The organism is Microvirga makkahensis (assembly GCF_009830105.1).
In the GTDB taxonomy this organism is placed as follows: Bacteria; Pseudomonadota; Alphaproteobacteria; order Rhizobiales; family Beijerinckiaceae; genus Microvirga; species Microvirga makkahensis.
The window spans coordinates 1-89,903 of record NZ_WURB01000016.1; the positions used below are offsets into that span (position 1 = coordinate 1).

At 65.8% G+C, this 89,903-nt stretch carries 93 protein-coding genes, 1 tRNA gene and 1 pseudogene; 43 read left to right on the forward strand and 52 right to left on the reverse strand.

What is annotated here, in order from left to right; translation table 11 throughout:
* The 3 genes and pseudogenes from GR328_RS27520 to GR328_RS18395 all read right to left on the reverse strand — a co-directional run.
* Positions 1 to 126: pseudogene (locus GR328_RS27520) on the reverse strand (BAX inhibitor (BI)-1/YccA family protein); the annotation flags it as partial.
* A 230-nt stretch (positions 127 to 356) separates the two neighbouring features.
* Positions 357 to 2,942: an ABC transporter permease gene (locus GR328_RS18390; protein ID WP_160886344.1), complete on the reverse strand. Its 2,586-nt coding sequence runs from the start codon at positions 2,940 to 2,942 to the stop codon at positions 357 to 359.
* A 12-nt stretch (positions 2,943 to 2,954) separates the two neighbouring features.
* Positions 2,955 to 3,647, reverse strand: coding sequence for an ABC transporter ATP-binding protein (locus GR328_RS18395; protein ID WP_160886346.1), 693 nt, complete (start codon positions 3,645 to 3,647; stop codon positions 2,955 to 2,957).
* Positions 3,648 to 3,720: 73 nt separating this feature from the next.
* On the opposite strand from GR328_RS18395, the gene GR328_RS18400 reads away from it, so the two are divergent.
* The 6 genes from GR328_RS18400 (at position 3,721) to GR328_RS18425 (ending at position 7,651) form a co-directional block, all read left to right on the forward strand.
* Positions 3,721 to 4,383 carry an arylesterase gene (locus GR328_RS18400; protein WP_160886348.1) on the forward strand — a complete coding sequence of 221 codons (663 nt, stop codon included), beginning with the start codon at positions 3,721 to 3,723 and terminating at the stop codon, positions 4,381 to 4,383.
* A gap of 70 nt (positions 4,384 to 4,453) precedes the next feature.
* Positions 4,454 to 5,497 carry an aldo/keto reductase gene (locus tag GR328_RS18405; RefSeq protein WP_160886350.1) on the forward strand — a complete coding sequence of 348 codons (1,044 nt, stop codon included), beginning with the start codon at positions 4,454 to 4,456 and terminating at the stop codon, positions 5,495 to 5,497.
* A gap of 194 nt (positions 5,498 to 5,691) precedes the next feature.
* Positions 5,692 to 6,228, forward strand: a complete 537-nt coding sequence (thpR, locus tag GR328_RS18410) for an RNA 2',3'-cyclic phosphodiesterase (protein ID WP_160886369.1) — start codon at positions 5,692 to 5,694, stop codon at positions 6,226 to 6,228.
* Positions 6,229 to 6,266: 38 nt separating this feature from the next.
* A complete protein-coding gene (locus GR328_RS18415; protein WP_160886371.1) occupies positions 6,267 to 6,857 on the forward strand; it encodes a histidine phosphatase family protein in 591 nt (196 codons plus the stop codon).
* Positions 6,858 to 6,923: 66 nt separating this feature from the next.
* Complete coding sequence (locus tag GR328_RS18420; RefSeq protein ID WP_160886373.1) at positions 6,924 to 7,238, forward strand: 4a-hydroxytetrahydrobiopterin dehydratase; 315 nt, start codon at positions 6,924 to 6,926, stop codon at positions 7,236 to 7,238.
* A 5-nt stretch (positions 7,239 to 7,243) separates the two neighbouring features.
* Positions 7,244 to 7,651, forward strand: coding sequence for a GFA family protein (locus GR328_RS18425; protein ID WP_160886375.1), 408 nt, complete (start codon positions 7,244 to 7,246; stop codon positions 7,649 to 7,651).
* Positions 7,652 to 7,653: 2 nt separating this feature from the next.
* Here the strand turns inward: GR328_RS18425 and GR328_RS18430 are convergent, their stop codons facing one another.
* Positions 7,654 to 8,439, reverse strand: a complete 786-nt coding sequence (locus GR328_RS18430) for an SDR family NAD(P)-dependent oxidoreductase (RefSeq protein ID WP_160886377.1) — start codon at positions 8,437 to 8,439, stop codon at positions 7,654 to 7,656.
* A gap of 118 nt (positions 8,440 to 8,557) precedes the next feature.
* On the opposite strand from GR328_RS18430, the gene GR328_RS18435 reads away from it, so the two are divergent.
* The 3 genes from GR328_RS18435 (at position 8,558) to rlmN (ending at position 11,353) form a co-directional block, all read left to right on the forward strand.
* Positions 8,558 to 8,908, forward strand: a complete 351-nt coding sequence (locus tag GR328_RS18435) for a YkvA family protein (RefSeq protein WP_246215963.1) — start codon at positions 8,558 to 8,560, stop codon at positions 8,906 to 8,908.
* A 280-nt stretch (positions 8,909 to 9,188) separates the two neighbouring features.
* A complete protein-coding gene (locus tag GR328_RS18440) occupies positions 9,189 to 9,884 on the forward strand; it encodes an invasion associated locus B family protein (RefSeq protein ID WP_205790118.1) in 696 nt (231 codons plus the stop codon).
* Between the two features lie 257 nt (positions 9,885 to 10,141).
* Positions 10,142 to 11,353, forward strand: a complete 1,212-nt coding sequence (gene rlmN / locus GR328_RS18445; RefSeq protein WP_246215964.1) for a dual-specificity RNA methyltransferase RlmN — start codon at positions 10,142 to 10,144, stop codon at positions 11,351 to 11,353.
* 149 nt (positions 11,354 to 11,502) lie between these two features.
* On the opposite strand, the gene GR328_RS18450 is transcribed toward rlmN, so the two are convergent.
* The gene (locus GR328_RS18450) at positions 11,503 to 11,775 is read right to left on the reverse strand and encodes a hypothetical protein (protein WP_160886381.1); all 273 of its coding nucleotides are present in this window, start codon (positions 11,773 to 11,775) and stop codon (positions 11,503 to 11,505) included.
* Positions 11,776 to 11,880: 105 nt separating this feature from the next.
* Here GR328_RS18450 and GR328_RS18455 point away from each other — a divergent pair, with 105 nt between their 5' ends.
* Positions 11,881 to 12,396 (forward strand): hypothetical protein, encoded by a 516-nt coding sequence (locus GR328_RS18455; protein ID WP_160886383.1) that lies wholly within the window; start codon positions 11,881 to 11,883, stop codon positions 12,394 to 12,396.
* Positions 12,397 to 12,614: 218 nt separating this feature from the next.
* Here the strand turns inward: GR328_RS18455 and GR328_RS18460 are convergent, their stop codons facing one another.
* Positions 12,615 to 13,256 (reverse strand): LysE family translocator, encoded by a 642-nt coding sequence (locus tag GR328_RS18460; RefSeq protein ID WP_160886385.1) that lies wholly within the window; start codon positions 13,254 to 13,256, stop codon positions 12,615 to 12,617.
* 146 nt (positions 13,257 to 13,402) lie between these two features.
* Here GR328_RS18460 and GR328_RS18465 point away from each other — a divergent pair, with 146 nt between their 5' ends.
* Genes GR328_RS18465 through GR328_RS18475 form a run of 3 tightly spaced genes read left to right on the forward strand, consistent with a single transcriptional unit; the run spans position 13,403 to position 15,422 of the window.
* Entirely contained in the window at positions 13,403 to 14,008 is a 606-nt protein-coding gene (locus GR328_RS18465) for a LemA family protein (protein ID WP_160886387.1), read from the forward strand.
* 4 nt (positions 14,009 to 14,012) lie between these two features.
* Entirely contained in the window at positions 14,013 to 14,813 is an 801-nt protein-coding gene (locus GR328_RS18470; protein WP_160886389.1) for a TPM domain-containing protein, read from the forward strand.
* Positions 14,814 to 15,422 (forward strand): TPM domain-containing protein, encoded by a 609-nt coding sequence (locus GR328_RS18475; RefSeq protein ID WP_160886391.1) that lies wholly within the window; start codon positions 14,814 to 14,816, stop codon positions 15,420 to 15,422.
* A gap of 16 nt (positions 15,423 to 15,438) precedes the next feature.
* Here the strand turns inward: GR328_RS18475 and GR328_RS18480 are convergent, their stop codons facing one another.
* The 8 genes from GR328_RS18480 to GR328_RS18515 form a co-directional block, all read right to left on the reverse strand.
* Positions 15,439 to 16,176, reverse strand: coding sequence for a DUF1223 domain-containing protein (locus GR328_RS18480; protein WP_246215958.1), 738 nt, complete (start codon positions 16,174 to 16,176; stop codon positions 15,439 to 15,441).
* Between the two features lie 29 nt (positions 16,177 to 16,205).
* Positions 16,206 to 17,165 (reverse strand): lipid A biosynthesis lauroyl acyltransferase, encoded by a 960-nt coding sequence (locus tag GR328_RS18485; protein ID WP_343039424.1) that lies wholly within the window; start codon positions 17,163 to 17,165, stop codon positions 16,206 to 16,208.
* Positions 17,166 to 17,266: 101 nt separating this feature from the next.
* On the reverse strand, positions 17,267 to 18,289 hold the full coding sequence (locus GR328_RS18490; RefSeq protein WP_160886395.1) for a zinc-binding dehydrogenase: 1,023 nt from the start codon (positions 18,287 to 18,289) through the stop codon (positions 17,267 to 17,269).
* A 360-nt stretch (positions 18,290 to 18,649) separates the two neighbouring features.
* A complete protein-coding gene (locus GR328_RS18495; protein WP_160886397.1) occupies positions 18,650 to 19,396 on the reverse strand; it encodes an SDR family oxidoreductase in 747 nt (248 codons plus the stop codon).
* Between the two features lie 4 nt (positions 19,397 to 19,400).
* Complete coding sequence (locus GR328_RS18500) at positions 19,401 to 20,681, reverse strand: beta-ketoacyl-ACP synthase (RefSeq protein ID WP_160886399.1); 1,281 nt, start codon at positions 20,679 to 20,681, stop codon at positions 19,401 to 19,403.
* 12 nt (positions 20,682 to 20,693) lie between these two features.
* The gene (locus GR328_RS18505; protein WP_160886401.1) at positions 20,694 to 21,812 is read right to left on the reverse strand and encodes a beta-ketoacyl-ACP synthase; all 1,119 of its coding nucleotides are present in this window, start codon (positions 21,810 to 21,812) and stop codon (positions 20,694 to 20,696) included.
* Entirely contained in the window at positions 21,805 to 22,272 is a 468-nt protein-coding gene (locus tag GR328_RS18510) for a 3-hydroxyacyl-ACP dehydratase FabZ family protein (protein WP_160886403.1), read from the reverse strand. The genes GR328_RS18505 and GR328_RS18510 overlap by 8 nt, the downstream gene beginning before the upstream one ends.
* Positions 22,273 to 22,407: 135 nt before the next feature.
* Positions 22,408 to 22,689 (reverse strand): acyl carrier protein, encoded by a 282-nt coding sequence (locus tag GR328_RS18515; protein ID WP_009490841.1) that lies wholly within the window; start codon positions 22,687 to 22,689, stop codon positions 22,408 to 22,410.
* A 323-nt stretch (positions 22,690 to 23,012) separates the two neighbouring features.
* Here GR328_RS18515 and GR328_RS18520 point away from each other — a divergent pair, with 323 nt between their 5' ends.
* Positions 23,013 to 23,735, forward strand: a complete 723-nt coding sequence (locus GR328_RS18520) for a fused DSP-PTPase phosphatase/NAD kinase-like protein (RefSeq protein WP_160886405.1) — start codon at positions 23,013 to 23,015, stop codon at positions 23,733 to 23,735.
* Between the two features lie 142 nt (positions 23,736 to 23,877).
* Here the strand turns inward: GR328_RS18520 and GR328_RS18525 are convergent, their stop codons facing one another.
* Positions 23,878 to 25,662: an ABC transporter ATP-binding protein gene (locus GR328_RS18525; RefSeq protein WP_160886407.1), complete on the reverse strand. Its 1,785-nt coding sequence runs from the start codon at positions 25,660 to 25,662 to the stop codon at positions 23,878 to 23,880.
* A 171-nt stretch (positions 25,663 to 25,833) separates the two neighbouring features.
* Between GR328_RS18525 and GR328_RS18530 the strand changes: the two genes are divergently transcribed.
* The gene (locus tag GR328_RS18530) at positions 25,834 to 26,460 is read left to right on the forward strand and encodes a LysE family transporter (protein WP_160886409.1); all 627 of its coding nucleotides are present in this window, start codon (positions 25,834 to 25,836) and stop codon (positions 26,458 to 26,460) included.
* Between the two features lie 153 nt (positions 26,461 to 26,613).
* On the opposite strand, the gene GR328_RS18535 is transcribed toward GR328_RS18530, so the two are convergent.
* From GR328_RS18535 to GR328_RS18545, 3 genes are all read right to left on the reverse strand, one after another.
* Complete coding sequence (locus tag GR328_RS18535; protein ID WP_160886411.1) at positions 26,614 to 29,010, reverse strand: transketolase; 2,397 nt, start codon at positions 29,008 to 29,010, stop codon at positions 26,614 to 26,616.
* A 236-nt stretch (positions 29,011 to 29,246) separates the two neighbouring features.
* Positions 29,247 to 30,410 (reverse strand): AAA family ATPase, encoded by a 1,164-nt coding sequence (locus GR328_RS18540; protein ID WP_160886413.1) that lies wholly within the window; start codon positions 30,408 to 30,410, stop codon positions 29,247 to 29,249.
* 123 nt (positions 30,411 to 30,533) lie between these two features.
* Positions 30,534 to 30,608, reverse strand: a tRNA-Gly gene (locus GR328_RS18545).
* A 164-nt stretch (positions 30,609 to 30,772) separates the two neighbouring features.
* Between GR328_RS18545 and GR328_RS18550 the strand changes: the two genes are divergently transcribed.
* The 8 genes from GR328_RS18550 to GR328_RS18585 all read left to right on the forward strand — a co-directional run bounded on the left by GR328_RS18550 (position 30,773) and on the right by GR328_RS18585 (position 36,728).
* Positions 30,773 to 31,300 (forward strand): prolyl-tRNA synthetase associated domain-containing protein, encoded by a 528-nt coding sequence (locus GR328_RS18550; protein WP_246215959.1) that lies wholly within the window; start codon positions 30,773 to 30,775, stop codon positions 31,298 to 31,300.
* A 51-nt stretch (positions 31,301 to 31,351) separates the two neighbouring features.
* A complete protein-coding gene (trxA, locus tag GR328_RS18555) occupies positions 31,352 to 32,257 on the forward strand; it encodes a thioredoxin (RefSeq protein WP_160886417.1) in 906 nt (301 codons plus the stop codon).
* Between the two features lie 31 nt (positions 32,258 to 32,288).
* Positions 32,289 to 32,960, forward strand: coding sequence for an LON peptidase substrate-binding domain-containing protein (locus tag GR328_RS18560; protein ID WP_160886419.1), 672 nt, complete (start codon positions 32,289 to 32,291; stop codon positions 32,958 to 32,960).
* Positions 32,961 to 32,968: 8 nt separating this feature from the next.
* Positions 32,969 to 33,199, forward strand: coding sequence for a Trm112 family protein (locus GR328_RS18565; RefSeq protein ID WP_160886421.1), 231 nt, complete (start codon positions 32,969 to 32,971; stop codon positions 33,197 to 33,199).
* 206 nt (positions 33,200 to 33,405) lie between these two features.
* Positions 33,406 to 34,149 (forward strand): DUF429 domain-containing protein, encoded by a 744-nt coding sequence (locus GR328_RS18570; protein WP_160886423.1) that lies wholly within the window; start codon positions 33,406 to 33,408, stop codon positions 34,147 to 34,149.
* On the forward strand, positions 34,146 to 35,090 hold the full coding sequence (locus GR328_RS18575) for a threonine/serine dehydratase (protein ID WP_160886425.1): 945 nt from the start codon (positions 34,146 to 34,148) through the stop codon (positions 35,088 to 35,090). Before GR328_RS18570 ends, GR328_RS18575 begins: the two co-directional genes overlap by 4 nt.
* 17 nt (positions 35,091 to 35,107) lie before the next feature.
* The gene (locus GR328_RS18580) at positions 35,108 to 35,788 is read left to right on the forward strand and encodes a carbonic anhydrase (protein WP_160886427.1); all 681 of its coding nucleotides are present in this window, start codon (positions 35,108 to 35,110) and stop codon (positions 35,786 to 35,788) included.
* 775 nt (positions 35,789 to 36,563) lie between these two features.
* A complete protein-coding gene (locus tag GR328_RS18585) occupies positions 36,564 to 36,728 on the forward strand; it encodes a hypothetical protein (RefSeq protein WP_160886429.1) in 165 nt (54 codons plus the stop codon).
* Between the two features lie 93 nt (positions 36,729 to 36,821).
* Here GR328_RS18585 and GR328_RS18590 read toward each other — a convergent pair whose 3' ends face one another.
* On the reverse strand, positions 36,822 to 37,853 hold the full coding sequence (locus GR328_RS18590; protein ID WP_160886440.1) for an aspartate-semialdehyde dehydrogenase: 1,032 nt from the start codon (positions 37,851 to 37,853) through the stop codon (positions 36,822 to 36,824).
* Positions 37,854 to 38,256: 403 nt separating this feature from the next.
* Between GR328_RS18590 and GR328_RS18595 the strand changes: the two genes are divergently transcribed.
* Positions 38,257 to 39,045: a hypothetical protein gene (locus GR328_RS18595; RefSeq protein ID WP_160886442.1), complete on the forward strand. Its 789-nt coding sequence runs from the start codon at positions 38,257 to 38,259 to the stop codon at positions 39,043 to 39,045.
* Here the strand turns inward: GR328_RS18595 and GR328_RS18600 are convergent.
* The gene (locus GR328_RS18600) at positions 39,023 to 40,132 is read right to left on the reverse strand and encodes a sulfite oxidase (protein ID WP_246215960.1); all 1,110 of its coding nucleotides are present in this window, start codon (positions 40,130 to 40,132) and stop codon (positions 39,023 to 39,025) included. The two genes, GR328_RS18595 and GR328_RS18600, sit on opposite strands and share 23 nt — an antisense overlap.
* A gap of 149 nt (positions 40,133 to 40,281) precedes the next feature.
* Between GR328_RS18600 and GR328_RS18605 the strand changes: the two genes are divergently transcribed.
* The gene (locus GR328_RS18605) at positions 40,282 to 40,617 is read left to right on the forward strand and encodes a hypothetical protein (RefSeq protein WP_160886446.1); all 336 of its coding nucleotides are present in this window, start codon (positions 40,282 to 40,284) and stop codon (positions 40,615 to 40,617) included.
* Positions 40,618 to 40,730: 113 nt separating this feature from the next.
* Here the strand turns inward: GR328_RS18605 and leuB are convergent, their stop codons facing one another.
* The 7 genes from leuB to GR328_RS18640 form a co-directional block, all read right to left on the reverse strand.
* Positions 40,731 to 41,837 (reverse strand): 3-isopropylmalate dehydrogenase, encoded by a 1,107-nt coding sequence (leuB, locus tag GR328_RS18610; RefSeq protein ID WP_160886535.1) that lies wholly within the window; start codon positions 41,835 to 41,837, stop codon positions 40,731 to 40,733.
* Between the two features lie 194 nt (positions 41,838 to 42,031).
* Entirely contained in the window at positions 42,032 to 43,441 is a 1,410-nt protein-coding gene (locus GR328_RS18615; protein ID WP_160886448.1) for a serine/threonine protein kinase, read from the reverse strand.
* Between the two features lie 2 nt (positions 43,442 to 43,443).
* Positions 43,444 to 44,184, reverse strand: a complete 741-nt coding sequence (locus GR328_RS18620) for a metallophosphoesterase family protein (RefSeq protein ID WP_160886450.1) — start codon at positions 44,182 to 44,184, stop codon at positions 43,444 to 43,446.
* Positions 44,185 to 44,253: 69 nt separating this feature from the next.
* The gene (locus GR328_RS18625; protein ID WP_160886452.1) at positions 44,254 to 44,874 is read right to left on the reverse strand and encodes a LysE family transporter; all 621 of its coding nucleotides are present in this window, start codon (positions 44,872 to 44,874) and stop codon (positions 44,254 to 44,256) included.
* Positions 44,875 to 44,880: 6 nt separating this feature from the next.
* Complete coding sequence (locus GR328_RS18630) at positions 44,881 to 46,068, reverse strand: lytic murein transglycosylase (RefSeq protein ID WP_160886454.1); 1,188 nt, start codon at positions 46,066 to 46,068, stop codon at positions 44,881 to 44,883.
* Between the two features lie 186 nt (positions 46,069 to 46,254).
* A complete protein-coding gene (gene leuD, locus GR328_RS18635; RefSeq protein WP_160886456.1) occupies positions 46,255 to 46,857 on the reverse strand; it encodes a 3-isopropylmalate dehydratase small subunit in 603 nt (200 codons plus the stop codon).
* Positions 46,858 to 46,988: 131 nt separating this feature from the next.
* The gene (locus tag GR328_RS18640; protein ID WP_246215961.1) at positions 46,989 to 47,795 is read right to left on the reverse strand and encodes a LysR family transcriptional regulator; all 807 of its coding nucleotides are present in this window, start codon (positions 47,793 to 47,795) and stop codon (positions 46,989 to 46,991) included.
* A 153-nt stretch (positions 47,796 to 47,948) separates the two neighbouring features.
* Between GR328_RS18640 and GR328_RS18645 the strand changes: the two genes are divergently transcribed.
* Positions 47,949 to 48,323, forward strand: a complete 375-nt coding sequence (locus GR328_RS18645) for a hypothetical protein (protein ID WP_160886457.1) — start codon at positions 47,949 to 47,951, stop codon at positions 48,321 to 48,323.
* A gap of 209 nt (positions 48,324 to 48,532) precedes the next feature.
* Here GR328_RS18645 and GR328_RS18650 read toward each other — a convergent pair whose 3' ends face one another.
* Together GR328_RS18650 and GR328_RS18655 are read right to left on the reverse strand one after the other, a co-directional pair.
* Positions 48,533 to 48,940, reverse strand: a complete 408-nt coding sequence (locus GR328_RS18650) for a metallopeptidase family protein (RefSeq protein WP_160886458.1) — start codon at positions 48,938 to 48,940, stop codon at positions 48,533 to 48,535.
* A 3-nt stretch (positions 48,941 to 48,943) separates the two neighbouring features.
* Positions 48,944 to 49,207 carry a hypothetical protein gene (locus GR328_RS18655; RefSeq protein ID WP_160886460.1) on the reverse strand — a complete coding sequence of 88 codons (264 nt, stop codon included), beginning with the start codon at positions 49,205 to 49,207 and terminating at the stop codon, positions 48,944 to 48,946.
* A 123-nt stretch (positions 49,208 to 49,330) separates the two neighbouring features.
* Between GR328_RS18655 and GR328_RS18660 the strand changes: the two genes are divergently transcribed.
* The gene (locus GR328_RS18660; RefSeq protein ID WP_160886461.1) at positions 49,331 to 49,624 is read left to right on the forward strand and encodes a hypothetical protein; all 294 of its coding nucleotides are present in this window, start codon (positions 49,331 to 49,333) and stop codon (positions 49,622 to 49,624) included.
* A 77-nt stretch (positions 49,625 to 49,701) separates the two neighbouring features.
* On the opposite strand, the gene leuC is transcribed toward GR328_RS18660, so the two are convergent.
* The 3 genes from leuC to GR328_RS18675 form a co-directional block, all read right to left on the reverse strand.
* Positions 49,702 to 51,108, reverse strand: coding sequence for a 3-isopropylmalate dehydratase large subunit (gene leuC / locus GR328_RS18665; protein ID WP_160886462.1), 1,407 nt, complete (start codon positions 51,106 to 51,108; stop codon positions 49,702 to 49,704).
* Positions 51,109 to 51,329: 221 nt separating this feature from the next.
* Positions 51,330 to 51,713, reverse strand: a complete 384-nt coding sequence (rplS, locus tag GR328_RS18670; RefSeq protein WP_160886464.1) for a 50S ribosomal protein L19 — start codon at positions 51,711 to 51,713, stop codon at positions 51,330 to 51,332.
* 140 nt (positions 51,714 to 51,853) lie between these two features.
* Entirely contained in the window at positions 51,854 to 52,525 is a 672-nt protein-coding gene (locus tag GR328_RS18675; RefSeq protein ID WP_160886466.1) for a winged helix-turn-helix transcriptional regulator, read from the reverse strand.
* A 114-nt stretch (positions 52,526 to 52,639) separates the two neighbouring features.
* Between GR328_RS18675 and GR328_RS18680 the strand changes: the two genes are divergently transcribed.
* On the forward strand, positions 52,640 to 53,593 hold the full coding sequence (locus GR328_RS18680; protein WP_160886468.1) for a PLP-dependent cysteine synthase family protein: 954 nt from the start codon (positions 52,640 to 52,642) through the stop codon (positions 53,591 to 53,593).
* A gap of 13 nt (positions 53,594 to 53,606) precedes the next feature.
* On the opposite strand, the gene trmD is transcribed toward GR328_RS18680, so the two are convergent.
* The 7 genes from trmD to GR328_RS18715 all read right to left on the reverse strand — a co-directional run bounded on the left by trmD (position 53,607) and on the right by GR328_RS18715 (position 58,777).
* Positions 53,607 to 54,251, reverse strand: coding sequence for a tRNA (guanosine(37)-N1)-methyltransferase TrmD (trmD, locus tag GR328_RS18685; protein ID WP_246215966.1), 645 nt, complete (start codon positions 54,249 to 54,251; stop codon positions 53,607 to 53,609).
* 35 nt (positions 54,252 to 54,286) lie between these two features.
* Entirely contained in the window at positions 54,287 to 54,718 is a 432-nt protein-coding gene (locus GR328_RS18690; RefSeq protein WP_160886470.1) for a hypothetical protein, read from the reverse strand.
* 7 nt (positions 54,719 to 54,725) lie between these two features.
* Entirely contained in the window at positions 54,726 to 55,442 is a 717-nt protein-coding gene (gene rimM / locus GR328_RS18695; protein ID WP_160886472.1) for a ribosome maturation factor RimM, read from the reverse strand.
* Positions 55,443 to 55,447: 5 nt separating this feature from the next.
* Positions 55,448 to 55,807, reverse strand: a complete 360-nt coding sequence (rpsP, locus tag GR328_RS18700; protein WP_160886474.1) for a 30S ribosomal protein S16 — start codon at positions 55,805 to 55,807, stop codon at positions 55,448 to 55,450.
* 67 nt (positions 55,808 to 55,874) lie between these two features.
* The gene (gene ffh, locus GR328_RS18705; protein ID WP_160886476.1) at positions 55,875 to 57,428 is read right to left on the reverse strand and encodes a signal recognition particle protein; all 1,554 of its coding nucleotides are present in this window, start codon (positions 57,426 to 57,428) and stop codon (positions 55,875 to 55,877) included.
* A gap of 2 nt (positions 57,429 to 57,430) precedes the next feature.
* Positions 57,431 to 57,646, reverse strand: a complete 216-nt coding sequence (locus tag GR328_RS18710) for a glutathione S-transferase (RefSeq protein WP_160886478.1) — start codon at positions 57,644 to 57,646, stop codon at positions 57,431 to 57,433.
* Positions 57,647 to 58,018: 372 nt separating this feature from the next.
* A complete protein-coding gene (locus GR328_RS18715) occupies positions 58,019 to 58,777 on the reverse strand; it encodes an outer membrane protein (protein WP_160886480.1) in 759 nt (252 codons plus the stop codon).
* Between the two features lie 978 nt (positions 58,778 to 59,755).
* Here GR328_RS18715 and GR328_RS18720 point away from each other — a divergent pair.
* Positions 59,756 to 60,103 (forward strand): hypothetical protein, encoded by a 348-nt coding sequence (locus tag GR328_RS18720; RefSeq protein ID WP_160886482.1) that lies wholly within the window; start codon positions 59,756 to 59,758, stop codon positions 60,101 to 60,103.
* A 184-nt stretch (positions 60,104 to 60,287) separates the two neighbouring features.
* Entirely contained in the window at positions 60,288 to 61,352 is a 1,065-nt protein-coding gene (locus tag GR328_RS18725; protein WP_160886484.1) for an MBL fold metallo-hydrolase, read from the forward strand.
* A 132-nt stretch (positions 61,353 to 61,484) separates the two neighbouring features.
* Here the strand turns inward: GR328_RS18725 and GR328_RS18730 are convergent, their stop codons facing one another.
* On the reverse strand, positions 61,485 to 62,225 hold the full coding sequence (locus GR328_RS18730) for a GyrI-like domain-containing protein (RefSeq protein WP_160886486.1): 741 nt from the start codon (positions 62,223 to 62,225) through the stop codon (positions 61,485 to 61,487).
* Between the two features lie 176 nt (positions 62,226 to 62,401).
* On the opposite strand from GR328_RS18730, the gene dapF reads away from it, so the two are divergent.
* Both dapF and mtaB read left to right on the forward strand, forming a co-directional pair.
* Positions 62,402 to 63,286, forward strand: coding sequence for a diaminopimelate epimerase (dapF, locus tag GR328_RS18735; RefSeq protein WP_160886488.1), 885 nt, complete (start codon positions 62,402 to 62,404; stop codon positions 63,284 to 63,286).
* Positions 63,286 to 64,539 (forward strand): tRNA (N(6)-L-threonylcarbamoyladenosine(37)-C(2))-methylthiotransferase MtaB, encoded by a 1,254-nt coding sequence (gene mtaB, locus GR328_RS18740; protein ID WP_160886490.1) that lies wholly within the window; start codon positions 63,286 to 63,288, stop codon positions 64,537 to 64,539. Before dapF ends, mtaB begins: the two co-directional genes overlap by 1 nt.
* Before the next feature lie 170 nt (positions 64,540 to 64,709).
* On the opposite strand, the gene GR328_RS18745 is transcribed toward mtaB, so the two are convergent.
* Positions 64,710 to 65,411: an RluA family pseudouridine synthase gene (locus GR328_RS18745; RefSeq protein WP_160886492.1), complete on the reverse strand. Its 702-nt coding sequence runs from the start codon at positions 65,409 to 65,411 to the stop codon at positions 64,710 to 64,712.
* A 200-nt stretch (positions 65,412 to 65,611) separates the two neighbouring features.
* Between GR328_RS18745 and ftsY the strand changes: the two genes are divergently transcribed.
* Positions 65,612 to 66,973, forward strand: coding sequence for a signal recognition particle-docking protein FtsY (gene ftsY, locus GR328_RS18750; protein WP_160886539.1), 1,362 nt, complete (start codon positions 65,612 to 65,614; stop codon positions 66,971 to 66,973).
* Positions 66,970 to 67,566 (forward strand): septation protein A, encoded by a 597-nt coding sequence (locus GR328_RS18755; protein WP_160886494.1) that lies wholly within the window; start codon positions 66,970 to 66,972, stop codon positions 67,564 to 67,566. The genes ftsY and GR328_RS18755 overlap by 4 nt, the downstream gene beginning before the upstream one ends.
* A 113-nt stretch (positions 67,567 to 67,679) precedes the next feature.
* On the opposite strand, the gene GR328_RS28315 is transcribed toward GR328_RS18755, so the two are convergent.
* A complete protein-coding gene (locus GR328_RS28315) occupies positions 67,680 to 69,023 on the reverse strand; it encodes an adenylate/guanylate cyclase domain-containing protein (protein ID WP_160886496.1) in 1,344 nt (447 codons plus the stop codon).
* Between the two features lie 106 nt (positions 69,024 to 69,129).
* Between GR328_RS28315 and GR328_RS18765 the strand changes: the two genes are divergently transcribed.
* Positions 69,130 to 69,606: a YaiI/YqxD family protein gene (locus tag GR328_RS18765; RefSeq protein ID WP_160886498.1), complete on the forward strand. Its 477-nt coding sequence runs from the start codon at positions 69,130 to 69,132 to the stop codon at positions 69,604 to 69,606.
* Here the strand turns inward: GR328_RS18765 and GR328_RS18770 are convergent.
* From GR328_RS18770 to GR328_RS18780, 3 genes are read right to left on the reverse strand one after another with little or no spacing between them, the layout of a single operon-like run.
* Entirely contained in the window at positions 69,584 to 70,162 is a 579-nt protein-coding gene (locus GR328_RS18770) for a DsbE family thiol:disulfide interchange protein (RefSeq protein WP_160886500.1), read from the reverse strand. The genes GR328_RS18765 and GR328_RS18770 overlap by 23 nt on opposite strands.
* Positions 70,155 to 70,310 carry a heme exporter protein CcmD gene (ccmD, locus tag GR328_RS18775; protein ID WP_160886502.1) on the reverse strand — a complete coding sequence of 52 codons (156 nt, stop codon included), beginning with the start codon at positions 70,308 to 70,310 and terminating at the stop codon, positions 70,155 to 70,157. The genes GR328_RS18770 and ccmD overlap by 8 nt, the downstream gene beginning before the upstream one ends.
* Positions 70,310 to 71,050: a heme ABC transporter permease gene (locus GR328_RS18780; protein WP_160886541.1), complete on the reverse strand. Its 741-nt coding sequence runs from the start codon at positions 71,048 to 71,050 to the stop codon at positions 70,310 to 70,312. Before GR328_RS18780 ends, ccmD begins: the two co-directional genes overlap by 1 nt.
* A 387-nt stretch (positions 71,051 to 71,437) precedes the next feature.
* On the opposite strand from GR328_RS18780, the gene GR328_RS18785 reads away from it, so the two are divergent.
* Complete coding sequence (locus GR328_RS18785; RefSeq protein ID WP_160886504.1) at positions 71,438 to 72,430, forward strand: M23 family metallopeptidase; 993 nt, start codon at positions 71,438 to 71,440, stop codon at positions 72,428 to 72,430.
* Here GR328_RS18785 and ccmB read toward each other — a convergent pair whose 3' ends face one another.
* Both ccmB and ccmA read right to left on the reverse strand, forming a co-directional pair.
* Positions 72,431 to 73,099: a heme exporter protein CcmB gene (gene ccmB, locus GR328_RS18790; RefSeq protein ID WP_160886506.1), complete on the reverse strand. Its 669-nt coding sequence runs from the start codon at positions 73,097 to 73,099 to the stop codon at positions 72,431 to 72,433.
* On the reverse strand, positions 73,096 to 73,722 hold the full coding sequence (gene ccmA / locus GR328_RS18795) for a heme ABC exporter ATP-binding protein CcmA (protein WP_160886508.1): 627 nt from the start codon (positions 73,720 to 73,722) through the stop codon (positions 73,096 to 73,098). The genes ccmB and ccmA overlap by 4 nt, the downstream gene beginning before the upstream one ends.
* Positions 73,723 to 73,952: 230 nt before the next feature.
* Between ccmA and acnA the strand changes: the two genes are divergently transcribed.
* The 3 genes from acnA to ppa all read left to right on the forward strand — a co-directional run bounded on the left by acnA (position 73,953) and on the right by ppa (position 78,181).
* A complete protein-coding gene (gene acnA, locus GR328_RS18800) occupies positions 73,953 to 76,658 on the forward strand; it encodes an aconitate hydratase AcnA (protein WP_160886509.1) in 2,706 nt (901 codons plus the stop codon).
* A 302-nt stretch (positions 76,659 to 76,960) separates the two neighbouring features.
* Positions 76,961 to 77,467, forward strand: coding sequence for a GNAT family N-acetyltransferase (locus GR328_RS18805; protein ID WP_160886511.1), 507 nt, complete (start codon positions 76,961 to 76,963; stop codon positions 77,465 to 77,467).
* Between the two features lie 183 nt (positions 77,468 to 77,650).
* Positions 77,651 to 78,181, forward strand: coding sequence for an inorganic diphosphatase (ppa, locus tag GR328_RS18810; RefSeq protein ID WP_160886513.1), 531 nt, complete (start codon positions 77,651 to 77,653; stop codon positions 78,179 to 78,181).
* 89 nt (positions 78,182 to 78,270) lie between these two features.
* On the opposite strand, the gene GR328_RS18815 is transcribed toward ppa, so the two are convergent.
* Positions 78,271 to 80,730 carry a calcium-binding protein gene (locus tag GR328_RS18815; protein ID WP_160886515.1) on the reverse strand — a complete coding sequence of 820 codons (2,460 nt, stop codon included), beginning with the start codon at positions 80,728 to 80,730 and terminating at the stop codon, positions 78,271 to 78,273.
* A gap of 247 nt (positions 80,731 to 80,977) precedes the next feature.
* Positions 80,978 to 82,240, reverse strand: coding sequence for a ubiquinone biosynthesis hydroxylase (locus tag GR328_RS18820; RefSeq protein WP_160886517.1), 1,263 nt, complete (start codon positions 82,238 to 82,240; stop codon positions 80,978 to 80,980).
* A 166-nt stretch (positions 82,241 to 82,406) separates the two neighbouring features.
* On the opposite strand from GR328_RS18820, the gene tesB reads away from it, so the two are divergent.
* From tesB to GR328_RS18835, 3 genes are all read left to right on the forward strand, one after another.
* On the forward strand, positions 82,407 to 83,267 hold the full coding sequence (tesB, locus tag GR328_RS18825; protein WP_160886519.1) for an acyl-CoA thioesterase II: 861 nt from the start codon (positions 82,407 to 82,409) through the stop codon (positions 83,265 to 83,267).
* Positions 83,268 to 83,770: 503 nt separating this feature from the next.
* The gene (locus GR328_RS18830; RefSeq protein ID WP_160886521.1) at positions 83,771 to 84,109 is read left to right on the forward strand and encodes a P-II family nitrogen regulator; all 339 of its coding nucleotides are present in this window, start codon (positions 83,771 to 83,773) and stop codon (positions 84,107 to 84,109) included.
* Positions 84,110 to 84,143: 34 nt separating this feature from the next.
* A complete protein-coding gene (locus GR328_RS18835) occupies positions 84,144 to 85,499 on the forward strand; it encodes an ammonium transporter (protein WP_160886523.1) in 1,356 nt (451 codons plus the stop codon).
* A 237-nt stretch (positions 85,500 to 85,736) separates the two neighbouring features.
* Here GR328_RS18835 and GR328_RS18840 read toward each other — a convergent pair whose 3' ends face one another.
* The 3 genes from GR328_RS18840 to GR328_RS18850 are packed head-to-tail and all read right to left on the reverse strand — an operon-like array spanning position 85,737 to position 87,727.
* Positions 85,737 to 86,339, reverse strand: a complete 603-nt coding sequence (locus GR328_RS18840) for an SCO family protein (RefSeq protein ID WP_160886525.1) — start codon at positions 86,337 to 86,339, stop codon at positions 85,737 to 85,739.
* A gap of 15 nt (positions 86,340 to 86,354) precedes the next feature.
* Entirely contained in the window at positions 86,355 to 87,302 is a 948-nt protein-coding gene (locus tag GR328_RS18845; RefSeq protein ID WP_246215962.1) for a DUF1775 domain-containing protein, read from the reverse strand.
* 44 nt (positions 87,303 to 87,346) lie between these two features.
* A complete protein-coding gene (locus tag GR328_RS18850; RefSeq protein ID WP_160886527.1) occupies positions 87,347 to 87,727 on the reverse strand; it encodes a hypothetical protein in 381 nt (126 codons plus the stop codon).
* Positions 87,728 to 87,861: 134 nt separating this feature from the next.
* On the opposite strand from GR328_RS18850, the gene GR328_RS18855 reads away from it, so the two are divergent.
* A partial coding sequence (locus GR328_RS18855) for a DNA translocase FtsK (RefSeq protein ID WP_160886529.1) occupies positions 87,862 to 89,903 on the forward strand: 2,042 nt, incomplete at its 3' end.

The window sequence follows — 89,903 nt, forward strand, 5'->3', positions numbered from 1 at the left end:
CGCCAGACCCAGGACCATGTTGTTGTAGACGCCGAGCATGAAGGCGCGCAGGCCCTGGTCGACCTGTGCCGCCGTCCGGGCAAAGCCGGTGCCATAGGCGGTTTGGTTTTGCTCATACGGTTGCATCGGAGTCCTTTCTCACGGTGTCCCGTCGATGTTCCCTCGAAAGGCTGGGAAGTCAGCCCTCGGCCGCCGCGATTCCCGGCGACACCCGAAATATGATGGGGCCTTCGCCAATACGCAAGAGAATGGGTCAAGCTTCAACTTTTCGTGAAAAGAATTTCGAGGAGCGGAGTAGCCGCTGCTCCTCGAAAATGGCGCCCCCTTCTCCATAACGCCGCCACCACGGCGCGGCGTTAAAGATTTCTCAAGTATTGCGCCGGCTTTTGACTCAAGATCCGCCAGGTCCCCATCAGGCCGAGACCAACGGTCACCAGAACGGCCAAGACCGAGGCCAGGAGAGCACCCGACAGATCTAGGCTAAAGCTTAAATTCATAAGGCGGGTGATGATGAAATAGGAAGCGACCCCGCCGGCCATGAGCCCGAAGAGCGCCGTGGCGAGGCCGAGCAGCCCGTATTCGAGCGCATAGGCCGAGAGCAGCCGCGCGCGGGTCGCCCCCAATGTCTTCAGCACCACCGCATCGTAGAGGCGGGCGCGATGGCCCGCGGCGAGCGCGCCTGCGAGCACCAGGAGGCTTGCGACGAGAGCGATCGAGCTTGCCCCGCGGATCGCCGTCACGAGCTGGGAGACCACGTCGTTCACGGCCTCCAGGGCATCCTTTACGCGCACGCTCGTCACCATCGGATAGGCCTGTGCGGAACTTCTCAGGATGCTGGCGTCGGTCGCCGCATCGGACCCGTTCGGGAAGGTGACTGTGGCCAGATGCGTGTGGGGGGCGCCGGCGAAGGTGTTGGGCGAGAACACCATGACGAAATTGATGCCGAGCGAGCGCCATTCCACCTCGCGCAGATTGGCGATGGTGGCCGTCACGTTGCGACCGAGCACGTTGACGGTGATCTCGTCGCCGAGCCCGAGCCCCAGGCCCTCCGCGATCTTGCTCTCGAATGAGACGAGCGGCTTGCCCCGGTAATCCTCCGGCCACCATTCTCCCTGGACCAGCTTCGAGCCTTCGGGCGGCGTCTTGGAATAGGTGATGCCGCGATCCCCTTCGAGCACCCAGGAGATGTCCTCGGGAGCCTTGACCTCGGAGACGGGACGTCCGCCCAAGGTGACGAGGCGCCCGCGCATCATCGGCACGCGTTCGATATCCGCTTCGCCTGCCTGGCTCTTCAGGAAGCCTTCGAACGCATCCGCCTGCTGGTTGGGAATGTCGAGGAAGAAGAAGCTCGGCGCCTGCGCCGGCAGGCTCTGGGTCAATTGCCTCGTCAGGTTGGAATCGATGAGCGAGAGCGTCACGAGAAGCGTGATCCCCAAGCCCAGCGACAGCACCAGCGAGGGCGTGAGCGCTCCGGGCCGGTGGATATTGGCGAGCGCGAGGCGCGGGGCCGTGCGCCGGGGGCGCGGCAATCGGCGGGCGAGCGCCATCAGCCCCAGCGCCACGAGGCGCAGGAGCAGGAAGGAGCCTGCCGCCGCTCCCACGAACATGAGCGCGATGCGCCGGTCATAGGCCGCGATCACCGCCAGCCCCACGAGTGCGACGACGGAGAGGCCCAGCGCCGCGAGATAGCGACGGCGCGGCCACCGCCGCTCCGGATCGATCTGGTCTCGGAACAGGCCCGACACCGGCACGTCATGGGCGCGGCCGAGAGGGGCTATGGCGAAGACGAGCGCCGTGAGCACGCCGTAGAGAAGCGCGACGCCGAGTTCCTGAAACGCGATTACCGGCTGGATCGGGATGGGCAGGAGATGGCCGAAGAGTCCTGTCACGACAAACGGAAGAACCGCGCCGACGGCCAGGCCGATGGCAATGGCGACGGCCGCAATCAGCATCACCTGCGTGAGGTAGAGCATTACCACCTGCCCGCCCGGTGCGCCGAGGCTTTTGAGCGTCGCGATGGAGGCGCGCTTGCGATCGACGAAGCCGCGCACCGCGTTGGCGACGCCGACGCCGCCCACCAGCAGCGCGGTGAGACCGACGAGAGTGAGAAACTGGGTGAACCGCTCGATGTTCCTGGCAAAGCGCGGATCCGCATTGAGCCGGGTGCGGATTCTCCACCCCGCCTCCGGGAGCACCCGGCTCGCCTCTGCCTCAACGCGCGTCATGCCCTCCTCGTTGGACAGGGCCGGCGGCAGGACGAGCCGATAGGTCCAGCGGACCAGACTTCCGGGCTGGATGAGGCCAGTCGCCTGCAACGCCTCCCGGGAGATCATCAGGCGCGGGCCGAAGCCGATGCCGTCGGCGATCTGGTCTGGCTCGCTCACGAGGCGCGCGCGCAGTTCCACATTCGCGCCACCCACCGTCACGCGGTCGCCCACCTTCAGGTCGAGCCGCGCCAGGAGCGCCTGATCGACGGCCGCGCCGAAGGCGCCGTCGCGCTCGGCAAAGAGATCGGCGGGCGCGAGCTGCGGGTCGGTTTCGAGCGCGCCGATCGTGGGATAGCCGGAATCGACCGCCTTCATCTCCACGAGGCCGGAGCCCTTCTCCCCCGCGACCGCCATGGCGCGCAGGGAAGCGATGACGTTCACCTGCCCCTTGGATTCCAGAAAGGCCCGCTCGGGTCCACTCGCCTCCCGCTGGATGAGCGAGAAGGCCATGTCGCCGCCGAGGATCCTGCGACCTTCGCGGGAGATGCCCTCGGTCAGCGCGCGCGACAGGGAGGACACGCTCGCGATCGCCGCCACCCCGAGGGCGATGCAGGCGAGAAAGATGCCGAAGCCCTTCAGGCCTGCGCGTAGCTCGCGCAAGGCCAGCCGCAGGAGGAGCGGCAGGCGCGAAACCGGAGCGTGCCGTCGCTGCGGGGTGGAGAGTGTCCCGTGCATGAGATTCCTTCCTTATGCCACGGCCGGGGCCGCATCGGCCTCGACCTGACCCGAACGCAGGCGCACCATGCGGTCGCAGAGGCGGGCGAGATTGAGATCGTGTGTCACGAGCACCAGGGTTGCACCGCGGTCGCGCTTGAGGGCGAAGAGCAGGTCGACGATGGATTGCCCTGTGGTCTCGTCGAGATTGCCGGTGGGCTCGTCCGCCACGAGGATCGCGGGGTTCGGCACGATGGCGCGGGCGATCGCCACGCGCTGCTGCTCGCCCCCCGAGAGCTGGGCTGGATAGTGATGCAGGCGATGGCCGAGCCCCACGGCCGTCAGTTCGGCCTCGGCCCGCTCGAAGGCGTCGTCCTCGCCCGCCAGCTCCAGGGGCAGCGCCACATTTTCCAGCGCTGTCATGGTCGGCACGAGATGAAAGGACTGGAACACGATGCCGATGCGCCGCCCGCGAAAGCGGGCTAGCGCGTCCTCGTCGAGGCCCGACAGATCGGTGCCGTCAACGATCACCTGGCCCGAATCCGGGCGCTCGAGGCCCGCCATGGTCATGAGCAGAGTGGATTTTCCGGAGCCGGAGGGTCCCACGAGGCCGATCGCCTCGCCCCTGTCCACGGCAAGCGAGATTCCCTTGAGGATGTGCACCCGCGCGGCCCCGCGCCCGAGGCTCAAATCGACATCGTGCAGCGCGATGGCCTTGTCCTTCATGCCCGTTCACCCGATCTGTTGGAGACTTGTCCGAAAGTCGCTGTTTAGTCCGGCATAGATGGGAAGCCTATCGATGAAGCGCCAATCCGGCCCGTTCATGACGATCATTTTTGCGTGTGCGGCGGCTGTTGCCGCCATGATTGCCCCCGCCTCCGCACCTCTGGCGCAGGAGGAGGCCTTGCGCCTCGTCGCCCTCGGGGACAGCCTGACCGCAGGCTACGGGCTGCCGCAGGAGGCCGCCTTCCCGGCTGTGCTGGAGCGCGCCCTCAGGGCCAAGGGCTATCGCGTCGAGATCGCCAATGCGGGCGTCTCGGGCGACACCTCCTCGGGGGGGCTCGACCGGCTCGACTGGTCCGTGCCCGACGGAACGGACGGGGTGATCGTGGAGCTCGGTGCCAACGACATGCTGCGCGGCCTCGATCCCACCCTCACGCGCAGGAACATCGAGACCATCGTGGAGCGCCTCAAAGCCAGGAACATCCCCGTGATGCTCGCCGGCATGTACGCCTCGCGAAACCTGGGCGCGGATTACATCGAGAAGTTCGATACCATCTATTCCGACATTGCGAAGAAGCACGACCTTGTGCTCTATCCCTTCTTTCTCGACGGGGTTGCCGGCGAGCGGTCCCTCAACCTGCCCGACGGCCTCCACCCGACGGCGAAGGGAGTGGAGACCATCGTCGAGCGCATCCTGCCCAGCGTCGAGACCTTTCTTACACGCCTGACGCAGCGCTGATCCCTTTCGGCGCCTTTCTGAAAATCCCATACTGAACCGCGGCGCGCGATCGCCGCGAGGAGCCTTGAAGATGCAATATCGCCGGCTTGGCCGCACCGACCTCGACGTCAGCCTGATCTGCCTCGGCACCATGACCTGGGGCCAGCAGAACACCGAGGCCGAAGGCCATGAGCAGATGGATTATGCCCTCGACCAGGGCATCAACTTCTTCGACACCGCCGAACTCTATTCCATTCCCCCGCGCGCGGAGACGCAGGGCTCCACGGAGCGGATCATCGGCTCCTGGTTCAAGTCGCGAGGCACCCGCGACAAGGTGATCCTAGCCTCCAAGGTGGTGGGCCGCTCCGAGAACACCTGGTTCCGCGACGACGGCTCTCCGGCCGAGCTCTCACGCCGGCAGATCGAGGAGGCCGTGAACAAGAGCCTCAAGCGGCTTCAGACGGACTATATCGACCTCTACCAGATCCACTGGCCCGACCGGCCGATGCCCTGGGGCGCGAATCCCACCGTCTACAGACACATGGAAGGCGATTCGCATCCCATCGCCGAGACGGTGGAGATCATGACGGATCTGGTGAAGGCCGGAAAGATCCGCCATTTCGGCCTCTCCAACGAGAGCGCCTGGGGCACCATGACCTATCTCAGGCATGCGGAGATCAAGGGACTGGCGCGGGTGCAGTCCGTTCAGAACGCCTACAACCTGCTCAACCGCACCTACGAGGTGGCGCTGGCCGAGGTGAGCACCCGTGAGCAGGTGAGCCTTCTCGCCTATTCGCCGCTGGCCCAAGGCTATCTGACGGGCAAGTATCTCGACGGGGCGCGTCCGGCGGGCGCGCGCAGCACGCTCTTCAATCGCGGCCAGCGCTACGAGAACGCGACGGCGGAAGCGGCGATCCGCAAATACATCGCCCTGGCGCGGGAATTCGGCCTCGATCCGGCCCAGATGGCGCTGGCCTTCGTCAATTCGCGGTCCTTCGTGACCTCCAACATCATCGGCGCGACATCGATGGCGCAGCTGAAAACGGACATCGCATCGATCGAGGTGACCATCACGCCGGAGCTGGAGAAGCGCATCGACGCCATCCACGTGGAGCATTGTAACCCCTGCCCGTAAGGACATCTTCCTCGTCATGGCGGTCCCCGGATCAAGTCCGGGGACCGCCATCCCGATGAGGAAAGGTGCGACGCTCCACGAGTCGGGATTACCGGCACGAGGCCGGAGATTGACGACGGGCTCGCACGGCAGGAACAAAGCCGGCCGTCCATCGTCTGTATCGTCAAGCATGAGCAAAGCTCGGGAGGTGCCGCATGCCACGTCTTTTCACCGGCATCGAGATTCCCCCTGAGATCGGCCTCGCCCTTTCGGCGTATCGCGGCGGGCTGCCCGGCGCGCGCTGGATCGATCCCGAAAATTATCACATCACCCTGCGCTTCATCGGCGACATCGACGAGCGCATGGCGGACGACGTGTGCTCGATCCTCGGCGATTCCCGCTGGCGGGAGCCCATCACCGTCACTATCGAGGGGCTCGACACCTTCGGAGGCGGCAAGCCCCGGGCGGTCTTCGCCCGCGCGACAGGCAACGGTGAACTCGCCGATCTCCAGGCCGAGCAGGAGCGTATGATGCGCCAGATCGGCCTGGCTCCGGAGACGCGCAAATTCATCCCCCACGTGACGCTGGCGCGGCTGAAGAACGTCTCTCCCATCGACGTGGCGGATTACATGGCTGCCCGGGGCCACTTCGCGAAGCTCACCTTCACCTTCGACCGCTTCGTACTCTATTCCTCGCGCGCCTCCGTGGGAGGCGGGCCCTACGTGATCGAAGCGGCCTATCCGTTGGGCTGACTCGACGGCCGGACTCGAGGCGGCTAGGTCAGTGAACCATGGCCTCACTGATTTTCCTCACCCACCCCGAGGTGGTGATCGATCCGCTCGTGCCCATTCCGCGATGGCCCCTGAACGACACGGGGCGCAGGCGCATGGAGCGTTTCGCCGATGCGCTCTCACGGGTTCCCCTCTCCTCCATCCACGCCAGCGCCGAAAGGAAGGCCATGGACGGAGCCGCCATCGTCACGGAGCGCTTCGGCCTGCCCTGTCGCGTCCATGAGGATCTGGGCGAGAACGACCGCTCGGCCACCGGCTATATCGCGCCACCGGAATTCTGGGAGGTCGTGAACGATTTCTTCGGCCGTCCGCACGAGAGCATCCGCGGCTGGGAGCGTGCCATCGACGCGCAGGCACGCATCGTGAAGGCCGTGAGCCGGATCGCGGCGGAGGAGACCCGCGATACCCTCGTGGTGTCCCATGGCGGCGTCGGCTGCCTGCTCATGGCGCACCTGCAAGGCGTCGAGATCGGCCGGGAAAGCCGGCCGCAGCATCCGGGCGGCGGCTGCTTCTTCGTGATGGATCGCGAGAGCTTTTCTCTCCGGCAGGACTGGCTGAGCATCGAAGAGGCCGTCTTCCCTCAGGAGTGATCCTGGCTGGTTCCGGGACTTGAAACATCGCCCGAGCGCCTCATCACTAATCGGGCTATCCCGGAGATGACGCAGCCCATGCCCCGACTGACCGATTCCGAACGCCAAGAGCTTCTTCCCGCCCTCGACGGCTGGACTCTCGTGGAGGGCCGGGACGCCATCCACAAGCGCTTCGTATTCGACGATTTCAACGCCGCCTTCGGCTGGATGACCCGCGTGGCGCTGGTGGCCGAGCCCATGAACCATCACCCGGAATGGTTCAACGTCTACAACAAGGTGGACGTGACGCTCTCCACCCATGACGCCAGCGGCCTCACGCGCCGCGATGTCGAGCTTGCGCAGCGCATGGACCAGCTCGCGGCCGGACTGACGAGGGCTTGAAAGCCATGGAGAACCAGAATGTTCTTACGGGCGGATGCGCCTGCGGCCAGCTGACGTTTCAGGTGCATGGAGCACCCAGGCGCGTAGGACTGTGCCATTGCATGACCTGCCGCAAGACGAGCGGCAGCGCGTTCAACGCCTTCGCGGTCTTTTCCGCCGACCGGGTGACGGTCTCGGGCGAGAGCCGGAGCTGGGAGGCCGCTCCCGGAGGCTGGTGTCATTTCTGCCCGCGATGCGGCTCACAGGTGTTTTACCGAGACGGTGGCGCCGAGATCGAGCTCATGCTCGGCGCCTTCGACGACACGGATCTTTTCAAGCCCACCTACGAAACCTGGACCAAGCGTCGCGAGTCGTGGCTCTGCACCCCGGATCTGACCGGCTATCCCGAGAACCGGGGTGAGGTGACCTCATGAGGTTACTTCGGCTGCATGCGCAGCGCGCCGTCGAGGCGGATCGCCTCGCCGTTGAGCATGTCGTTGGCGATGATGCTTTCGACGAGCTGCGCGTATTCCTCGGACCGTCCGAGGCGCGACGGGAACGGCACGTTGGCCTCCAGCGCCTTTCGGTAATCCTCCGCGATCCCCTCGAAAAGCGGCGTGTGGAACAGGCCCGGCATGATCGTCATCACGCGGATGCCGAAGCCTGACAGGTCGCGCGCCACCGGCAGGGTGAGGGCCAGCACGCCTCCTTTGGAGGCGGAATAAGCGGATTGCCCGATCTGGCCGTCCTGCGCCGCCACCGAGGAGGTGTTGACGATCACGCCGCGCCCGCCATCCGGCGTGACGGGTTCGAGGGCCGCCATGGCGGCGGCGCTTTTCGAGATCATCGCATAGGTGCCGATAAGGTTGATCTCCACTGTCCTTCGGAAGCTGGCGAGGTCGTGGGGAATCAGCTCGCCCGTCTCGCGCTTCTTCGTGACGGTCCGGCGGCCCGGCGCGATCCCTGCGCAATTGACGAGAATGCGCTCGGCGCCGTGCTTTTCGCGCGCCTTCACCAGTCCCGTGTCGATGGAGGCCTCGTCCGTGACGTCCACCTGGCAGAACAGGGCGCCCATGTCGCGGGCAACCGCCTCGCCGCGCTCCGCGTTCATATCGAAGATGGCGACTTTAACGCCGCGCGATGCGAGCATGCGCGCGGTAGCCTCTCCGAGGCCCGAAGCGCCTCCGGTGACGATCGCTGCCATCAATTTGTCGAGCTTCATCGGTTTTCTCCTCTTTCGGGGATGCTTCTATGCCATCCCGGCGCAGGCGAACACCTAGACCAACGAGGAGCAGGAAAGCATGAGCGAGCCTTTCATCAAGCCTTTCACCAAGGCCGAGATGGACGCCATGCGCGCGACCACCCGCGACGAGGAGGGCCTGAAGCGCCGGTTCTGGGACAAGCTCAGGCGCGTGGCGGGCAGGATTCCCTTCGCCGAGGATCTGGTCGCTGCCTTCTACTGCGCGACCGATCCCAAGACGCCGAGCCGCGTGAAGCTGATCCTCTTGGGAGCCATCGCCTATTTCGTCTTGCCGCTGGATGCGGTAAGCGACCTCCTGCCCCTCCTCGGCTTCGCGGACGATGCCGCCGTGCTGGCTGCGGCCATTTCGCAGGTCGCGAGTTCCATTACGGAAGAACACCGTGCTATGGCGCGGGAAGCCCTAGGTGAAGCGGTTTCCAAGGCCGGGTAGCCGGCCTGCTCCTCTGGAATAGATTCAGAACAAAGAATATTGACTTATTGCAACATTATAATTTTTCGCATACACCATTTCCCGTTCATCAGAAGTCATTTTAACTCCTCCCTTTGCAACAAGAAAACTTTTGAGAACCTTCAACTTACCAGGCCGCATCTGCGGCCTTTTATTTTGCCTCCGGCAACGCTGCCACGTTTCGACGCATCGCCAAGGATCAGGAACCGAAGCTACGGGATGGTGAAGAGTTCTTAACCATCCGCTCGTAATGTCGGCTCTCATGATTACGCCATCTCTCCAGCGCGGCCTTGCCGCGGGTATCCTTTCCGCTACCCTCGTGATCGGAACCGGGCCTGCAGCTCTGGCCCAGTCTCAGCGGTCCACGGGGCAGAAGCCTGCCGCCAAGCCCACGGCGGCTGCAACCTCGTCCAAGGCCAAGCCGGCGAGGGACAGGGCCGCCTCGTCTGCCAAGCCGGCAGCGGCGGCAGCCGCTGCGGCCGCCGCCAAGCCTGCCCAGGCAGCGACCGGCCCGGGCGGCGCATCCCTCGTGAGTTCCCACGGCGATTGGGGCGTCTATACGGCCCAGACCGGCCGCTCGAAAATCTGCTACGCCTTGAGCCAGCCGCAGGAGCGCCTGCCGAAGAACCTGAACCGGGATCCGGCCTATCTCTTCGTGTCCTTCCGCCCGGCGGAGAACGTCAAGAACGAGGTCGCCCTCGTGCTCGGCTTCCCGGCCAAGGAAAACGGCCCGGCTTCCGCCTCTATCGGCAGCGCCTCCTACGACCTCGTCACTAAGGCGTCCAATGCCTGGCTGAAGAACCCCGCCGAGGAAGGCCAGGCCATTACCAGCATGGCAAGAGGCCAGACCATGCTGGTGAAGACGCTATCCGCCCGCGGATCGAGCCTGACGGACCGCTATTCGTTGAGCGGATTCACCAAGGCCCTGGAGCAGGCCCGCAGGGAATGCGGCGTCTGAGCACCGCCGGCCCTTGCAAATTGCAAGCCGCATGAGCATTTTCCGGGCCTCGCGCCCGGAATTTTGCTTCATGGAGCTCACGGTTTCGGCGCAATCGTGTTATAGGGCACGTCCAATCCCAACAACGAGGCTCGAGATTTCCCATGGCGACGGCGCTCGACATCGCCAAGCGTAACCCCAATGCGGCCCCCCTGGCCGTGAGCGATGCCGCGCGCGCGGCGGGGCAGACCGCTTTATCCATCGAAAAGACGGCCGAGATGAGCGTGGCGGCGGGAGCCGCCCCCGGCGGCGCGTCGCTCATTGGCCTCACCCGCGACCAGCTGAAAGACTCCCTTGCGGCGATCGGCGTGGCCGAGCGCGAGCTGAAGATGCGCGTCGCCCAGCTCTGGCACTGGATCTATCTCCGCGGGGCGAAGGACTTCTCCGAGATGACCAACGTGGGTAAGGAGCTGCGCGCCAGACTGGCTGCCGCCTATACCCTCACCCGCCCGCAGGTGGTCTCCGAGCAGGTGTCGAAGGACGGCACCCGCAAGTGGCTGATCCGCATGGCCTCCACCGGCCCCCTCGACAAGGGCGCGGAGATCGAGTGCGTCTACATTCCGGAAGTCGACCGCGGCACGCTCTGCGTGTCGAGCCAGGTCGGCTGCACGCTCACCTGCTCCTTCTGCCACACGGGCACCCAGCGCCTCGTGCGCAACCTGACCTCGGCGGAGATCGTGGCGCAGCTCATCGTCGCACGCGATTCCATCGGCGACTGGCCCGACGCCACGCCGCCGGAAGGCGCCTTCGTGCCCACCGACGGCGGACGCTTCGTGTCCAACATCGTGTTCATGGGCATGGGCGAGCCGCTCTACAACACGGACAACGTGATCGACGCCATCGGCGTGATGTCGGACAACGAGGGCCTCGGCCTCTCGCGCCGCCGCATCACGGTCTCCACCTCCGGCGTGGTGCCGCAGATGGAGCGCCTGGGAGCCGAAGCCAACACCATGCTGGCGATCTCGCTCCATGCGGTGCGCGACGAACTCCGCGACGTGCTGGTGCCGATCAACCGCAAATACGACATCAAGCAGCTCCTCGACGCCTGCCGCGCCTATCCGGGTCTCTCGAACGCCCGCCGCATCACCTTCGAGTACGTCATGCTCAAGGGCGTGAACGATTCGGACGCCGACGCGCGCGAGCTCGTGCGGCTCTTGAGGGGCATTCCGGCGAAGATCAACCTGATCCCGTTCAATCCCTGGCCCGGCTCGAAATACGAGTGCTCGGACTGGGAGCGGATCGAGCGCTTCTCCGAGATCGTGTTCCGCGCGGGCTATGCCTCGCCGGTGCGCACCCCGCGCGGCCGTGACATCCTCGCCGCCTGCGGGCAGCTCAAGAGCGAGACGGAAAAACTGCGCGCCCGCGCCCGCATGATGGCCGAACAGGGCATCGGGGCGGAGGGCGTCTACGCGGTGGGGAACGGGGAGTAAGAGGCTGCTGGAACGGCGCCCCGTTGAAAGCGGCGCTGTTTGCCCCCTCCTCAAAGGTGATGTTGCGCCTCCGGGCTGGCAGGGGCTGGTTCGGAGAATTGCATGGATCGGCAAATCAAGGGGATCGTTGCCGCCACTTTGGCCGCCCCCTATGTCGCGAGCCTTTCGACGGCGTTGTGGATCGTTCTCTTCGAGCCCTGGGTTCCGGATCCTTCTTCACAGAGCGGCTTTACAATGATGTCATCGTCCTGGGCACAGTCGGATTGTTTTACGCTGGCCGTCCCACACTGATCCTGTCGTCGATCGGCGCCGGTGTTCTCGACATGCTGAAAGCGATCAGCAGTGGCATCTCTTCCCAGCGGCTCGGTTGTCGGCTTGATCTTCAGAACGTTTTTCAACGCCTCCGGCTTCAGGGAAAACATCCACCTGATGCTGATCTTCGTGGCGTCCGGCCCCACCTGCGGATGGATCTATCGGCGCATCGCCACCGGGCGGACACCTCGAAAAGGCCATGCTATAGAGGCGGAATGATCCGCTGGCTGCTCCTCGTTCCCTTCGCGCTCCTCATCGCCATCGGCATGAGCAGCGTGTTCTTCTTCATCGCCTCGATGGTCGACCCGCTCATGGCAACGCTGACCGGGGAGACCCTGTTCGTCGGGTTCTGGAACCTCGTGGATGCGGTGTTTTCCAGCGACGACCCCGGCCCCATCGTGGCCGAGGCCATGCTCACCGTCGGCCGCATCATGTTTACGCTGCTCGTGCTGCCGCCCCTGGTGATCGCCGTGACCGGCGAGGCGCTGAAGATGCGAAGCCTCTTCTGGTACGCCCTCGCCACCGGCGTTCTCACGGCCGCCGTGCCGTGGATCCTGCGCGGAGCGGCGCGCGTCGCCAACCCTGCCGAGCTCCATGTGAGCGCCATCCTCGGCCTCACCGGCGCGGTGGCGGGTTTCGTCTACTGGGTCATCGCGGGCCGCGACGCGGGAGGGCGCACCCCTCCTCCGCCCCCACCCGCATCGTCCCTCCCCTCCGCGGAGAAGGAATAAAGGGCAGGAACCACACAGGCGGAGCGCAGCGCTCGATCCAGGTGCCCGACAGTGTCATCGCCGGGCCTGTCCCGGCCATTCCGACGAGGAGAAGCGCTGCGCGTCACATTGTCCGGACCACCGGCCCAAGGCCGGTGATAACGTAGGAGCAACCATGGCATCGCCCATCCTGTCGCACTGCTCCTGGCTCTCTCCGGCAGGCAGCGAAACTGCACCCTCTACCGCGCCGACGCCGTCAGGATCTTGAGCGCGAAGGCGCCGAAGAGGCCCGCGAATGAATAATCGATGCCCCGCATTACCCTCGGGTGATTGCGCAGCAGCGCGACGACCCTCTCGGCGGCCAGAATCATCGCGGCGCCCATGGGAGTGGTGAGCGCGATGAAATAGAGGCCCAGGAACAGGAGCTTGTCGGCGGCGTGCGGATCGCCCGCATCGACGAATTGTGGCAGGAAGGTCACGAAGAACAGCACCACCTTCGGGTTGGTCAGATTGATGCCGACCCCCATGAAGAAGGTCTTCCAAAACGAGACCTCGACGCGCCCCCCCTCCTTCACGTGCAGCGCCGAACCGTGGCGCACCGCGTCCACCGCGAGCCACAGCAGATAGAGCGCGCCCACGATCTTGAGGATCGTGAAGGCGGTGACCGAGGCCGCCAGCAGCGCGGACAGGCCGAGGGCGGCGAGCAGGGTGTGGACGCAGCATCCCGTCATCGCCCCCAGCATCGAGGCCATGCCGGCCTTGCGCCCGCCAGCCATGGTCTTGGCGAGGAACAGGCTCATGTCCGGTCCCGGCGTGATGAACAACAGGAAACAGGCAAGGGAATAGGCGAGCAGAGTGCTCAGGTTCGGCAGGAAGGTCATGGACTTAGGCCCCGTTCGCAGGCTGCCGGATCATGCCTCAACCACCCTTTCTCGGCTAGAGAAAAACGTCTTGTACAAACGCCATGCTTGACCCATCTCTTGAACCCGGCAACGGTTCTGCAACCTTCGATCGCGAGAGGACAGACATGACGGCTTCGCCCCTGGGGACACGAATCAGAGCCGCCCTGACAGGACTGGCTCTCGCTCTCGGCCTCTCCGCCTGCGGCATCAACAACGTGCCGACCTTCGAGGAACAGGCCAAGGCCGCCTGGAGCGAGGTGCAGAACCAGTATCAGCGCCGGGCCGACCTGATCCCCAACCTGGTCGAGACCGTGAAGGGCTTCGCCCAGCAGGAGCGCGAGGTGCTCACCCAGGTCACGGAGGCCCGCGCCCGGGCCACGCAGGTGCAGGTCGATGCCTCCACCGTGACGGATCCGGAAAAGTTCCGCCAGTTCCAGGAGGCGCAGAACCAGCTCTCCGGCGCCCTCGGCCGCCTGCTTGCGACGGTGGAGCGCTATCCGGAGCTGAAATCGAACGCCAACTTCCTGGCCCTGCAATCCCAGCTGGAAGGCACGGAGAACCGCATCGCTGTGGCGCGCCGCGACTATATCGCGGCGGTGCAGGCCTACAACACGGAGCTGCGCACCATCCCCGGCCGCTGGATCGCGTCCATTGTCTACCCGGAAGCCAAGCCTATGGAGACCTTCACGGCCACGGCCGGCTCCGAGAGGCCGCCCGAGGTAAAGTTCTAGTCTCATGAGAGCCCCGGGCAGTTTTTCCTCCTCCGGAGGAGGGCAGGTGCTGTTGCGCCGTGCCGGGCTCCCTCTGGCGCTCCTCGTCCTGTTCGCGCTCGCAGCCCTCGCTCAGTCCTTTCCTGCCCTCACGGGCCGGGTGGTCGATGCGGCGAATCTCCTGAAGCCGGAGGAGCGGTCCTCCCTCGAGGCGAAGCTCAAGGCCCACGAGGACAAGACCTCCGACCAAGTGGTGGTGGCCACCATCCGCTCGCTCGAGGGTACGAGCATCGAGGATTACGCCAACCGTCTTTTCCGCACCTGGCAGCTCGGGCAGAAAAAGAACGACAACGGCGTGCTGCTCCTCGTCGCGCCTGCCGAGCGCAAGGTGCGCATCGAGGTGGGCTACGGGCTCGAAGGCGCGCTCACCGATGCGCTCTCGAAGGTCATCATCACCACCGCGATCGCCCCGCAATTCCAGCAGGGCGACTTCGCGGGCGGCATCGATGCAGGCACCGATGCGATTCTCTCGATCCTGACCGGCGATGCGGAGGAATGGCAGCGCCACACGGCAGTGCGCGAGGATGAGACGTCGGGCATCGACACCCTCGTCACCTTCCTGATCATCGCTTTCATCCTCTTCCAGGTTTTCCGCGCCATGCGCGGCGGGGGCGGCAGGCCGGGCTTCCGTCGCCGCCGCGGCTCGGGCCCCTTGATCATTCCTATGGGGAGCGGTTGGTCGAGAGGCGGCGGCTGGTCCGGCGGAGGAGGCTTTTCGGGCGGGGGCGGGTCGTCGGGCGGCGGCGGAGCCTCGGGGAGCTGGTAGATGATATCGGAACATGATCGGTACCGGATCTCGCAGGCTATCCACGAGGCCGAGAAGACCACCGCGGGCGAGATCGTCGTTGTCGTGGCGCGCCAAGCCAGCGCCTATCGGGCGATTCCCGCCCTTCTGGGCCTCTTCCTGGCGCTCCTCGTGCCCTGGCCGCTGATCTGGTTCACCGAGCTCGGATCTTCACGGATCTTCCTGATCCAGCTGATCGCGGCGTGCGGCCTGAATGCGGCGTTCGCCTGGCCTCCGGCCCATCTGGGGTTGATCCCGCGCGCGATCAAGCGGGCGCGGGCGCATGAAGCGGCCGTCCGGGAATTCACAAGTCACGGATTGTCGCGCACGCAGGGGCGAACCGGCGTGCTGATCTATGTGGCGGCGGCGGAGCATTATGCCGAAGTGATCGCCGATATAGGCATCGCGGATCGCGCAGGCCCTGCCGCGTGGCAGGAGATCATCACGGATCTGATCGAGGCGATCCGCCAGGAAAAGGCGGGCGACGGGCTCGTCCAGGCCGTGCGTCGGGCCGGTGCCATTCTCGCCGAGCATGCGCCGCCGGGAGCACGGGACGCGAACGAGCTGCCGAACAAGGTCGTGCTGCTCTAAGGATGAGAAGCTAAGGTCAGAGGCCAGGGCTCTTGGCGGCTCCCAGGATCATGCCGGGCCTGTCGTTTTCCTCCACCTGCAGAAGCACCACAAAGCCGTCCCCGCCGCGGCGGGCGGTCTCGGCAGGCAACTCGAAACGGGCAGGGCCGCCGTGCCATTCGCCGATGCGCTTCAGGCCCCGCACCACATTGGCGTAGGTAACCGTTCTACCCTTGTTCTCGCCCCGTTCGATGGGCACGGTCTGCGAACGCAGGACAGGGAGCACCCAGACCTCCGCGTTCCGGTGCGGGACCTCCCCCGTCTCCGTGATGGAGACGGTCACCGTGCCGTTCTGCTCGGCGATCGCCACATCGACCGGAAGGGTCGAGCGGCCCTTCCCGGTCATCTGGATCGCTTTTTCGATCTGCGCCCGGTCGGACCCGATGCAGGACTTCTTTCCGTTCACGATCATCTGCGGCGTGAAGACCTGACGGTCGCTGCGGGCGTGGGCATAGTCCTTCTGCCGGTTCGTGAACTCGGCATGGGCGAGCGTGTCCTTCCAGCCGAGATAATCCCAGTAATTCACGGGAAAGGAGAGGGCCACGATGTCGGGTCTTCGGGAATATTCCACCAGCAGCGCATCCGCCGGCGGGCAGTTCGAGCAGCCCTGACTGGTGAATAGCTCCACGACGGCGCGCGGAGGCTCCGCTAAAGCAGGCTGCAGAAGGACGGCCAAGCCGATGGCCGCCAGCAGGAGTTTCAGTCGAGATGCCATGATGCCTGTCATGAAACACCAAGGCCGGCTCAATGGGAACTCACTTTACCTTGAACATCGGCCTCAGGCTTGGCGGGAACCCGCCAGCGGCGGTGCATCCAGAGCCATTGCTCCGGGTATTCCCGGACCCAGGACTCCACCACCGAGGTCATGGCTTGCATCGCGCCCTGAACGTTGATCTGACCGTCGGGATCGCGCGGCAGGTCGAGGGGCGGCGTGAGCTGAAGCCGGAAGCGGTTCCCGGGCAGGCGGATCACACGCACCCCGTGGACCGGACAGTCGAAGCGGCGGGCGAACTTGCCGAGAATCGGGTTCACCAGGGCCGGACGGCCCATGAAATTCACAATCACGCCCCGGGTGAAGTGCTGGTCGATGAGCATGCCCAGATGCCCGCCCTTCTCCAGCGCTCCCTGCATGGCGAAGGCCGCGCCCTGGCGGGCAGCTTCCAGGTTGCCCATGGTTTCGCTGCGGACCTCGTGAATCACCCGGGCAACGGCCGGGTCGTTGGGCGCGCGGAACACCGCCGTGGTGTCGAGCCCGAAGCGGGCGGCGCAGATGGCGGGCAGCTCCCAATTGGCGAGATGGGCCGAGAAGACGATGCCCGGCCTGCCGTCGTCACGCAGGCTGAGGAAGTGCTCGATCCCGTCCACCTCCGTGCGGCCCGGCACGGGGCTGTCCGGGTCGAAATCGAAGAGCTGGCCCAGATGCGGATATTCCCCGCCCGTCCGGCCGAGATTGTCCCAGGCGGCGCGCGCCAGGGCCTTCACCTCGGCCTCGGATTTGTCCGGGTAAGCGGCCCGGATATTGAACAAGGCCGTGCGGTGCGCCTTCAGGAGCGGCCCGAAGGTGCGGGCAAGGGCCGCGCCCACCGCGCCGGAGCGCTCGGGGCCGATGGCACGCGAGATGGCGAACACGCCACGCACGACGCCCACCATCGCCGTCTCCGAGAGGCGCGAGAGAAGGCTGCGGGGGCGGTGGGGTTGCTGCACGATGGGGAAATCCAGCTTGGAAAGGAAAAAGGCTCCGCGTGTTTTTCGCGAGGAGCCCGTCTCGTCAAGATCTATGGATGAAGAACGGTTCGTTCCAGAGGTCAGAAGGTCACGATGACCTTGCCGAAGACCTTGCGGCCTTCCAGACGCTCCAGGCCCTTCTGGAAATCGTCCAGGGGGAACACCGAGTCGATGACCGGGGTGATGCCGGCCGCCATCTTCTCCAGGGACTGACTGATATTCTCCATCCGGCAGCCGAAGGAGCCGAAGATCCGGTACTGCTGCTGGAAGAGCTGCATCAGGTTCATGGTGGTGGAGACGCCCGAGGTGGAGCCGCAGGTTACAAGGCGTCCGCCCCGCTTGAGGCAGAGCAGGCTGCCGTTCCAGGTCTCCGCGCCCACATGCTCGAACACCACGTCGACGCCTTTCCGCTTGGTGAGTCGGCGCACCTCGCCCTCGAAGCGCTCCTCGCGGTAGTTGATCACGTAGTCGGCGCCCAGCGCCTTCGCCTTTTGGCCCTTCTCGTCGTCGCCCACCGTCGTATAGACCGTGCAGCCGATGGCCTTGGCCATCTTGATCGCTGCCGTGCCGATGCCGGAGCCGCCTGCGTGCACCAGGATCGATTCGCCCGCCTCCAGTTTCGCGTTGTCGAACAGCATGTGCTGGACCGTGCCGAAACCAATGGGAGCGCAGGCCGCCTGCTCGAAGGTGACCCCCTTCGGCACCGGAATGACGAGGCGTTCGGGGCGGTTGATCAGCTCGCGGGCGAAGCCGTCGATATGGAAGCCCATGATGCCGGCGACGTTCTCGCAGAGATTGTCGCGGCCTTCCCGGCAGGCCTTGCAGTGGCCGCAGGTCTCCGCACCGTACATGGTGACCGGATCGCCCGTCTTGAACCGGGTGACGCCCTCGCCGACCGCCGCGATCTCGCCGGAGGCCTCGACGCCGACGGCCTGCGGCATCTTGCGCTTGGCGAAGGCCATGCCGCGAAAGCCCCAGACATCCAGGTAGTTCAGCCCGAGGGCCCTGATCCGCACCTGCACCTCGCCTGCGGCGGGCGGCGGCGGGGCATCGATCTCGGTGATGCGAATGTCACGGTCGCCGAAGAGCTGAAGGGAGCGCATGCGTCAAATCCTGTTCGGCGTCACCCCCGGACACGGTCCGGGGATCCACGTCTCTGGGTCGTGAAAAGCGTGGATGGCCGGGCTTGTCCCGGCCATGACGGGGAAACTTTGCTTGCGCGGCTTAAAGCGCGAGCGGCGGAATGGCAAGGTCCGGCCGTTCCCGAGAGCGATGGCAATCCTCCGCCATGGCCGAGCCCGGTCCCGGCCATCCCATCCGCGAGGCTCGGCGCCTCGGTTCGCCGTCCTCACGGGCAAAGGGCCAATGGAGACGAGAGGAGGGTGACGGCTAGGCGTGCGATGCGAAGCGAAGAACGGCCCTGATTCCGGATCCGGGCCGCTGCCGGGAGGACGATCCGAGCACTACCGGTGCACGCCCAGCATCGCGGTGAGTCCGCCGTCGATGGGCAGGACCGCGCCGGTGATGTAGGCGGCGGGTTCGCTCATGAGAAACGCGGCGAGGCCCGCGATCTCCTCCGGCTTCGCGAAGCGTCCGGCCGGGATCTGCTTTTCCATGGTCTCGCGATAGGCTGCGTAAGGAGCCATCATGTCCGTGTCGATGAAGCCCGGCGCGATCACGTTGACGGTCACGTTGCGCTTGGCGGTCTCGACGGACAGCGTGCGGCAATAGGAAATCAGCGCCCCCTTGGAAGCGGCATAGGCCGCATTGCCGGGATTCCCCTGGAGCGCCGCCACCGAGCCCATGGCGACGATGCGGCCCGCCTTGGCGCGGAACATGCCGCGCATGAGGGATTTGGCGATACGCGTCAGCGACCAGAAGTTCACCTGCATGGCGGCTTCAGCCTTGTCCTGCTGCATCATGGCGGCGAGCGCGTCGTAGGGTTGGCCCGCATTGTGCACAAACCCGAAGAAACTCTCAGTTTCCAGCATCTCGCAGAAGGATTCGAGCGCCGCCTTGTCGGCGAGGTCGAGCTCATGCGCCCTGACGGCGCGGCCGGGGTTCGCCCGCATCGCTTCGTCTGCCAGCGCCTTTGCCGCATCTCCCGAGGAACGATAGGTGAAATCCACGTCGTGACCGGCCGCCACGAGCGAGCGCACGATGGCTGCACCGACACCTTTTCCGCCGCCTGTCACCAGAACCCGTGTCATGGCTTCATGCCCCCTTGGGCTCGGCCCCGAAGACGAGGCAGGTATTCTGGCCGCCGAAGCCGAAGGAATTCGAGAGCACGTATTTCACGTCTCCGTCGCGTGCGGCATTCGGCACCACGTCGAGCGGGATCGCGGGATCGGGCACCTGGTAGTTGATCGTGGGCGGCATGCGGCCGGTCGCGATGGTGAGCAGCGACATCACCGCCTCCACGGCTCCGGCGGCGGTGAGCGTGTGGCCGATCATGGACTTGTTCGACGAGATGGGCAGGCTTCCCATGCGCTCGCCGAACACGGCGGTGCAGCTCATCGCCTCCATCTTGTCGTTCTCAGGGGTCGAGGTGCCGTGCGCGTTGATATAGTCGATCTCGCCGGGCGAGAGGTTCGCATCGTCGAGCGCTTGGCGGATCGCGGCGATGGCCGGAGAACCGTCTGGAGAGGACCGCGTGCGGTGGAAATTGTCGCCCTTCTCGCCGCAGCCGAGCACATAGCCGAGGATCTTCGCGCCACGCGCGATCGCAGCTTCCGCATTTTCGAGAACGAGCGCGGCGCCGCCCTCCCCCATCACGAATCCGTCACGGTTCTTGGAGAACGGCTTCGACGCGCCTTCCGGATTCTCGTTCTGCGTCGAGAGCGCCGAGAGGAGGGAGAAGCGAATCAGCGATTCCGGGTTCACGGAACCGTCGGTGCCGATGCAGAGCGCCGCATCCGTCTCGCCGCGCCGGATTGCCTCCACGCCCAGCTGGATCGCGGTCGCGCCCGAGGAGCAGGCGGTAGAGAGCGAAATGGGCGAGCCTTTCGTGCCGAACCTGTCGGCGACGCGGTCCGCCACCGTGCCGAAGATGAAGAGATCGTGCCAGGCCTTGAAGCGGCCCGTAGCCGCGGCCTTGAGAAGATCCTTGTAGGTCACGTCCCCCGTCTGGCCGGAAGCCTCGGCGAGCGCCTGCCGCTGCGGCCATTCCATCTCGACCGGCGGCACGGCGATGAAGAGCGCGCCCGGAAAACCGCCCGATGCCAGTCCCGACTGGCCGACGGCCTCTTCGGCCGCCAGCACGGCGAGACGCTCGGAGAGCATCGGCGCGCAGAAAGGCTCCACATCGATGAAGTCGATGGTGCCCGCGATCGAGGTGCGCAGGCTTTCCGTGGGGAAGCGGTTGATGCGGTGAATGCCCGACCGTCCCGCCGTCAGCGCGGCCCAGGTGTCGTCCTTGCCCTGGCCGAGAGAGGTGACCACGCCCATCCCGGTGACGGCGACGAGCGGACGGCCCTGTTTGTCGCGAAGCGCCATGCCGTTCTCCTCTCAAGCCTTGGTGAGCCGCAAGGCCCCTTCGCCGCGCCAGTGACCGATCGAGGTCACAAGGGCGTCGGATGCCGTGCCGTTCGCGATGAGGCCGGCCGCGAGCGCCACGCTGGCGGGCGCCTGCGCTTCCATGGCGTGGCCGATGACGTCGCCGGTCGCATGAACCGCAGCCCCCGGAGCGACGTCCCTCAAAGCGGCCTGCTCTTCTTCCGTGATGCCCCTCAGGCCGGTCGCTCCTGAGATCACCACGTCGGGCTTTCCCTTGAGCTCTCTCGAGAGCCCATGAAGCGCCTGTTCGACGCTGCCGGACTGGCGGCGGGAGCGGTCGGAGGCGACGCCCGCGAGAGCCGCCAGCGGCGTTGCGCCCCGCGCCGCCGCATGTTCGCGGGATTCCAGCACCAGGAAACAGGCGGCCGAACCGAGGATCATGCCGCCGCCGTCGGCCGGGCGGCTCCAGACCGGCTGGTACGGCCTCTTCCAGAGAAAGCCGCCCATCTCGTAGATCAGGAGCACGTCGGGACGCTCGGCGTTGTAGGCGCCGCCCACGAGGAAGATGTCGTCCTGGCCAGAGGCGATGCGCTCCCTGGCGATGCGGATCGCGTCCACCCCGCTCGATTCCTCGCCCATGAAGGTGCGCGATCCGCCCGTGACGCCGTGCACGATGGAGATGTTGCCCGCGAGCAGGTTGGAGAGCTGCGCCAGGAACAGCGTGGGACGCAGGTCGCCCATCAGACGCTCGTTGAGGAACACGCCCGGATCCTCGGCCGTGCGGAGACCTGCGAGAATCTGCCCGTCGACCGCGTAATCGCGCTCGCCTCCGCCGGCGGACACGATGAGCTGCATGCGACCCTTCAGCTCCGCATCCTCCTTCACGCCGGCCGAGTCGAGCGCCAGGCCTGCGGCATAGCAGCCGAGCCTCTGCCAGGCCTCCATCTGCCGCTGATCGGATTTCTTCGGGATCTGGCGGTCCCATTCCAGGGCCGTCGCGGGATGGACAGGATGGGGCGCGAAGGTCTCGGCATCCGTATTGGGGACACCCGAGAGCGCGGCCAGATGCGCGTCGAGTCCCTCTCCCGCGCAGGAGACGATGCCGATTCCGGTGATGACGACGTCACGCATCCTGGATCTCCCGTATCAGGCCGATGCGCTTGGCTTGGGCCCGCATCTGACCGTCCATGCCCTCAGGAAAGGGCATGATCCTGAACCGCAGCTCAGCATCGCAGATCGGCTTGCCCTCGGCCAGGATCTTGGCCTTGGTCACGGCGTAGCCCGAGCCTTCGTGCTCCAGCTGCGCCTGGACGGCGAGCACCGTGCCCGGGCCCACGAAGGTGCGGAAGCGCGCCCTGTCCACCGCCATGAGGAACGGCATGTGGGTGAAGCCCATGAGGCCGAGCACGAGATAGCCGGAAGCCTGGGCCATAGTCTCGGTGAGAAGGACGCCGGGCACGAGGGGATGGCCGGGGAAGTGGCCCTCGAAGACGGGGCTTTCCTGCGGTACTGTGGAGGTTGCCTCGATCCGTTTCGCGTCGCGGTCGAGGGTCTCCACCCGATCGATCATTTCAAAATATTCGAGGCGCATCCCGGTCCTGGTCTCTCTCGTTCCCGGCGGCGGCACAGGAAAGGGAATCCATGAGGCGGGGCTCTTGAATGGATCGCCTCTCCGGACCGGCCCAGGGAGGGCCAGTCCACCGGAATGGATGTCTGAGGGTGTCTATCAAGCCTGCTTGGCGGCCACGAGCGCGTCGATGCGCGCCACGAGGTTCTTGAGAACGAAGTATTCCTCTGCCGGGGCCTTGCCCTCGTTCACTTCCTGGGTCCACTGCTCGAGGGGCAGCTTGATGCCGAAAGCCTTGTCGATCGCGAACGCGATATCGAGGAAGGCGAGGGAATCGATGCCCAGGTCCTCGATGGCGTGGCTCTCGGGCGTGATCTGCTCGCGCGGGATGTCGGCGGTCTCTGAAATGATGCCGGCGACGGTCTCGAAGGTGGACGACATGACGCCGCTCTCCTGAAGTGATTGGCTCTTAACGATTCCGCCGCTGCCGGAGCCCGTCGGGTCCAGAACCAGCCGCTCTTCTCGTCAAGGAGGGTTGTATTGGAACGCTCCCCTTACACGACGGGGATCTCAGCGGCAACCGATTGGTTGCGTTTCGCTCCTTTCCGGAACGCCGCACCGGTGCCGGATCCGGCGCCTGATCCGTGGTAAAGCTGAAGAAGCGTCGGATTGATTATTCCGATCCCTTCGCCGATAAGGGCCCACCCAACGCCATAAAGGCTCCCGATTTCGCCTCAAGAATACCTCCTCGAGACTGGATCAACGTGCTCAACAGGTTCCGCAGACCTGCCGTCCGTCGCGCACGACGCATGGCCCGCATCGCCCGGTGGGACAAACCCGTCCAGGGCCCATTCGGCCGCTTGGCCGCCTGGATCAACATGCTGCTCGTCGACCACGGGGTCTTCCGCCTCGTCTATCTGAACAAGCACCAGGTGACTGACCGGCTGTGGCGCACCGCCCAGCCGGCCCCGCACCAGATCGAGGCGCTCAAGAGGAAAGGCGTGCGGACCATCGTCAATCTCCGCGGCGGACGCGAGCACGGCTCCTGGCAGCTCCAGAAGGAGACCTGCGAGCGCCTCGGCATCAACCTGGTGGAATTCGTCATCCGCTCCCGCGGGGCTCCCGACCGGAAGACCCTGCTCAAGGCCAAGGACTTCTTCGAGAACATGGAATATCCGGCCGTGATGCACTGCAAGTCGGGGGCGGATCGGGCGGGCTTCATGGCGGCGCTCTATCTCATCCTGCACGAGGGCCGCAGCGTCGACGAGGCCCAGCGGCAGCTTCACATGCGCTACGGCCATTTCCGGTTCTCGAAGACCGGCATTCTCGACGCCTTCTTCGACGCGTATCGCCGGGACGGCGAGGCCAAGGGCATGCCGTTCCTGACCTGGCTCGAGACGGTCTACGACGCCAAGACCCTGGAGCGGGAATTCCGCCCCGGCTTCTGGTCCAATTTCCTCGTCGACAGGATCATGCGGCGGGAATAGCCGGTGCTCCATGCCTTCCCCCGTCGTCGCCGCACACTCTCCCGTCATCACCGGCGCGGGCCGGTGATCGCACTCAGGTGACCCGCCGCGTCTTTCCGATCGGGATGGCCGGAACGGGCCCGGCCATGACGAGCCGGCAAGATCAGGAACCCGCCGCCCAGCTCGGCTCCAGATCGTCCGACAGCTGCAGCCGGTGCAGGCGGGCATAGGTGCCCCTCCTGGCCATGAGCGCCTCGTGCGGACCCATCTCGATGACGCGTCCCGCCTCCATCACCACGATCGTGTCCGCATCGCGCACCGTGGAGAGGCGGTGGGCGATGACCAGGGTCGTGCGGCCCTTCATGAGCTTGCCGATGGCGGCCTGCACGAGGCGTTCGGATTCCGAATCGAGCGCGCTCGTAGCCTCGTCCAGCAGCAGGATCGGCGCGTTCTTCAGAAAGGCGCGGGCCAGGGACACGCGCTGGCGCTCGCCGCCCGAAAGCCGCCCGCCGCCGGGGCCGACCATCGTGTCGTAGCCTGCCGGCTGCCGCATGATGAAATCGTGCGCCGCCGCGGCCTTGGCGGCCTCGACGATCTCCTCCTCCGAGGCGCCGGGGCGGCCGAAGGCGATGTTGGCGCGGATCGTGTCGTCGAAGAGCACTACGTCCTGGCTCACCACGGCGATGGACTGGCGCAGGCTCGCCAGGGTCACGTCGCGGATGTCCTGGCCGTCGATGAGGATGGCGCCGCCGGTCACGTCGTAAAGGCGCGGCACGAGGGAAAGCAGGGTCGACTTGCCGGAGCCGGAGCGGCCCACGAGCGCCGTGGTGCTGCCCGCCTCGGCCACGAAATCCACGCGGTCGACGGCCGCCCTTTCCCCGTTATAGGAGAAGGACAGATCCGAGAAGCGGATCTCTCCGCCCGTCAGGACAAGCGGCTTGGCATCGGCCTTATCCCGGATCAGGGGCTCCTCGTCCATGACGGCGAAAGTGCGCTGCAGGGCGGCCGCCGCCTCCTGCACGATGGCGTTGAGGTTGCCCAGGGCCCGGATCGGCTGAGCCGCTAGGAGCAGAGCGCTGACGAATCCGGTGAAGTCGCCGACCGTGCTGCTGTTCGAGAGGATGCGCTGGCCGATCAGCACGAGCACCGCCGCCACGGCGGCGCCGCCGCCGACCTCGAGCAGCGGATCGAGCCGCCCGCGGGCATTCGCGCCCTTCATGCGCAGGCGGCGAATCTCGTCGAAGGTGTTGGCCGCCTTGTTCTTGAGGTAGCCCTCCAGCCGGTAGGTCTTGGCGAAGCGGGTGCCGGCGAGGCTCTCGGTGATGAGGCCCGCCATCTGTCCGGTCTGCTCCTGGGTCGAGGTGGCGACGCGGCGCAGCTTGCGGCCGATCTTCTCCACTGGATAAATGAAGAAGGGCATGGTGATGCTGGCCACCAGCGTCATCATCGGGTCAATCCAGATCATGGCGGCGACCAGCGCGATCACTGTGGATATCTCGCGCAGGAACACGGTGGAGAGGCGGGTCAGCGCCTCCTTGATGAACATGAAGTCGGTGGTGAAGCGCTGGGTCAGCGCCGCCGGGCTCTCGCGCCCGATCTGGGCGAGATCCGCCTCGATCATGTGACCATAGAGCCTGGTCTGCATGTCCGCCTCGATGCGCGTCACCACCCGGTTGGTGAGAATGGTGAGCGCGAGCAGGGAAAAGCCCTTCACGGAGGTGACCGCGATCACGAAGAGCGGCGCGAGATAGATCGCCGTGACGTCCTTCGTGTCGAAGGCGTCGAAGGCCGCTTTGATGAGCACCGGATAGAGCCCCGTCGCGCCCGAGACCAGGCCGACGAACACGAGCACGGCCACCAGCGTTCTGGAATGCGGACGCATCCAGTCGCGCCAGAGGCGCTTGACCAGGGGCAGGGTATTGCCGCGGAGAGGACTTTTGCGGGCCATGGCGGTGCTTGGGACTCTTGTGACGATGCCCGCGAGTTAGCATGCGAGGCCCATGACCGGCAAACCCTTCTGCCGTAACGGCGCTTCCTTGCCGCGCCCGCAGAGGCCGGCCCTGCCCTCGACACGCCCGCGATTCTGTGGCTGAGTTCGCGTCTCCGAGAGGATAATGCCGTGCCCTTCGAGACCTGGCTCGCCTTCACCGCCGCCGCCGCCGTGCTGCTCGTCATTCCGGGTCCGACCATTCTGCTGGTCGTCTCCTATGCGCTCGGACAGGGCTGGCGCACCGCTCTGCCCATGGCCGCGGGGGTCGCGCTCGGCGACTTCACGGCCATGACGCTGTCCCTGCTGGGCCTCGGGGCCCTGCTGGCCGCCTCGGCGACGGTGTTCACGCTCCTCAAATGGCTGGGAGCCGCCTATCTCGTCTGGCTCGGCGTCAAGCTCTGGCGCGCGGGCGGAAGCCTTGATGTCGCACCCCGCCAGGATGTGGTCTCGTCCCTCAGGATGCTCGGTCATGCCTGGCTCGTGACCGCCCTGAATCCAAAGGGGTTCGTGTTCTTCGTGGCCTTCCTGCCGCAGTTCATCGACCCGAAGCTCGCCTTCCTGCCGCAGGTGAGCCTGTGCGCAGCAACCTTCCTGATCCTGGCCTTCGCCAACGCCTTCGCCTATGCGCTCGTCGCCGCCCGGGCGAGGCGGGCCGTACGCAACCCGCGCGCCATCGGCTTCGTCAACAAAACCGGCGGCGGTCTGCTGATCGGCGCGGGCATCGCCACCGTCGCGTTGAGGGCGGGACAGTCCTGAAGCCAGCTCTCTCCCTGTCATCACCGGCTCTGTGCCGGTGATCCCGATTGGTTGAGGAACTGCGCCCGTCCGGCCGGGATGGCCGGGACGAGCCCGGCCATGACGACGTAGGGCGCCTGATCCTCCCGCGAGACAAGGGAAGAAACCGGCGCCTCACACCGCCTTCAGGTACCGCATGGGCTTGCCGGGCGCGATCATTTCGGCGGCGGCGATGATGCCCTGCGCGTCGATACCGAAATGGCGGTAGAGGTCCTTGATCGTGCCCGTCTGGCCGAAATGCTCCACGCCGAGCGGACGGGTGCGGTGCCCCATGACCGAGCCCATCCAGGCAAGGGCCGCCGGGTGCCCGTCGATCACCGTCACCAGCCCGCAATGGGGCGGTACGTCGGCGAGAAGCCGCTCCACGTGGGATCTCGCATGGACGAGGCCGCGCTCGCGGGCTCGCTGCGCCGCCGTCCAGCCTGCGTTCAGCCGATCCGCGGAGGTGATGGCGAGCAGCCCGATATCGCGCCGGTCCTCGGCCATGAGACCCACCGCTTCGATCGCCTCCGGCGCGACCGCGCCCATATAGGCCACCACGACTTGAGCGTTCGGTCCGGGTTTCCTGAGCCAATAGGCGCCGGCGATGATGTCGTCGGCCAGGTCCTGCGTCATCTCGCGCTGCGGCTGCTCGAGGCTGCGGGTGGACAGGCGCAGGTAGACCGAGCCGCCGGTCTCGTCGCGCAGCCACGTGGTCTCGTTCGGCTCGCCCTCGCCGTTGCGCTGCATGTAGTCGAAGGCCCAGCGCATGATGATGGCGAGTTCATCGACGAAGGCGGGCTCGAAGGACGCCAGGCCGTCCTGTGCCAGACCGACGAGCGGCGTGCCGATGGATTGATGCGCGCCGCCTTCCGGAGCGAGCGTCACGCCGGACGGCGTCGCCACCAGCATGAAGCGGGCATCCTGGTAGCAGGCATAATTCAGCGCATCCGCGCCGCGATAGATGAATGGGTCGTAGAGCGTGCCGATGGGCAGGATCCGCTCGCCGAAGAGCGAATGCGAGAGGCCTAGAGCCGAAAGCAGGATGAAGAGATTCATCTCTGCGATACCGAGTTCGAGATGCTGGCCTTGCGGCGAGAATTCCCAATTGTAGGTCGAGGGAATCCGCTCCTTCTTGAAGGTATCGACAAGGCTGTTGCGGGCAAAGAGCCCGCGCCGGTTCACCCAGGCGCCGAGATTGGTCGAGACCGTCACGTCCGGCGCAGTGGTGACGATGCGCTCTGCCAACGCATGATCGGACCGCGCCAGCTCGTTGAGGATAAGGCCGAAGCCCTGCTGCGTGGACATGGCGGGATTGGCCGGGAAGGCGAGCTTTTCCGGCACCGGCACCGGCGGCGCGGAGTAACGCCGCCGCCCCTTCTGTACGAAGGGCGCCCTCTTCAGGAAATCCTCGAGTTCCGCCTGCGGGATCTTCACGCCCTCGAACTTGTCCCATTCATGGCCCGGGCGCACGCCCTGGGCCGCGCGCCACGCGTCCATCTGATTCGGGGTCAGAAGGCCGGAATGATTGTCCTTGTGACCCGCGAGCGGCAGGCCGAATCCCTTGATCGTATAGGCGATGAAGCAGACCGGCTTGTCGTGACGGCGGGCCTTCTCGAACGCATCGAGCAGGCTCGGCAGGTCGTGCCCGCCGAGATTGGACATGAGGCGTGCCAGCTCCTCGTCGGAGCGCTTCTCGATGAGGCGCGTGACGGGCCCCTGGTCGCCGAGATCGTCGAGGAGGCGCCTGCGCCAGGCCGCTCCGCCCTGGAAGGTGAGCGCGGAATAGAGCTGGTTCGGGCAGCGATTGATCCAGGCCTTCAGCTTGTCGCCGCCGGGCTCGGCGAAAGCCTGCTTCATCAGCGATCCGTATTTGAGGATCACCACCTCCCAGCCGAAATTGTGGAACAATGCCTCGAAGCGCTCCCACAGCCCCTCGCGGATCACCGCGTCCAGGCTCTGGCGGTTGTAATCGACGATCCACCACGTGTTGCGCACGCCGTGCTTCCAGCCTTCGAGCAGCGCCTCGAAGATGTTGCCCTCGTCCATCTCCGCATCGCCCACGAGGGAGATCATGCGGCCTTCGGGCCGATCTTTCGCCCAGCCATGGGCCTTCACGTAATCCTGCACGAGACTCGCGAAGAGCGTCTGCGCGACGCCTAAGCCCACCGAGCCCGTGGAGAAATCGACATCGTCTCCGTCCTTGGTACGGGACGGATAGGATTGCGCGCCCCTGTAGCCGCGGAAGTTTTCGAGCTTTTCGCGGGTCTGGTTGCCGAAGAGATACTGGATCGCGTGGAAGATCGGGCTCGCATGGGGCTTGACCGCCACCCGGTCCTCGGGCCTCAGGCTCGAGAAATAAAGCGCCGTCAAGATCGTGGAGAGCGAGGCCGAGGACGCCTGGTGACCGCCGATCTTCAACCCGTCCTCGTTGGGGCGCAGGTGATTGGCGTTGTGAATCGTCCAGGTCGACAGCCAGAGCACCTTGCGCTCGAGTTCTTCCAGAATGCTCAGGTGCCGTGCGTCGGCCATGGAATCCTCCTGGGTAATGCCTTGATTCTAGAACCTTGTCTCACGCCTTTCGAGGCCGAGGCGAGGCTGCAATCAAAATTCTTGTTGGGCTGGAGCATCGGATCCAGAAGCGGACCCGCTTCTGGATCCGATGCTCCACTCTCTGAACAGCGCATCGTGCGAAAAACCGCGTCCACCTTTTCGCACGATGCGCTAGCGTTAGCAGAGGCACGCTCGTCCATGCCACCGGACCGGCTTCATGCCTCCTCATTCTCATCTTCCGCGAAATCGCCGCTCAGGCGAAGTCCGTCGATCCAGGTTTCCCCCTTTTGCTTGACGACTCGCCGCGGCGAGACGCCGCCATGGCGCGCGATCGCATCGGCGAGCGGCTCGGAATGGGTCACGAGCCACACCTGCGTGCGCCTCGAAGCCGCCACGATCATGCGAGCAAGCGGCTCGAGGAGATCCGGGTGCAGGCTCGTCTCGGGCTCGTTCAGGGCAATGAAGGGCGGGAGGCGATAGGACAGAAGCGCTCCGGCGAGGGCCAGGAAGTGCAACGTGCCGTCCGACAATTCGGAGGGCTGAAAGACCCGCTTCGGGTAATCGGGAAAGACCACGCCGAACGTGGCGAAGCGATCGGGTTCGGGAATGACGAGCCGGGCACCGGGAAAGGCATCGTTGAAAGCCTGGTCGAGGTCGTCGGTATCCTCGCGGATATGGGCCAGTGTCGCGAAGACCGCCGCGAGATTCGAGCCGTCGGAGGCGAGTGTCGGCGAGGTCACCGCAAGGCAGGGCTGGCGGAGAACGGACCCGGCATCGGTGCGAAAGCCATGGAAGAAGCGCCATTCCAGCATGGTGCGCCGGGCGAGATGCAGGTCGGGAAAGGCGGCGGCGTCCTGCAGGGAGTTCAGAGCCGTCTCCGACGGGAGGATCTCGCCTCCCAGCGGGCGCTTTACGCCCTCCTCGTCCAGGCAATGACCGCGCGGACCTTGCCGGTCGAGGAGCTTTTTTGGACGCCGATGCGCCTCGTAGACGAGCGTCTCCGCCTTGACCTGCGGCTCCAGCTTGAAGCCCGCCCCGAGGACCACGCCGCCAGCCGCCTGAACCAGCCCCGTCTCGACCGCATATTCGAGATTGTAATCGCCGGCTCCGTCTCCCGACAGGCAAACGCCGAGCCTGACCCGCACCGGCTCCCCGGCGCTGCGCCGCCCCGCCCAATAGACGGAATCGAAGCCGCCCTCGGCGGCAAGGTCGTGGGTAAGCGTGCCGGAGGCTGCCGATTGCAGGAGCTGGAGCGAGCGGTAGAGGTTCGTCTTGCCGGTTCCGTTCGCGCCCACGAAGACGGACAAGGGCCCGACGGGGAAGCGGATATGCCTCAGCGAGCGGTAGCCTGCGGCGATAACTTCATTGATGGCGAGCATGGACTAAGCGGACCGGCGGCCGAGAGGGAGAACGTGACCTTACCCGTTCCGGCCGGCGGCCGCAAAAACGAAAAGCCCGCCTGACGGCGGGCCTTCGCGACACTCTCAAGACTTGAGAGAAATTGGAGCGGGCGAAGGGATTCGAACCCTCGACCCCAACCTTGGCAAGGTTGTGCTCTACCCCTGAGCTACACCCGCGCTCCGCGATGCGCGAGGCATCGTTGCGAGGCCGCTGATTTGCCCCAAAAAGGTTCACTTGGCAAGGGGGTTTTCGCCAATCTTTTCGACGCGGTGCTTGAGCCCAACCAATGGGGTCGCTAGAAGCCAGGGACATACCGGCGTTTCAAGAAGGTTTCCTCCCCTTGGCCCATCTCTCCCCCAAAGAGCTCCTGGAGCGCCTGGATGCCCTGGGCATCCGGTCCGAGACGATCGAGCACGAGCCCGTCTTCACGGTGGCCGAATCGAAGCCCGTCAAGGCGAAGATCCCGGGCGCGCATTCCAAGAACCTGTTCGTGAAGGACAAGAAGGGGCGCTTCTTCCTGATCTCGGCGAAGGACGAAACGCCCATCGACCTCAAGCGCGCCCACGAGGCCATCGGGGCGTCCGGACGTCTTTCCTTCGGCTCCGCCGAGCAGCTTAAGGAGATGCTCGGCGTGGAACCGGGCTCGGTCACGGCCTTCGCGGTGGCGAACGACACCGAAGGCAAGGTGACCATGGTGCTCGACGCCAACCTGATGGAACACGAGCGGGTGAATTTTCACCCCCTGGTGAATTCCATGACCACCGGCGTGTCGCGGGAGGACCTGGTGAGGTTCCTGCGCTCCACCGGCCATGACCCGATCATCCTGAGACTGCCGGAGCCACCTGCGGAATTGCCAGACAACGGTTAAGCTCCCATCTAGGACAGAACCTTCCTCCCACGATCACCTTTCGAGGATCGCATGTTGACCGATAACCCCTCCCCCGGAATGCCGTCCGACGATCTCGTGAAGGACACCACCACCGCCAATTTCCGCCAGGACGTTTTGGCCGAATCGATGAACCAGCCGGTTCTGGTCGATTTCTGGGCTCCCTGGTGCGGCCCCTGCAAGCAGCTCACCCCCGTGCTGGAAAAGGTGGTGCGCGCGGCGGGCGGCAAGGTGAAGCTCGTGAAGATGAACATCGACGAGCATCCGCAGATCGCAGGCCAGCTCGGCGTGCAGTCGATACCCGCCGTCTTCGCCTTCCAGAGGGGCCAGCCGGTGGATGGCTTCATGGGCGCCCTGCCGGAGAGCCAGCTGAAGAGCTTCATCGAGCGCCTCGTCGGACCGCTCGGCCCGGGCGCGGCGGAGGAGCTGCTCGCGCAGGCCGATCAGCTCGTCGCGGCCGGCGACATGGGGGGCGCGGCCGAACTCTACGCCGCCGTTCTCTCGCAGGAGCCTGAGAATACCGCCGCGCTTGCCGCGCTGGTGAAGCTCCACGTGGAGGTGGGCGATCTGGAGGGCGCGAAGCGCTTCCTCGCCATGGCGCCCGCCGCCAAGGCCAACGACCCGGCGATCGCCGGCGCGCGCGCGGCCGTGGAACTCGCCGAGCAGGCGGGCACCCTCGGCGATACGGCCGAGCTTCAGCGCCGGATCGCTGCCGATCCGCTCGATCATCAGGCGCGGTTCGATCTGGCGATCGCGCTCAACGCCCGCGGCAAGCGCGAGGAAGCGGTCAATCACCTCCTTGAAATCGTTCGCCGGGACCGCAATTGGAACGACGATGGCGCGCGCAAGCAGCTCGTCCAGTTCTTCGAGGCCTGGGGCCCCATGGACGAGATGACCATCGCGGGACGGCGCAAGCTCTCCTCGCTCCTGTTTGCCTGACGCCTCGCGACGCCAACGGGGAGAGATCGGCATGGGAATGAACGCGGCATACCGGGGGCCGGACGATTGCCCATCGGTCATTCCGATCTTTCCCTTGCCCGGCGCGCTGTTGCTGCCGCGCGGGCAGATGCCGCTCAACATCTTCGAGCCGCGCTACATTTCCATGGTGGACGAGGCGCTCAAGACCGACCGCATCATCGGCATGATCCAGCCGGATGCCGACAGCGACCCCAATTCCATCATCCCGAAGCTCTATTCCGTCGGCTGCGCCGGCCGCATCACGCAATTCGCCGAGACGGGCGACGGGCGCTATCTCATCACGCTAATCGGCATCGCGCGCTTCCGGGTGGAGGAAGAGCTGCCGCCCATCGATCTCTTCCGCCGCTGCCGCGTGAGTTTCGCGCCCTATGCGAACGACTTCACCGCCCGCGCGGGCGAGAACGAGGTCGACCGGGAGGGCGTCGTGAAGGCGCTGCGCGACTTCGTGGACGCGGCCCATGTGAAGGTGGATTGGCGCGGCATCGAGGAGGCGCCCAACGAGGCGCTGGTGAATGCGCTTTGCATGATGAGCCCCTTCGGCGTCCGCGAGAAGCAGGCGCTCCTCGAAGCGCCGAACCTGAAGACCCGCGCGGAAGTGCTCATCGCGCTCACCGAGATCGAGCTCGCCCGCGGCGGCGTCAGCTCCGATTCGACGCTGCAATAGGATTGGACATGTCTGCGGAAACGAACGCTCCACAACAGCCCGACGCCCCCCAGCCCGTCGCGGCAACCCGCATCGACCCGAAGCTCCTCGAGCTTCTCGTCTGCCCCCTCACCAAGGAAACCCTGGAATACGACGCCGCGCGCCAGGAACTCATCAGCCGCCGCGCGAAGCTCGCCTATCCGATCCGCGATGGAATTCCGATCATGCTGCCAGAAGAGGCGCGGCCGCTGACGGAGTGAGAAACGGATTGTCTTGTCACGATCCGTGATGGCCGTCCCGGACATGATCCGGGGATCGGTCCCGGCCATCCACGTCCCCGTCCAAGCCCCATATGCGCTCCTCCTCCCGTGGAGGGAGGCGGCGGGGCGGATCGCGATCAGGTGGTTCCCGGGTGGCTCGACGGGTCTATCGAGGCGTGAGACATCGCGCAAGAGAGGAGCGGGCCATGTGGGTTGCAGGCGTGGACGGCTGCCGGGCCGGGTGGATCGCGGCTTTCATGAAAGTGGGTGATCCCGCCTCCGCCCGGATCGCGGTCGCGCCGGATCTCGCCGCCATCGTCGACACGCCGGAGCGGCCGGCAATCGTCGCCGTCGACATCCCCATAGGCCTGCCTGAATGGACGGAAGGCTCCGGCCGCATTCCCGAACAGCTCATCCGTCCGCTCCTCGGACAGCGGCAATCCTCCGTCTTCGCCATTCCCTCGCGGCAGGCCGTGTACGCGGCCGATTACGGCGATGCCTGCGCCCTTGCGCTCGCCACCTCGGACCCGCCGCGAAAGGTGTCGCGGCAGGGCTTCGGCCTTTTTCCGAAGATCCGGGAGATCGATTCGCTGCTGCAGGCAAGGCCAGAACTGGCGGACAGGATATTCGAAGTGCATCCAGAGCTCGCCTTCTGGGCGCTGAACGGCGGGCAGGCATTGGAGCAACCGAAGAAGGTGAAGGGCGCCTCTTTCGAACCCGGCATGCGCCTTCGTCGCGGGCTTCTGAGGCAATCGGGCCTCTTGGACGAGGCGCTCATCGCTTCCCCGCCGCCGCGGGGCGCGGCGGCCGACGACCTGCTCGATGCACTGGCGGGGTTGACCGTGGCCCTCGATCTCGCGACAGGTGGAGGGCAATCCTTCCCCGATCCGCCCGGCCGCGACGCCCACGGCCTGCCGGTCGCCATCTGGACCCTCGGAAGCCCGCCATGACGATCATCACCCGCGCCGATATCGAACAAGCCCATGCCCGCATCGCTCCCCATATCCGCCGCACGCCGGCGATGAATCTCCGGGAAGCCTTCGGTCACCCCGGGCCTGTGAGTCTGAAGCTGGAATTCCTGCAGCACGCGGGCTCCTTCAAGTCCCGCGGCGCCTTCAACACGCTCCTGTCGAACCCCGTCCCGGCGGCGGGCGTCGCAGCAGCCTCCGGCGGCAACCACGGAGCGGCGGTGTCCTATGCGGCCAGCATGCTCGGCGTGAAGGCCCGCATCTTCGTTCCCGAGATTTCCAGCCCGGCGAAGATCGCCGTCATCCGCTCCCACGGCGCGGAGGTGGTGATCGGCGGCGCGCGCTACGCGGACGCGCAGGAAGCCTGCGATGCCTACGTGGCCGAAAGCGGCGCGCTGCGCATCCATCCTTTCGCGGCAGGGAGCACCATCGCCGGCCAGGGCACGGTGGGGCTCGAATGGGAGCAGGATGCTCCTACCCTCGATACGGTTCTCGTGGCGGTGGGCGGCGGCGGGCTCATCAGCGGCATCGCGAGCTGGTGGGCGGAACGCCGCGTCAAGGTGGTGGGCGTGGAGCCGGAGGGCTCGCGCGCCCTGCATGCGGCGCTGCAGGCCGGGAAACCTGTCGATGTGGAGGTTGATTCGGTGGCGGCGGATTCCCTCGGAGCCCGCAACACCGGCGATCTCGTTCACGCCATCTGCAGCCGGACGATCGACCATGTGGCCCTCGTCACGGACGCGTCCATTCGGGAGGCGCAGGCGGCACTCTGGCGCGACTACCGCATCGCATCGGAACCCGGCGGAGCGGCCGCACTGGCGGCCCTGATCTCGAGGGCTTATAAACCGGAACCCGGCGAGAGAATCGGTGTGCTCCTGTGCGGGGCCAATGTCGAACTCACCAAGCTCGCAGAACTGACCCGTTGACAGCGAAGGATCCACTTATGTTTCCCCAGCGCCTGACTGATGGCTACCGCTCTTTCCTCGGCGAACGCTTTCCGCGCGAGAAGGACCGTTTCGAGGCTCTCGCGGAGAAAGGCCAGTCGCCGGAGGTGATGGTGATCGGCTGCTGCGACAGCCGCGTCTCGCCGGAGGTGATTTTCGATGCGAGCCCGGGCGAGCTGTTCGTAGTACGCAACGTGGCCAACCTCGTTCCGCCCTTCGAGACCGGAGGCGATTATCACGGCACTTCGGCAGCGCTCGAATTCGCCGTGCAGGCTCTGCGCGTGAAGCACATCGTGGTGCTGGGCCATGCCCGCTGTGGCGGCGTACGCGCCTTCGCGGACGAGACTGCCCCTCTCTCGCCGGGTGATTTCATCGGCCGCTGGATGAGCCTGATCAAGCCCGCGGGCGAGCGCCTCGGACCGCACAACGGCAATCTGGAGGACTACCTGCCGCGCCTCGAGCTGGCTGCCATCGAGAACAGCCTGAAGAACCTGATGACCTTCCCCTGCGTGCGCATCCTGGTGGAGCGCGGCAAGCTGCATCTGCACGGCGCCTATTTCGGGGTTGCGACCGGCGTGCTGCTGGTGCGCGATCCGGATACCGGGGAGTTCAAGCCCGCCGTGGAGGACGTGCCCCAGCGCGTCGCGATGTTCTCCGCCCGCAATGCGGGACCGCTGTAGGACAAAGGATTCAACACCGCGTGACGGGAAGGCGTCGCGGCGGCGCAAGCGGAACCACTCACCTCGCACGGGGGTTCACCCCCAACACGGATGTCGTGTTGGGAGTCGATCCGTGTCGTGTCGCGACAAGGCTCATTCCGGCACTTGTGCCATTGCTGTCGCCAGTCTGGTCTGCGGGTTGCATGCCGCATCGCCGCCACTGGCCGCGCAACCTTCGCCACTGTCGGCGGATCGACCGGCAACCGATGACGGGGCCAGCTTCGACGAAAGATTCTCGCCTCAGCTCAGGGCTCAGCCGGTTTTCACGCTTCCCGAGATCCAGGAGCTGCTCGCATCCCTGCCGCCAGCAACGGATGCGGCCGAGTCCCGTGCAGCCGAGGCAGGAACCGAACCGCGACCTGCGGAGAATACCGCTTCCGTAGCGGTCCGGGAGCCGGGTCCCGAGGCCGCCGCTCCTGCTCCGAACCAGGAGATAGAGCTGCCGGAGTTTCCGCCGCCGCCGGATCCTGCTGAGGTCGTTCTTCCGTCCGCCGAAGAGCTCGCGAAAGAGCTCGCGGCCGCAACCCCGCCCTCGCCCGCGAGTCCAACCGGCGCGGGTCCATCGGAGCTCCAGCGCCGGGCGCAAGCCTCGACGCCAGCGATATCCGAAACGAGTACCGGGGAGAAACCGCCTCCGAGCAGACGCGCGGAGCGGAGAGCCGGCACATCAAGGAAGCAGGCCGTAGCCCGAGAGAGCCCGGCCGCCACGGGTGCCATTCCCGGATGCAAGCCGGGAATGAGCTGCGTCTCGCGGCAGCAGACCTTCGCGATATTCTTCGGCTTCATCGCCGGCGCCCTTCTCGGAGGTCCGATCGGCGCCATCGCCGGCGGAGCGGCGGGAGCCATCATGACGGCGGGTGCTCCGCCGAGGAACGGCACGGGTCCCGCACCAAAGCGATAGGGATCGGAGGGACGGGGCATCCTGCTCCCGCATCAGCGCAATCAAAAAGGCGGCCAAGGGCCGCCTTTCATACGAGATCGACGCCGATGAGAATCAGGCCGCCTGCTTCTTCGCCTTCAGCAGGCCGCGATTGGCCATGGCTTCCGCGATCTGAACGGCGTTCAGGGCCGCACCCTTACGGAGATTATCGGAGACGCACCAGAAGGCGAGGCCGTTCTCGACCGTGATGTCCTCGCGGATGCGGGAGATGTAGGTGGCGTCCTCGCCCGCAGCCTCGTGGGGCGTGATGTAGCCGCCGGGCTCGCGCTTGTCGACCACCATGATGCCGGGAGCGGCGCGCAGGATCTCGCGGGCCTCGTCCGCAGTGATCGGCTGTTCGAATTCCACGTTCACTGCCTCCGAGTGGCTGATGAAGACCGGCACGCGCACGCAGGTCGCGGTGAGCTTGATCTTCGGGTCGAGAATCTTCTTGGTCTCGGCCGTCATCTTCCACTCTTCCTTCGTGTACCCGTCCTCCATGAACACGTCGATGTGCGGGATCAGGTTGAAGGCGATGCGCTTGGGGAACTTCTTCTCCTGCACGTCCTGCAGGGAATAGAGCGCCTTGGTCTGGCGGTCGAGTTCGTCCATGCCGTCCTTGCCAGCGCCGGAGACCGACTGGTAGGTGGCGACGACCACGCGCTTGATGGTGGCGCGGTCATGGAGCGGCTTCAACGCCACGACGAGCTGCGCGGTGGAGCAGTTGGGGTTCGCGACGATGCCCTTCTTGATGTCGCGGAGCGCCTCGGCGTTCACCTCCGGCACCACCAGCGGCACCTCCGGATCGTAGCGCCACGCGGAGGAATTGTCGATCACCACCGCGCCCTGGGCCGCGATCTGGGGCGACCATTCCTTGGACACCTCGCCGCCGGCGGACATGAGGCAGAGATCGACATCCGAGAAGTCATAGGTGTCGAGCGCCTTCGTCTTCAGGGTCTTGTCGCCGTAGGACACTTCCGTTCCCTGGCTGCGGCGCGAGGCCAGCGCCACCACCTCGTCGGCCGGGAAAGCCCGCTCCGCGAGAATGCTGAGCATTTCGCGGCCCACATTGCCGGTCGCACCCACGACGGCGATCTTGTAACCCATTGGACTTCTCCTGTTATCGCTCTCCCCGGAACATTGAGGAACCCTTGTCGGGTATCACCTCTCGCCCCGACGGGAGAGAGGACCGGGGACGACGAGGCTCATTCGGCCGTCGTTTTGACAGCCGAGGTGTTTCCACCCGTTTTGGCGGTTTTCGTTTTGCTCGTCGTGAGGGTGAGCAGCGCCATTGCCTTCGTCCATTCGCAAGCCCGATCCAGGCTTCGATCCCTTCACCAACACACCAAAGGCGCGCTTACGTCAAGCCTTCTCTGCAGGAATGCGACGGCGGGCGCGAGCCCTCAGCGGCAAGCCTTCGTTTACCTTGCTTAGCAAAACCTTTCGAGGCGCCTGTCCTGCTACGCTAGAACATGCTGAGGCAATCCAACCGGGGAGCGTGTGGGGCGCGATGGTACGGGCCGGTCATCCCGCCTGGGACGAGGACGAGGCATTCTTCGACGAGCGCCCGGTCCGTCGCGCGCGCAGGAGGCGGCGTTCCTGGCTGCGCATGATCCTCATGTCGTCCTTGATGATTGCAGGACTGGTCCATTTCGCGCAGCAGAAGAGCGACGAGGCTCAGGTTAAGGTCCGCAACGGCGTTCCCTCATCCGTTCTGATCGCGCCTGCGCCCGCCTGGACGCCGGTCGCTGCGATACCGGCTCTCTACTCCGTCGAGGGCGCCCCAGGCCCTCTGGTGATCGAGGCGCGTCGGCACACGAGCGGCGCGCGGGAGGACATGCTGACGATGGGTCGCTTCGGAGACCCCCGCTACGCAAGGCTCACCCTGGTCCAGGGCTCGCCGGAACCGGCCCACAGCTTCTTCGTCGACATCGCACGCCGCGCCGCCCAGGCCGGGCTCGCGGTAGCGCGAAATTCCCAGAGCCGGGCGATCGCGACCAAGTTCGGGCCCGTCGAGGCCGCCTCCATGACCCTTGTCGGCACGAGCGAGCAGGAATGCCAGGCTTTCCGCTTCTCTGAGACGGCTTCCGGCTTCGGCTTCCAGGGATGGATGTGCGGAACGGAGGCCGTCATCGACGACGCGCAGCTCGCCTGTTTCATCGACGGCATCACTCTCGGCCCAGCAGGAAGCCCTTCGCTGAAGGCACTGTTCTCGCGTGCAGAACGCAGTCGGACGGAAGCGTGCGGCGCGGCCTCCCGCACCGCCGCCATCAGCGTCAGGCCCCCTCCCCGACCCTGACGACCACCCGGTGCATGACATTGCAGCCATAGCCGTTCGGGTTCCAGTTGACGGCGCGGAACGGCTGGGCGCGGCCCAGCGAGTCGGTCGCGCGGGCAGCAATCTCGTAATAGCCGTCTCCGGGCAGTGCGATATCCGCCGTCCAGCGCACCCAATCGTAGGGGTTGCGCGGCAGCGTCATCTGCGCAGGCACCCAGGTGGCGCCGCCATCGATGGAACAGTCCACCCGCGCTACCGTGTCGTCCCCGGCCCAGGCGGCGCCCCGAACCGCGATGCGGCGCGTGCCCGCCGCGAGGCGAAAGCCGTCGGCCGGAGCCGTGACGATGCTGCGAACGGGCATGGATTCCAGAATTCGCGTCTCCACCTGCCCCGCATCCGCACCCGGCGCAAGCGGATGGACCGGAACGCGGTAGGACAGTCCCGTCATGCCCGGTCCGTCATGTTCCCGGTCGCGGACCCAGATCCGCGTCAGCCATTTCTGGCTGAGCGATCCCGGCCAGCCGGGCACGACGAGGCGCAGGGGACCGCCGTGAACGAACGGCAGAGGCTCGCCGTTCATGGCCCAGACGAGCAGGGTGTGCTCCTCCAGCGCCTTCGCCATCGGCATGCCACGCGACATGGCCTGCTTCTCGAAGCTCCCGGTGTTGTCCGGATCGGCCCCGAAATGGCCGGTGAACCGCGCCGTATCTTTCAGGCCCGCCGCCCGCAGGACGTCGCATAAGGAAACGCCCGTCCACTCGGCGCAGCCGGCGCCGCCATTGGTCCAGGCATTGCCCTCGGCCTGCGGCTCGAAGAAGGCGCGCCCGTTGCCGCCGCATTCGAGCACCATGCGGAACGTCTTGACGGGAAAACGACTCTTCAGCTCGGCAAGCGACAGGTCGAGCGGATGTTCCACCTCCCCGTCGACCGTGAAGCGCCAAGCGTCCGGATCCTCGATGCGCTCGGGAAAAAGACCGTTGTTGCGGATGAAGAAGCGCGAGATCGGCGTCGTATCGTCGTCGAGCAGTGATTCCGGCGTCTCGGCGACGAGGGGCGTTTTACCCAGCACCGTAAGGCGATCCTTCCCGAACAGATCAAGCGCGCTCATCTGATCCTGCATGCGGTTTGCCTCTCATCCGTCAGGCGATCCTCTCGATTCGAAGGAACCAAATTAAACAGGTCGCCTTGTTCTGACAGCCTTTGAAAGTCACGACGGCGCGGCAGCACCCGCCGGCGCCGGTATGGGAGATTTGCAAGATGCGTCGCCTTACCCTTCTCGGTCTGGCCTCGCTTGCGACGCTTGCGGCCGCCTCGGTCGCAGCCGAAGCGCAGGCGCAGGACCGCCCTCTTGTTTTCCGCGTTCAGCCCCGCAGCTTCCTCGATCCCGGTCGCGCCGCGCCGGTAGGCTCGCTCAACCGCTACGCCACACAGGGGCAGCTGTCGTACCTCACGAATCCGCCCTGGGGCCACCAGCGCGACCGCTTCGGCGAGGGCGTGCTGCCCGATCCCATCGGCGGACCTTTCGTGGGCGCGCGTAATCCCTTCCCCACCTTCGGCGTGCCGGATGTCGAGGCGACCGGCTCGATCCGCTGAGGGCCGGGCCGGCAAAACGCCCGGGTCACGCAGGTGCGGTGTGCCTCATCAGTGACATCTCACGTCATCACCGGCCTTTGCCGGTGATGACTCCTCCGTAAAGCGCCGCGCATTTACGACTGGGCTTCCAGCTCCCTGACGATGGCCTCGCCCATGTCCTTCGTGCCCACCGCGTTCGTGCCGGGCGCCGCGATGTCCTTGGTGCGCAGGCCGGAGGCCAGCACATTGGCGATGGCCTTTTCCAGACGATCCGCCTCCTCGACAAGGCCGAAGGAATAGCGAAGCGCCATCCCAAAGGAGCCGATCATGGCGATCGGGTTGGCGAGCCCCTTGCCCGCGATGTCGGGAGCCGAGCCGTGCACGGGCTCGTAGAGCGCCTTGCGCCGGCCCGTTGCCGGATCCTCCATCCCAAGGGACGCGGACGGGAGCATGCCGAGCGAGCCGGTGAGCATGGCGGCGATGTCGGAGAGGATGTCGCCGAAGAGGTTGTCGGTGACGATCACGTCGAACTGCTTCGGGTTGCGCACGAGCTGCATGGCGCAGTTGTCGGCGAGCACGTGCTCGAGCTCCACGTCGGCGTATTCCGCCTTGCCGACGCGCGAGACCACCTGGCGCCAGAGCACGCCGGTCTTCATCACGTTCATCTTCTCGGAGGACGAGACCTTGTTCCGGCGCTTCCGGGCGAGGTCGAAGGCGACACGGGCGATGCGCTCGATCTCACCGCTCGTGTAGACCTGCGTGTCCACGGCGCGCTGCTGGCCGTTTTCCAGCGTCACCAGTTCCTTCGGCTCGCCGAAATAGACGCCGCCGGTGAGCTCGCGCACGATCACGATGTCGAGCCCTTCCACGATCTCCCGCTTGAGCGAGGAGGCGTCGGCGAGCGCCGGATAGCAGATGGCTGGGCGCAGATTCGCGAAGAGGCCCAGATCCTTGCGCAGGCGCAGCAGGCCGGCCTCCGGACGCACGTCGTAGGGAACGCCGTCCCATTTCGGGCCGCCCACCGCGCCGAAGAGCACCGCATCGGCGGCTTGGGCCCGGCCCATGGCCTCCTCGGAGATGGCCTTGCCGTGTGCGTCATAGGCCGAGCCGCCGACGAGATCCGTCTCGGTCTCGAAGCCGAGGCCGCGCTTGCGGAACCAGCCCACGATCTTCTCGACTTGCGCCATGACCTCCGGCCCGATGCCGTCGCCGGGAAGAAGGAGAAGCTTGTGCGTTGCCATGATGCGGTGTCCCTGCTCGATGTGCTTCGTCATCCCCAGGCTTGCCCCGGGATCCGCGCCTCGATCGCTCTGCGTTTCGAGGACGGGATGGCCGGATCAGGTCCGGCCGTGACGGCAGGGTTTAGGCGTCCTACCCGCGCCTTGGCAAGCGTTTCCGCCTTGGCCGTTAGGCGAAGGGCATCAGCGACCGGGCCTCACTCCTCCTCCGGCCGCCGGTCGCGCGGAGTGCGCACCACCGTCACCGAGCAGGGAGCCTCCGCCACGACCCGGGACGAGACGCTGCCGAGATAGCGCCGGAACGCCGAGGAGGCGCGTGCGCCGACGACGATGTGGTCCACGTTGTTGTGGCGCGCGTAATCGATGAGGGCGGCGGCCGGATCGGTAGCCTCCAGAACGCTGTAGGTGATCCGCTCCTTCGGGATTTCGAGGCCCGCACCCCAGTGCCTGAGCTGGATGAGGCGCTGCACGTGGAGGCTGCGACCCTCCTCGTCCTCCAGCACGTCCACGGCGAGGCGCGAGAGCCTGAGGACGTTGACGCAGGCCACGCGCGCCTCCGTCTCCATGGATAGGATGCGCCCGAGGAGAACGCGCTGAGCCTCGTTCAAATCCTCGCTGCCCGGCGAGAGATCGATGGCGACGAGGATGATCGGCGCCTGCGAGAGCTGGCGGACGATGTTGGGCGTCTCGAGCGGCTGCGCCCTGCGCGCCTTCAGCCAGCGGCGGAAGGTCTTCATGCCGCTGTCGCGCTCCAGTCTCTCGGCGCGCTCGGTGAGTGTGACCTGATCCGGATTTTCCAGGTCGAGCGCGAGCTGCGCCGCCGTCGCGTAGCGGTCGTTCGGATCGACCTCAAGGCAGCGCAGGACGATCTCCTGCAGCCAGGGCGGGCACTCGGGACTCAAGGCTCGCGGCGGCACCGGATCGCGCCACAGGCGGCGGCGGATCTGGCCTCCCTTGGGAGTGCCGAAGGGGCGCTCCCCGGTGATGAAGAAATACATCATCACGCCGAGTGCGAAGAGATCGCTGCGCGGATCGGCGCGATCCTCCAGAACCTGCTCCGGGGCCATGTAGGGCGCGGTGCCGAATGGCTCACGGAACTCCTCTGCCAGGAGATCGGGCAGCTGCTCGTGCCGCGCGAAGCCGAAATCGACGAGCACCGCCTCGCCCGTCTCGCGGAACATGACGTTGCTGGGCTTCACGTCGAGATGGATGACCTTCTGGAGATGCAGGTCGTGCAGGGCGCGCGCGACCTTCGCGCCGATCAGGACCACTTCGTTCCATGGCAGCGGCACGTCGGACAGGCGCGCCTTCAGCGAAGGGCCCGGGATGCGCTCCATCGCGATATAGGGCTGCGGATCGAGGGCCCCCGCGACGATGAATCGCGGCACGTGTGGCCCGGAGAGGCGCGGCATGATCATCTGCTCGGTCTCGAAGCAGACGATGGGGATCGGATCGTCGCTGTCGATGAGCATGGGGAATTTCATGACCAGCGGCGTGGGATCGTCCTCCCGCTCTGCCGACCAGATCTGGGCCATGCCGCCGGTGCTCAAATGCTCCCTGAGGGCGAATCCGTCGATCGCCATGCCCGGCTCGAGGCGAAGGCGCATGCTCAGCGACCTTCCTCGAGACGCTGGGCGAGCTTTTCGGGCAGCCCCGCCTCGCGCACCTTCCGCGCCGCGGTGGCCGTGTCATAGGGCACGCGGAAATAGCGCAGGCTCTGCCGGGCCGTGTCGAACACCGCGTAGTTCGCAGCCGGAACGCCGTCGCGCGGCTGCCCGACCGCTCCGATCACGGCGAGCCAGGAACGGGTGGCCAGCAGCGGAATCTCGTTGTCGCCGACAGGCGAGAAGGACCCCACCTTTGCAGTCGTGCTCATGTGGTAGAGCATGGACACGTGCACATGCCCGCAGAAGGTGATGTGGGCGTCCACGCGGCTGAAATGCCGTGCCGCCTCCATGGTGTCCGTGATGTAGTGCCAGCCGCGCGGCGCGTAGCCGTTGGCGTGGACGTAGAGAACGCTTCCCTCCTCGTGGATCAGAGGAAGGTCTGCGAGAAAGGCGCGCTGCTCCATTCCCAGCTGACCACGGGTCCAGTGGAGCGACTCCCGGGCCAGGCTGTTCATGTCCTCGTCGGAGCCGTCGATGGCGGCGTCATGATTGCCGAGGAGCGCGACCGCGCCATCGCTCACGAGCGTCCGAACCGTATCGACCACCCAGGCCGGGTCGGCTCCGTAGCCGACGTAGTCGCCAAGCAGGATGAACCGGTCCACCGGGAGCGAACGCGCATGGGCGAGGCAGGCCGAGAAGGCCTCGCGGTTGCCATGGATGTCGGTCAGGAGCGCGATGAGCATGCGCGCACTAAACCCCTAACCATTCCTTAACGCAACATCGGCGGGGTGACTCGCAGCGGGTTTCCCCTTTCAAGCCGCTTTCCTGGTAAACAGCAGCGCGACGCCGAAGCCGATCATGGTGACACCGGAGAGGCGGTTCATCCAGCCGAACACGTTTCCGGTGCGGGAGAGCCGGTTGAGGCGGTGGCCGAGCACCGAATAGAGGACGACGGCGACCACCTCGAGCGCGAGGAAGACCGCGCCCAGAACCGCGAAGCTGAGCCAGTAGGCGCCGGGCTCGACGAATTGCGGAAGGAAGGCGGTGAAGATCAGGATCGCCTTGGGATTGCCGATGGCGGTCCAGAATTCCTGCAGGACGAGGGTTTTCAAGGGCCGCCCCCCGCCGGCCCTCGGCGCCTCGATGGCGGCGCTTCCCCTGAGGATCCTGATGCCGAGCCAGATCAGATAGGCCGCCCCCGCGAATTTGAGAACCACGAAGGCCGCCTCGGAGGCGGCCAGCACGGCTCCGACGCCGAGCGCCGTCAGGGCGATCATCACGGCGAAGGCCGCGAGGCGGCCGGTGGACGCCATCACGGCGGTGCGGACCCCCTCCTGCAATCCATAGGTCAGGGACAGCAGGTTGTTGGGCCCGAACGCCACGTTGAGCGCGAAGCATGCAGGGACGAACAGGAGCAGCGCGCCCGGGGTCACGGCCGCTTATCCCCGCAGGGCCTCCAGTACCTTGCCGCCGGGACGCCCGCGCGGCTCAAGGCCGATGCGGCGCTCCACGTCCTTGATGGCCTCGCGGGTCTTGGAGCCGATCTTGCCGTCCACCTCGCCGATATCGTAGCCGCGCGAGAGCAGCAGAGCCTGGAGCTCACGGCGCTGCGCGCGGGAGAGCGGCGGATCGTCCGTCGGCCAGGCGGTCTGGATGCCGGGCAGGCCCTTCAGGCGGTCGCCTAGCAGCGCGATGGCGAGGCCGTAGGATTCGGCGGCGTTGTAGGAATAGACCGCGTCGAAGTTCCTTGTGACGAGAAAGGCCGGACCGTTCACGCCTGCCGGAATGATGATGCCTGCGCGGTAGTTGCCCGAGAGCGGGCGCCCGTCGGCGCGGGTCACGCCCATGGCTGCCCAGGAGGACAGGGGACGCTTGCTCTTGCGGCCGGCCAGCTTGGGATTGAAGTTCTGGGGCAGGCGCACCTCGTAGCCCCAGGGCAGGCCCTTCACCCAGCCCGCCTTCTTGAGGAAGTTGGCGGTGGAGTGAACCGCATCCGGAACGGAGGCCATGATGTCGCGCCGCCCGTCGCCGTCCCCGTCTACGGCCAGACGCTGGAAGGTCGAGGGCATGAACTGCGTGTGGCCGAAGGCGCCGGCCCAGGATCCGCGCAGGTATGCGGGGTTGATATCCCCGTCCTGCACGATCTTGAGGGTCGCCATCAGCTCGCCCTTGAAATACTCGTTGCGGCGCGGCGCATAGCAGACGAGGGTTGTGAGCGACTGCACGAGAGGCCGCCCGCCGATATCCTTGCCGAAATTGGATTCGACCCCCCACACGCCCGCGATCACATGACGGTCGACGCCGAAGCGGGCCTCCGCCGATGCCAAGGCTTGCCCCCACTGGCGCATGGCGGCCTTGCCATCCTGCACGCGTTCGTCGTCCACCAGGGCGGCGAGATAGTCCCAGATCGGAGTCTTGAACTCCGGCTGATTCTTCATGAGGTCGAGGATGGACAGATCCGGTTCGATGCCGCGGGTGGCGACGTCGAAGGCCTGTCCCGAGATGCCCTTGGCGGCGGCTTGGCCGCGCAGGGAGGACAGGCAGGAGCGGAAATCGGCCTGGGCCGAGGCCGACGTGGCGCCCAGGGAGAGAGCGCCGAGGATTGCGGGAAAAAGGATGCGTTTCATACCCGCGACCTTGCAGGCAATTTGGTTAAACTTATGGAAACGGGGCCGCGGCGCCCCCGCCCCTGTCCTCTTTCCGTCGTCATCCCCGGCCTCGTGCCGGGGATCTCCGCCCTGGAAGCGTCGCGCTTCTCAAATCGAGATGACGGATCAGGACCGGCCATGACGCAGACGGTGTTTGCGAAGCGCTCAGGCCCAGGCGCGCTCGGAGAGCTTCTTCTCGAAGTTGTCGATGGCGGAAGCCTTCTCCATGGTCAGGCCGATGCCGTCGAGGCCGTTGAGCATGCAGTGCTTCTTGAACGGATCGATGTCGAAGGTGATCCTGCCGCCGTCGGGGCCGCGGATTTCTTGGGCTTCGAGATCGACGGTGAGCGTGGCGTTGGCGCCGCGGCTGGCGTCGTCGAAGAGCTTTTCGAGGTCCTCGGGGCTCACCTTGATCGGCAGGATGCCGTTTTGGAAGCAGTTGTTGTAGAAGATGTCTGCGAAGCTCGTGGAGATCACGCAGCGGATGCCGAAATCGAGCAGCGCCCAGGGAGCATGCTCACGCGACGAGCCGCAGCCGAAATTGTCGCCCGCGATCAGGATCTTGGCGTCGCGGTAGGCGGGCTGGTTGAGCACGAAGTCCGGGTTCTCCGAACCATCCTCGCGGTAGCGCATCTCCGAGAAGAGACCCTTGCCGAGACCCGTGCGCTTGATGGTCTTCAGGTATTGCTTGGGGATGATCATATCGGTGTCGATGTTGATGATCCGCAGCGGCGCCGCGACGCTTTCCAGCACGGTGAACTTTTCCATGGTCTTCCCTCCTCGGCCCGATGCCGGTTGTCCCTGGCTGCCTCTTATCAAAGCCGCAGGGAGAGCACTAGACCCATGGTGGTCGCGGCCCGGAACTGCGCGATCCTAGGCCCGGAAAACCTCCGTCACGCTCAGGATTTCTTCCCGAAACCATTGATGCGCCGGGTTCCTGTCGTGCCGCTTATGCCAGTAGAGCTGATATCGTGAGTCTTCACCGGAACCGGTAGGTCGTAGATAGCGAGATCAAGGCTCGAGGCCACAGCCTGGGCGAGTTGGATCGGAACAGCCGCGATCAAACGGCCTTGAGCCGCTGCGAGCGCCACACTTTGGAAATGGGGAAGCATCAGCACCACCTTTGTGCTGCGGCCAACCGTCGCCAGGCTCGTGTCCGCGACACCGGGCATGCCATCGACGGAATGGATGGCATGGGGCAGTTCGCAGAAGAGGTCGAGGGGAAACTCGCCCGTGGCCCATTGCCGCTTCGCGGCGGCCGGATGGCTTTTCGCGATGATGATGGCCGAAGGCGCGATGAACAAGGTCTCCGTCGAGATCCAGTCCGGCATGGCGGAAGAGGGCTCCATGGCGATTTCCATGAGCCTCAGCTTGACGTGAGGCGCCTTGACGGCAAGCCGCTCGCTGAGGCTAGGCATGAGCAGGGTCGAGAAGAAGTCGGCCCCGATCAGGGTGAAGGGTCGATCGGCCGAGCCGGGATCGAAGCGCTTGTCTCCGGCCAGAGCGGTTTCGATTTGAGCCAGAGCCTCCCGGGCAGCCGCGTCCAGGCCCTCGGCGCGCGGGGTGGGCACCATGTCATTGCCACGACGGACGAACAGTTGATCGTCGAGGAGGTGCCGGAGCCGTTTCAGGGCGGCGCTCGCCGCGGGCTGACTGAGGCCGATGATCGCCGGCCCGGGTGACGCTTCGCTCGCGCATGAGAGCATTGAAGACCCGCAGCAGGTTGAGATCGAAGGCAGCGAAATTCATGCTGTTGATGGGCCCCATACGATCAATCGATTTCCATTTTTCGTCCGGCTGCCGCAAAGACAGGAGGCGAGTTCGAGGAAGGCTCAAGGCAATCCTTGGGGAGCTTGGAGATGAGAGCATTCATTTTGAGACCGGCGGCGATCCCGTTCGGAGCCGCCGCCCTGAACACCAGGCAATATCTGTCAGCCGTGTTGGAGGATGTCCCCATCAGCGAGCATGTTTGGCTCAAGGCGGCAGCTGCCTCTCCGCCATCCGCACAAGCCCTCGGCTTCCGCACCGCGCTCAGGGCGGCTCTGGCGGGGATGCGCCGCGATCTTTCGGTGCTCTTCGACAATGCTCCCACCCCGGAGCATGCCTGGCTGAGAACGGCGGATTCACCGGTTCGGAAGATGCCCTCGCCCATGGGGGCTTTGAATGGGCGCACCCTCCTGAAGCCGAGGGGCATGCATTTCGCACTTTCCATCAGCTTGCTCTTTCTGCTCTGATCGTCGACGAGTTCCCAACATGCAGCGGCGGACTTTTCCGGCCCTTCAGCGTCAATATGAGACTTTGCTTTAGCAAGAGCCGGTCGCACGGGATCCCCTTAGCATCCGGGAGCGCCGCTGCCGCCTGATTGGCGTCGCCATGCCTGCCGCCCAAGCGAGCCGCACGATTGCCGTGCCGTCGGCATGGCGAAGGATTTCTCAGGCGTCGGTCACGAGGCCGCCGCCTCAATGGCTTCCATGTCCTCGTCCGAGAGGCCGAAATGGTGGCCGATCTCGTGCACCAGCACATGGGTGACGAGGCTGCCGAGGCTTTCCTCGTGCTCGGCCCAGTAATCGAGAATCGGGCGGCGGTAGAGCCAGACCATGTTGGGAAACTGGCCCGTCTGCATCGTCGCGCCTCCCTGGGCCAATCCGATGCCGCGAAAGAGGCCCAGGAGGTCGAAGGGCGTCTCGCAGCCCATCTCCGCCAGGGTCTCGTCGTCCGGGAAATCCTCGACGCGAATGACGACCCCCTCGCACAGCGCCCGGAACTCCTCCGGCAGCCGCGCATAAGCCGCCTCGGCGAGCGCTTCGAAATCCGCCAGCGATGGAGCGTGGAGAGAGACCCAATCGATCATGGTTCAGAGAATGCCGAGCTGGATCAGCAGCCACAGGCCGAGCAGGATGACGCCGACCAGCGACAGGGTGCGCCCGATGCGTCGCCCCCAGAGCTCGACGGGATCCGTGCGGCCATCCTCGGCGGCGCCCACGGCATCGCGGCCGCCGAAATGGTCCTGCGCCTGCCGACCCATGCGGGCGAGCGCGGAGGAACCGACGGATTCCGTGTCGCGCCGCACGCGCTCCAGAGCCTCGCGGGCTTCGCGTTCGCGCTCCTGCTCGTTCATAAAGGGCTCCCCAGGGGTTCACCTGTTCCAGACCATACGCGCTCCCGCGGGCCGGAGACAACGGAACGCCACGGCGGCTGCCCCGTTGACAGCCCTGAATAGGCAACTCGAAGTGAGGCAGCAATGCGTAAAATTCTTGGTGTCCTGGCTGCGGCCGGGCTGGCGGCTCTCGGCGCCGGCACGGCGTCGGCTCAGGGGGTGGGCGTGCATATCGGCCCCGGAGGCGTTCACCTGACCCAGGATCGTCCGGTTTATCGCGAGCGTATCGTCGAGCGTCGCTATGTGCGTCCCGCCCGCACTCGCACCGTCTGTCGCACTGAGTACCGCGAACGCGTCCGCCCGAACGGCGTCGTGGTGCGCCGCCCGGTCGAGGTCTGCCGCCGCGTGGTCGGCGCGCGCCGGGTCTATGTGGACTAGGACTTTCGGCCCCTGAACGAAAAAGGCGGCGGCTCACGCGAGCCCGCCGCCTCCTCGTTTGTGCTCGGAACCGCCGATCAGCCGAAGGTTCGGATGTCCACGAACCGGCCCGCGATCGCCGCCGCCGCCGCCATGGCGGGGGAGACGAGATGCGTGCGGCCCTTGAAGCCCTGGCGGCCCTCGAAGTTGCGGTTCGAGGTGGAGGCGCAGCGCTCGCCGGGCGCAAGCCGGTCCGCGTTCATGGCCAGGCACATGGAGCAGCCGGGCTCGCGCCAGTCGAAGCCCGCTTCCTTGAAGATCTTGTCCAGCCCTTCCGCCTCCGCCTGCATCTTCACGATGCCGGAGCCGGGCACGATCATGGCGTTCACGCGTTCATGCACCTTCTTTCCCTGGACCACCTGCGCGACGGCGCGCAGGTCCTCGATGCGGCCGTTGGTGCAGGAGCCGATGAACACCCGGTCGAGTTCGATGTCGGTGATCTTCGTGCCGGGGGTAAGGCCCATGTACTCCAGCGCGCGCCACTTGGAGAGGCGCTTGTTCTCGTCCTGGATGTCGTCCGGGTTCGGCACCACGCCGGCGACCGAGATCACGTCCTCAGGGCTCGTGCCCCAGGTCACGATGGGCGGAAGATTGGCGGCATCGAGCCTGATCTCGGTGTCGAAGAAGGCGCCCTCGTCCGTGCGCAGGCTGTCCCAGTAGCGCACGGCCGCGTCCCAGGCATCGCCCTTCGGCGCCTTGGGGCGGTCCTTCAGATAAGCATAGGTCTTCTCGTCCGGCGCCACCATGCCCGCGCGGGCGCCGCCCTCGATGGACATGTTGCAGATGGTCATGCGGCCTTCCATCGACAGGGACCGGATGGCCTCGCCCGCATACTCGATCACGTGGCCGGTGCCGCCGGCGGTGCCGATCTCGCCGATGATGGCGAGGATGATGTCCTTCGCCGTGACGCCGGGGGGCAGCTGCCCATCCACGGTCACGCGCATGTTCTTGGCCTTCTTCTGGATCAGGGTCTGGGTCGCGAGCACGTGCTCGACTTCAGAGGTGCCGATGCCGTGGGCGAGCGAGCCGAAGGCGCCATGGGTGGAGGTGTGGCTGTCGCCGCAAACGATGGTCATGCCCGGCAGGGTGAAGCCCTGCTCCGGGCCCACTACGTGGACGATGCCCTGTCGGGTGTCGAGCTCGTTGTAGTACTCGACGCCGAACTCCTGGGCGTTCTGCGCGAGAGCTGCAACCTGCGTCGCGGCCTCGGGGTCCTCGATGCCATGGGAGCGATCGGAGGTGGGCACGTTGTGGTCGACCACGGCGAGGGTCTTCTGAGGCTGGCGCACCCTGCGGCCGGCCGCACGCAGGCCCTCGAAAGCCTGGGGCGAGGTCACCTCATGGACGAGGTGGCGATCGATGTAGAGAAGGCACGTCCCGTCATCCTGCCGATCGACGACGTGGTCGTCCCAGATCTTGTCATAGAGGGTGCGGGCTTTGGCCATGGGTATCTTCCAACGCTGAAAAAGGTCTTCGGTCGTTTTAACGGCACCCGCTCGGGAGGAAAAGGCGTCCCGAGCGGGTGCCGCTTTGAAAGTATCGCATAGCTGATTGCCCGAAACGCGCAATAATATTTTTGCAGCGGGGACCATCAGCCGCGCCTGTCGCCATAAACAAAAAGCGCGGCCTTCAAGCCGCGCTTTTCGAAACATGCTGAATGGACGCCTTACTCGGCGGCCGCCGGAGCCGCGGTCTTCTTCTCGGCGCGCTCGGCGATACGGGCCGACTTGCCGCGGCGATCGCGCAGGTAATAGAGCTTGGCGCGGCGGACGGCGCCGCGACGCACGACCTTGATGGACTCGATGTTCGGCGAGTAGATGGGGAACACGCGCTCCACGCCCTCGCCGTAGGAAATCTTGCGGACCGTGAAGCTCTCCTGGAGGCCGCCACCGGAACGGGCGATGCAGACGCCTTCATAGGCCTGCACGCGGCTGCGCTCACCTTCCTTCACCTTCACGTTGACGATCACGGTATCGCCGGGCTGGAAGTCGGGGATCGTCTTGCCGAGCTTGGCGATCTGCTCCTGCTCGAGCTGCTGAATGATGTTCATGGATCTTACTCCTGCCGTTGCACGGTCCTGGGGGCTCGCCCCAAGCCAGCGGGATTTCGGCGTCCTGTTTTAAGTTGAGGCCGCGCCTATACAGGAGTTTCGGAGGATTGTCGAGCGGAATGCTGATGCCCCGGCGCTCCTCAGCTGCGCTCAACCGGGGCAATGTCCGCAAAGAGATACCGCTCGAACCAGTCCGGAAACGCCCGCACCAGTTCCTTGGGGCCCTCAAGGCCCAGGCCCATCCGCCGCGCTTCGGAAAAGCCCGCGTCCCCGCGCCACCAGGCCGTCAAGGCGGATAGGCGCCCCCGGACGCATATCGGCTCCGGAAACCCGGGGTTCTGCGTGCAAAGGGAAACCTCTCCCGCCTTCAACAACAGGAAACGGGGCTTGTGCTGCCCGTCAAGCTCGAAGCGGACGACGATCGGCCCCTTGGGCAACGCCTCGGGGCGAACCCGCCTTTGCATGTCGACCAGCAGGGGTTCCCAGTCGAAATCCTCTCCTTCCGCTTGCCGCGGCAGCCATCGCTGTCCCCATGTGCCGAGGGCGCCCACCAATCCTGCGAGCTCCCGACCCGCGTCGGTGAGCGCATATTCGGGGCCATGCCCGCCTTCGATGCGCACGACGGCCCCGACATGGACCAGCGTCTGCAGCCGTTCCGAAAGCACGGTGCGGGAAATGCGCGGGATGCCGCGGCGGATGTCGTTGAAGCGCCGGCTGCCGCAGAGGAGTTCACGCACGACGAGCAGGGTCCAGCGACCGCCGATGGCTTCGTGGGCACGCGCAACGGAACAGAACTGACCATAGCCAGACATGCGCAAGCGCTAGCACGAGTCCCGTCACCGCAGAAGTCCGAATTTCGGACCTGACAGGACGGTCGCGTGGACCTATCGAAAGCTTCCGAGCACGTTTCGAGGAAGGCGCAGGCCATGAGCGACAGGCAGCAGAGCATTCTGGACCGCATCGGCAACACGTCCCTGCTCGCCTTGCGCAGGATCGCCCCCTCGAACGGCACCCGCGTTCTGCTGAAGCTGGAAAACGAGAATCCGACGGGCAGCATGAAGGACCGCATGGCGCTTGCCATGATCGAAGCGGCGGAGGCGGATGGACGCCTGTCCTCAGGCGCGCCGGTCGTCGAATATACCGGTGGCAGCACCGGCGTCTCCCTGTCTCTCGTCTGCGCCGTGAAAGGGCATCCCCTCCACATCGTCTCGTCGGATGCCTTCGCCCGGGAAAAGCTCGATCACATGAGAATCCTCGGAGCAAAGCTCCAAGTCGTTCCGAGCGATTCCGGACGCATGACGGAGAAGCTCACCAGGGACATGATCGAGGCGGCCCGCGTCATCGCGAAGAACATCGGAGCCTTCTGGACGGATCAGATGAGGAACCGGGATCAGCTTGCGGCCTATCATGCGATGGCCGATGAGATCTGGATGCAGACCGGCGGCAGGATCGACGGCTTCGTCCAGAGCGTGGGCACTGCGGCCTCCCTTCGCGGCATCGCGAAGGGCCTGCGGCGGCATGACGAGCGGATTTGCATCGTCGCCGTGGAGCCCGCCGAATCCGCGGTTCTGTCGGGCGGCCCGTCGGGCGCGCACAGGATCGACGGAATCGGCGCAGGCTACGTGGTGCCGCTCTGGCGCGAGGGCATCGCGGATGCCGTCGAGCGGGTCTCGACGGAAGAGGCGGTGACCATGGCCTTCCGGCTCGCCCGAGAGGAAGGTTTCTTTGCAGGAACGTCAACGGGCGCCAATGTCGTCGCCGCCCTGCGTCTGGCCGAACGCCTGGGGCCCGGCGCCACCATCGTCACCGTGATGTGCGATACGGGGATGAAGTATCTGAGAACCTTCGGCGCCAGGCTCGCAGAGACTTCCGCTCCCTGAGGGAGCGGCGCCGCTACCGCTCCAGCAGATCGGGCCGCCTCTCGCGGGTAATGCGCTCGGATTCCTCGCGCCGCCAGCGCTCAATGGCGGCGTGGTTGCCGGAGAGCAGCACCTCGGGAATGGCGCGGCCTTCCCATTCGCGGGGCCGCGTATAATGCGGATATTCGAGGCGGTTCGATTCGAAGCTCTCCTCGGTGCCGGAGGCCTCCTTGCCCATGACGCCGGGGAGCAGGCGCACGCAAGAATCGAGCACGATCATCGCCGCCATCTCGCCGCCCGAGAGCACGTAATCGCCGATGGAGACTTCCCGGAGCCCCCTCGCCTCGATCACGCGCTCGTCGACGCCTTCGAAGCGTCCGCAGACGATCACGATTCCGGGACCGGCCGCGAGTTCGCGCACGGAGGATTGCGTGAGCGGCTTGCCGCGTGGGCTCATGAGGAGTTTCGGGCGCGGATCATCGGCGGGAACGGCGGCGTCGATGGCGTTGGCCAGCACATCGCAGCGGATCACCATGCCCGGCCCGCCGCCGGCGGGCGTATCGTCCACGGCGCGGTGACGGCCGAGGCCGTGATCGCGGATGTTCTTGGCCTCCAACGACCACACGCCGCGCGCGAGCGCATCGCCGGAGAGCGACAGGCCGAGGGGGCCCGGAAACATTTCGGGATAGAGGGTGAGGACGGTGGCGGCGAAGGTCACGAAGCAAGTCTCTTTACTTGAAGTCCCCGCCGCAATCGGCGCGGGATCCATTTGGGACGGCGCCTCAATGGTCCGGGCGAGACCGTCGCCCGCCACCGCTCCGAATCGTAGAAGGAAAAGGAGACCGTGCGAGGGCCTTCTATGCGCAGGTCGTGCAGATGGCCGGTCGCATAGGCGTGCACGATGGACTTCACATCAAGAACGATTTTTTCTGAAGAGAGAAGCACAATATTCAAGCCCTCCTCGTAGGGGCAATCGTCCACGGAGAAGACGAGATAAGCTCCGTTCGAAGCCCGAAAGACCGCCTCGAGCGATGCCCCGGGCAGCCATTGATCCATGACCTCGCCCTCCAAGTCGATCTGCATGACCGGCTGCTGACCGGTCCTAACGAGCCGCTGGACGAGGCGGGTATCGGCGAGACGTTCCATGGCCCCACTACGCTTCGTCCTCGCGACCGGGCTCGGGCTTGCCGATTTCAAAGAAATCGTCGGGAAGCGCAGCGACCACGCGCTTCCCGACAATGTCGACGACCGGCACGAAAGCCTTCGTGAAGGGAAGAAGCGCGGTCGGGCCCTTTCGCGCGGGCGCGATTTCGAGCAGATCGCCGCCGCCATAATTGGGCACGCCCACGATGGTGCCGATGACCTCGCCCGCTTCGTCGTGAACGGAAAGGCCGATGAGATCGGCGAGCAGAAATTCGTCTTCCTCGTCGGGCGGCGGGAGCTTGCCGCGCTCCACGTAGAGCTGCACGCGGTTGAGCGCCTCGGATGCCTCGCGCGTGGTCACGCCGTCGACGATGGCGATCAGAAGATCGGGAGCGCCTCCGGGGGCGGGGCGGACATTCTTGAGGGTATAGGTTTTGCCGTTCGTCGCGATGAGCGGCTCGTAATCGGCGATCGCCTGCGGATCGCCCGTATGGGATTTCAGCCGCACCTCGCCTTTCAGGCCATGGGCGCGACCGAACTCGCCCACGAGGACGAGATCGTCCCGCATGAACGCGGGGGGAGCCTCCTGCCTCTGGCGAGGAGGAGATTTGGATGAGGGTGTGGTCGCGCCCTTCGACAGGCTGACGCCAGCCCCCCCACCCCTGTCCTTTTCCGGACCGGAAAAGGAAGAAGTGGAGCGCTGAGTGAAGCGCTCCTTCTTCGTCATAATGCTTACGCAGCCTCGCCTTCGCCGGCAGCGGCCGCGGCAGCCTTGGCCTCGGCGCGCTCCTGGGCCTTCTTGCCAGGCACCGCCTTCTGCGGGTTGTTGCGGGCCGAACGCTTCAGGAGGCCGGCGGCGTCGAGGAAGCGCAGGACGCGGTCGGTCGGCTGGGCGCCCTTGGCGAGCCAGGCCTGGATCTTCTCGGCCTCGAGAACGACGCGGGTGGCGTCATCCTTCGGCTTCATCGGATCGTAGGTGCCCACCTTCTCGATGAAGCGGCCATCGCGCGGGGAGCGCGAGTCGGCCACGACGATGCGGTAGTAGGGACGCTTCTTCGCACCACCGCGGGTGAGACGGATCTTCAGGGACATTGGGTAACTCCTTCTCGTGTCCTGTGATCAACCTTGTGTCGCTCCGAACCAGTCGGAGCGACGAAACCTATTTCTTCTTCCCGAACGGGAAATTGCCGAGACCGGGAAGCCCCGGCATCTTCGGGCCGCCGCCGAGACCCGGCAGACCTGGGACTCCCTTCGGCATGGGCGGAAGGGCGCCGCCCGCGCCGCCGGGGAAATCGGGGAGCTTGCCGCCCATCTGCTTCTGCAGCGCCTCGATCTGCTCGGGCGTCGGCTGGGGCATGCCGCCACCGCCGATGCCGAACATTTTTCCAAGCGCGCCCGCCATGCCCTTGGCCTTGCCGCCGCCCATCATCTTCATGACATCGGCCATCTGGCGGTGCATCTTGAGCAGCTTGTTGATGTCCTCGACCTTCACGCCGGAACCCGCCGCGATACGCTTCTTGCGCGAGGCCTTGAGGATGTCCGGGTTGCGGCGTTCGGCGGGGGTCATGGAATCGATGATGGCGCGCTGGCGCTTGATGACCTTGTCGTCGAGATTGGCGTTCTCGAGCTGCGACTTCATCTTGGCGATGCCCGGCAGCATGCCGAGCATGCCCCCGATGCCGCCGATCTTTTCCATCTGTGCGAGCTGATCGCGCAGGTCCTCGAGGTCGAACTTGCCCTTGCGCATCTTCTCGGCCATGCGCTGGGCTTTTTCGGCATCGAAATTCTCGGCGGCCTTCTCCACGAGGGAGACGATGTCGCCCATGCCGAGAATGCGGTTGGCGACACGCGAGGGGTGGAACTCCTCCAGCGCATCGACCTTTTCGCCCGTACCGATGAGCTTGATCGGCTTGCCGGTCACGGCGCGCATGGAGAGCGCCGCACCGCCGCGGGCGTCGCCGTCCATTCTCGTCAGCACGATGCCGGTGACGCCGAGGCGCTGATCGAAAGCGCGGGCGGTGTTGACCGCATCCTGGCCGGTGAGCGCGTCCGCGACGAGCAGGACCTCGTGCGGGTTGGTGGCGGCGCGCACTTCGGCGGCTTCCGCCATGAGAGCCTCATCCACGGTCACGCGGCCCGCCGTGTCGAGCATCACCACGTCGTAACCGCCAAGCCGCGCGGCCTCCATGGCGCGCCGCGCGATCTGCGCCGCCGACTGGCCTGCCACGATGGGAAGCGTGTCGACGCCCACCTGTCGGCCGAGCACCGCGAGCTGCTCCATGGCGGCAGGTCTACGCGTATCGAGCGAGGCCATGAGCACCTTGCGGTTCTCGCGATCCTTCAGGCGCCGGGCGATCTTGGCCGTAGTCGTCGTCTTGCCGGAACCCTGGAGGCCGACCATGAGGATGCCGACGGGCGGAACCGCGTTGAGGCTGATCACCTCCGCGTCCGCCCCCAGCATCTCCACGAGCTGGTCGTGAACGATCTTTACCACCTGCTGACCAGGCGAGACCGACTTGATGACTTCGGCGCCGACAGCGCGGGCGCGCACCTTGTCCGTGAAGGAGCGCACAACTTCCAGTGCCACGTCGGCTTCGAGCAGCGCGCGGCGGACCTCACGCAGAGCTGCGTTCACATCCTCCTCGGTCAGCGCGCCGCGGCGCGTGAGGGAGTTGAGGATGTTGGAAAGTCGATCGGAAAGGCCTTCGAACATGATCAATCAATTCCTTTTGCGATGAGGGGTACATCGCGATCCGCAATGGCCTTTTCAAAGTGATTGATTGCCGCTTCGAACTTGTCGCGGCAACCGGGATTGCAGAAGCCGACCACCTCGCCGCGATAGAGGGTGAGTGAATCCGCCGCGATCGGCTTTCCCGACCACGGGCAGGTCTCGTTGACCGCGTTCTCGATATGCAATGTCGTGTCGGCCATCGCCTCGTCCACTCACCGCCAGACCCAAAGAGAAACGCGCCCGAGGGCGCATCGCGCTGTCGGACGTTGACCTCCAGCCTCTCGGGCTGGTCGGCGGCTCAAAGGGGCTCGCTCTACAGATTTGCGTCCAGGCGATAGAGGAAAGACGGCATCAAGTCAAGGAAAGGTGCTGTCGCACAGAGGTTTAGAGATGAGGCTGGCTTAGGCCCGGCCCGAGTTTGGGCCAGGGGACGGACCTCGCGGGCAGGTCATGGCTGCCTACAGGCGGGTTCGCCGCGGCTCCCGAAGGGGCTCGCCAGGACCAGATGGCGGCAAGAGCTTCGCGCATCCCCAAAGCCTCACGCCTGCCTCAAGCCCCGCTCTGCGACGCTCTCATCTGAAACTGTACCGAACCCCCAGCCGCACCTCGTGCGCGCCGATGGAATCGGCGCCGAGTCCGTCTCCGTTGCCGTAGGAGCGCGTCCTCACGCCGCCGAGGCTGACATAGCGGTAGCCGAGATCGAGCGAGAAGTTCGATGACAGCCGGTACCCGACGCCGGCCATGAGGGCCCAGGCGAGATCGAAATCGTCGCCGCCGGCCAAACGCTCCACGGTTTCAATCCCTGTAGCCCTGTCATAGGTCGTCAGCGTGTGATCGGAGAGGATGTTGTGCGCTATCCCGATGCCCGCACCGACATAGGGCGTGAGGCCCATGATGGGCCTGAAATCCAGGTAACCGTTCAGCATGAGCGTCGATGTCTGGAACGAACCTTCACCCGTGACAGTCGCCGTGGCGAGGGTCGGCGCAGGCGCGACACCCTTGAAGCGGGCCTGGAAGGTGTGGCCCAGCGTTACGTCTGCCCGGACAACGGGATTGAAGCGGTAGCCCAGACCGGCACCGAGGACGACGGCGTGACTCATGCTCTCGCGGGTGGGGCTGCTCGTGAGAGATCGAGTGGTGAAGTCCGCATCCGGCCGCTTGTAATCGACATAGCCGATTTCGCCCCGCAGGTACCAGCCGAGGGAACTCTCTCGCCTGCCCCATGTCACGGGCGCCGAAGGCAGCATGGCTTGGGTGATGTCGGCAGCTATGGCGGCCGAACCTATGGTCGCGTAAAGGCCGGCCAAGGCCGTGGTCTTGATCAGTCTCATCGAAGCTCTTCCCTACCCAGCGTGTGACACTCACCGCCTTAAGGCGATCGGTAATGTTATGATGTCGCGAATGCGTAAAGAGAACGTTAAGCCTGAATGTTCCTGAAGCCCGCTGCCAAAGCGGACCGGCGCGATCCCGAGATTTCATCCTTTGCGCAAGACCTTTTCACCATATGTCCGAACGTCCTTTTCGCGAGCGGTCGGCTTCGACACTCTGGTTTCCGAATCGGTCCCACGGCCCTGTCGCGTCTCTTCCGGAGGATGATCGGCCAAACTCGCGGGCTGATGCGGCAGCCGGCCGTCCACATGTGAACGATATTGCTTCGAGGCAATATGCGTATGCATTATTGCAAATTGCGAGCTGCAGGCAGGCTTGATCTCGTTAGGGAAAGCCTTCCTTGGGCTCCGCCTGGGATCTAGCAAGAAAATTTCCTTATTGAACTTGTAAGCCGCTGTTAAACGGAAGCAATTTTCCACGATCCCCTGTATCTGGTTTTAAACTCCCACACGCTGAGACTTAATCTGGAATTTTCGTTACAATATTTCGAGATCCAGCGTGTTGAACCACCGCAGGCGCATTCCCGATTCCAGGGTGCGATTGCAGGAACGGATGATTTGTTTTCCCCCCGGAGATGTTGCAACAATATTTCCAGAAAGTAGTGCAGACCCATCCATAGGGCCATGCGTATGACGCGGTCCCGGTGCTCAAGTCTGCTTTCCATGAGCGAATTGCGATTGCAACGATGCACAAGCATTGGAGAAGGCCATGCGTATAGGTCACGCCGCATCTGGTCCGTCCCGCCAAGCCGGGGCAGCCCCTGCGCACGCCGCTCGATGCGGCCAAGCCCAGCAACGATGCGGAATTCTTCCTGCTCGGGAACCTGGAGGTCAGCGGCGACATGCGCCGCCGCTTCATCGAGGGAACGGGCGTCGTCGGGCCCTACGGCCATATCGTCGAACTGAAGCCGGAGCAGAGAAATGCCCCTAAGAAGATCGTCAAGCGCTAAGGTCGCCCTCACCGCCTGCGCAGGGCTCCTGCCCCTGCTCGCTCTCGGCGCCTGCGCGGATTACGTGAAGCACAGGGATACGATCACGTCCTCCGCCGGGGATGCGATAGCGCACAACAAGGTCGTGCATATCGACGATCCCTGGCCGCGCGGCTCGGGGGATACCCGCGTCACGGGCAATGGCCAGCGCGTGGACAAGGTGACGAAGCGCTATCTCAGCGGTCCCGGCGCTACCCCGGCCCGTTCTCCGATCTCGATATCCGTCACGCCTCCCCCGCCCAACGCGTCCAACCCGGAAAGCTCGCCTCCGGCACAATAAGACTCCATGCTGAAGCTGGCAGGATCGCTTCGCCGAAGCGGTTCTGCCTTCGAGACTTGAATGATCGCCAGGGCAGCCTAAGCTCAGAACGGATCCCATCGCCCGGGACGCGATCGTTGCTTCCATGACGGAGATGCCGGTCGAACCGATGCCGTTGGCCCACGCTTCCCGCCCGAAGGTCTCCATGAACCGCCGCACTCTCTTGAAAACCCTGAGCGCTCCCGCCCTGGCCGCGACCGGCCTCTTCGGCTGGATGACGGCCGCGCGCGCCAGGAACCCCTATTATCAGGGGCCCGTCACCGATCATTTCGACGGGGTGCGGTTCTTCTCGCCCAACCAGCCGCAGGACAAGGGATTCGCCGAATTGCTGCGCTGGCAGCTCGGCGGCGGCCGAAAGGAGTGGCCGGAGAGCTACCCGAGCCCTTTCCAGGACAAGCCCCCGACCGAGGTGCCAGGACTGCGCACGGCGCTGATCGGCCATGCCTCCTTCCTGATCCAGGTCGCGGGGCTCAACCTCCTCGTCGATCCGGTCTTCTCGGAACGGGCGAGCCCGGTTTCCTTCTCGGGTCCGAAGCGGGTCAACCCGCCCGGAATCGCCTTTCGGGATCTCCCGCCCATCCATGCGGTGCTGATCACGCACAACCATTACGATCATCTCGATATCGAGGCTCTGGCAGGCCTCTGGCAGCATCACCGCCCCCGCTTCGTCGCGCCGCTCGGCAACGATGCGGTGATCCGGGCCGCGCACCCGGAGATTCCTGTGGAGACGCGGGATTGGGGCGGATCGGCCGATCTCGGCCACGGGGTCACCGCGCATCTGGAGCCCGCCTATCACTGGTCCGCGCGCGGCATCAACGACCGCCGCATGGCGCTCTGGTGCGCCTTTGTGCTCACCACGCCCGAAGGAGCGATCTACCATGTCGGGGACACGGGCTTCGGCGACGGCAGGATCTTCCATGCGGTGCGCGAACGCTTCGGCCGGATACGCCTTGCCCATCTGCCCATCGGCGCCTACGAGCCGCGCTGGTTCATGCAGGCGCAGCACATGAACCCGGAGGATGCGGTGAAGGCGTTCCGAATCATCGCGCCGGAGCAGGCGCTCGGCCATCATTGGGGCACGTTCCGCCTCACCAACGAGGGCGTCGAAGAGCCGCCGCAGGAACTGGCGGCGGCCTTGCAGGCGGCGGAGATCCCTCCGGAGCGCTTCAGGGCGTTGAGACCGGGGGAGGCATGGACTCCCTCAGGATGAGAATTGGCTCAGTCAGGTGGCACGGGCCCTGCGGGCGACGGGCTTCCTGCCGAGGGTCATGATCAGCAGTCTCAGGGCCGAAACGCCCTCGTCGAGCGTTGATCGGGGTTCCGGCGAGATCGAAAGGAGCGGTCAGCGCTTCGGCTGAACGTAGATGTTCACCTCGAAATCGGTGTCCTGCGAATCCGTGAACTCGCTCACATATTCCTCGATGAAGGCGTCCTCGGCGACGATTTCCTTGATGTCGAGATAGGCCGTGATCGTCTCGTAGGTGCCGTCGATCTCGTCGTAGGCATCCTTGTGCACGAAGCGGAGCGCCTTGCCCTCCGGCGTCTTGCCGAACTTGATGTCCGGCGTGAGCTCGGACTTGCCCTCCGGTACCTGCGCGACCGGGATCATCGTCTCGTATTTGAAGCCGTTGTCGTCCGTGTCCACGAAGATCGTCAGCGGGCGCCCCGCCGGAGGGATGCCGGCCTTCTTCAACTCGGCCTCGAGCTTGGCGACGGCGTTCTTGAGGTTGGTGAAGGCCTCGTCCCAGGTGCTGATGCCGGACAGAACGGCAGCGGGCTTGGCGGTGAGGACGCCTTCCTCGATGCCCGTGGGATCGCTCGGGTTGGGGAAAAGCGTCGTGCGGGCAGCCTCCTGCGCAGGTGCGGGCGCTGCGGGAGCCGCCGGAGCCGGGGCAGGCTGGGCCGTCGCAGGCTGCTGCGGCTGAGCCGGCGCCTCCGGAGGGGACGTCGAGGGCTCGGACGAGGCCGGAGCCGCCGGCGCGGGGTCGGCCGGAGACGGGCCGGGGGTCTGCGGCGCCTGCGCCAGAGACACGCTCGAGCAGAGGGCAAGCACAAGAACGATATGGGAGGAGCGCAGCCGCATGGGAGAGTGCCTCAAGCCTCGAATCACGAAGGGATCAGAAGCCGGAGCATAGGGAGGTTTTGATCCCGTCGCGAGGGACTCCGGAGGCTCCTGTGGAGGACGGATGGTAGCAGACTCGCGTCCCCCTCTCGCGGTTTTCCGAGTTTTCAGCCATATACGGCCTCATGAGCGTCCCAATGAGCCCCCTTGCGAACCACCGCTTCCTGAAGATGAACGGTCTCGGCAACGAGATCGCCGTGCTGGACCTGCGCGGCTCGCCCCACGTGGTGAGCGCGGCGGAGGCGCGCGCCATCGCGGCCGATCCCCTCTCGCGCTTCGACCAACTGATGGTGCTGCACGATCCGGTCTCCCCCGGCACGGACGCCTACATGCGCATCTACAACACGGACGGTTCGGAATCCGGCGCCTGCGGCAACGGCACCCGCTGCGTTGCCTGGGCCATGCTGAGCGATCCGGTTATGAGCCGCCCGGCGCGCGATACGCTGGTGCTCGAAACCAAGGCCGGGCTGCTGCCGGTGACGCCGGTTACCGACACGGTGTTCACCGTCGACATGGGTTCGCCGCGCCTCGATTGGAACGAAATTCCCCTGCGCGACCCCTATCCGGATACCCGGGTCATCGCGACCGACACGTATCTGCCGGAGGCACCCGAGCTCCAGAACCCGTCGGCCGTCGGCATGGGCAATCCGCACGCCATCTTCTGGGTGAAGGACGCCGCCGCTTACGACCTTGCCGCCATCGGCCCGAAGCTGGAGCACGATCCCGTTTTCCCCGAGCGGGCCAACATCTCCTTCGCTCAGGTCGAAAGCCCCGACCATGTGATCCTGCGGGTGTGGGAGCGCGGTGCGGGCGCCACCCGCGCCTGCGGCTCGGCCGCCTGCGCAACCCTGGTGGCGGGAGCCCGCAAGGGACTGACGGGCCGCAAGGCCACGATCACGCTTCCCGGCGGCGATCTCGTGATCGAATGGCGCGAGAGCGACGACCACGTGCTCATGACCGGCGCGACGGAGCTGGAGCAAGAGGGCTTCCTCTCGCCTGCCCTCTTTGCGGGAGCCGCGTGATGAGCGTCGAAGTCGTCACATTCGGATGCCGCCTCAACACCTACGAGTCGGAGGCCATGCAGCGCCACGCGGAAGAGGCTGGGCTCGGCGAGGTCGTCATCGTCAACACCTGCGCGGTGACCTCCGAGGCGACGCGCCAGGCGCGCCAGTCGATCCGCAAGATCGCGCGCGAAAAGCCCGATGCGCGCATCGTCGTGACGGGCTGCGCGGCGCAGGTCGAACCGGAAACCTTCGCCTCCATGCCGGAGGTTTCCCAAGTCATCGGCAACCACGAGAAGATGAAGGCCGAGACGTGGGGGGCCATGCGCGATTTCGGCGTGGGCGCCACGGAAAAGGTTCTCGTCAACGACATCATGGCGGTGAAGGAAACCGCCGTGCACCTCATCGACGGCATGCGCGGGCGAACCCGCGCCTTCGTGCAGGTGCAGAACGGCTGCGATCATCGCTGCACTTTCTGCATCATCCCTTATGGCCGCGGCAATTCCCGCTCCGTGCCCATGGGCGCGGTGGTAAGCCAGGTGCGGACCCTCGTGGAGCACGGCTCGCGGGAAGTGGTGCTCACCGGGGTCGACATCACGAGCTACGGCAAGGACCTGCCGGGCGAGCCGAAGCTCGGCACGATGGTCAAGAGCCTTTTGCGCCACGTGCCGGAGCTGGAACGCCTTCGCATCTCCTCCATCGATTCGGTGGAGGCTGATGATGATCTCCTCGACGCAATCGCCAACGAGAGCCGCCTGATGCCACATCTGCATCTCTCATTGCAGGCGGGCGACGACATGATCCTGAAGCGCATGAAGCGCCGTCACCTGCGAAACGATGCCATCGCCTTCTGCGAGCAGGTGAAACGGCTTCGTCCCGACATGGTGTTCGGCGCGGACATCATCGCGGGCTTCCCGACGGAGACGGAAGAGATGTTCGCCCGCTCCCTCGACATCGTCGACGAGTGCAATCTCACGCATCTCCACGTCTTCCCCTTCTCACCGCGCCCCGGCACCCCCGCTGCGCGCATGCCGCAGGTAGCGCGCGACATCGTGAAGGACCGCGCGCGCCGCTTGCGCAAGAAAGGCGAGGCCGCGCTCGTCAAGCATCTCTCGGAGGAAGTGGGCGCGAAGCGCAACGTGCTGATCGAGACAGGCCGGCTCGGCCGCACGGAAGGCTTTACGCTGGTGCGCTTTTCGGGCGAGGTGACGCCCGGAGAGATCGTGCCGGTCACCATCGCCGGCCATGACGGCAAGGAATTGCTGGCGGCGTGACCTTGAACGTAGCGCGCCTGGCGCTTACGGCCCCCATTCCCTCCTCTCGTCACGGCCTCCCGCGTCATGGCCCGGCCATGACGAACGGACACGCGCGACGCTTCGGTGAAGCGTCATCGCCGGCACGGGGCCGGTGATGACGCGAGAGAGGGGGATGACGAGAGTATGCCTCATCCCAGCTCGGCCGCGCCGCCCGGAACGACGCCGCACGCGGCTACCCGCTCGCGCATGTGTTCGGGCACCGGCGCCTCCACGAGGATCGGCGGCTTCTTCAGGTAAAGCGGCACGCTCACGCTGCGGGCATGGAGATGCAGGCCCGGACCATGAAACCGCGGAGCGGAGCCGTAGATGGGATCGCCCAGGATCGGGAAGCCCATGGCCGCGCAATGGACGCGCAGCTGGTGGGTGCGGCCGGTGACGGGGCAGAGCTCGACGAGAGTGAGACCTTCCGCACGGCCGAGCACCCGCCATTTCGTCAGCGAAGGCTGCCCCTTCGGGTCCACCTTCATCCACCAGCCGCGATCCGGCGATTTCGGTGCGAGCGGAAGGTCGATCTCGCCCTCCTCCGCTTCCGGTCCGCCCTCGACCACGGCCCAATAGAGCTTGTCGACCTCACCCTTGCGAAAAAGCTCGTTGAGGCGGGCGACGGCCTTCGGGTGACGGCCCAGGATCAGGCAGCCCGAGGTGTCCTTGTCGAGGCGGTGCGCTACTTCCGGACGGCGGGGCAGCCCGAAGCGCAGGGAATCGAGGTGATGAAACAAGGTCTCCCCACCCTTGGGGCCGGGATGCACCGGCAAGCCGGCAGGTTTGTCGATCACGAGCATCAGGGCATCGCGATAGAGCAATCGGGACACTATCTCTTCTGCTTTCATGGTGCCTCGGCTAGAGCATCGGACCCGAAAGTGGAACCCACTTTTGGGACTGATCCGATGTTCGAGCCTCGCGCAGGCGCATCGTTCGGAGCGGACCCGTAGAGCCGCGCCGGTGAAAACTGGATCCACTTTTCCGCTCGATGCGCTATGGAGGCATCGACGTGAAATCAAGCACACGCGTTGACGAGGCAAAGCACAGCATGGCCGAGAACAAGCCCGGTTTCTTCTCCCGTCTCTTCGGGCGCAAGGCCGAAACCCAGCCCGAGCCTGCGTCGCAAACGCCGCAGGCCGGAGGCGAGCCGGAGGCCATGCCCTCCCCGCCCGCGACCGGTGCGGACGATCTGGCAGCGGCTCCCTCCACGGTGACCACCGCCTCGCCCGATACGCCGGAGGCGCGCAAGACGCCTGCCGAACTCGCGGGAGCCGACCTGCAGCCGGTGGAGACGGTCGACCCCGAAGGCGGCAACCCGAGGGAGCCGATCCCGCGTATCGAGACAGAGAGTGGCCCCGAGCCGCGCCCGGACATGGCGGAGGCTGACAAGCCGACCCCGGAGGCCCTCGAGCCCGAGCCTGTTCTCGAGCGCGAGCCTGTCGTTGAGGCCCGGCCGGCTCCCGAGATGACAGCCCCGGCGGAGAAGCGCGGCTGGTGGCAACGCCTGACGGAGGGCATGCGCCGCACCTCCTCGTCCCTGTCCGAGAGCGTCACCGGGCTCTTCACGAAGCGCAAGCTGGACGATGCTACCCTTCAGGATCTGGAGGATGCGCTGATCCAGGCCGATCTCGGCGTGCCCACCGCCATGCGGATCACCGAGGCGATCTCGGCCGGGCGCTACAACAAGGAGATCTCCCCACAGGAGGTGCGCAGCATTCTCGCCAGCGAAGTCGAGAAGACCTTGCAGCCCGTGGCTCGGGCGCTTCAGATCGACCGCGCGAAAAAGCCCTTCGTGATCCTCATGGTCGGCGTGAACGGGGCTGGCAAGACCACCACCATCGGCAAGCTGAGCCAGAAGTTCCGGCAACAGGGCCTCAAGGTGATGCTGGCGGCGGGCGATACCTTCCGCGCCGCCGCCATCGAGCAGCTCAAGGTTTGGGGCGAGCGGGTCGGCGCGCCGGTTCTCGCCCGCGAGCAGGGCGCTGACGCGGCCGGTCTCGCCTTCGACGCTCTTCAGGAGGCCAAGGCCAACGACACGGACGTGCTGCTCATCGACACGGCCGGCCGCCTCCAGAACAAGGCCGGGCTCATGGCGGAGCTTGAGAAGATCGTACGCGTGATCAAGAAGTTCGACGAAAGCGCGCCCCATGCCACGCTCCTCGTGCTCGACGCCACCGTGGGTCAGAACGCGATGAGCCAGGTCGAGCTGTTCCAGAAGGTGGCGGGCGTGACGGGCCTCGTGATGACCAAGCTCGACGGCACGGCCCGCGGCGGCATCCTGGTGGCGCTCGCCGCCAAGTTCGGCCTGCCGGTCCACTTCATCGGCGTCGGTGAAGGGGTGGAGGACCTGGAGCCTTTCACCGCAGGGGATTTCGCAAAAGCCATTGCCGGGATAGAAGCAAATCCATGACCGACCAAAAGCGCCTTCCGCCTCTTCTCAAGCTTGCCCTCGAACTCGGGCCGCTCGCCCTCTTCTTCGTCGCTAACGCCTATGCGGACCGGTTCGGCTTCGCGGAAGGCCAGCGGATCTTCGCGGCGACCGCCCTTTTCATCGGCGCGACGGTCCTGGCCCTTACCGTCTCCTATGGCCTCCTGCGCAAGCTGCCGATCATGCCGATGGTCTCAGGCGTGGTGGTGGTGGTGTTCGGCGGGCTCACGCTCTTCCTGCAGGACGAGACCTTCATCAAGCTCAAGCCCACCATCGTGAATACGATGTTCGGCGCGATCCTTCTGGGCGGCCTCTATTTCCGCAAGCCCCTGCTCGAGATCGTTCTCGACAGCGTGTTCGAGCTGACCGAGGAAGGCTGGCGCAAGCTCACCCTTCGCTGGGCGCTCTTCTTCTTCGCGCTCGCCGCACTCAACGAGATCGTCTGGCGCACCCAGACCACGGATTTTTGGGTGAGCTTCAAGGTTTTCGGCATCATGCCGCTCACCATCGCCTTCGCCCTCGCGCAGACGCCGCTGCTGTTGCGTCACGAGGTGAAGAAGACCGAGGAAGTCTGATTTTCCTGTCGCCACCGGCCTCGTGCCGGCAATCCCGATCATCTGAAGCGCCGCGCCTTCCCGGTCGGGGACCGGGACGAGACCGGCCATGACGAGCGCGGGTGCGGCGATCCTCATCCGGCCGGCTTCATCAGAACCACGCTGCGGGTGACGCCGGGCAAGGGCTCGCACGCCACCTCGATCCAGGAGCCCTCCTCGCCCGCTTCCCGCACCGTCTCCGCCGAGGCCAGCATCTCGCAGCCGACGCTCTTGGTGGCCTGCTCGATGCGCGAGGCGATGTTTACCGTCTCGCCCACCACCGTGAATTCAAGGCGGCTTTCGTCCCCCACCACGCCGCAGAAGACCTCGCCCGTGTGAATGCCGATGCCGATGCGCACGGGCGGATCGAAACGGCGCTTGGCGTTCCAGCGCGCAATGAGCCGAAGCAGCGTTCGGCCGCAATCGAGTGCGCGCTTCGCATCGTCGTCGCCCGCGCCCGGCACGCCGAAGAGGATGAGCGCGCCGTCTCCGGTGAACTTGTCGATGACGCCGCCGTGGCGGCTCGCGGCCCTCAGGACCCGGCGGCGGAACGAAGTGATGAAAATGGCGAGCTGGGCGGGATCCATGGTCTCGCCGAAATGGGTGGAGGCGCGCATGTCCATGAAGAGAACCGTGACGCGGGCGCGCCGTCCCCGCCTCAAGGACGCGAAGGCCTGCTCGGTGAGAACGGGCGCGAGCTCGCGCGGCAGATAGCGGGTGAGATTGACGCGCATGGTGGTCTCCCGCACCGTCCGCTCCAGCAGAATGCGCCCCTGGCGCGCGACGAGGATGAGGATCAGCGCCAGCGACAGGATCATGGAGAGACGCACCAGATTGGCCTGATCGGAAAACACGGCGTTGATCTGGGACAGATCCTCCCGCCGCTCGTCGGGGGTCAGGGCCTCGCCGCCGAAGGCGAGAAACGACAGGCCGACCACGTAGATGAGCGCAACCATCACCTGAAGGCGCGGCTGATAGTGAATGGCCACCGCGGCAAGCGTGATGGGCACGACCCAGACCACGGGAAACACTGCAAAGAGCCCGCCGGGCACGCCCAACCCCCAATGGCTGTAGGCGAGATTTCCAAGGATCAGGAGCGCATCGAGCACCGCCGTGAAGACAGGAAGCCTGTCCACCGCCATGCGCTTCGAGGCCAGCCAGGCGCCTCCCCATCCGAGAGCGCCGAAGAGAGCCAGCGTCACCTCCGCCGCCGCGATCTGCTTGGTTGCCATGGGATTGACGGGCTGGACGCCGTGGGCCGCCAGCAGCACCGCGATGAACAGGATTCCCGCCACGACGATGCGGACCATTCCGGCCCGCTGGAGCGCGCCCGTATCCGCCTCGCGGATCAGGCGGGTCGTGGCATCGCTCGATTCCCAGACCCTGCGCCTTCTGCGGAGGGAGCTCCAGACCGATCGGATGGGCGAGGAATGGTCCACGGGGTTCTTTTCGTTTGGGCTTCGGTCTATCAACGGCAAGAGCCTGGCGGACAGCATTGTCCGTCAATTCAGGCCAAAGCATGCCCGCTGAAGGAATAAATGGCTCATGACCGAGACCTCTCAAGCCATCGTGATCTATGTGGATGCCGATGCCTGCCCGGTGAAGAACGAGGTCTACAGGGTGGCCGAGCGCCACCGGGTGAAGGTCTTCGTGGTGGCGAACGCTTTCCTGATGGTGCCGCAAAGCCCGTTGATCGAGCGCGTGGTGGTGAGTTCGGGATTCGACGCGGCGGATGATTGGATCGCCGAGCGGGCGCGGCGCGGCGCCGTGGTGATCACCGCCGACATTCCGCTGGCCCATCGCTGCGTGGGCGCGGGCGCGGACGTGATCGGCCCCACCGGAAAACCCTTCACGGAAGCCTCCATCGGCATGGCGCTCGCAACCCGCAACCTGATGGAGGACCTGCGCGCCATGGGCGATGCGAGCGGCGGCCCGAAACCGTTTTCGCAGAAGGACCGCTCGGCCTTTCTCTCGGCTCTGGACGTCGCGATCAACCGCCTCAAGCGCGCGGGATTTGCCTGAGGCGCTCCTTGAAGGCTTCCAAATTGTCCGGGGTCAGCGGACCGATATGCTTGTGGCGGATCGTGCCGTCGGGACCCACGATGAAGGTTTCCGGCACTCCGTAGACTCCCCAGTCGATGGAGGCGCGGCCGTTCGGATCGACTCCGACGGCACTGAAGGGATTGCCGAGAGCGCCGAGAAAGCGGCGGGCATTGTCCGGATCGTCCTTCTGGTTGATGCCCACCAGCCGCACGGACGGGTCCTTGGCCAGTTCCATGAGAAGCGGGTGCTCCTGGCGGCAGGGGGCGCACCAGGACGCCCAGACGTTCACGATGGTGATGCGGCCCTTCAGATCCTCGTTGGAAAAGCCCGGCACGGGCTTGCCGTCGGCCGTGAGGCCCTCGAGCGGCGCGAGATCGAAAGTGGGAACCGGCTTGTTGAGCAATGCCGAGGGAAGCTGGGACGGGTCTCTGCCGGGCATGAGGCCAGGAATGAACAATCCGGCCACGATGGCCAGGAAAATGACCAGGGGCAGGATGAAGATCAGCCGCGAGCGCGGCGCAGTTGCCTCAGCCACGGCGGGACCTCCGGCTGACGCCGCGGGATTCGAGCTCGGCGAGCGCGCGCACCTGCGCGCGATGATCGATCACGGCGCGCACGATCAGGCCTGCGATCACCAGCGCCGTCAACACATAGGAAGTGACGATGAAGAAGGTGTGCGTCATCAGGCGGCCCGGGCGTCGAGGCGCTCGGCCTCGAGGAGGTTGAGTGTGCGCACGCGGCGGCGCAGGATTTCCGTGCGGATGCCCGACAGATGCAGCGCCACGCCCATGAGGGTGAAGGCGACGGCCATGACGAGCAGTGGCACGAGCATGGAGGTGTGGATCGTCGGCCCCCCGAGGCGGAACACGGAAGCCGGCTGATGGAGCGTGTTCCACCAGTCGACGGAGAACTTCACGATGGGCACGTTCACGGCGCCCACGAGGGTGAGGATGGATACGGCGCGCGCAGCACGATTCGGCTCCTCGATGGCGCGCCAGAGGGCCAGAATGCCGAGATAGACGAGCAGCATCACCAGCATGGAGGTGAGGCGCGCATCCCATTGCCAGTAGGTGCCCCACATGGGCTTGCCCCAGAGCGAGCCGGTGACGAGGCAGATGAACGTGAAAGCCGCCCCGATGGGCGCCGCCGCCTTCTGCGACACGTCCGCGAGCGGATGCCGCCACACGAGGGTGCCGAGCGCCGACGAGGCCATGATCATGTAGAAGAACAGGGACAGCCATGCGGCAGGCACGTGGATATACATGATCTTGACCGTCTCACCCTGCTGGTAGTCGGCGGGCGCGACGAACCAGACGAGATAGAGGCCAATGCCGAAAAGAAGCACGGCCAAGCCCGCCATCCAGGGCAGAAGGGTGCCGCTGAGGGTCATGAAGCGCGTCGGATTGGCAAGCTCACGGATCATATGCACGATGTAGCGGCCTTGCATCGCGCCTGCAACGAGACAAAGCACGCGTCGAATAACGATTTCGCCAGGATGACCGATCTTTAAGCGCCGGGGACCGCTCCGGCAATCCGGTTCGTCCGTGCGTCCAGGGTGCAAGCATCGCGCCCGGCACGCCCTCCCCCCGCCATGGCCGGGACAGCCCCGGTCATCCCGATCCGAAAACTGCAGTGCCTGATGGTAGCGGGATCACCGGCACGAGGCCGGTGATGGCGGAGGAGAGGATAGGGATGGCGAGGTATATCGGGGAGACGAGGCGGATGCTTCCTCCTGCCGGAACGAGCCGATCATGCCTTTCATTCGGCATGGAACGAGCTATGGTTTCGCATCCGTGTTGCGGAGCACGCCATGCGCCTTCCAGTCTTCAGCCTCATCGCCCTCGGTCTCTCCGGGACAGCCCATGGGCAGGAGATTTCCTTTCGCCTGCCGGTTGCCTGCGACATCGGGCGCACCTGCTTCATCCAGCATTACGTGGACCACGATCCGACCCCGGAAGCCCGCGACCACCAATGCGGGACGCTCACCTATGACGGGCATGATGGCATCGATATCCGAGTGCCGACCATGGCGGCGCAACGGGCGGGCGTTGATGTGGTGGCGGCCGCTGACGGCAGGGTCCTGCGCACGCGCGACGGCATGGAGGATATCTCCGTTGCGGGGAGAGGCCGGGTCACCGTCGAGAACCTCGAATGTGGCAATGGAGCCGTGGTCGATCACGGCAACGGCTGGCAGAGCCAGTACTGCCACATGGCCAAGGGCAGCCTTCGCGTGAAGCCTGGCGACGCGGTGAAGGCAGGCGACAAGATCGGGCAGGTTGGCCTCTCCGGTGCGACCGAATTTCCGCATCTGCATTTCACCGTCCGCAAGGACGGACAGGTGGTCGATCCGTTCACGTCTGGCCCGGCGACCCAGGCGTGCGGCATGAAGCCCCCGGCCTCGCTTTGGGAGCCACTCACGCTGCAAAATCTCGGCTATCAGGCAGGCAGCGTGCTGAACAAGGGCTTCGCCCCCGGTCCGGTCACCATGAAGGCGATCGAATCGGGAGCGGCCGAGCAGGATGTCCCGACGGCGAAATCCCCGGCCCTCGTAGCCTTCGTGCGCGCCATCGGCCTGAAGGGAGGCGATGTGCAGATTCTCACCCTGTTCAACCCGGACGGGCAGCCGGTGGCCCGGAACGAAGCTCCGCCTCTCGACCGCGACAAGGCGCAATGGATGATGTTTGCGGGGTTGAAGCAGCCCCGGGGCGGCTTCCGCCCGGGCCTGTACCGCGCGGTCTACCGCGTGGTGCGGGAGGGCAGTCCTGTCATCGAGCAGGCGTTTGGAATCACCCTGAAGCCCTGATTACTCCCCCGACCGCAGGGCCGCCGCCGCTCCCACCGTGCCCACCACGGCCGAGATCAGCGACAGCGCAATGAGAATGAGAAAGGGCGTCGCGAAGGGAATCGTGCCGCCCAAGGCCGCGTTCGCCGCCGAGACCCCGAAGATCAAGGTCGGGATCATGAAGGGCAACACCAGGATCGCAAGGATCAGTCCACCGCGCCGGAGCGAGGCGGTGAGCGCTGCTCCCACCGCGCCGATGAAGGTGAGCGCGGGCGTGCCCGCGAGCAGGGTCGCCACCATGGCGAGCATGCCCTCGGGCGAGAGCGCCACCAGCAGGCCGAAGAGCGGCGTGGCGATGGCAAGCGGCAGGCCGGTCGTCAGCCAATAGGCGGTGACCTTGGCGAGCACGATCATCTCGAGCGGCGCGGGGGAAAGGCGAAGCAATTCGAGGGAGCCGTCCTCCTGATCCGCCTGGAACAGCCGGTCGAGGCCGATCAGGGTCGCCAGCAGGGCCGCGATCCATAGGATCGCCGGGCCGATCCGCGACAGGAGGTTGAGGTCGGGCCCGAGGGCGAAGGGAATCAGCGTCACGATCATCAGGAAGAAGATGAGCCCCATGACCCCCGATCCGCCCACGCGGGCGGCGAGCTTCAGGTCGCGAACCAGAAGCGCACGAAAGGAGCGAATCACGACATGTCTCCCTCGGCGCGCAGCCGCGAGCGCTCGATCCGGAGCTCCTTCGCCTGTGACAGGAACAGGGGCGAATGGGTGGTGGCGGCGATCATGCCGCCCGCCGACCGGTGAGTCTCCAGGAGCCCGCGCAGGATTTCCTGCGAGGCGGCATCAAGCGCCGAAGTCGGCTCGTCGAGGAGCCAGAGCGGGCGATGCGCCACGAGGAGACGGGCGAGCGCCACGCGGTGCCGCTGCCCCGCCGAGAGATAGGCGACCGGCAGGCGGGCTGCATGGGCGAGCCCCACCGCCTCCAGGGCTTCGGCAGAGGACAGGGCGGGATTCCCCAGGAAGTCCCTCGCGAAGTCCAGGTTCTCCCGGGCCGTCAATGCGCTCTTGAGGGCATCCCGGTGGCCCACGTAGTGCAGGCACTCGGCAAGGCTCCGCTCCCCCGCTCCTTCCCAGATGATCTTGCCGCCTACCGGATGGAGCCGCCCGGCGAGCATCTCCAGCAGGCTCGATTTCCCGGCGCCGTTGCGGCCGGTGATCACGAGGGCCTCGCCTGACAGAAGGATGAAGGACACGCCCTCGAAGATCCGGCGGCCGCCCCGGTCGCAGGCCAAATTGTTAACGCTCAGACGCAAACCTTGCCCCAAACTTGAACCCCTGCCCTCATTGCACCCCAGAACCGTTCTAAACCGTGTAGCGGGATGGTTGGAAATGATCTATAGCACCCTCGGCTGCGCCGCGCGCCAAGGCGTCCAATCCGCCTCGCGCGCTTCTTCCCTGTCCGGGCGCCCCCGGAGCGGCGCGCGCATATCGCGCTTTCGGCCGAACAAACTGTTCGTAACCCAAATGCACGCGAGGATTCGCCGTGACGCTCAACAACAGCTTCAATGCCCGCCAGACCCTCACGGTCGGCGATAAGACATATACCTATTACTCCCTCGTCGAGGCCGAGAAGAACGGCCTGAAAGGCGCCTCGAAGCTGCCCTTCTCCATGAAGGTGCTGCTCGAGAACCTGCTCCGCTACGAGGATGGCCGCACGGTCACCAAGGCCGACATCGAGGCCGTGGCCGCCTGGCTCGACAACAAGGGCAAGGACGAGAAGGAAATCGCCTATCGTCCCGCCCGCGTCCTGATGCAGGACTTCACCGGCGTCCCCGCGGTGGTGGATCTCGCCGCCATGCGCGACGCCATGAAGAATCTCGGCGGCGATCCGCGCAAGATCAACCCGCTGGTCCCCGTCGATCTCGTGATCGACCACTCGGTGATCGTGGACGAGTTCGGCACCCCGAAGGCCTTCGACCGCAACGTGGAGCTGGAATACGAGCGCAACGGCGAGCGCTACCGCTTCCTCAAGTGGGGCCAGACCGCGTTCGAGAACTTCTCGGTGGTCCCCCCCGGCACCGGCATCTGCCACCAGGTGAACCTGGAGTTCCTCTCCCAGGCCGTCTGGACCCGTATGGACACCGCCACGGGCGAGGAAGTCGCCTATCCTGACACCCTGGTCGGTACCGATTCCCACACCACCATGGTCAACGGCCTCGCGGTTCTCGGCTGGGGCGTGGGCGGAATCGAGGCCGAAGCCGCCATGCTCGGCCAGCCGGTTTCCATGCTCATCCCCGAGGTCATCGGCTTCAAGCTCACCGGCAGGCTGAAGGAAGGCGTGACCGCCACGGACCTGGTGCTCACCGTCACCCAGATGCTGCGCAAGAAGGGCGTGGTCGGAAAGTTCGTGGAGTTCTACGGCCCCGGCCTCAACGACATGTCCGTGGCCGACCGCGCGACGATCGGCAACATGGCGCCCGAATACGGCGCGACCTGCGGCTTCTTCCCCGTCGACCAGAAGACCGTCGACTATCTCAGGACCACCAGCCGCACAGCCGAGCGCGTGGCCCTCGTGGAGGCCTACGCCAAGGCCCAGGGCATGTGGCGCACGGCCGAAACTCCGGATCCTGTCTTCACCGACACCCTCGAGCTCGACCTCGGCGATGTGGTTCCCTCGCTCGCAGGCCCCAAGCGCCCGCAGGACCGCGTGACTCTCGACACCTCCAAGATCGAGTTCCTCGGCGCCATGGAGAAGGAGTTCCGCAAGGCCGGTGAGATCGGCAAGCGCGTGAAGGTGGAGAACGCCAATTTCGATCTCGGCCACGGCGACGTGGTGATCGCGGCGATCACCTCCTGCACCAACACCTCGAACCCGAGCGTGATGATCGGCGCGGGCATTCTCGCCCGCAACGCCGTCGCCAAGGGCCTGAAATCCAAGCCGTGGGTGAAGACCTCGCTGGCGCCCGGATCGCAGATCGTCGAGGAATACTTCAAGAAGGCCGGTCTCCAGGACGATCTCGATGCACTGGGCTTCAACCTCGTCGGCTTCGGCTGCACCACATGCATCGGAAATTCGGGGCCGCTGCCGGAGAACGTCTCGAAGGCCATCAACGACAACGACCTCGTGGCCGTGTCGGTGCTCTCGGGCAACCGCAACTTCGAAGGCCGCGTGAATCCGGACGTGCGCGCGAACTATCTGGCCTCGCCGCCGCTCGTGGTGGCCTATGCTCTCGCGGGCTCCATGCTCGTGGACCTCACCAAGGATCCGCTGGGCACGGGCTCGGACGGTCAGCCGGTCTACCTGAAGGATATCTGGCCCTCCTCCGCCGAGGTGCAGGAATTCATCGACCGCACGATCACGAGCGAGCTGTTCAAGACCCGCTACTCCGACGTGTTCGCGGGCGACGAGAACTGGAAGAAGGTCACCTTCGAGCCGGGCCTCACCTACGAGTGGCCCGCTGGTTCGACCTATGTGCAGAACCCGCCCTACTTCGAGGGCATGACCAAGGAGCCGAAGCCGGTCACGGACATCGTGAACGCGCGCATCCTCGGCCTCTTCCAAGACTCGATCACCACCGACCACATCTCGCCCGCAGGCAACATCCGCGCCGCTTCGCCGGCCGGTGAATACCTGCAGTCGCATCAGGTGCGGGTGGCCGACTTCAACCAGTACGGCACCCGTCGCGGCAACCACGAGGTCATGATGCGCGGCACCTTCGCCAACATCCGCATCAAGAACCAGATGGTGAAGGACGAGAACGGGCATGTGGTCGAGGGCGGCTACACCATCCATCATCCCTCCGGCGAGCGGATGTTCATCTACGATGCCGCTATGCGCTACAAGGACGAGGGCGTCCCGCTGGTCATTCTCGCCGGCAAGGAATACGGCACCGGCTCGTCCCGCGACTGGGCGGCCAAGGGCACGAACCTGCTCGGCGTGCGCGCCGTCATCGCCGAGAGCTTCGAGCGCATTCACCGCTCGAACCTCGTCGGCATGGGCGTCGCGCCCTTCGTGTTCGAAGGCGACACCTCCTGGGCGTCGCTGGGCCTGAAGGGCGACGAGACGATTACCATCAAGGGCCTGTCCGGCGATCTCAAGCCGCGTCAGCGCATGGAGATGGAGATCACCTCCGCCGACGGTTCGGTGAAGCGCGTTCCGTTGCTCTGCCGCATCGATACGCTCGAAGAGGTGGAGTACTTCCGCAACGGCGGCATCCTCCACTATGTGCTGCGCCAGCTTGCGGCGTAAGGCGAAAACGAAGACGCCCGCTCTTCGGACGAGGAGCGGGCGGAGTTTCTGAGTGCCGGGACGGTCCGCCGTCCCGGCTTTTTCATGACCATCGCGGTCCGATCGGATCCTGTCCGGTTCCGCTCCTCGGTCCCGCGGAACAGCGACGCGAGGCCCCTTGCGGCGTTTTGCGCATGCCGCAGGCGCCCGCATTGGCTTATGGAAACTCTGCCGCCGGATCGGTTCCTCGCGCCCGTTAATGGCCCGTTAACCGTAATCCGGCGAAGCTCCTGCCATTGCTACTCAAGACCTTGTCGTCCGCCATGAGCGACCTTCTCGTCAGCATCCGTCATGCCAAGCCCGGCGATGCCCCTGCCCTGGCCAGGGTGTTCGACGCCGCTTGGCGCGAGGCCTATCTCGGCATCATCCCCGGCGTGACCCTGGACAGGATGCTCGCCCGCCGCGGCGAACGCTGGTGGCGCTCCACGGCGACCCGGGGCCGCCCCCTCGTGGTGCTGGACATTGGACAGGGGATCGCGGGCTACGCGTCCTACGGGCGCTGCCGCGACCGCTCCCTTCCGGTCGAGGGCGAGATCGACGAGCTCTATCTGCTGCCGGAATATCAGGGAATCGGCCTCGGCCGGCGTCTGTTCAAGGCGGTCCTCAACGACCTGCGCCACGGCGAGATGCCGCAGGTGGCCGTGTGGGCCCTGGAGGATAACGAGCGCGCCTGCGCCTTCTACGAAGGCCTCGGCGGGCGCCGCGTCGCCCGGGTGGAGGAGCGGATCGGCCGCACGCTCCTTGCGAAGGTCGCCTATCTCTTTCGGTAAAAACGCGTTTTGGTTCTTGTTGGATGAGCGCTCTCCGGCTAGGAAGCGCGAAAGCCTTGGTGGGCGGACCGGCCGGTTTGGCCCGAGCCGCTCCAGAAGGCTTCTTTTTGCTGCATTGATCGGTGAAACAGTCTCTCCCTCACCGAGGTCGATGCCTCAAGCCTTGTTCCGGAGAACAGCTCTATGCGCCTTGACGCGATCCAGACTGGAAAGAACCCGCCTGAGGACGTGAACGTCGTGATCGAAGTGCCGCTCGGCGGCGAGCCCATCAAGTACGAGATGGACAAGGAATCGGGCGCGCTCGTCGTCGACCGCTTCCTCTACACCGCCATGCGGTATCCCGGAAATTACGGCTTCATCCCCCACACCCTGTCCGGCGACGGCGACCCCTGCGACGTGCTCGTCGCCAATACCCGCGCCATCGCGCCCGGCGCCATCATGAACGTGCGCCCCGTCGGCGTGCTCGTGATGGAGGATGACGGCGGCCAGGACGAGAAGATCATCGCGGTTCCTTCGAGCAAGCTCACCCAGCGCTACGACCGGGTGCGGAACTATACCGACCTGCCGGAGATCACCCTCAAGCAGATCGAGCATTTCTTCGAGCACTACAAGGATCTCGAGCCCGGCAAATGGGCCAAGATCATCCGCTGGGGCGACAAGGTCGAGGCTCACCGCCTGATCGTCGAGGGGATCGAGCGGGCCAAGCAGAAGTAAGAAACAGAACCGGAAACGGCCGAGGGTTTCTCCGGCCATCGCGCTTCGAGAGCCCGGCTCCTGCGAGCCGGGCTTTTGACTTGGCCCGATCAGAAGATGATGAAGTCCTTGTAGGTCAGGCCGAGATTCTTGGCGATCGTGGCGAACTGGACCGCCTTGGCGCTGCCGGTTCCGTCCGGATCGTAGAACAGGGCGCCGGCCGACTTGTGATAGATGACGCGGTCGTATTTGTCCTTCACTCGGTCTCCCACCACGAAGGCGCTGGCCGAGAGGGTTCCCTTGGCAATCTTGGTGAAGATCGCCCGGGACAGCTTGATCGTGTCGTCGGCGGGCCTGAAATCCGCGATATGATCGATGTTCGCGCTCGACCGTGACGCGTCGAACACGAAAATGTCTCTCCCGGTGCCGCCGAAAAGCGTGTCCCTGCCGGTGCCGCCGTAGAGGAGGTCGGTACCGTCGCCGCCGAACAGGCGGTCGTTGCCGGTGCCTCCGAAAAGCGTGTCGTTCCCGGTGCCGATCAGGCTCGCGCCGGATGTTCCATCGCCGCCGATGACATAATCGTTGCCGGTGCCGCCATCGAGAAGATCGTTGCCTTTGCGGCCAAAGACCTGATCGTTTCCGCCATATGCGTAGACCCTGTCGTTGCCGTATTCGCCAACGACCTGCTCGCCGGCATTCGTCCCTTTGCGGACGACGGCAGCGTTCTCGTATTCGTTGATGAGTTTGATGACGACATTTCTCTCAGCGGTGCCAGCCATTGCCCCATCACTGAGATTCTTGAGCCCGTCGCTCACCTTGATCTTGATGGTTAAGCTGGAGCGCGTGTCGTAATCGAGAAGATCCTTGTTCTTGACGCGGATAGTCTTGCCGTCGGCGTCCAGCTTGAAGACGCCTCCGGCATCGTCGACCAGGGTGAAGGTCAGCGCGTCGCCGTCGGCATCGATGGCCGACAGAACTCCGACGACCGCGTCGACGGCACTGTTCTCCCGGATGCCTGTACCCGAGATGCTCACGACGGCCGGAGCCGCTGAATTGCTGAGGGCATGGATCTCCTCGTCGATGGCGTCATCACCCATAAACTTCAGAAGACGCACGCCCTTCAGGGAGTCGACGCCGCCAGCTCCGACGATGGTGTCGGGGCTGCCCTCCTCGGCCGGTACCCTGTGAGTGACCGTATACTCCGTACTCTCGTCGCCGGTAGTCACGCTGATGTTGTAGTCGCCTCTCGTCCCTGAGAAGACGGCCATGTCATTGCCGTCGCCGCCGTCGAGCGTATCGTTGCCGTCGCCGCCCTGCAGCGTGTCGTTGCCGGCACCGCCGATGAGCGCGTCGAGGCCGAGGCCGCCGATGAGGCTGTCGCTGCCGTTGCCGCCGGTCAGATCGTCGTTGTCCCCGCCGCCGTCGAGGGTGTCATTGCCGTCGCCGCCGTCGAGGGTGTCGCCGCCGCCGTGGCCGTTGAGACCGTCGTTGCCGCTCCAGCCCCAGAGCTTGTTGGCGTCGTCGCCGCCGTCGATGGTGTCCCAGCTGCTGCTGCCGTTGACGTGCTCGATGTCCCTCAGCACGTCCCAGCCGGAGCCGAAGGTATTCTGCGACACGTCGCCGATCCTCAGATCGACCTTGACCGCGGCCGTGCCATGGTAATTGGCCGTGTCCTCGCCCGCGCCGCCCTCGAGCGTGTCGTTTCCCGCTCCTCCTTCGATCGTATCATTGTTGTCACCGCCCGCGAGCAGGTTGTCGGCGCTGTTGCCCCTGATCCAATCGGTGCTATCGCCACCGGTCACGTTCTCGATGTTGATCAACGTCTGAGAGGCGTAGCCTCCGCCGATATTCTGCCGCCCGGTCTGCGACAGATCCACCATGATGCCGCCGGTCGCGGCCGAATAATCGACCGTGTCGCCGCCTGCGCCGCCGTCGTAGAAGTCGTTGCCGGCTCCGCCCACGAAGATTTCGGAGCCCGCGCCGCCATAGGCCCGGTCGTCTCCGTCGCCCAGCACGATCCTCCCGATGACGGCTCCGGCGCTGCCGTCGTAGAGGTCGTCGCCGCTTCCCAGGTCGATGGCGATTCCTTGAGGTCCGGTAGAACGGATCAGGCCGCTATTGACGACCCTGTCGCTGGCGGAGCCGCTCTCGACGGCTTTTCCGGAGGTGGCGATCGTGCCGGTATTCAGCACCTCCAGCTTGCCATTCCCGCTCATCCTGATGCCGGATGCGCCGCCGATGGTGCCCTGGTTCGTGACGATGCCCTCTCCGCCCCCGGCGAAATGGATCCCGGCCCCCGCCACGGCCGAGATGAAGCCGCTGTTGAAGATCCTGTTCGGGTTCTCCGGCGTTCCGGCCGCCGCAAAGTTGATGCCGTCGTCCCGGCCGAAGACGGTCACGCCGGGAATGATCGTGACGTCCTGAATCCCGGCCGCGTTGATCGCGTCTCCTCCGGCCGTGCCGTTATAGATCGTCACGCCGATGAAGGCGGTCCCTTCCTCCAGGGTCACGCTCCCGTCGGGGCCGAAAACGGTGGGAAGGTTGTTGGGGTCGAAATAGTGGTTGGCCATGGGTCTGTTCCGAAGAGCAAAGGATTGTCGACCTTCATGGTTACGTTATTTCGTTAAAAACAGAAAGAGCCTAAAACCTCCCACCGCCGCCCGATGATTACGGGCGGCGACTTCCGCAAGGAAACCAGGATCTTCCAAGGGGAGAGCGGCAGCTCCTGAGCGATCAGGAGCCTTTCCGGAGCGTCAATCTGCCTGCCTTCCCTCGAAGACGGGATCCACCATGATCAGGCAGGCGGATCCCGCCCGCTCAGAGCGCCTCGCCCTTCAGGAGGCGCGGCACGTCGCTCCTTCTCATGCCCGCCGCCTCGCTGATGAAGAAGCGCTTGAGGCCCGGCATGCGGTCGACCAGACCCAGGCCGAGATCGCGGATCAGGCGCACCGGCAGCATGTCGTTCGAGAACAGCCGGTTGAGGCCGTCCGTCACGATACCCATGGCGGTGATGTCCGCCCTGCGCGCGCGCTCGTATTGCCTGAGCACGTCGGCGCCGCCCGGATCCATGCCGAGCCGCATGGCGTCGGTGACGATCTCCGCCAGCGCCGCCACGTCGTGCAGACCGAGATTCAGGCCCTGTCCGGCAATGGGATGGATGAGGTGGGCCGCGTCGCCTAAAAGCGCCAGGCGCTCGCCCACGAAGGAGCGCGCCACGCCGAAGGCCAGCGGGTAGGCCTGCGGCCTGGTCTCGAACGTGATCCCGCCGAGCTGCAGGCCGAACCGCTTCTCTAGCTCCGACAGCAGGTCCTCGGGGTGGGATTCGAGCAGGGCGGGCACATTCTCGCTGCGCTCCGTCCACACGATGGAGGAGCGGTGCCGGACGGTTCCGTCGGCAAGGACCTCATCCTTCAGAGGCAGGATCGCGAAGGGCCCTGCGGGCAGAAAGTGCTCCACCGCCCTGCCCTCGTGGTCGCGCTCGTGCGAGATGGTGGCGACGATGCCGGATTGCCGATAGGGCCAAGTGATCCAGCCGATGCCCGCCTGCTCCCTCAGGCGCGAGCGAGCACCATCGGCGGCGACGAGAAGAGCGGCGGAGATGGTCCCGCCAGCCGCCAGCACGACATCGGCATGCGCGCCCTGCACGGAAAAGCCCTTCACCCCGTCGGGCCTCAGGTCCACGCCGCTGTCCCGGCAGGCGTCGAGCAGGAGCGCCATCAGGTCGCCCGAGGTGACCATATGGGCAAAGGGCTCGCCCTCCACGGTGCCCTCGAAGGTCAGATAGGTGGGCCTGACCGGATCCTGCAGACTCGAATCGGTGATTACCATGTCGAGGATCGGCTGAGCCTTGTCGGCCACCTTGTCCCAGAGGCCTAAGGCCTCGAACATCCGCCGCGCCGCCGCGGCGATGGCGAAGGAGCGCCGGTCCCCGTGCGGATCGCGGGTGAGCGCCGGGTCGCACATGACCACGTCGAGCCCGTCGCCGAGCGCGCGCTTGAGGGCGAGAGCCAGGGAAAGGCCGGCAAGCCCCCCGCCTGCGATGACGATGCGCGCCCGCTCCGTGCCTGCTGCTGCAGCCATGCCGTTCTCCTCACTCTCGAAGCGATCTGCCGGAATGCGCCGCTTCGTCCCGCCTCGCGTTGACTCTATAGGTGGGTGTCAGCGATCCATTGGCCAGCGTCAAGCTTGACCTTCTCGCGAGGCTCGCCGATGGATGGCGCTTCCCCGTTTTGAGGATGACCGATTCATGTCCCGCGCCGTGACAGACCTTCTCTCCATTCTCGACCTCGAGCAACTCGAGGTGAACCTGTTCCGCGGCCAGAGCCCGAAGAGCGGCTGGCAGCGGGTCTTCGGGGGACAAGTGATCGGGCAGTCGCTGGTCGCCGCTACCCGCACGGCGGACGGGCGCCATCCCCATTCGCTCCATTGCTATTTCATGCTGCCGGGCGACCCCAAGGTTCCGATCATCTACGAGGTCGACCGCATCCGCGACGGCAAGAGCTTCACGACCCGCCGGGTGGTGGCCACCCAGCACGGGCATGCGATTTTCTCCATGTCGGCCTCGTTCCAGGTGGACGAAGGCGGCTTCGGGCATCAGGCCGAGATGCCGAAGGTTCCGGGTCCCGACGAGCTTCCCTCCGAGGAGGAGGTGAAGGGCGGCCTGCTGCTCCAGATGCCGGAGCCCATGCGCACCTATTACGAGCGCGAGCGGCCGCTCGAAATCCGCCCCGTGGAGATCAAGCGCTACACCTCCCGCGAACCCGGCGAGCCGCGCTTCCACGTCTGGATCAAGACCACCGACCGGCTTCCGGACGATCCCGCCATCCATCAGTGCGTCCTGGCCTATGCGTCCGACATGACGCTCCTCGATACGTCCCTCATCCCCCACGGCCGGACGGTGTTCGATCCGACCGTCCAGGCGGCGAGCCTCGATCACGCCATGTGGTTCCACCGCCCCTTCAGGGCCGACGAATGGCTGCTCTACGCCCAGGACACCCCCAACGCCTCGGGCGCACGCGGCTTCTCCCGCGGCCTGATCTTCAGACAGGACGGCACCCTCGCGGCCTCCGTCGCCCAGGAGGGGCTCATCCGCGACCGCTCCGCTTGAGATCTGCCCGACACGGGGGGGGGGCTTTCCTCCCTTGCTGGGAGGGCCCGGGCGTAGGAATCGCGAAGCCCCCGGGCAGTGCAGATTCGCAGCGCTTACAGCTCTCCAACATCGTGGCCGCCCCTGTGCGTTTCTCCCTCCGTCATGGCCGGCCCTGTGCCGGCCGCCTCGATGTGAATGGCGCGGCGCTCTATTGAGGGGGGCACCGGCACAAGGCCGGGGCCGACGGGGGTGGGAGCATGACGCTCCTTTCTGTCAGGCCGCGCTTCTTTCGGGAACTCTCGAAGCCACCTGCCTAAGAATTCATCAAACAGGGCTTTTTCTGGCCATTTGCGGCCTGCCCAGGAAAGAGGCAGGGCAGCCGCTCCCTGGCGGACTGACCTGCCGGACTGACTTGGCACGATCATTGCTTATCCCCCTCCCGACACCTGCCCCGAGCGGCGGGTTCATGTAGAAACCATGGCTCGACGATCTCGGGCCAGCGTCTCAAAGGGGGCCAACCCATGAAAATCGTGATGGCGGTCATCAAGCCGTTCAAGCTGGAGGAGGTGCGCGACGCCCTTACCGCTCTCGGCGTGCACGGGCTCACAGTGACCGAGGTGAAGGGATACGGACGGCAGAAGGGCCACACGGAAATCTACCGCGGCGCCGAATACGCCGTGAGCTTCCTGCCGAAGCTCAAGATCGAGGTGGCGGTGGCATCCGACCTCGTGCCGGAGGTGATCGATGCGATCACCTCAGCCGCGCGCACGGGCCAGATCGGCGACGGCAAGATCTTCGTCACCTCCCTCGAAAAGGCGGTCCGCATCCGCACGGGCGAGACCGATTCCGATGCCCTGTGATCCCTTTCCCGCTGTTTTCCGGAGTTTTGATCCGATGAAGTCCCGTCATTCCATTCTGCCCGCCCTTCTGCCCGCGCTCGGCGCGCTGGCTCTGGGCCTCGCTGCCGAGCCCGCCCTCGCGCAGGAGGCTGCTGCGGCGGCTCCCACGGTCAACAAGGGCGACACCGCCTGGATGCTCGTCTCCACGCTCCTGGTGATCCTCATGACGATCCCGGGCCTCGCCCTGTTCTATGGCGGCCTCGTGCGCACCAAGAACATGCTGTCCGTGCTCATGCAGGTCTTCGCGGTGTTCAGCCTCGTGGCCATCCTATGGGTGATTTACGGCTATTCGCTCGCCTTCACGTCGGGCGGCGAGGGAGCCCTGGGTGCCATCATCGGCGGCTTCTCCAAAGCCTTCCTGGCTGGCGTGACCACGGATTCCACCGCGGACACCTTCACCAAGGGCGTCGCCATCCCTGAACTCACCTTCGTGGCGTTCCAGCTCACCTTCGCGTGCATCACCCCCGCCCTGATCGTGGGCGCCTTCGCCGAACGCATCAAGTTCTCCGCCGTGATGCTGTTCACGGGTCTGTGGGTGACCTTCGTCTATCTGCCTATCGCCCACATGGTCTGGTTCTCGGAGGGCTATCTCTTCGGACTCGGCGCTCTCGATTTCGCGGGCGGCACTGTGGTTCACATCAATTCCGGCGTGGCCGGTCTCGTCGGCGCCCTCCTCGTCGGCAAGCGCATCGGCTACGGCCGCGACCTGATGGCCCCACACTCGCTGACCCTCACCTTCGTGGGCGCCTGCCTCCTGTGGGTCGGCTGGTTCGGCTTCAACGCCGGCTCGAACCTCGAGGCCACAGGCGGCGCGGCCCTCGCGCTCCTCAACACCATCGTCGCGCCTGCCGCGGCCGGCCTCGCCTGGATGACCGTCGAGGCCATGGGCAAGGGCAAGGCTTCGCTGCTCGGCATCGCCTCGGGCGCGGTCGCGGGCCTCGTGGCCATCACCCCCGCCGCCGGCCTCGCTGGCCCGATGGGCTCCATCGTGCTCGGCCTCGTGGCGGGTGCCGTCTGCTATTTCGCGGTAACGGCCGTGAAGAACGCCCTCGGCTACGACGACGCGCTCGACGTCTTCGGCATCCACGGCGTGGGCGGCATCATCGGCGCCATCGGCACCGGCATCGTGGCGGCTCCGTCCTTGGGCGGTTACGGCGCGGGCGAATACAGCATCGGCGGTCAGGTGTGGACTCAGATCGTCGCCACCGCGGTGACGCTGGTGTGGACGGGAATCGGCTCGCTGGTCCTCTTCAAGATCGTCGACGCGATCGTTGGCCTGCGCGTCACGCAGGACGCCGAGCGCGAGGGCCTCGACCTCGCGGACCACGGCGAGCGCGCCTACAACTACTAGAGAACAACCCGCCTCGCCCGGCGGCCGCGACGTCACCGGGCGATGCGTCAACGAAGCCTTCCAGAGGCTCGCAAAGGAAAGCCCCGGCTCGCGCGGCCGGGGCTTTTCCCGTGAAGATGATCGCCTTCCGATCCTTCGCCGTCATCCCCGGCCTGGCCGGGATCCAAGTCCTTCCACGCGGCGCTTCCCGCAGACGTGGATGGCCGGGTCAAGCCCGGCCATGACGGTGGAAGAGCATCACCTGTTCTTGATCAGCTGCCTCAACTTTTCACGGCGGATCTCGGCGGATTCCTGAAAATTCGACGTGCCGTAGAAATCACCCTTGCTGTCCATGAGGAAGATTGTGGCGGAGTGATCCATGGTGTAGCCGGAATCGGTGGGCACCTTGCGGTGATAGATCTTGTAGGCTTTCGCCACCGCGGCGATCTCATCCGTCGTTCCGGTGAGCCCCACGATGCGGGGATCGAAGGACGACAGATAGGTCTTCATCAGTTCCGGCGTATCCTGCTCGGGATCGACGGTGATGAAGGCCACCCGCAGCTTGTCCGCATCGGGACCCAGCGCCGCGAGATCCTGCGTGAGATCGTAGAGCGTAGTCGGGCAGACCTCCGGGCAATGGGTGAAGCCGAAGAACACCGCGAAGGGCTTGCCCTTCAGATCCGCGTCCGTGAACGGCTTGCCCTCGTGCGACGTCAGCCGGAACGGCCCGCCAATCGGCACGCGGGAGGCGCTCTGCTGCTGTGCCGGGGGATAGACCACCAGCCAGAACGTCGCGCCCAGAGCCAGCAGCCCAAGAGCAAAGGTGATGAGCGGAATGAGAAGAGAGCGCTTGAGAGCCATGGTTCACACTCCCTCTCAGTGCCTGTGTCCGTTCGCGGCGGGTGCCGCGCCGCCCATGCCGCGCACGGTGAATACCACCTCGACCGGTCCGGCCTTCTCGAACACGAGCGTGCCTTTCACCGTCTGGCCTTCCTTCAGGGGCTCCTTCAGGTCCATGAGCATGAGATGATGGCCGCCGGGCTTCAGGTCGACGGTGGCGCCGGGCTTGATCTCAATCCCGCCCTGAACCGGCCTCATGCGCATGATGTCCCCCTCCATGGCCATCTCGTGCGCCTCGACGCGCGATGCGCCCGGGAAGGAACCGCCGATCAGCCGGTCCGCCTCCTGCCCGGTGTTGGTGATGCGCAGGTAGCCGCCCCCCACCTTCGCACCGTCCGGCGTCGCGCGCGACCAGGGCTGCTCGATGGTGAGCGTTCCCGCCTTCTGCGCAACAGGGGCCGCATTCGCCGCCGCCGCGATCCTCACGCCGGGCGCGGGCGAGACGAGCTGATGCGGGTCCTCGCCCGCGCCGGGCACCTGCACCCATTCCGCGACGCCCTTCTCGCATTCCTGCACCACGGGGAAATAGACCGTCGCGCCCGGCTGATAGGCATCGGTGAAGTACGCCCGGAACACGAACTCGTCATAGTAGGCGTCGTCGAGAGACCCGGACCAGATGATGTCGGTCACGCCTTCGGAGACGGCCTCCCCATGCACCTGATAGGCGCGCACGTAGGCGCCCCTGCTCGTCTCGAGTTTCCATCCGGCCTTCGGCATGGGTTTGACGTCCACGACCCCTTCGGGAATGCGCACGCGCACCTTCAGGGTCGGCTGGCCGTCGCAGCCGTGGGGAACGCGCAGGACGGCCTTGTAGGTGGCGTTGGGAGTGGCCTCGGCCGTCTCGAAGGAGACATGGGCGAGAGCAGGCATGGCAAGGGCGGAAAGAGCGGCGGCGAGTGCACCGCGCATGCGGAGTGACATCATGGATAGGCGTCCTGTGAGAGTTCGGTTGGTCGGTGGAGAAACGATCAGCCGAGACGCGGCGGCGCGCGCGATCCGACAGGAAGGACGGTGGAGAAGAGATGGACGGCCGACGGATCCGCCTGAACATGCTCGTCGAGAGTGACGGGTGCGAGGCGCACGGCTGGAACGAATGCAGGAGCGGGTCCGGCCGCTCCCCCGCCATGGCAGCTCAGGGTGCAGCACAGCCCGTCGTGGCCGTTGGCCGGGGCGGGATCGGGCCGGGTCTGGCCGTCTTGCAGGCAGAGGATTCCTCCAGGCCCGGCGGCCTGCGCCGCATGGGCCGCGCCGCCGAACGAGGCGAAAACCGTCTGCAGCACGAGCACATAGGCCGTCAGCGCCGTCAGAACGGCGCGTCTGAAAGAGGTGATGGGGGCCATGCGCGTCATGGCCGGGACACTGATCCGTCCGCCCCCTTCCGTCAACAGCGCAAAAAAGCCCACAGGGTTAAAGGACCCTTAACCCGCCGTGCCTAGGATCCGGGCACGTTCGTCTCTTCCTGTCCGATTTCCAGAGTGGTCTGATGCGTACGGCACGCCGTTCCTCCTCTTCCGCCTATGACGGTCTTTTCAGCGGTCTGCAGACGTTCCTCGCCCGCCGGACGCAGGAACTGACGGGCCTGTGCCTCGTCGCTGTGGCCGGAGCGGTGGCGGTGGCGCTCGCCACCTGGTCGGTGGACGATCCGAGCCTCAACAACGCCACCGATCGTCCCGTTCACAACATGCTGGGCTGGCCCGGCGCCATCGTGGCCGACCTGCTGATGCAGCTCCTGGGCCTCGGCGCCATCGCGGCCGTCCTGCCGCTGACGCTCTGGGGCTGGCGCCTCATGAAATCGGGCGAGCTCGGCCGCCTGCAGCTGCGGTTCGCCCTCTGGGTGATCGGCACGGGCGCCGCGACGGCCCTGGCCAGCGCCATGCCCACCACCGGTCGCTGGCCCCTGCCGACGGGCCTCGGCGGCGTGACCGGCGATGCGATCCTCACGGGCGCGAAGGCGATCACGGGCCTGTCCAGCGGCTCCGGGAGCGCTGTCCTGGGCTTCCTGTTTGCGGGCATCGCGATCTTAAGCCTCACCGCCGCCTGCGGGCTCAGCCCCAACGAGCAGCACTCCTACGACGAGCTGGACGAGGAAGAGGCTCCCCGCCCGGTCCGGCGCCGCCACATCGCCGATGGAGACGAGGCCGAGGAAGCCGGTCACGACGAGCCGGGCTGGGGCATCGTCTCCCTCGGCGCGCTCGCCCATGGCCTTATGAGCCTTCGCGCCGCCGCGCGCCGCTGGAGCGAGGGACGTCGCGCGCCCGACGTGGACGAGGATTTCGAGCCCGCCCCGCAGCCCCGCCGCGCCGGACGGAGCGGCGCTGCGCGCCGCGAACCCGTGCTCGATTCTCCTCCCGCCCGCGTCTCGCGAACGGCCGCCGCGCAGGCCGATGAGGACGAGGACGAGGGGTACGACGATGCGCCCATGGCGCAGCCGGTGCCCCGCGCCGCCATGCGGCCGGAGCCTGTCTCGCCCCGCGTCGCGCCTGGGCCGAGCGCACCGAAACCCGGCAGGCGCATGGCGCGGGAGGCGCAGCCCTCGCTGCTGGACGACGGGAATTATCAGCTGCCGCAGCTGAACCTGCTCGCGGAGCCCAAGAAGGCATCGGCCCCCCTGATCTCGGCGGAGGCGCTCGAGCAGAACGCCAATCTGCTGGAGAGCACGCTGGAGGATTTCGGCGTGCGCGGCGCGATCACCAAGGTCAATCCCGGCCCGGTCGTCACCCTCTACGAGCTGGAGCCGGCGCCCGGGACGAAATCCTCGCGGGTGATCTCGCTCGCCGACGACATCGCCCGCTCCATGAGCGCGGTCTCGGCCCGTGTGGCGGTGGTGCAGGGCCGCAACGCCATCGGCATCGAGCTGCCCAACCACAAGCGCGAGACCGTGTATCTGCGGGAACTCCTCGCCTCACAGGATTTCGAGACAACCAAGCAGAAGCTTGCGCTCTGCCTCGGCAAGACCATCGGCGGCGAGCCCATCATCGCGGATCTCGCCCGCATGCCGCATCTCCTGGTCGCGGGCACCACCGGCTCGGGCAAGTCGGTGGCCATCAACACCATGATCCTGTCACTGGTCTACCGGCTGACGCCGGCCGAGTGCCGTCTGATCATGGTGGACCCGAAGATGCTCGAACTCTCCGTCTATGACGGCATTCCGCACCTGCTCACCCCCGTGGTCACCGACCCGAAGAAGGCGGTGATCGCCCTCAAATGGGCGGTGCGCGAGATGGAGGACCGCTATCGCAAGATGTCGAAGCTCGGGGTGCGCAACATCGACGGCTTCAACGCTCGCGTATCCGAGGCGAAAGCCCGCGGCGAGACCATCACGCGCACGGTGCAGACTGGGTTCGACCGCGAGACCGGCGAGGCGATCTACGAGGACGAGGTGATGGACCTCGAGCCCCTGCCCTACATCGTGGTGATCGTGGACGAGATGGCCGACCTGATGATGGTGGCCGGCAAGGAGATCGAAGGTGCGATCCAGCGTCTCGCCCAGATGGCGCGCGCGGCGGGCATCCACGTGATCCTGGC

Excerpts from the sequence above, each read along its gene's own strand:
- GR328_RS18390 (WP_160886344.1), bottom strand. The coding sequence starts at position 2,942 with ATGCACGGGACACTCTCCACCCCGCAGCGACGGCACGCTCCGGTTTCG.
- GR328_RS18395 (WP_160886346.1), bottom strand. The coding sequence starts at position 3,647 with ATGAAGGACAAGGCCATCGCGCTGCACGATGTCGATTTGAGCCTCGGG.
- GR328_RS18400 (WP_160886348.1), top strand. The coding sequence starts at position 3,721 with ATGAAGCGCCAATCCGGCCCGTTCATGACGATCATTTTTGCGTGTGCG.
- GR328_RS18405 (WP_160886350.1), top strand. The coding sequence starts at position 4,454 with ATGCAATATCGCCGGCTTGGCCGCACCGACCTCGACGTCAGCCTGATC.
- thpR (WP_160886369.1), top strand. The coding sequence starts at position 5,692 with ATGCCACGTCTTTTCACCGGCATCGAGATTCCCCCTGAGATCGGCCTC.
- GR328_RS18415 (WP_160886371.1), top strand. The coding sequence starts at position 6,267 with ATGGCCTCACTGATTTTCCTCACCCACCCCGAGGTGGTGATCGATCCG.
- GR328_RS18420 (WP_160886373.1), top strand. The coding sequence starts at position 6,924 with ATGACGCAGCCCATGCCCCGACTGACCGATTCCGAACGCCAAGAGCTT.
- GR328_RS18425 (WP_160886375.1), top strand. The coding sequence starts at position 7,244 with ATGGAGAACCAGAATGTTCTTACGGGCGGATGCGCCTGCGGCCAGCTG.
- GR328_RS18430 (WP_160886377.1), bottom strand. The coding sequence starts at position 8,439 with ATGAAGCTCGACAAATTGATGGCAGCGATCGTCACCGGAGGCGCTTCG.
- GR328_RS18435 (WP_246215963.1), top strand. The coding sequence starts at position 8,558 with ATGGACGCCATGCGCGCGACCACCCGCGACGAGGAGGGCCTGAAGCGC.
- GR328_RS18440 (WP_205790118.1), top strand. The coding sequence starts at position 9,189 with ATGATTACGCCATCTCTCCAGCGCGGCCTTGCCGCGGGTATCCTTTCC.
- rlmN (WP_246215964.1), top strand. The coding sequence starts at position 10,142 with ATGAGCGTGGCGGCGGGAGCCGCCCCCGGCGGCGCGTCGCTCATTGGC.
- GR328_RS18450 (WP_160886381.1), bottom strand. The coding sequence starts at position 11,775 with ATGTTTTCCCTGAAGCCGGAGGCGTTGAAAAACGTTCTGAAGATCAAG.
- GR328_RS18455 (WP_160886383.1), top strand. The coding sequence starts at position 11,881 with ATGATCCGCTGGCTGCTCCTCGTTCCCTTCGCGCTCCTCATCGCCATC.
- GR328_RS18460 (WP_160886385.1), bottom strand. The coding sequence starts at position 13,256 with ATGACCTTCCTGCCGAACCTGAGCACTCTGCTCGCCTATTCCCTTGCC.
- GR328_RS18465 (WP_160886387.1), top strand. The coding sequence starts at position 13,403 with ATGACGGCTTCGCCCCTGGGGACACGAATCAGAGCCGCCCTGACAGGA.
- GR328_RS18470 (WP_160886389.1), top strand. The coding sequence starts at position 14,013 with ATGAGAGCCCCGGGCAGTTTTTCCTCCTCCGGAGGAGGGCAGGTGCTG.
- GR328_RS18475 (WP_160886391.1), top strand. The coding sequence starts at position 14,814 with ATGATATCGGAACATGATCGGTACCGGATCTCGCAGGCTATCCACGAG.
- GR328_RS18480 (WP_246215958.1), bottom strand. The coding sequence starts at position 16,176 with ATGGCATCTCGACTGAAACTCCTGCTGGCGGCCATCGGCTTGGCCGTC.
- GR328_RS18490 (WP_160886395.1), bottom strand. The coding sequence starts at position 18,289 with ATGCGCTCCCTTCAGCTCTTCGGCGACCGTGACATTCGCATCACCGAG.
- GR328_RS18495 (WP_160886397.1), bottom strand. The coding sequence starts at position 19,396 with ATGACACGGGTTCTGGTGACAGGCGGCGGAAAAGGTGTCGGTGCAGCC.
- GR328_RS18500 (WP_160886399.1), bottom strand. The coding sequence starts at position 20,681 with ATGGCGCTTCGCGACAAACAGGGCCGTCCGCTCGTCGCCGTCACCGGG.
- GR328_RS18505 (WP_160886401.1), bottom strand. The coding sequence starts at position 21,812 with ATGCGTGACGTCGTCATCACCGGAATCGGCATCGTCTCCTGCGCGGGA.
- GR328_RS18510 (WP_160886403.1), bottom strand. The coding sequence starts at position 22,272 with ATGCGCCTCGAATATTTTGAAATGATCGATCGGGTGGAGACCCTCGAC.
- GR328_RS18515 (WP_009490841.1), bottom strand. The coding sequence starts at position 22,689 with ATGTCGTCCACCTTCGAGACCGTCGCCGGCATCATTTCAGAGACCGCC.
- GR328_RS18525 (WP_160886407.1), bottom strand. The coding sequence starts at position 25,662 with ATGGCCCGCAAAAGTCCTCTCCGCGGCAATACCCTGCCCCTGGTCAAG.
- GR328_RS18535 (WP_160886411.1), bottom strand. The coding sequence starts at position 29,010 with ATGGCCGACGCACGGCACCTGAGCATTCTGGAAGAACTCGAGCGCAAG.
- GR328_RS18540 (WP_160886413.1), bottom strand. The coding sequence starts at position 30,410 with ATGCTCGCCATCAATGAAGTTATCGCCGCAGGCTACCGCTCGCTGAGG.
- trxA (WP_160886417.1), top strand. The coding sequence starts at position 31,352 with ATGTTGACCGATAACCCCTCCCCCGGAATGCCGTCCGACGATCTCGTG.
- GR328_RS18560 (WP_160886419.1), top strand. The coding sequence starts at position 32,289 with ATGGGAATGAACGCGGCATACCGGGGGCCGGACGATTGCCCATCGGTC.
- GR328_RS18565 (WP_160886421.1), top strand. The coding sequence starts at position 32,969 with ATGTCTGCGGAAACGAACGCTCCACAACAGCCCGACGCCCCCCAGCCC.
- GR328_RS18570 (WP_160886423.1), top strand. The coding sequence starts at position 33,406 with ATGTGGGTTGCAGGCGTGGACGGCTGCCGGGCCGGGTGGATCGCGGCT.
- GR328_RS18575 (WP_160886425.1), top strand. The coding sequence starts at position 34,146 with ATGACGATCATCACCCGCGCCGATATCGAACAAGCCCATGCCCGCATC.
- GR328_RS18580 (WP_160886427.1), top strand. The coding sequence starts at position 35,108 with ATGTTTCCCCAGCGCCTGACTGATGGCTACCGCTCTTTCCTCGGCGAA.
- GR328_RS18585 (WP_160886429.1), top strand. The coding sequence starts at position 36,564 with ATGAGCTGCGTCTCGCGGCAGCAGACCTTCGCGATATTCTTCGGCTTC.
- GR328_RS18590 (WP_160886440.1), bottom strand. The coding sequence starts at position 37,853 with ATGGGTTACAAGATCGCCGTCGTGGGTGCGACCGGCAATGTGGGCCGC.
- GR328_RS18595 (WP_160886442.1), top strand. The coding sequence starts at position 38,257 with ATGGTACGGGCCGGTCATCCCGCCTGGGACGAGGACGAGGCATTCTTC.
- GR328_RS18600 (WP_246215960.1), bottom strand. The coding sequence starts at position 40,132 with ATGAGCGCGCTTGATCTGTTCGGGAAGGATCGCCTTACGGTGCTGGGT.
- GR328_RS18605 (WP_160886446.1), top strand. The coding sequence starts at position 40,282 with ATGCGTCGCCTTACCCTTCTCGGTCTGGCCTCGCTTGCGACGCTTGCG.
- leuB (WP_160886535.1), bottom strand. The coding sequence starts at position 41,837 with ATGGCAACGCACAAGCTTCTCCTTCTTCCCGGCGACGGCATCGGGCCG.
- GR328_RS18615 (WP_160886448.1), bottom strand. The coding sequence starts at position 43,441 with ATGCGCCTTCGCCTCGAGCCGGGCATGGCGATCGACGGATTCGCCCTC.
- GR328_RS18620 (WP_160886450.1), bottom strand. The coding sequence starts at position 44,184 with ATGCTCATCGCGCTCCTGACCGACATCCATGGCAACCGCGAGGCCTTC.
- GR328_RS18630 (WP_160886454.1), bottom strand. The coding sequence starts at position 46,068 with ATGAAACGCATCCTTTTTCCCGCAATCCTCGGCGCTCTCTCCCTGGGC.
- leuD (WP_160886456.1), bottom strand. The coding sequence starts at position 46,857 with ATGGAAAAGTTCACCGTGCTGGAAAGCGTCGCGGCGCCGCTGCGGATC.
- GR328_RS18640 (WP_246215961.1), bottom strand. The coding sequence starts at position 47,795 with ATGCTCTCATGCGCGAGCGAAGCGTCACCCGGGCCGGCGATCATCGGC.
- GR328_RS18645 (WP_160886457.1), top strand. The coding sequence starts at position 47,949 with ATGAGAGCATTCATTTTGAGACCGGCGGCGATCCCGTTCGGAGCCGCC.
- GR328_RS18650 (WP_160886458.1), bottom strand. The coding sequence starts at position 48,940 with ATGATCGATTGGGTCTCTCTCCACGCTCCATCGCTGGCGGATTTCGAA.
- GR328_RS18655 (WP_160886460.1), bottom strand. The coding sequence starts at position 49,207 with ATGAACGAGCAGGAGCGCGAACGCGAAGCCCGCGAGGCTCTGGAGCGC.
- GR328_RS18660 (WP_160886461.1), top strand. The coding sequence starts at position 49,331 with ATGCGTAAAATTCTTGGTGTCCTGGCTGCGGCCGGGCTGGCGGCTCTC.
- leuC (WP_160886462.1), bottom strand. The coding sequence starts at position 51,108 with ATGGCCAAAGCCCGCACCCTCTATGACAAGATCTGGGACGACCACGTC.
- rplS (WP_160886464.1), bottom strand. The coding sequence starts at position 51,713 with ATGAACATCATTCAGCAGCTCGAGCAGGAGCAGATCGCCAAGCTCGGC.
- GR328_RS18675 (WP_160886466.1), bottom strand. The coding sequence starts at position 52,525 with ATGTCTGGCTATGGTCAGTTCTGTTCCGTTGCGCGTGCCCACGAAGCC.
- GR328_RS18680 (WP_160886468.1), top strand. The coding sequence starts at position 52,640 with ATGAGCGACAGGCAGCAGAGCATTCTGGACCGCATCGGCAACACGTCC.
- trmD (WP_246215966.1), bottom strand. The coding sequence starts at position 54,251 with ATGTTTCCGGGCCCCCTCGGCCTGTCGCTCTCCGGCGATGCGCTCGCG.
- GR328_RS18690 (WP_160886470.1), bottom strand. The coding sequence starts at position 54,718 with ATGGAACGTCTCGCCGATACCCGCCTCGTCCAGCGGCTCGTTAGGACC.
- rimM (WP_160886472.1), bottom strand. The coding sequence starts at position 55,442 with ATGACGAAGAAGGAGCGCTTCACTCAGCGCTCCACTTCTTCCTTTTCC.
- rpsP (WP_160886474.1), bottom strand. The coding sequence starts at position 55,807 with ATGTCCCTGAAGATCCGTCTCACCCGCGGTGGTGCGAAGAAGCGTCCC.
- ffh (WP_160886476.1), bottom strand. The coding sequence starts at position 57,428 with ATGTTCGAAGGCCTTTCCGATCGACTTTCCAACATCCTCAACTCCCTC.
- GR328_RS18710 (WP_160886478.1), bottom strand. The coding sequence starts at position 57,646 with ATGGCCGACACGACATTGCATATCGAGAACGCGGTCAACGAGACCTGC.
- GR328_RS18715 (WP_160886480.1), bottom strand. The coding sequence starts at position 58,777 with ATGAGACTGATCAAGACCACGGCCTTGGCCGGCCTTTACGCGACCATA.
- GR328_RS18720 (WP_160886482.1), top strand. The coding sequence starts at position 59,756 with ATGCCCCTAAGAAGATCGTCAAGCGCTAAGGTCGCCCTCACCGCCTGC.
- GR328_RS18725 (WP_160886484.1), top strand. The coding sequence starts at position 60,288 with ATGAACCGCCGCACTCTCTTGAAAACCCTGAGCGCTCCCGCCCTGGCC.
- GR328_RS18730 (WP_160886486.1), bottom strand. The coding sequence starts at position 62,225 with ATGCGGCTGCGCTCCTCCCATATCGTTCTTGTGCTTGCCCTCTGCTCG.
- dapF (WP_160886488.1), top strand. The coding sequence starts at position 62,402 with ATGAGCCCCCTTGCGAACCACCGCTTCCTGAAGATGAACGGTCTCGGC.
- mtaB (WP_160886490.1), top strand. The coding sequence starts at position 63,286 with ATGAGCGTCGAAGTCGTCACATTCGGATGCCGCCTCAACACCTACGAG.
- GR328_RS18745 (WP_160886492.1), bottom strand. The coding sequence starts at position 65,411 with ATGAAAGCAGAAGAGATAGTGTCCCGATTGCTCTATCGCGATGCCCTG.
- ftsY (WP_160886539.1), top strand. The coding sequence starts at position 65,612 with ATGGCCGAGAACAAGCCCGGTTTCTTCTCCCGTCTCTTCGGGCGCAAG.
- GR328_RS18755 (WP_160886494.1), top strand. The coding sequence starts at position 66,970 with ATGACCGACCAAAAGCGCCTTCCGCCTCTTCTCAAGCTTGCCCTCGAA.
- GR328_RS18765 (WP_160886498.1), top strand. The coding sequence starts at position 69,130 with ATGACCGAGACCTCTCAAGCCATCGTGATCTATGTGGATGCCGATGCC.
- ccmD (WP_160886502.1), bottom strand. The coding sequence starts at position 70,310 with ATGACGCACACCTTCTTCATCGTCACTTCCTATGTGTTGACGGCGCTG.
- GR328_RS18780 (WP_160886541.1), bottom strand. The coding sequence starts at position 71,050 with ATGATCCGTGAGCTTGCCAATCCGACGCGCTTCATGACCCTCAGCGGC.
- GR328_RS18785 (WP_160886504.1), top strand. The coding sequence starts at position 71,438 with ATGCGCCTTCCAGTCTTCAGCCTCATCGCCCTCGGTCTCTCCGGGACA.
- GR328_RS18805 (WP_160886511.1), top strand. The coding sequence starts at position 76,961 with ATGAGCGACCTTCTCGTCAGCATCCGTCATGCCAAGCCCGGCGATGCC.
- ppa (WP_160886513.1), top strand. The coding sequence starts at position 77,651 with ATGCGCCTTGACGCGATCCAGACTGGAAAGAACCCGCCTGAGGACGTG.
- GR328_RS18815 (WP_160886515.1), bottom strand. The coding sequence starts at position 80,730 with ATGGCCAACCACTATTTCGACCCCAACAACCTTCCCACCGTTTTCGGC.
- GR328_RS18820 (WP_160886517.1), bottom strand. The coding sequence starts at position 82,240 with ATGGCTGCAGCAGCAGGCACGGAGCGGGCGCGCATCGTCATCGCAGGC.
- tesB (WP_160886519.1), top strand. The coding sequence starts at position 82,407 with ATGTCCCGCGCCGTGACAGACCTTCTCTCCATTCTCGACCTCGAGCAA.
- GR328_RS18830 (WP_160886521.1), top strand. The coding sequence starts at position 83,771 with ATGAAAATCGTGATGGCGGTCATCAAGCCGTTCAAGCTGGAGGAGGTG.
- GR328_RS18835 (WP_160886523.1), top strand. The coding sequence starts at position 84,144 with ATGAAGTCCCGTCATTCCATTCTGCCCGCCCTTCTGCCCGCGCTCGGC.
- GR328_RS18840 (WP_160886525.1), bottom strand. The coding sequence starts at position 86,339 with ATGGCTCTCAAGCGCTCTCTTCTCATTCCGCTCATCACCTTTGCTCTT.
- GR328_RS18845 (WP_246215962.1), bottom strand. The coding sequence starts at position 87,302 with ATGATGTCACTCCGCATGCGCGGTGCACTCGCCGCCGCTCTTTCCGCC.
- GR328_RS18850 (WP_160886527.1), bottom strand. The coding sequence starts at position 87,727 with ATGACGCGCATGGCCCCCATCACCTCTTTCAGACGCGCCGTTCTGACG.